The following is a 115,343-nucleotide window of genomic DNA, read 5'->3' as shown; positions in this document are numbered from 1 at the left end:
ACAGACTCGAATGCAACGACGTTATGCCCTGCCATTGATTGGCATGGCCGGACGTTCCTTAAGCTTTACTTTGGGGAAGTGGCGAATTGGTGTGGAACTGTTACTGGGGCTGGTATTGTTTGGCATTTTAGTTGCGCCATTACTGGCGCTGATAGCCACCTCACTGGTTCCCACCATGGGGGTGCCACTGAATAGCGACACCCTTACCTTTGCTGCGTGGCGTGGCATTTTTGACGAGCAAAGTTCAGCCTGGCGCGCACTGACAAATAGCATGGTGCTTTCCGTATCATCGGCAATGGTATTGCTAGTGAGCAGTTTGCCATTAGCCTGGTTATTGGTTCGTTACCCCAGCCGCCCGTTACGCTGGTTACACAGCATGATAGATATCCCGTATACGCTACCCGGCGTGGTGCTGGCGATTGCTTGCATTCTTCTGTTTTCCCGACCATTGCCGATCCTGGAAATAAGCCTCAGTGGGACGCTGACGATTATTTTTATTGCCTATTTAGCGCGTTTTTTAACGGTCTGTTTAAAACCGGTACATAGCAGCATGATGCAGCTTGATCCGGCGATGGAGGAGGCAGCAAGCCTCGCCGGTGCTAATTTTTCTCAACGCTTAAATCACATCGTCCTGCCACTCCTGGCCCCAGCAGCATTTGCCGGGGCATTGTTGGTATTTCTGACCGCCGTGAATGAGTTAACGGTCTCAGCACTCCTGTGGAGTGCCGGGAAGGAGACGCTCGGAGTGGTGATATTCAGCCTTGATGAGAGTGGAAATAAGGTACTCGCATCCGCTATATCTGTGCTGGTTGTCGCCCTGGTTGCCATGGTCATGTTGCTACTGAGTGCCCTGAGTAAGTATTTACCTAAAGGAGTTATTCCGTGGCAGAGTTAAAACTGGAACAGCTTAGTAAAGTATTTGGCGAACAGAGTGTTGTCAGAAATATAAATTTAACGATTCCGCAAGGTGCCTTTACGGCCTTGCTCGGCCCAAGTGGTTGTGGCAAAACGACCACACTACGTATTTTGGCAGGGCTGGAACAACTCAGCGATGGGCGTTTGTGGTTGGGCGGGAAATTACTGGCGGATAAAACGACCCACGAGCCACCGGAATGTCGCGATATGGGGATGGTCTTTCAGTCTTATGCCTTGTGGCCACACATGACTGTTGCCCAAAATGTAGGGTATCCGCTCAAACTACGTAAGATAAATGGGGCGATACGACATAAGCGGGTTATGGACGCGCTGGATATTGTTGAGCTGGGGTCTTATGCCGATCGCTCTCCCCTGGAGCTTAGTGGCGGGCAGCGTCAGCGTGTCGCTCTGGCCCGTTGCCTGGTCTCTGAGCCGAAAGTGGTGTTGTTGGATGAGCCTCTGGCTAATCTCGACAGACATTTGCGTGGCACGATGGAACAAACTTTCCGTGATTTTCATCGGCGCACTGGGGCTACGTTTGTTTATGTCACGCATGATCAAGCGGAGGCGATGGCACTGGCCAGTCATATTGCGGTAATGCATAAAGGGGAGTTAATGCAATGGGGCTCACCTCAGGATTTATATCAACAGCCGCAAAATACCTGGGTTGCAAGGTTTATAGGGAAGGGGAGCATCCTGTCATTACCCGCCCCTGTTAATACCCCATATTTGGACAGTGTTTTGCTGCACGATGGTTTTACTGGCCAATCATGCCATAGTGTACAGCCAGTACTGGTTCGCCCTGAACATGTCCAAATCGCAGAGGCGGGGCTCAGTGCCCAGGTTGAGCATTGTATTTATCAAGGAGAGCGTTATTTGGTGGCTTTACGGCTGTCAGATGGCCAGCAACTTACGGCATTTCACCACCTTCCTCTACAACAGCAGCAAAATATTTATGTCCGTATGCATCAGGGCTGGCGCCTGGAGGCGGCATGAAAATAGAGCTGATCAGTGGATTAAACCGAAAAGCGCCAGCGGCTATTTTACTGCATACGGAAAATCTGCGTATTTTACTGGATGCTGGTGGGGCACTAGAGCCTGATGAGGCATTATGGCCGGTACCTGCCAATATTGATGCGGTATTACTCAGCCATGATCATATTGATCATATTGGTGGATTACATCGTATCCCGCGCAATGTACCCGTGTACTGCAGTCATATCACCGCACAGTCTTTGCCAGCAGGCTACGATATCCATTGTATTGAAATACGAGGCCGTTTTCGTATTGGCGGCATAACTATCACCACAGGGAGTAGTGGGCATGCCTATGGCGGGGTATGGTTTCATCTTGATATTGCGGGCGGTATCTTTTACAGCGGTGATATTAGCATGGAGTCTATGCTGTTTCATTTTGATCCACCGCCGCCGGCACGTATTGCCTTAGTGGATGCTTCCTATGGTTTTTATGACACCCCGCAACCACAACAGTTGGATAAACTTCGTCAGCATCTACAGCAGCCTTGTCTTTGTCCGGTACCGCCTTCAGGGCGAGCGGTAGAGATGGCATTGTTAATGGCCCCGGAAAAACAGGCCAGTATTGTGATGGATGAACCGTGTCGGTTGATGATGCAACAAATGGCCCAGCAAAATGATGGCAGTTTACGACCGGGTGTGCCAGAAGCGCTGCGCTCGTTGGTTCAAAACTTACCGTTATTTTCCACTGATGCGTCGTTACTACTGGTATCAGATCCTGACGGTATGAACGGTATGGCGGGGGTATTACGGGCACGTCATGATTTCCACCATCGGACTCTGTTTACCGGGCATCTGAATCAGCTGGCGTATCAGCAGCTTCTCGACGGGGAAGTAGACTTCTGCCGCTGGAATGTTCATCCCACATTGAGTTGTTTAAAGAAACTCGTTTCATTGCTGTCCTGCGACTATTTTGCACCGTTATTTACAGCACTTGATAACACAGCCCGATGGCAGCAGGTACTCAGGTGCGAGATTATTACTCTTCCAACGGTTGAAAGAGAATTATGTCAATAATTTGTAAGCCTTTTGTTTTTGTCCGCCATGGTGAAACACCGTTGAACCGAGAACAGTTGATCGGCGGCAGCACCGATGTTCCTTTGACCGAAAATGGTAAACAACAAGCAGAACGAGCACAGTCGCTATTGGCTCGTTTCCACTGGAACGGTATCGGCGTCAGCCCCTTATTACGGGCACAGCAAACTGCAGAACGGGCAGTGCCCGGTGGGATTTACACCACCTTCGATGGGTTACAGGAGCGCGACTGGGGACACTTGGAAGGGCGTCCGTGGTCAGAAATTACCCCCTATGAAGATACGCCTCCCGGGGGAGAAAGCTGGGAAGTTTTTCTCGCAAGAGTTACCGGGGCAGTGAATGCTGTATTGAGCCAGTTTGAATACCCACTGATCGTCGCCCATTCTGGCGTTTTCCGCGTACTGAATTACTATGCTTTTGGGACCGCTTACGGAAATCGAGTAGGCAATGTGGAACCCATGTGGATTTCACCCGGTCAGGTTCCGCAAGAATGGCGTATTATGCCGCTTGAGCAGCGAGATAACCTTTTTTCCTGAGCCTGGTAACCACCATGTCTGACAGTGACGGATGCGCTGCCTGCTTGAATAACAACAGGGATAGCTTTTATAGTGAAGTGATAAATATGAATGAGCTAACTGGAGTCAGGGGTGGGGAGTTTAACACTGGTCAGCAATGACGAAATCACGACTGTTGACTGGCAAAAGCTGGCGACATTACTGGCAATGTGTGGTTTAAACGACCGTCCGGTGGATAAACTACAGCAAGCGTTTGAGCACAGTCAGTTTCGCTATCTGGGTTATTATGAAGGGGAGCTGGTGGCCACCGCGCGTGCTATTAGTGATTTTAATTATGCCTCTTATCTGTGTGATGTTGCCGTTCACCCTGACTATCAAGGTTATGGTTGGGGGAAATTACTTATGGATCGTGTGATGCATGATCTTTCCCCCTTTGGCAAAGTATTTATTTATTCCGTGCCGGATAAGATGGGATTTTATAATCGCTTCAATTTTCATCCGTTATTAACAGCCATGGTACATGTTGATAAAGCCTCCGTGCCAGGGATGATTAATGGGGGCTATATTCCCCCCCTGGAGTAAATCCTGACACCAGAATGTGGCTACCGTGATCACTCTGGCCCACCGAAAAAGCAGAGTCCCTTATCCAGTCATCGTAACGACAGGTTTACTTTTTTCAAAAAAGAAAGCATGATTTTTTTATTGGTTATTAACCATAAATAAATCATAGGGTAACAGAGTTAACTAAAATTTATATCCGATGTGGAAGTGCAGGCAAGATGTAACCTGTAGCGTAATAGATGGGCAAGATGATAAATCAGCTGGCTTTCCTCAGGGTGAATCAGTACTAATCCCGTTAATAATAAGAATGTTATTATTAGCCTTTTTATATATGTAATCATTTTTTCTGCCGCCATGCCTTCGGAATTATATCAGGGGAATTGTTTTTTCTGACATGATTCAGAGCGTGTCTCCTTACTGGTTAATGTTAACAGCATGCATTTTTATGCTGTGAATATAGTAATGACCGAACCCTTGGTTTCATGTTTGTTATTCATCAGACTAGCAAGTGATATAAAAAATTAAAATGGTTTGTTTTTGCCATGAGCGTAAGTTGATATATCAATTTAATTAATGGTAATGAATAAAGTTACTGCCGCAATGAAAATACAGCGTCTTTGGTGGAATAATATCATGTCTTGATTTCTTTAAGAGAGAATAAATGAATGACCGTCTTGAAGAATAATACGGCGTTAAACAGGCCGGTGTTGTTTTTCTATTAGTCACTGTTGACCAGACATGAGACATGATTGATTAACATTTGATCGCGCCAGTTGAATTATGTTATAACGTAACAAAATAATTTAACGAAAGGTCGCTGAGGATGAAAAAGTCTGCTTTGACATTGGGAATGTGTCTTTTACTGCCGTCATTACATGCTGCTGCTCATGGTAGTCATGGCAAACCGCTGACTGAAGTTGAACGTAAGGCGGGGGAAGGTGTGTTTGATGATTCAGTGGTACAAAATCGTCCTCTTTCTGATTGGGATGGTGTCTGGCAGTCAGTATACAGTTATTTACAAGACGGTAGTTTAGACCCGGTGCTGGAAAAAAAAGCGAAGCAAGGTAAAAAAAGTGTGGCTGAGTACCGGGATTACTATCAGCACGGATATGCAACCGATATTGATTCTTTAGGTATTGAAAACAATATTATTGAATTTCATACCGGCAAAGAGACCCAATCCTGCAAATATGACTACCAGGGTTATAAAATCCTGACCTATGCATCAGGGAAAAAAGGTGTGCGTTACCTTTTTGAATGTACGGATAAACAATCAACAGCGCCAAAATATGTGCAGTTCAGCGACCATATTATTGGGCCACGGCAGTCACAGCACTTCCATATTTATATGGGTAACACATCTCAGGACGCACTGTTAAAAGAGATGGATAACTGGCCAACATTCTACCCCTATAATATGACGAAGGAACAGGTGGTTGATGAGATGTTGCATCACTAACTGGCAGATATAACCTCTATGCTTCACATTACCTGGGTATTGCCTGTATTCACTACACTGAATGATACCGCAGTCTATGTATATCGATTCAGTTGGCTACGTGGCCACAGGTAATGTGAATGATTTACGGGCAGGTTTTACAAGCAGAACTGCTTTAATAACCCGGCATGTTCATGCTGTAAACGATAGCGATAAACAGGCCGCCCGGTTACACCATATTGGATCCGAGTAAAAAGAATATCTATCTTATCGAGCCAGATAAGGTATTTACGGCACGATACGCGAGAAATATTGACTGAAGTTGCCAGTTCATCTGTTGAAAACTCATCATACTGATGACTGTCGATCCACTGGCAAATAGTACGCAGCGTTTGGGGGGTTAAACCTTTCGGCAGGCGACTGGGATCAGGTGCTGCTGGGTAGCTACCATGTAACAAACGATCCACATCAGCTTGCTGATAACTTTTCTGGTTGCCGATGAGTGCCCGTTTATCACGCCAGTGCGTCAGCGCATCTTCAAAACGTGCAAACTGAAACGGCTTAATCAGATAATCAACAACGCCATAGTGCAATGAATTTTGAATCGTCGCGAAATCAGATGCTGAAGAGATGATTATCACATCAATCGTATGATTGCTTTTACGCAGTATTGGTAATAGATCCAAACCATTATCCTGCTGCATATATACGTCTAATAGAATCAAGTCTATTTTTTGTTCAGGGTCACTGATGTACTCCTGGGCTTGTGCAAGAGTAGAAGCAGAACCACAGCAGGTGAACCCTGGGATTTGGCTAATATAGGCACGGTTTAATTCCGCTACCATAGCGTCATCATCAACAACTAATACATTAATCACGCATTATTCCTTTCACAGTCCCATGGAAGTTGAATAATAAATTGGGTGAGGGTGCCAGGAACCGACTCCACTTGAATATTACCATGACAGTTTTCAATTTGCTGCTTTACCAGGAACAGTCCAACACCGCGTTTTTCCCCTTTGGTGGAAAAATCTTTATTAAATATGTTGTTAATCAGATCAGGGGGGATTCCAGGGCCATTATCGCTGACTATCGCCGTTAGCATGTTATGCTGATAATGCATAAAGACCTCAATTTCCCCTCCTTCCTGGCCCTGTAGGGCATCCACGGCATTCTCAAACAGGTTACCAAGGGCAGTTATCAGTGCCATTATCTGCTGCTCGTTGTGATTATCAGGGAGAAAACTCTCTTCATCGAGAATTAACTGATGACCGGCTCCAAGAACCCGCGTTATTTTTCCAATTAAAAAACCGGCTACTACAGGTTGCCTGATTTTACTCTGTAAGGCACCAATCTCAATTTGGTAATTATTGGCTGTTTGTAAAATGTAGGCTTCCAGTTTGTCATAGCGTTTTAGCTGAAGCAGACCCAAAATGACATGCAACTTATTCATAAATTCATGTGCGCGTTCCCGTAACGCATCGACATAATTGACCATGCCATGAACTTGTTGAGTAAGATGGTTAATTTCTGTTTTATCGCGAAAAGTGCAAATGACACCAATGATTCGATTTCGGGCATAAATCGGAACCGAATTGCACAGTATCTGCCGGCCCTGGATAATGATTTCACGGTCTTCAATAGCTTTTCCACTATCGAGAACTTCATGAAGTGTTGTCAGTATTGGTAAAGGGACAATGTCATTGTTAGCACTGAAATCATCAGGAGATAAGAGAACCTTGCGTGCTGTCTGATTCATCAGTGTGATATTACCCTGTTGATCAATGGCGATAATTCCTTCTTTTACCGACTGTAGCATCGCCTGGCGTTGTTCAAAAAGAGTAGATATTTCATAGGGTTCAAAACCAAAAAGAATGCGCTTCAGAGTATATATTAGTAACATGCATCCGATTGAGCCGACCAGTACACTGAATAGTATCCCCCAAAGCATATTCCAGCGACTGTGATTGATCTGTTGATTCACCTCACTGAGAGACGTGCCGACAATAACCACACCAATTTGGTGTCCCCGGGGATTATAAACCGGGGTAAAAACACGCAATGATGTTACGAGATTACCGCGGTTTATTCCTGTAGATTCATGCCCTTGTAGCGCGGGCTCAATATCATTACCAATGAAATGGGCTCCAATATGGCGAGGGTCAGGGTGCGAGTAACGGATCCCTTTCATATCGGTCACCACGATAAAGAGTAAGTGATTGCGCTCTTTAACTTGTTCAGCAAAAGGAGCAATAAACTTGCTTTTCTCTGGCGACATTAACCCCTGCTGAATGACAGGGGTGTCCGCCAGGGTTCTGGCCACCGCCAACGCGCTCTCCTTGACACTGCTGCGTGTCAGCTGACTGATTTGTAGAAAATAGAGAGAATAAACAACAACCAGTACTGAACCAATGACAGCACATAACATCAGTACTACAGCGCTACTTAATTTCAGTGGCCGTCTCTCTTTTTTTTTATCGGACTTTTTCATGGTCACCCTGAGATTAAGGAAAAATTAATTATTACCCAGTTACTTTCATTATTAAAGTAACTTATCGTTGAAGGCGCACTTTGTAACACAGTCATTTTATCCAATAATTTATTGAGCATTAAATAGAGTTTAGCCATTATTTTATTGGTATTATATTAACCTATTAATTTTATAAGTAATTATTAAATCAGTATGCTGATTGGTGGCTGTATTTTATCTGTTTGTTCTTATCATAAAGTGCATTGATCAATATTTTTAGTGGAAGAATATTGGCTGGTGATTTTTAATGTGTGGCTTGTAAGTTTCATCTCACCTATTTTTCCTCTTCAGGGGGAGAGTGGCATGCCATGGGAGAAATGGCGTCCTTCAGGAAGGGAAACCAATTACTGATGGTTGATAATTAACCATGCCACAGGTGTTTTACCTGTAATAATTCACAAATACCGCACTCTTGTAACCAGCAGGAGATTACTGCATTGACCGTTATGAGAGCTGACGGTATCCAATTGATTTAAATGCTGTTATAGAGGGTTTAAATGCGTTGTAAGATGATGGGGGCATGATTTTCCCGAACAGGTTATTTATATCAGACCGGAACAGTATTTAACCCTTCCTTGCCAGGCATTGCCGCAAGTGTTAAAAGGTGCGTTTTCTACAAACATAAAGGAGATGGATGTTGAGGAACACGTCAATCGCATCCAGAGAAAAAATGGCTGATGCTGATAATCAGAAAAGCCCAATGTTAAAGCGTGGTTTGCTAAATCGTCATATTCAGCTGATTGCACTGGGCGGTGCTATCGGGACTGGCTTATTTCTCGGGATAGGTCCGGCGATACAGATGGCAGGGCCAGCCGTCCTGTTGGGGTATGGGATTGCAGGGGTCATTGCTTTTCTGATTATGCGTCAGCTAGGAGAGATGGTGGTTGAAGAACCTGTCTCGGGTTCATTTGCCCATTTTGCCTATAAATATTGGGGTCCATTCGCAGGTTTCCTTTCCGGATGGAACTACTGGGTGATGTTTGTGCTGGTGGGAATGGCCGAACTGACCGCTGCCGGTATTTATATGCAATATTGGCTCCCCGACATTCCAACCTGGTGCTGGGTGGCGCTGTTTTTCGTCATCATCAATGCGGTCAATCTGGTTAATGTTCGCCTGTATGGTGAAATGGAATTTTGGTTTGCGTTGATCAAAGTACTGGCCATTATTGGCATGATAGGCTTCGGAATTTGGCTACTGTCATCGGGGCAGGGCGGTGAACGTGCAGGGGTGAATAATCTCTGGCAACATGGCGGTTTCTTCGCGACAGGCTGGCACGGACTGATTTTGTCACTCGCTGTGATTATGTTTTCTTTTGGTGGACTGGAGCTGATTGGAATTACTGCGGCTGAGGCCCGTTCCCCCCAAACGACGATCCCTAAAGCTATTAATCAAGTAGTGTATCGTATCTTGCTGTTTTATATTGGCTCACTGGTAGTGCTGCTGTCGCTTTATCCTTGGCTGGATATTAAATCAAGCAGTAGTCCTTTTGTGATGATTTTCCATGAAATGGATAGCAATATCGTTGCCTCCGCCCTTAATTTTGTTATCCTGGTGGCCTCATTATCGGTATATAACAGCGGGGTCTATTCTAATAGTCGTATGCTGTTTGGCCTGTCTGTTCAGCGTAACGCGCCTAAGTTTCTCGCGACGGTTAACCGCCGTGGTGTACCGGTCCATTCCCTCTTTTTGTCTGCAGGGATTACCTCATTAGTCGTATTACTCAACTATTTGTTACCCCATGCTGCATTTGGGCTGTTAATGGCCCTGGTGGTCGCCACCTTATTGCTTAACTGGATAATGATCTCCCTGGCTCATCTCAAATTTCGCAGAGAGATGCAGCGTCAGGGCAAAGAGACTCACTTTAAGGCACTGCTGTATCCTTTCGGAAACTACCTGTGTATTGCTTTTATGGTGATGATCCTCGGGCTTATGTGCACAATGGATGAAATGCGTTTATCCGCTATGCTGTTACCTGTATGGATTATATTTTTATTTGCGGCATTTAAGCTAATGAGACGTTAAATGTGACTGTTTTCTCATTGAATATCAATTGATTGACGTTCAATGAGAATTTCATTACTGATATTCTTATCATGTTTGCTGTGGTTGATGGGGTGAAAGGAAAAAATGGGTAACAGTCGGAAAGGTATGATGTTTGTATTGATATCTGCTGTGATGTGGGGCAGCTCGGGTGTTTGTGCTCAATACATTATGGAAGTCAGCAATATCTCTTCAGCCTCCCTGACAATGCTGCGTTTACTGTTTTCTGGCTTAATTCTACTGACCTTATCTCTGACACACGGGGATAAGATCTTTGCCGTATTCAGACATCGAGACAGCATTATCTCACTGTTACTGTTCACCCTGTTTGGAGCCATGCTTGTGCAGCTGACTTTTTTATTCACTATTGAAAAATCGAATGCGGCGACGGCAACAGTTTTACAATTTCTTTCACCAACCATTATTGTGGCCTGGTATGCCCTGGTGAAAAAGAAACGTACAGGTAAGCTGATTTTTGCTGCTATTGGCATTTCTCTGGTAGGAACCTTTTTACTGGTAACGCATGGTAATCCATTTTCTTTAAGTATTTCTGGCGGTGCCCTATTCTGGGGGATTGTGTCGGCATTTTCTGCAGCCTTTTATACGACCTACCCTTCAGGCTTAATTGCGCGTTTTGGTACTTTACCGATAGTTGGCTGGAGTATGTTACTAGGTGGGATGATGCTGACACCTTTCTATGCGAGTGACGTAGGAAGCTTTACTGCAAGCGGCACAGCATTGCTGGCTTTTTTCTATTTGATAGTTGTTGGCACTGCCATGACATTCAGCCTCTATCTTACCGGCGCCCAGTTGATTGGTGGTCAAAAAGCGAGCATTTTGAGTTGTGCCGAACCCTTAAGTAGTGCCATGCTGTCTGTTCTCTTATTGGGTATTACGTTCTCACTACCTGACTGGCTGGGATCGCTTTGTATTATTGCTTCGGTACTGCTCATAGCTCTCGATTCTCGAGGTAAATTGCACAGCCGCCATCATCATCATCATCAGAAAACATCATAACGGGTGGGTTACTGAATACTTACTTCAGTAATAGAATTTAAGGTTAGAATCTGTATTAGTGCAGATTGTAAGCTTATAAGCCCTTAATAAAGGTATTTCATTATGGCAATCGATAATCTGATTGAGCGTATTTCTACGGTATTAGATGCTAAATATACTCTTGAAGATCTGGTCAGGCAGTTACTATGGATGCTTGAGTTGATCACCAATATGGAGTCTACATACCTCACGCGTATAGAGCCGGACGGCAGTCTACAGCATGTGCTCTTTGCTCGTAATACTAAGACGATGCAGATCCCTGAAGGCCTCTCCGTACCTTGGGGGGATACGCTGTGTAAAAGAGCCCTGGATGAACAATGCTCTTATACCTGTGACGTTCCAGACCTCTGGGGGGATTCAGTCGCCGCCAGGGCACTGGGTATTACTACCTATGCCAGTATTCCGGTGGTGCTTTCTGACGGGTCGCTTTATGGCACACTCTGCGCTGCCAGCTCTTTAAAACGGAGACTGACTGAACATAGCCGGCAGGTCTTACAACTCTTTTCGCAATTGATTGCTCAACAAATTCAGAGTGAACAATTACTGAAGGAACTTAAAGATGCAAACACGGTACTGGCAACTGCCAGTTTTACTGATGAACTGACAGGGTTAGCTAATCGCCGGGCTGTCTTTGATATACTTCCACGTTTATTTGCCAGGGCTCGAGCAGAATCTCGCTATATTTTATTGGTTTTTGCTGATTTGGATAAATTTAAACAAATTAATGATATTTATGGCCATGATATTGGCGATGAATTTCTTTGTGCCTTTTCCCGACGTTTACAGGAAAATTTACGCGATGGTGAACTACTGGGGCGTATTGGTGGGGATGAATTTGTGGTGGCAGCCTTAGGCCCACAAGATAATCCCTCCGCATTACGGGCGGCAGATGCTCTATATGCGCGATTATCCCACCTGTTATCCGGCCAGTATCACCTTTCTTCATGTGTGATTGATTATACTGGCCCCAGTATAGGTGTATTGGCCGCAGACCCCGAACGGTATACACCTGACAGCGCAATGAATGAGGCGGATGCACTAATGTATCTTGATAAAAAATATCGCAAAACAGCAGAGCAAATCCAGTGACAGTCGCAGTTACCTACCGGCCTGTGAGGTCGGTATATTGCTTGCTAGCGATGTATCCAGCCGGTAACCGCTGAGTTCAGAAACCAAGTCATTGACTCCGTCGCTCATATTGACAAAACGGGTTAGCGGGGAGCGTGTAATCACCACGAAAACACCGACATTAGCTTGAGGCACCATCGCCATATAAGTGATGAAACCGCCAGCCCCCCCGGTTTTTTGAATAATCCCCGGCCGTCCATTTTGTGGTTGCATATAGACCCATCCCAAACCGAGGGCATCGGCTTTTCCTGGAACATCCATACCAATCACTTTCGTTAACTGCTGGCGCTGATAGATAAGCGTTTGCATTCTGTCCGCTTCAGAAGATCGCTGATGAACATCAGAAGAGAGAAATTGCTGCATCCATCGCATCATATCCGCGGGCGTGGAGTAAATTCCGCCACTGCCAATAGCAGCCAGGGCATTATTGCAAGGACTGGCGCCTTTCTCCGCAACCATCAGGCGTCTGCACTGGTCCGGGGAAGGGGTATAGGTGGTATCTTTCATACCTAATGGACGGGCGATATTTTCACGGAATAATTCGTCATAGGGCTTACCTGTTGCCCGGGATAGCGCATCAGCCAGCAAATCAAAAGCCAGGTTTGAATACGCAGCCACTGTACCCGGCGCGGTCGTCAGTGTGGCCTGTGATACCCAGCTCCAGCGTTGTTTATAGGTAGGCCAAGTGAATACGGGGCGGTTGGCTACACCGCCGGGTTGTTCCCTGGGTAACGCGCTGGTATGAGTTGCCAGGTTTATCAGGGTAATGGGCTGACCATTATAGGTAGGTGGGCGGGTACCCGGTGGGGCATATTTACTGAGTGGGTCATCGAGTTTGACAACCCCCCGCTCAAACAATTTGACCAGCATTTCACTGGTCATGAGCTTAGTTATGGAGGCAATACGAATGACGGAATCCAGTTGCGGGAGCTGGCTATTACCTGGCCGGGTTTCTCCGAAACTGCGAAACACTCGCTGATTTCCGTCAATTACCACCATGGCCATACCTGTCGCACCGCTACCGTAAAAGATATGATTAGCGTAGCGGTCTGTAATATCAACAACATAGTCTTCAGTTGGGGATGATTCCGCCTGGCTCGCTACTGAAAATAGGGCACTGATAAGCAGAATGAGTTGAGGAAGACGCGTTTTCAAGGTAACGGAGTCCAATTAATAAAATTAATCTATTACCGCTATTTAACCTACTCTGCGCTGTTATGCAAAGTTTGAATGCCAGAATTGGGATAATAAAAGCGTAACCGTGCGTTACAGTGGGCCCGTGGTATTCATGAGGTCTAAGCCCCGCCATATTTCAGGTTGTCGATTCGTCGGTAAACCCAGTACCTCTTGCTCACGGGGGGGCAGTCAGTGAGCCGGGAGCATCTTGCCTGCAACCTGTCATTCAAATGCGTTGGGTTATCAAAATGTAATTGATACATTGTGAGGGTAAATTAAAAAACAAATATATAACAACAAGATATATCGACTGAAAGAATTTTTCACCTTACAGAATATTCGTGTTAACTTCTAACAGAAATAGCGTACCATCTCTGAATGTTTTTACGTGAAGGCTCCCTTTCAGCTTGCCGTTTATTGCTAAAAACGTTGGTGTACCGCTACTGATTGAGTTCTTTATGCGATACAAATTTTTGTCGCACAGAAGAGTTCATTTATGTCCAAAAATCACTTGATTAAAAAGGGGTTATTGCATCCCCGCTATTGGCTGACCTGGTTTGGTATCGGTGTTCTTTGGCTATGGGTACAATTGCCTTATCCTCTCCTGATGAAAATGGGAGACTGGTTTGGCCGATTTTCAATGCATTTTCTTAAGCGCCGTGTCGCCATTGCACAACAAAACCTCAAACTTTGCTTCCCTCATTATACTGACTCACAAATTGATATTATTGTCAGCCAGAACTTTAGTTCTCTTGGACGCGGATTGATTGAAACAGGAATGGGATGGTTCTGGTCTGATGCCAGGGTTAATAAATGGTGTCATGTCAGTGGTCTGGAACACCTCATTGCCGCCAGTGCCAAAGGGAAAGGGATCATGGTTATTGGTGTTCATTTCATGTCGCTAGAACTCGGTGGACGAGTGATGGGCTTACATCACCCAATGATGGCAATGTATCGTCCGCACAATAATAGCGTGCTGGAATTTATTCAGACGCGGGGACGCTCTCGTTCTAATAAAGCCATGCTGGATCGCCGTAACCTCCGGGGGATGGTCAAAGCATTAAAATCGGGTGAAGCCGTCTGGTTTGCACCGGATCAAGACTACGGGCCGCAGGGGAGTTCTTTTGTTCCCTTTTTTGCTGTCGAGAAGGCGGCAACAACGAACGGTACTTTTACTATCGCACGTCTGGCGAAACCAGCAATGTTAACCACGGTACTGATCCGTAAACCCGGTGGGGAAGGTTATCAGCTCATTATTGAACCCGAATTTTATGATTACCCGCTGGATGAAAATGACGAACAATCAGCTGCTGCTTATATGAACCGTAAAATTGAACAAGAAATTATGCGGGCACCGGAACAATATCTGTGGCTGCATCGTCGTTTTAAAACCCGGCCATTGGGAAATAACAGACTCTATTCAGTATAGCGCGGGGGGCCATGCCGTTAACCAATACGAGTGATGGCAAGGCTGCTATATCTCACCATTAACACAAGGGGAGGAGGCCACTTTCCTCCTTTTTTGGTCTTGTCACACACAGCGTCATTTTCATGGCGTAGCCTCTGTGGTCTTTATCACATCATGCATGATGAACTTTTATTGGAAAATGATATCAATAAATGGGTTATTATGGTTACCGGTATGCGTAATGTCTTCATTCTCTGAGAGAAAAAGCAGGCCACACTGGCACTCTCAACATTATTTCATTTTCTGTTATCAGAAACCGGAGCGCCTGTGTGGTTTTTATGCAGTTTGGTAACCGTTTATAACCATAGATTGTTGACGATTCATGACTAACAGGATAATAGCAACCACGAGTCTTTTCTTTAGAATCAGACCGTTAAACCTGTTCGTGCTTGTTTTTTTTTATTTGATTTTTTATATAAAAAAAATATGTATCCGGGAGTTAAGTAATGTTTAAATCTTTTTTTCCATCGCCGAAAATGTTTTTCATTTCGGCGGCTATTTGGGGACTTTTGGCTGTCATTAGTTGGCAAGTCGGTCTGGACCTGTGGCTTGAAAATCTCGTGGGCGCCAGTCAGCAGGTACCCATTAATGCTACGCGTTTCTGGTCACTGAAATCGCTGGTGTTTTATGCTTACTATGCTGCCTGTGTTGGTTTATTTGCAGGGTTCTGGGCTATCTATCGCCCCCATCGCTGGCAGCTTTGGTCAATTCTCGGGTCGTCATTAATTATTTTTGTGACCTGGTTTCTGGTTGAAGTAGGGGTGGCAATTAATGCCTGGTATGCCCCGTTTTATGACCTTATTCAAAAGGCGCTCAGTTCTCCTAATTCTGTCACATTAAATCAGTTCTATTATGAGACAGGTGTCTTTCTTGGTATCGCGTTAATCGCTGTCACTGTTTCGGTATTGAACAACTTTTTTATTAGTCATTATGTTTTTCGCTGGCGTACCGCGATGAACGAATACTATATGGAACACTGGCAGATGTTACGCAGTATTGAAGGGGCAGCTCAACGTGTGCAGGAAGATACGATGCGTTTTGCTGCGACGTTGGAAGATATGGGCGTACGTTTATTACAGTCAGTAATGACATTGATCGCTTTCCTTCCTGTCCTGGTTGCCCTGTCACCTCATGTGCAAACCATTCCGATCCTCGGGCAGATGCCTTACGGCTTAGTGGTGGCCGCTATTGTCTGGTCTATCGCGGGTACAGGATTACTGGCGATGGTCGGTATAAAACTGCCGGGATTACAGTTTAATAACCAGAAAGTGGAAGCCGCTTATCGTAAGGAGCTGGTCTATGGGGAAGATGATGTTAATCGTGCAACTCCCCCGACCGTGAAAGACCTCTTCCACGCGGTGCGTCACAATTATTTTCGTCTTTACTTTCACTATACCTATTTTAACATTGCGCGAATTTTGTACCTCCAGGTCGATAATATTTTTGGAATATTTTTGATGTTCCCGTCTATCGTTGCCGGAACCATTACTCTTGGACTGATGACCCAGATAAACAACGTTTTTAGCCAGGTTCGCAGTGCTTTCCAGTACTTGATTAACTCCTGGACGACACTGGTTGAATTGATGTCTATCTATAAGCGTTTGCGTAGTTTTGAGCATACTTTACAAGATGTTCCGCATAATGAGGCGAAGATGTAGGCTCAGGGGTAAGCCCATGATATCCCGGTGTGTAACCCACCGTTTGTATCAAAATGAGAGTATGTTGGCGTTGTAGCATCTCGTACTCCCCCCGGTGGCAACCACGTGACCGGGGGGATGATTTTTTTATGAGGTGCGATTTTTTCGTGTCTGTCTGACGACAGGAGCCCTTTCTACGGTTATATAGTCTGCACTGGCTCACGTTTATTTAATTTTATTGTAAAGTTATCTACGGTATTCACGCTGTCGACAACGTATTTACTGGAGTTATGCGACAATAGCGGGAGATATTATCTGCTGATATGAGGCGACTGATGCCGATGTTAAAAATGCGCCGTGACTGGCACTATTATGCTGTCGTTGTAGGATTTATTTTTATTTTAAACGGTGTGGTTGGTATGCTGGGTTTTGAAAGTACGGGCTGGAAAGGCTACGTCATAGATTTGGCTACCTGGATTGTTAGCTTCTGGCTGGCTGGGTTTTGTATCCGCCGTCCTCATGAAGAAAAGAAGGCGGCGGAAGAGTAGCCCGTGTTAATTGACCGAGCTTTTTAACGCGTTATCTTGCTGGTGCCGTTCCAGGGCCAGAGTAATAAGACGTGTAATTAACTCAGAATAACCAATGCCACTTGCCTGCCATAACTTAGGATACATGCTAATGTTGGTAAAACCGGGCAAGGTGTTTATCTCATTAATAATAACGTCGTTATCTTTTGTCAGAAATACGTCAACACGGGCCATGCCACTGCAATCTAAAGCCTGGTAGGCCTGGATGGCAATAGCCCTGATTTTATCGTTAATCTCAGGGGACAGTGGTGCTGGCACAACGACCCTGGCACTCTCTTCATTGATGTATTTTGTGTCGTATGAATAAAAATCTGAGTTGACCACGATTTCGCCACAGGTACTTGCCTGGGGGTAATCGTTACCCAGCACCGCACACTCAATTTCCCGGCCTGCTATTCCCTGTTCAATGACCACTTTATGGTCAAAGTTAAAGGCCAAATCTATGGCAGCCTGAAACTGTTGTTCGTTAGCCACTTTGCTGACACCTACTGAGGAGCCCTGGTTGGCGGGCTTAATAAACATGGGTAATCCAAGCTGTCTCTCAATGTCAGCAAAGTTTGCTTTAGCACGCGTCGCGCGGCTTAAGGTAATAAAGGGCGCAACATTTAAACCCGCATCACGTAACAGGCGTTTCGCGATGTCTTTATCCATACTTACCGCCGAGCCTAATACGCCGGAGCCAACAAATGGCAAATTAGCGATTCGCAATAAGCCTTGCAGGCAGCCGTCCTCTCCCTGCGTTCCATGAACGATAGGGAAAATAACATCTATTTGGGACAGGGGATGCGCGTTGTCAGCCTGAGTTAGTTGATGATTAGCCTGCCCGGGGATCAGTGCAATATTATTCCCGGAATAATTAAGCGCAATTCGTGCCGGATCATTTTCATTGCATAAGTAACTGGTCTCGTCATTAATATGCCATTGCCCTTGCTTATCTATTCCCAGCAGCACGAGATCAAACTTCGATTTATCAATAGCATCAACAATATTTTTTGCCGACTGCAACGACACTTCATGTTCTGCTGACTTACCACCAAACACGATACCCACTCGCAGTTTAGTCATGCCTGTCCTCATCCTTCATTTTACTCATAGACTAAAGCAGACAACATATCATGCTCATAACAGGGATTCATGCGCTTCCTGTACTATTTGATGCGATAAAAGAGTTCAGGATTTACGTTGACGCAGATAGCTGTCCTGCTGAACAGGTTATATGCCTGTTCAGGCATCGGTTTTGTCAATGATTCTAACCCGCCAGACTGTTTTTGAGCTGGTATGCTTGCATTGTGATATCTTGTCCTGCCGATAGCTGATTATGTTTTTACATTCAAATAGTTATGAAGTTCTGGTGGTATGGTGTGTGAGGAATAGCGGCTTTTATGCTGAAAATAATCCCAGTAACAGGAAATTATTTATTTGATTCATTCATCCTTCTTAAATTAAATTTCAGATTTATATTCTGTTTTTTGGGAAATGAATGCGAAACAGGGCCATTTATCCAGTATTATACTCTAATTTCAAAGTGGTTTTTGGGTGTTGCTGTTAATGGTGCTTGTATTAACTGTATTATTGTTATTTACTGTTTTTTCAATTGAGCGAACATTGCTAAAAATATTTATTTAGCGTGAATGCTGTCCATTAACACAATTGGGCTTGAGGCTATGAAAAATTTCATTGCAGAGTTATTAATTAAATTAGCAGAAAAGGAAGAGGAAACGAACCAGTTAGCCATTCAGGTTCAGACACTGGAGATTATTGTCACAGGGTTATTGCAGAATCTTGATAAAGAACAAAGACTAAAGTTTATCACCCATGTTGAAACATCACTCGAATCGCTATCCCATGGCCCGACCATTGCCGGGTATGACCGCTCTGAACTAAATACGAGTCTGTCGCGATTACTTTTAATTCAGAATGATGAGCTAAAAGTCTCATCGTAGGTTTGTTATTTGTCATTCTCATTATTTTTTTGTTTTTTTTGTAATATTTTTTAGCAGCTAAATAGTCTGCTAGCCACAGGTCAGTATCATTATTGTGCGCTTCTAAAGTAGCAACTGCATAATAAAAATCGTGTTTTTCCATCTTGTTCACCGGCAATCTAAGGCCGCATAATACGGCCTTTTTTGTTATGACGGCCAGGTTAAATTTAGCTTTTGCTAAGTTGCTCTGACTTGGCCATACACTTCACCATGGCTTCAATCACTGCTGAACGGAATCCTTTCTCTTCAAGGACTCTTACTGCCTCAATCGTTGTGCCACCAGGGGAACAAACCTTATCTTTCAGGGCTCCAGGATGGGTGTCTGTCTCCAGAACCATTTTTGCTGACCCGATCAGTGTCTGGGCTGCAAAACGATAAGCTTGTTGGCGTGGCATTCCGCCCAGTACAGCGGCATCTGCCATGGCTTCGATAAACATAAATACATAAGCTGGGGCTGAACCACTGACACCGACGACAGCATTAATCAGCGATTCGCTGACCACTTCTGCCTGACCGAATGTACGGAAAATATTGACAGCATCGGAAATATCTTCTGGTGTAACCAGTGAGTTCGGGGTTACTGACGTCATACCCGCATTAACCAGTGCGGGTGTATTGGGCATGGCGCGGATAATTTTACGGTCATGTCCTAATACTGTGGCCAGCGTATCCAGTGTAATTCCTGCTGCAATTGAGATAACTACCGTCTCTTTATTCAGGCTGGAATTAACTTCACTCATAACTTTTAACATTATATTTGGCTTCACAGCACCAAAAACAATATCTGCAACTTGGGCTACCTGCTGGGCACTTTCAGCTGCATTGACCCCAAATTTTTCGCGTATTGCGGCGACTTTGTCGGGCGAGGGGGTGTAAACCCAAATATTACCAGGAAGGACTTGGCCACTGGCAATCATACCTTCGAGGATAGCCTGCCCCATATTACCGCAACCAATAAAACCAATTTTTTTATCCACAGTCTGACTCCACAGTGAAGCATTCATAAGCTTTTGTTAAAGTTTAATGTGTTTTTAATTATTCTGCTCAAGTTTACGTCGTTTGTAACAAAACTACCGATATCCCCAGTATCCTGGTAAGTTGGCGTGTAACAGACTGGAAAGCATGGCAAACTATCACTGAAAAAATGTAATGATTTGGAGCTGTAATGCAAATTTGGGTTGATGCAGATGCCTGTCCTAAGGTTATCAAAGAGGTGCTATTTCGCGCGGCTGAACGGGCTCAAGTGAATGTAACACTGGTTGCCAACCAGTTGATTAAAACACCCCCATCGCGTTTTATTCGTAGCCTTCAGGTCGCTTCTGGATTCGATGTGGCGGACAATGAAATTGTTCAACGTTGTGCAAAAGATGATTTAGTGATAACGGCAGATATTCCACTGGCAGCAGATGTTTTGAACAAAAATGCGATAGCCCTTAACCCACGAGGGGAGCGGTATACGCCTGCCACGATACGCGAACGCCTCACTATGCGTGATTTTATGGATACTTTGCGAGCAAGCGGGGTACAGACTGGGGGGCCGGATACACTTAGCCAGCGTGACCGCCAGCAGTTTGCCAATGAGCTGGAAAAGTGGTTACTCATGGTTGCCAGATCGCGCAGAGCGTAGTGGTCTTTAACCCGTCTTATCGCCGGTAATCCAGAGATGTGCCATTACGGTTGCGTAACGGCAGGACTCGCGGTGACAAAGGGGGGCTGCGCCAGCCTCTGTTTGAGTTATATGATAAAACGCTCATACTGTGTTCAGTAAGTTTAACGATTCTGATAGCCTTCTTATATATGACCACAATAGTACGTGGTATATTTAGTTTACATTTATGAGTGTTTATCCTGGCGGAATTACTGGTAATAATGTGGTATCCTCAATATTGTAAATTTTTTTTTACGGTTTTTCTCTTTTAAAATTCAGTGCTATTATTTATAGCCTTACCCTTGCTTTTGCCATTTCTGACCTTGAGTCAGTATTTCTGAGGACTCATTCTGATGATTCAACCTTTATTCCTGGTCGGTGCACGTGGCTGTGGTAAGACAACGATCGGCCAGGTATTAGCAGAAACCCTGGGTTATGGCTTTGTCGATACTGACAGCCATTTGCTTAATAGCACGGGGAAAAGTGTCGCTGATATCGTTGCCGAAGAGGGTTGGTCTGGGTTTCGGGCTCGTGAATCCCAGGCATTGCTGCAGATCACTGCTCCTGCTACCGTGGTCGCCACGGGAGGAGGTATGGTTCTTTCACCAGATAATCGTCGGTTTATGATGGATAACGGTATCGCTATTTGGCTTAATGTTCCTGCCAGTATTCTTGCTGCCCGTCTTGATGCTTCTCCAGAAGAAGATCAACGTCCGACGTTAACGGGGAAAAATATGGTAGAAGAGATAGCCGATGTCCTGGCCGCACGGGAAGCGTTGTATCAACAAACGGCTCGCTATACTATTGATGCTGTATGTTCGCCAGACAGTGTGGTTGCGTCTATCATTAAGGTTTTGCAGCGAGCTGAAGCCAGTTAAGTTATCGAATGTATTACCGATATCCTTAAATTTAACATTTACATCATAAGGTTATGTTCCTGGTGTAAATGTTAAAATAGGCTGACAAAGGCTTATCTTTCATGCCTGTTTTTTTAAATTTTATTTTTAAAAAACTTATCTATTCAATGAATAAAATATTGTTACTATAAAAAAGTATATTGCATGTTTCTTTAGTATGAAGGCATGACAATGTTTTAACTTTTTTTGGTATAGATAATTTAATACAACATGATGAAGGCAATGCTCAACAGGGAATAGGTAACAAATACCAGGCATTGAACTGATATGGAGTAGAGGCGAACCAACGTATGAAACCAACTGTAGCTATTCTTTCCATTGGCATGATTCCTGTGGATGAGATCAGAGCGGTTTTAACTGAACATGTGACAGAAGAAAAAATAACCCATATTAGTTTATTGGATAATATGTCACTTGAAGAAATCAATCTGGAATTCGCCCCAGATGCTAATGAAGATCAGCATGTTATTATGCTTGATAATAATGAGCAGGTTTATGTTGGCTGCGATAAAGTGGCTTCTGCCATGCAGAATTTGGTGAACTTGCTGGATAAACTAGGCTATGAAGTTATTCTGTTGATGAATACGATGCCGATCAGTGGCCTGAGTGCGAAGTCAGCGATACTCCTGGAACCAGATCGTCTCATTCCCCCCCTTGTTGCTTCTATTGTTGAAGGACACCAGATGGGTGTTATTTTGCCCATTCCAGAGCTGATTAAACACCAGAGAATAAAATGGCACTTACTGGGAAATGCCCCGTTGTACGAAGTCGCTGCCCCTGGCGGTGATACTGATGCAGAATTGCTCGATGCGGGACAACGATTGATTGATCGCGGGGCCACTGTCATCGTGCTGGATTACTTAGCGTTTTTAAACAAACATCAACAGTTATTACAACAGCAGCTTGATATTCCGGTATTTCTTTCCACCATGCTTATTGTCAGACTGGCATCTGAGCTTCTGGTATAAGCAAACGCCAATATTTATCGTGACAGTTCTGAATGTTAGCCTCTATATTATTTGGGAAATTTTTCTCTTTATAAAGGGTCTGTGCATGCTTCAGAGTAACGAATATTTTTCCGGTCAAGTAAAATCCATTGGTTTTGATAGCAGCAGCACGGGGCGCGCCAGTGTTGGTGTGATGGCTGAAGGTGAATACCTTTTCGGGACTCATGAACCGGAAGAGATGACGGTAATCAGCGGTGAATTGAATGTATTACTGCCAGGAGAAACGGAATGGAAGGTCTATGGTGCCGGTGATGTGTTCCATGTACCAGGCCAGAGTGAATTCAATTTGCAGGTAGCTGAACCAACATCCTACCTTTGCCGCTATTTGTCTGATAAATAAAAATTATAGCGTTTTGTAACGCGTTTATAATAAGACGAGGATAACCAACAGGCTATCCTCGTTGATTTTTAGGGTTGTGCTTCGCCGCCTAATGCATCGATTAAATTTGTCAACAGTGCGGTAATTTCGGCTGTCATCAGAATAAAATCAGCATCAAAACGCTGTCCTACGTCTTCTTTATCAATATCATCGTTTTGTTCACGTAGTGTATCTGCAAACTTTAAACGCTTAATTGAAGCGTCATCAGCAAGCATAAATTGTACCCGCTCCTGATAATCCAGTGCCAGTTTAGTGACGACTTTACCGGATTCAATATGATTGGCTATTTCATCACAGACTAAATCTTGTTGCTTACAGCGAATGACGCCGCCACCTTCAAGCATTGCTTTTAGCTCTGCTTCATCCATTAGTGCGAAACCTGCTGGAGTATCCCCGGAACGAACCCATTCTGTCAGGGTAAGTTCAAGCGGTTTTTCAAACGACAAAGGGACAACGGGGAGTGAACCCAGGCTTTTACGCAGCAAGGCCAGTGTGTCCTCTGCCTTTTTGGCGCTGGCACAGTCCAGCATAATCAGATTATTAATGGTATCTATCCAGACGAAAGTCTGATTAAAACGGCTAAAAGCACGTGGTAGCAGGCTATGAAGCACCTCGTCTTTAAGGGCATCTTTTTCAGTTTTTTTCAGTTTCCGGGCTTGTTCTGCTTCCAGTTTGTTAATTTTTGCTTCCAGGTTCTGTTTGATCACTGACGCGGGTAGCATTTTTTCTTCTTTGCGTGCGCAAATGATGATTTGCCCATTTGCTATATGGGTCAATGCATCGCTGCTTTTGCCCATCGGTGAAACCCAGCCAGTTTTAGCCATATCCTGACTGCCGCAGGGGGTGAAGGTGAATTCGGCTAACTGTCTTTCCATTGCGTCCGCCGTTAGTGTGATATCACGACTTAAACGGTACACCATTAAATTTTTAAACCACAGCATGACTCAGTCCCGAATTGGTCAGTTAAACGCAGTGTGCATGATAGCGAATTGGGGCTGTTGTTTCATTGCCTTTAGATAACCATAATTCTATTCTGTTGCCATAGCGGGAATTTTCGAGAAAGATTTTATGCGTATAGGTATTGATCTCGGTGGTACTAAAACAGAAGTTATTGCCCTTGAAAACGACGGTCGAGAGCTCTATCGGCATCGTCTGCCAACGCCAAAAGATGACTATAGGGCCACAATAGACACCATCACCAGGCTGGTGACGCAAGCTGAAGCAGCAACGGGGAAAAAAGGCAGCGTGGGGATCGGTATCCCTGGCTCTCTCTCTCCTTATACAGGGGTGGTAAAGAATGCTAATTCAACCTGGCTTAATGGACAGCCTTTTGACCGTGACTTACAACACGCGCTTAAACGGGATGTAAGACTGGCCAATGATGCCAATTGCCTGGCCGTATCAGAAGCTATCGATGGGGCGGCGGCTGGGGCACCCATTGTTTTTGCCGTGATTATTGGCACGGGATGTGGTGCAGGAATTGCCATCCATGGGCGTAGTCTGATTGGCGGTAATGGAACGGCGGGTGAGTGGGGGCATAACCCACTGCCATGGATGGATGATGAAGAGCGGCGTATTTGTGAGCAAGTGACCTGTTATTGTGGTAAACAGGGCTGTATTGAAACCTTTGTTTCCGGAACGGGATTCAGCGTCGATTTTCAGCGTCTTAGCGGGGAACACTTGAACGGGAATGCCATAATTGAGCGAGTTGAACAGCAAGATCCCCTGGCGGAGCAGGCCGTTCATCGTTATGAAACACGCCTTGCTAAATCGCTGGCCCATATTGTCAATATTCTTGACCCGGACGTGGTTGTGCTGGGTGGTGGAATGAGCAACATTGACAGGCTCTATCAAACGCTCCCACAACTGATTAAACCCTGGGTATTTGGTGGCGAGTGTGAAACCCCTATTCGTAAAGCCCTGCATGGTGATTCCAGTGGGGTTCGTGGCGCTGCATGGTTATGGCCGCTAGAGAACTAGCGACCAGTGTTCGCTGTCAGTTGACGGCGAACGCTTTATCCAGCTTACTGATACCGAGCCCGTTCATCTTTTTCACTCTGACTTGTACCGGGATCCGCTCCTTCATGGCTTCAACATGACTGATCACCCCAATAGTTTTACCACTGGCATTGAGGGTATCCAGGGCATCGAGAGCGATATCCAGTGTCTGGGAATCCAGGGTGCCAAAGCCTTCATCAAGAAAGAGTGAGTCAATACGTGTTTTATGGCTTACAAGATCTGAGAGTGCCAGTGCCAGGGCTAAACTGACGAGGAAGCTTTCGCCGCCAGATAATGTCCGTGTATCACGCAGGGCATCGGCTTGCCATGTATCAACCACTTGTAATTCCAGGGCTTCACTCTCTTTACGCTGTAGCAGGTAACGACCATGCAGACGGTTAAGTTGGCGATTGGCGAGCCAGACCAAATTATCCAGCGTCAGACCCTGAGCAAATTTCCGGAATTTATCGCCTTCTTTTGAGCCAATTAACGCATTCAGGGATCCCCAGTCCTGCAATCGCAGCTCTTTTTCTTGTATCGATTCAATCAATGTCCGCTGACGCAGGCGATTACTGGCATCATGCTGTAGCTGTTGTTGTATTTGTCCTTGCTGGGTTGTATTTTCCCGTAATTGTTGTGTTTGTTGTGTTATCTGTGCGCCCAGCGTGGCCATATCTTGCCCACTCTCTAAACCTTCAGGGCAAGTAGATCGATGAGCAAGTAAAGCCTGATTTGCCTGATTGAGTAAGGTTGTTTGTTGTTGCTGCTGCTGTTCCAGTCTTTCTTTTTGTTTTATTAATGCCTCACGTTGTGTTTCATCCAACAGGGCATGGCGGAATTCATCTTCGTCACGGAATGGGCTTTGTGCCAGGGCTGCATGAAATTGGTGGTCGGCGGTAATCAGCCCGGCTTCGCACTGTTTTCGTTGTTGCTGCAAGGAGTGACGTTCCCCTTCCAGACGGGAACTTTCACTGTGTAAACTTTGCCAGTTTTGCAAGGCTGTCGTCTGTTGGTCTTCTTCAAGGGCCTGGGGAGTGCTGCCGTCGTCCGGTAAGGCTGTAAGAATATGCGTCAGAGTGGCTATCTGAAGTTGCAGTGTGGGTATTTTATCCTGCTGTTCTTGCCACTGGCGTGACTCTTTCTGCCGAGCATCAAGCCAGAGTGCCTCTTCGTCACTCTCAGGGCGACGTAACCCGACTTGTTCAAGTGCTGTTATCAGGTTATCGCGCTGTGTGTTTACCGTGATATTCAGTTCCTGATATTGCTGACCAAGCTGTTGATACTGAGTTTCCAGAATCTGCCGTTCACTCAGTTGTCGTAGTCCTTGCTCATACTGGGCTTGTTGGTTCAGCCATTCGTTCACATCCTCCTGCATACTCAGGGTTATCTGTAACGTGCTGCAGCACTGTTGCCAGCATGCAGTCAGGTCGCTCTCTTCTTGCTGCATCTGTGCCAGAGTGAGAGCCAGTTTTTCTGCTTGCAGGCGCTGGGTTTCCAGTTGACCTTTCATTGCTGCACCTAGCTCCGCAAGGCGTTCTACTTCCCGGCTCAGTACGGCTAGCTGTTGCTGGTTTTCATCCGGCTGGATATGCTGGTAAGCAACCACTGCCGGGTGTTCCGTTGAGCCACAGAGTGGACAGGGCAGTCCGGACTCGAGACGCGCCCGTTCAGCCTCCAGACTATGGATGCGTCTTTCCAGCTCCACTATTTTAACCAGGGCACTCTCTTGTTGCCGTAAGCTTTTATATTGCTGGCGAATGCTCTCTAGTTGTGTTTCTCGTTCTGTTATCTGCTTGCCTAGCTGCATCTGTTCTGAACGCTGTGCGGTTTTACGTTTATCCAGCGTCTGATGTTGTTGATGCAGCAATGCCAGTTGCTGGTGATGGGGGCGGGCGATAATACATTTCTGTAAGTGTGCGCTCACTTCATCAACTGTCAGTGTCAGATTTGAAACAGGGAGTGTCTGCAATTTGTCATGACCGGCCTGAATTTCCTGTTGCCACCGGGCAAGTTGTTGTTCATCATGTTTAAGTCGTTCAAAGGTGCCACGCCAGCCGGCCAGTTCACTGCCCCACAGACGATATTTATCATGTTTTTCTAGCCAGGTTTGTGTTTGTGACAGCAGGGCCTGGTATTCATGACTGCGTTCAGCGGCCAGTAGACGTGTTTGCTGGCGACGCAGGGCAATGTTCTGTAAGCGAGTATTTACTTCCTCACCTTGTTTGACTGTCTGCTGGTGTGTTTGCAGACGCTCTTGCCACCGTAACCAGTCCGGACGCAATGCTTCAGCGGGGAGAGCCCGGGCTAGCTTTTGCTGTTGTGGTGCGGCGTTAGTGATTTCCTGTTGGACGTGTTCCAGGGCGCGTTCTTGTTGCCGGGCTTGATGCGACAGCTGGCTCAATTGCGTTAACCACTGGTGATGAAGCTGATATTGTTTTAACGCATTAAGATATAAACCTTCGTTTGCTACTAGTTCTTGTAATTGTTCATTCAGTTGCTGTTGCTGGGCATCGTTCAGTAACGCTATGCCTTCTGCCTGGGCGAGCAAGAGGTCGAGCTCGTTCTTCATCTGTTTATGATTTTCAAAAACAGCGCTAGACAGGGTGCCGTAAATGTCTGTCCCGGTTAGTTCTTCAAGTAAGGAGGCGCGATCATTGGCATTGGCGTTTAAAAAGGCTGCAAATTGCCCCTGAGATAACATCATGGAGCGAGTGAAACGACCGTAATCGAGTCCGGTTAATGATGCGATGGCGTCCAGTTTGTCTTTCACTTTATCTGCAATGATTTTACCATCGCTCACTCGTGCCAGTTCTACCCTGGGGGCCTGTAAATTACCCTTGATAGAATTACGGGCGCGGTTCTGGCTCCAGAACGCCCGCCAGGCAACACCTTTTACTTCAAACTCGACTTCAGCCAGACACTCTGCGGTATCACGAGTCATTAAGTCATTTTGTGACTGGGTCAGGGTACTCAACCGGGGAGTTTGGTGATAAAGCGCCAGGCAAATAGCATCCAGCAGGGTGGTTTTACCCGCTCCTGTGGGACCGGTGATAGCGAATAGTCCATTGCTGGCGAAAGGTTCACGGGTAAAGTCGATTTTCCATTCGCCTTTCAGGGCATTCAGGTTTTTCAACCGCAGGCTGAGAATTTTCATGAGTTGTCTTGCTCCTCGTGCAGTGAAGAGAGCGTCTGTGCAAACAGGCTTCTCAAGCGGGCTGCCTGTTCGTCGGTGAAGCTTTCCTGACTGAGGCGACGCTCAAAGACCTCTTCGGTACTCAACTCGCTTAAGGTTTCTCTCTGAGAGTTGGTCATAAAACGCTCACGCTGAGTGCGGCTTCTGCGGATCAATAATATTTCTACGGGCAGATCGGCGGCTAAATCCTGGATCTGTTGCTGCATATCATTCAGATACTCGTCGGTATTCACTTCGATATCCAGCCAGATCTTTGGCTCGCAAGAGACGTGACGCCACTGTTCTAATTGCTGGCTTATTTCTGCCAGTGAGCCTTTCAGGGTAACTAACTGTTGGGTGACTGGCACTTCAAGCGCTTCAACATGCTCCAGCTTTCCTGCTGCAAAGGTGACAAGGAATACGCTCCTGGCGCGCTGAGTTTCATCAAAACTCAAGGGAATGGGGGAGCCGCTATAACGGATATGTTCGCTGCCAGCAACTTTCTGCGGGCGATGAATATGACCCAGCGCGATATAATCCGCAGGTGGAAACGCCTGGGCTGGGAAAGCATCCAGTGAGCCAATATAAATATCCCGTACCGCGTCAGAGGTTGCTGCACCGACGGTAGTAAGGTGCCCGGTTGCGATGATTGGTAATGTCTGATTTCCGCGTAACTCTAGAGCCGCTTCATAGCTCTGTTGATAATGTGCACTGATAGCGTTCATCAGAGACTGTTGCTTCTCATGTCCATCCAGACCTGACTCACTATACTGGATATCGCGTGGACGCAGAAAAGGAACCGGGCAGAGTATTGCCCCAGGCTCACCTTGCCTGTTATTGATAATCCATGCCTGTTGTTCCGGCCCTTGCGCGGCTCGGGCAATGACTTTGGTATTGAGGCAGGCCAGCAGTTCCCGGGACTCATTTAGTGTGGATACGGCATCATGATTACCAGCCAGAATAACCAGCTGACAGCCGGTCGATTGTAGCTGTACAACAAAATGATTATAAATTTCACGGGCGTAACTCGGAGGGGAGCCTGTGTCAAAAATGTCGCCAGCGACGATAATGGCATCGACCTGGTGTTCAACCACGGCATCCAGCAGCCAGTTCAGGAAGGCACGATGTTCAGGGGCTCGGGTTTTAGTATAAAAGTTCTGACCGAGATGCCAGTCTGATGTATGTATCATGCGCATAGCTTGTCTCTGTGGCAAAGTCGCAAATAACCGATTATAAAGCATTGTGGAGCCAGCGTAACCCAGAGCAAAAGATGAACCGTCATCTTACAAAATGGCGAGGTTGCTGATGCAAATAGCGTTCATAAATCTGTCATAAAACTGACGCATACTGACACGCAATTATTAAGATATGTCCTTTTTTCAACAGGGTAAATCATGGCAAGACGCATTTTAGTAGTAGAAGATGAAGCACCCATTCGTGAAATGGTGAGTTTTGTGCTTGCGCAGAATGGTTTCCTGCCAGTGGAAGCGGAAGATTATGACAGTGCGGTGAATTTGCTGATTGAACCTTATCCGGACCTTATTCTCCTGGACTGGATGTTACCGGGAGGTTCAGGGATCCAGTTTATTAAATACCTGAAGCGTGATGCCATTACCCGGGAGATCCCTGTGATGATGCTGACGGCTCGTGGTGAAGAAGAAGACCGCGTTCGTGGCCTGGAAGTCGGGGCTGACGACTATATTACTAAACCCTTTTCACCTAAAGAGTTGGTCGCACGTATTAAAGCGGTGATTCGACGTATTTCTCCCATGGCGGTTGAAGATGTTATTGAGATGCGTGGGTTGAGTCTCGATCCTTCTTCACATCGGGTTATGACTGGTACTGACCCCCTGGACATGGGACCGACAGAATTTAAGCTACTGCATTTCTTTATGACACATCCAGAGCGTGTGTATAGCCGTGAACAGCTATTAAATAACGTATGGGGCACGAATGTCTATGTTGAAGATCGCACGGTAGATGTGCATATTCGTCGTCTGCGTAAAGCCCTTGAAAGTAGTGGCCATGATAAAATGGTACAAACAGTTCGGGGTACGGGGTATCGTTTTTCAACCCGTTTTTAAGTTGTTTACCGGAGCGTGATACGTGCTGGAACGATTATCGTGGAAAAGACTCGCGCTTGAGCTACTGATCTGTTGCCTGCCAGCAGTTATTCTCGGACTTTTTTATGGCTACCTACCCTGGTTCTTACTGGCCGCGGTAACCTTATTGCTGGGATGGCATTTTCGTAACCTGTTGCGTCTGTCCTGGTGGTTATGGGTTGACCGTAGTATGACCCCGCCGCCGGGAAAGGGGAGCTGGGAGCCTTTGTTGTACGGTCTTTATCAAATGCAGTTTCGTAATAAGAAACGCCGGAAAGAGCTAGGCAGCCTGATCAAACGTTTTCGTAGTGGGGCAGAATCACTGCCTGATGCTTTGGTGATGACCACGGAAGAGGGGACTATTTTTTGGTGTAATGGTCTGGCACAACAGCTGTTAGGGCTGCGCTGGCCAGACGATAATGGCCAGAATATTCTCAACTTACTGCGTTATCCTGAATTTACTCGTTATCTTGCGGAGAAGAACTTTACCCGTCCTTTGACATTAGTGCTTAATAATGGCCGTCATATTGAGTTTCGTGTTGTGCCTTATGCAGAAGGCCAATGGCTAATGGTGGCGCGTGATGTCACTCAAATGCATCAGCTTGAAGGGGCTCGTCGTCACTTTTTTGCTAATGTTAGCCATGAGTTACGTACTCCATTAACGGTGTTACAGGGTTACCTTGAGATGATGCAGGATCAAAGTCTTGAAGGTCCATTACGGGACAAAGCACTGAGTACGATGCGTGAGCAGACCTCACGTATGGAGGGACTAGTAAAGCAATTACTGACACTTTCCCGTATTGAGGCTGCGCCTGCTATCGCACTTAATGAAAAAATTGATGTGCCCCTGATGCTCAGGATCGTGGAACGAGAGGCTCAAACCCTCAGCAATGGTAAGCAGACTCTGAGTTTTGAAATAGAACCAGACCTGAAAGTGTATGGCAACGAAGAGCAGTTACGGAGTGCGATCTCTAATCTGGTTTATAATGCTATAAATCACACACCCGCGGGGACACACATTACGGTTACCTGGCACCGTTTAGCGCATGGTGTGGTTTTTAGTGTCAAAGATAATGGCCCGGGAATTACCGCTGAACATTTACCGCGGCTCACTGAACGTTTTTATCGCGTTGATAAGGCTCGTTCACGTCAGACCGGAGGGAGTGGTTTAGGGCTGGCGATTGTTAAACATGCCCTGGGGCATCATGATTCCCGGCTTGATATTGAGAGTATTCTCGGGAAGGGCTCCACCTTCTCATTTGTTCTGCCTGAACGCTTAATTGTCACCGATACCGCGACGACGTGACCTTAACTGTTTTTCTTTTCGTCAGGCGTCACCCCTGGTGTTCCATGGGTGGCGTCATGAAAATCCCGTCATTTTTTATAAACCATGAATGCCTTTCCAGTGGCAACATTGGCTATTGCAATGAGCTTCTGAGGACGAGTACTGACGGGGAATTGATATTTTTTTAGGCAACTGATGATGTTCGCAAATGCACTATTGGTGCTTTTTTATCCGAATGATAAGCCGGGTAAGGTTTAGATAGTTGAAGTTATTTACTGCCTGTTACCATTAATGCGTTATATTCATCTGCTTTTCTGATTGCTCCTTGTCTTCAAACGCTATAAGCGTTTTAATTGCGCCCTTGTGATTATCTGACTGGCTGTTATTGGGTGATAAATCGGCTCACTATTCTTCACCGCCCAAGATAAAAAGCATTTATCGCTATGGTTACCGATAATCTCGACGTTTTCACCAAATTTCTGTCTCGACGATATTTGATCCAGAAAAAGAATACTTTCAATACAACACATCCACAGGCTGCTTTTTTATGACCCATCGTTTATCATCTCGCGACATCATTGCACTGGGATTTATGACCTTTGCACTGTTTGTTGGCGCGGGCAATATTATCTTTCCACCTATGGTGGGGTTACAGGCGGGAGAGTTTGTCTGGACCGCTGCCCTCGGTTTTTTGGTTACCGCAGTAGGGTTGCCGGTCTTAACCATCGTGGCGATTGCTCGCGTAGGTGGGGGCATTGACAGTCTCAGCATTCCTATTGGCCGTAAAGCTGGCGTGTTACTGGCAACGGTCTGCTACCTTGCAGTGGGCCCTTTGTTTGCCACCCCACGTACCACCACGGTCTCTTTTGAGATAGGTATTGCCCCATTGACCGGTTCCAGTGATCTGGCATTGCTGATCTATAGCCTTATCTATTTTGCTTTGGTCATTTTCATTTCTCTGGAACCCGGTAAATTACTCGACTCTGTGGGGCATGTCCTGGCACCACTGAAAATTATTGCCTTGCTGATTCTTGCTGCTGGTGCGGTATTCTGGCCTGCCGGGGGGATCAGTTCAGCCACGGAAGCTTATCAGCATGCAGCCTTCTCTAACGGCTTCGTTAATGGTTATCTGACGATGGACACACTGGCTTCGCTGGTGTTTGGTATCGTTATTGTTAATGCTGCTCGTTCGCGTGGTGTCACATCCTCAAGATTACTGACCCGCTATACTATCGGTGCTGGTTTTATTGCCGGAGTAGGGTTGACGATTATTTATCTGGCGTTGTTCCATCTCGGCTCTGACAGTGCCAATCTGGTTGAGCAAGGGGCTAATGGTGCGGCGATTTTACATGCTTATGTTGCTCATACCTTCGGTGGTGGTGGTAGCATCTTCCTTGCTGTGTTGATCTTCCTTGCCTGTCTGGTGACAGCGGTAGGCTTAACCTGTGCCTGCGCGGAGTTCTTTAGCCAGTATTTGCCTTTCTCCTACCGTACACTGGTGTTTATCCTGGGTCTGTTCTCCATGGTGGTTTCAAACCTGGGGCTGGATCATTTAATCAAGTTCTCTATTCCGGTACTGACGGCTATTTACCCTCCTTGCATTGTGCTGGTGTTACTGAGCTTCACTCGGCCGTGGTGGAATAATGCTTCACGTATTATTGCCCCGGGGATGCTGGTCAGCCTGCTGTTTGGGATCATTGATGGTCTTAAAGCGTCCGCTATCAGTTCTATGCTGCCAGCCTGGACTGAGCGGCTGTGGTTGTCTGACCAGGGGCTTGCCTGGTTAATCCCGACACTGATTGTGGCGATTGTGACGGGGATTTGGGATAAAATCGCAGGGGCACAGGTTACTTCTGCAACGCACTAATTTTTTATCTGTTATATAACCACGGTGTGGACTCCCGTGGTTTTTTTATTGTCAGAGTGGTACTGGATTCATGGATTCGACCAATAAGCTTAAACGTGGCTTGAGCACCCGGCACATCCGTTTCATGGCACTGGGGTCAGCCATTGGCACCGGGCTGTTTTATGGTTCTGCTGATGCCATTAAAATTGCAGGGCCCAGTGTTTTATTGGCCTATATTATTGGCGGCATTGCTGCTTATATCATCATGCGAGCCCTGGGTGAAATGTCACTTCATCATCCAGTAACAGGCTCTTTTTCTCGTTATGCTCACGATTATCTTGGTCCACTGGCAGGGTTTATTACTGGCTGGACTTACTGTTTTGAAATGCTCCTGGTAGCGATTGCCGATGTCACGGCTTTTGGTATCTATATGAGTGTCTGGTTCCCAATGGTGGATAACTGGGTTTGGGTCCTCAGCGTAGTACTGATTATCTGTGCCATTAACTTAATGAGTGTCAAGGTGTTTGGTGAGCTTGAGTTTTGGTTCTCCTTCATCAAAGTCGCCACGATTATTATCATGATTATTGCCGGTATTGGGATCATCGTGTGGGGGATAGGTAACGGAGGGCAGCCTACGGGGATCAGTAATCTGTGGACCTATGGTGGTTTCTTCAGTAATGGCTGGATAGGTACCGTCCTGGCCCTGCATATGGTGATGTTTGCCTATGGCGGTATTGAAATTATTGGGATTACTGCCGGTGAAGCAAAAGATCCGGAAAAATCGATTCCCCGGGCCATTAACTCAGTACCATTGAGAATCCTGGTATTTTATGTGGGAACGCTGTTTGTCATTATGTCTATCTACCCATGGAATCAAGTGGGTACTGAAGGCAGCCCCTTTGTCATGACCTTCCAGCATATGGGGATCACTGTGGCGGCGGGCATCCTGAATTTTGTGGTGATCACTGCATCCATTTCAGCCATTAACAGTGATGTCTTTGGGGTTGGTCGTATGCTGTATGGCATGGCCCAGCAAGGCAATGCCCCTAAAGCTTTTACTAAACTGTCGAGTAAGGGAATCCCTTGGGTTACGGTCATTATCATGACGGTCGCCTTGTTGCTGGCTGCTTACCTGAATTATGTCATGCCGAAAGATGTCTTTTTGGTGATAGCGTCTTTGGCGACTTTTGCTACCGTTTGGGTCTGGATAATGATTCTGTTATCACAGATAGCCTTCCGTCGTCGCTTGTCCGCCGATGAAGTAAAAAAATTGAAGTTCCGTATGCCTGGTGGGGTCACCACAACCGTTGTCGGTTTGGTATTCTTACTCTTTATTATCGGTTTGATTGGCTACTATCCTCAGACCCGTATATCGCTTTATGTGGGATGCGGATGGATTATTTTATTGCTGTTAGCCTGGATGATGATGCGTCGTTATCTGGTTGCTAAAAAGTAATAACCGGGGCAATCCAAAAAAAGGGGGGGAAACAACGTTTCCCCCCCTTCGTTAGTTAAGTGAACTCAGGCAGTATTACAGTTTACCTGCGTTCTGACTCAGGTATTTTGCAACACCGTCTGGTGATGCATCCATACCTTCTTGACCTTTTTCCCATTGAGCCGGGCACACTTCACCGTGCTCTTCGTGGAATTGCAGTGCATCAACCATACGCAGCATTTCGTCAATGTTACGACCCAGTGGCAGATCGTTAACAACCTGGTGGCGAACAATACCCGCTTTGTCAATCAGGAAAGAACCACGCAGAGCAACACCAGCTTCTGGGTGTTCGATGCCGTAAGCTTTCTGAATTTCACGTTTAACATCAGCAACCATCGCGTATTTAACTTCACCAATACCCCCTTGATCGACGGGAGTTTTACGCCATGCGTTGTGAACAAACTCAGAGTCAAAAGAGACACCAACGACTTCTACGCCACGTTTCTGGAATTCTTCATAACGCTTGTCGAAAGCAATCAGCTCTGATGGGCAAACGAAAGTGAAGTCCATTGGCCAGAAGAAAACAACGGTAGCTTTACCATTGGTGTGTTTTTTGAAGTTGAAGTCTTCAACGATTTCGCCATTGCCAAGAACAGCTGCAGCGGTAAAGTCGGGGGCTGGACGAGTAACCAGGACCATATGAACTCCTGTAAATGTAGTTAAGGTGAATGTTAACGTAACCGGTGGAGTATAAAGCGCGGTTCCATGTAGCTCAAGGTTAAAGCTCCGATTAATGAGATAGGTTTTACCTATCAATAAATCCATTACTGCGTGCTTTTTTCTAAGATAGACCTTTTTGATAAAAGCGCAAGTCATTATTCGTGGGCTTGCGCTATTACAAACTTCGCTGTTCCGCCTGGGCTATCATACGTGGGTAAAATGACCAAAATAAGTCTTCCAGTGCATGATAATGTGTTTCCAAATCCTGGTGAGACTCACGAAGTTGTGCGAGTTTCGGTCTTCGATTTGCCATTGCTTCCAGTACTCTGCCAATAAAATCCATATCACAGTACCGTTCTAGCCAGCGTTCATTCCATAGGTGTTGGTTCAGATCGATAAAGGCTTGTGGCATATGGGGGAGTTGCGGTTCTATTTGTCGACGGGCATAGCTGACAAACTCCGTCAGTGGCAGAGAGGGATTAAGTTTTTGCCAGTGTAAAGAGAGGAAATGATCCCAGATAATGTCCAGCGAAATGGGCGACACTCGACGTGTTTGCGGACGAAACCATTGACGTGCTGTCGCCACTTCAGGCAGACCATCTGTTAAGGCATCTATGCGCCGGTGCATATAGATGCCAGCGACGATGTCAGCAGGGTAGCTGTCGGCAGGATTACCGCGAATAAAATCAGCCAACAGATTACCAGAAAGAGAGCTCCGGGCTAAATGGGCAAGGTGCAGGTGGGCAAGAAAATTCATAGTATTATTATCTCATCAATCTTTTTTATGCGGTCTAATAGTGGGGAAGCAAGTTGCAAGGACGTCCCCCTGGCACTAGACTAGTGCGCTTGTTTTTACGTCTGAGTTCTGTACTATCATGCGCGTTGCTGACTTTTCCTTTGAATTACCTGAATCCCTGATTGCTCACTATCCTCAAGCTGAGCGTAGTGGTTGTCGTTTACTCTCTCTTGACGGACCAACAGGTGCGCTCGCGCATGGCACTTTCACTGACCTGCTTGATAAACTTCATCCAGGTGACCTGCTGGTATTTAATAATACCCGGGTTATTCCCGCACGTCTGTTTGGTCGTAAGGCCAGTGGCGGAAAAATCGAAGTACTGGTTGAGCGTATGCTGGATGACAAGCGTATCCTGGCACATATTCGGGCTTCAAAAGCTCCAAAACCCGGAGCAGAGCTGCTATTGGGGGATGACGAAAGCGTCAAGGCTACCATGGTCGCTCGTCATGATGCGTTATTCGAGGTGGCGTTCAATGATGAACGCAGTGTACTGGATATTTTAAATAATATCGGGCATATGCCGTTACCCCCTTATATTGACCGCCCTGATGAAGAGTCTGATCGCGAACTGTACCAAACTGTGTATAGCGAAAAACCGGGTGCCGTTGCTGCCCCCACAGCAGGGCTGCATTTTGATGAACCGCTACTGGAAAAATTGCGGTTAAAAGGCATTGAAATGGCATTTGTCACGCTGCATGTTGGCGCGGGAACTTTCCAGCCGGTACGGGTCGATAGTATTGAAGACCATATTATGCATTCAGAATATGCTGAAGTACCTCAAACAGTGGTTGATGCGGTGCTGGCTTGTAAAGCCCGTGGCAACAGGGTTGTTGCTGTCGGAACCACGTCGGTTCGCTCACTGGAAAGTGCAGCACAAGCAGCACATCATGACATCATTGAGCCTTTCTTTGGTGATACCCAAATTTTCATCTATCCTGGATATCAATATCGGGTTATCGATGCACTGGTCACTAATTTCCACTTGCCAGAGTCTACGTTAATCATGCTGGTGTCTGCGTTTGCCGGTTATCAGCATACGATGCATGCTTATCATGAAGCCGTTAAAGCCGAATACCGTTTCTTTAGTTATGGGGACGCGATGTACATTACCTGTAACCCACAGGCAATTAACGAACGCCCGGGAGGCTAACGGTTGCTTTGAGAATGATGTGAAACGTTTTAACGTTTCACATCATCTGCTCCCCTCTTGTCTGTTTTATGCCAGTAGCTGTAATAATATCTTGATGATTAAGGCATTATTCTCAGATTCTGCCCGTTTCCTTCTGTGTAAAACATCATGGTTGACGGGCGTTCGTGAACCCAGATCGGCGATTAATCTTGCCAAAAAATCCGCATTTTCCATAAAGATATTGGCTCTTAGCATTGGATCAACTTTCAGTAGTTCAATAAACTGCAGTTTGTTGATTGAGCGATCAGGATGCGCCTGATGATAATAATTAAGAAAGCTGTCCGGGATATCAATGGACTCACCTTTTATGCCATGGATACCATCCAGGAAAGACTCCATGAATTCACTGGCATCACCAACGAGACTGGTTGAAGGTGCTATCTGAAAATCGAACGATCCTGAAAAGTGTGATATTTCATGCAAGGCGGTAAGATGTACCTTGGTACTAAGTATTGGTGCTGTATGGAAATTATCAGCCATAATGATAACTCGTCTGAAATCATCTAATTTATAGACAAACCCCATCGCGCAATCAGGGCTGTGTAAATAAGGATGGTGTATTGTATCTGCTGAGGCAAAGTAAATATTGTTTATCTCATTGTTTAAATATTCACTTATCTTACGGGTATGGAAATCAATTCTATCCAGTGCTTCCCTTTTTATTTTATAAGCCAGATGCGAATCTTCTAATGTATCAAGATGCAGTACTTTAGATAAATAATTTGCTATGCGATGTCGTGTGACTGGAAAAGTTAATTGGTTATTAGCATTCCTCATTGTGGTGGTGCGTATTTCATGACGTAGGTTGTTGATTTGCTGTTTTGCCAGCCTGATCTCAGATTTATATTGCTCGATGTTATTTCGTAAATTAGCAAAAGCCGGAGGGATTTCTTGTAGAGGCTGATTAAATCTGCAGAGAAAAATATCGTTCCTGGCATAGTTCTCAATAATATAATTTTTAATGTTGACAGCGCTATGCGTGAAGTCATTTAGCAGGTGTGGCTGTATTGATACATCAATATTGGGGGCCAGACCAAGCTGCATATGCAAAGGGGAATAATCGGCAGACGGTAAAAACGCATTTTCAGCTGGAATATGGCTGATATCTACGATGTGCTGATCATAATTAAATATAAGTAATTCCTGATCCATTCTATTCATAACAGGGCGGGATTTTTGGGGGTAAATATTATTTTTAAATAGTGCCAGTTTATTTTTATCTACGAGTCGATAGTGTTTACCAAATAACTCCCCGGTAGCCGGGTTTACCATCACGTAAGTAGGCTCCCCATGTCTGTTGGTTAAGCGTTGCACAGGAACTTCGAGTGTTGAGTCGGGCATCAGGGCCATGGTGCAGGCTTGCCGTTGGGGGAGGCTTCCCTTTTTGCGTACCAAGGCCGCCACGTTCCCCTCTACCAGTTTAGCGCCACTTCCGATCAGCTCAAACCCGGGGTCGATAGATCGCAGTGCATTTTTTCCCAACTGAATAAATTCATTTGTTACAGGAAGTCTTATTTCTTTGACCGCTGCCCTGGCCATATTTTTTAGGCCGCCCTGAGCTGCGATTCGACTGCCGGCAGCAATTCCTTTGCCCAGGCTCTTACTGAAAGTGATCCCCATACGGGTCGCCAAACCAGCGACTGGAATAAGGGAAATAATATCGAGAAGGCAGGCAGGGACAGCATCAGCAACATTACCTTCTACAGATGCCTCAATACAGTCATAGAAAGGGATGACATGCTTAATCACTGACACTATTTTTTGTAGATCGGATTTATCATTACCCTGGGCATGCAGTTCATTATAAAAACTATCCCGGTGAAGGGTCGCTAAATAGTGAGCCACAGGATTGTTCTCACCCTCTGGTGTTTCAATATTATTATCTTGAGGTTTAATGATAACTTCATACCTTTCATTATCAATGTGTAAGGCATCAGTAACTTGATATTCTGTTACTGGTGATGTGAAACCTATCAAATCGTTATCCATATACTTTCTGATATTATGATCAACTCGAATTAACTCATAAGAAGGTGTGTTTTTTTGGCTCATATTTTTCAGAGCATAAATTCGTTCTTCGTTACCTACCATTATGGAAAAAAGATCTGTCCTGACCAGAGGGATTGATATGGAACAAGTCTTACTATCGTAGAAACAATTGGGGATAAGGGTATCTAAACTAAAATAAACCGATCGTATTTTTTTATTCTTTGAATAAATAAAGCTTTTTTCATTTGGGGGAGCATTGGATAATATTAGTGAGATAAGTGCTTTATCAAAATCAAAGAATTTATTTGCAACGCCAGAAGTTAAGTTTCTGTACTCGTCGTCAAGATTGTCTGGTGCTTGATTACAAGGTTTATTGAAATCATCCAGATAAATTTGTTGAGATAAATAGTCTTTTACAACCTGGGGGTCAGGGGCTGATTCCACTTTTTTTATGAGGATAGAATTTATTGCTTTGGCGGAATCAGTGTTTACTGCGGGTAAGGGGAGTTCTAAAGCATGGCATTCTGCTATAATAGCATCAGCTAATTTTTTTTTAGGTATCCAGCTAGTGATTTCTTTTTTGTAACTTTCAAATTTATCAATGGACTCCTGTGTTAATGTTAATAATTTATTCAATTCCTGGATGTAATCATTAACTTCATGTATATAAGTAATAAGCCTGTTGTTTTTTTCTGTGGGCGAGAAAGTATTATTACTTGCGGACCTTATTAAAACAGGCAATAAAAGAACGGAGAGGTTGTTTATCTCGAGTTCGTTACTGATGGCGAGGCCCCATGCCTTTTTCCCTGTCAGACAAATATCACTTATAGGAAAATCATTTAATCGAGTATTGTTGTTCGTTAAGAGAACAGAGCCACTGTACAGTTCGATAAACTCCTGGCTGTTTAATAGGATGCCATCAACTTTTTCTTCAGGTAACTTAAATAACGGTATTTCATGCTCTAAAGAATCATACCAAAGTCGGTTGAAATCACCCCACCCGTTGGCTGAGATAGAGGCATAGTTAACTAAGCCATCGCCAAAAAGTGTGTTTAAACTCAATAGTTTTCTCAGGCTGCTGACGGTAAAATAATGGGGATATTCTGCATTAGAAATTTTCCTGGCTACATATTCAGCGACGACCGTACCAAGGGTGTTATCAAACAACCAGCGACTGATTACTTTTTTTGCCAATTGTGGTGAGAGTGTTTCACCTTTTCTACTGCCATATAGATCTTCCGCGCTTAAGATGTTTCTTGCCAGCCTTACTGACCGTTTTACGCTTGATACTGAGTCTTGATAGAGATATTGCGCGACCCCTTCTATCAGCATTTCTTTGCACAGGAGTCCTTTATTATCAGTAATTTGCTGACTTAACATACCTTTGTTTTTCAAGAATTGAACCAGTCTTTTTTGACTCTTCATGATTTCAACAGACTGTTTTTTTTCTTCTTTATTCGGGATCTGTGCTGATTCGAGGATAAGGTTTTCACTTTGTAAAAAGGGCGGTATATAGGGCGTATTGACGAGATTCCTGTGTGGTGTCGGGTGATCATCGACCGTGGGCTGTAAAGCTTGATTCGGGGACGCGGGGGTATTTCTTGTATAATTGGCAATAGCCAGTGAACTTCCAGCGGCTCCTGCCAGAATACCCATACCCATCACAATTCGTTTCTTTCCTTTTAATAAGAAGGGTAATTGTATCGTTGGCATCAGCTTGTGGTTTAGTTCAGTAGAGATTGCTTCTGCCTGCTGTAATAAAGGATCAGTTGGATATCCGGAGTAATACTGGTTTTTCTCTGGTGGTTTAGCTGTTGAGATATCCTTAAACCAGGACAGGAAAGGGAGAATGATACGAGAATGAAAAGAGGGGGGAGATGTATCCTCATTTTGTTTTTTCATTTCTATGGAAACGAGATTGTCGCTCGTTAATCCATTATTTTTTTTATTATTCTCTAATACTGAATTAGGGGGGTATTCATGTTGATGAAAGTTTGGAGTGATTTCATGTAACATTAAATTATTATCCTTATTAGTTTAGTGATAAGAATTAGGATTGTGGAAAAGTCTTAACATCATCCGGAGATACTGTTACCAGGGTTTTTAACGTTCTCATGCAATAAAGAAGAAAAATATAAAATCTCGCGTTAGTTATCTGGCTCAGGAAAAAAATAAGATTATCTGGACCTGCTGACAGGAGAATGTGTTATTCCCCAAAAGATGAGGTAGTCATCATTATATTTCTTGTTTTAACGTGGCAGAGGGATGGATAAAAATCACGGTGGACTAAAAATACAGATCGCTAATTACCTCACGCTTGCCAGTGCGGGTATGGCACTCGACGACATCACCAGTCCATGTGGACGCCTGATCCATTTTATGAGAACTTTCAGCCCATTTTTGGGGGCAACTACAGGATGACAAGCGTGCCGCGATATCAGGCCTGTTTACAGTTTGTGTTCAAGCTCTTTACGCACTGCATGTTTGCGTCTGCTGGAGCAGACCTGTCAAAAGGGCTCGTTTTAAACTGGGTTTAATTCATCGCTTAAAGAGCCCGGTGACAACTTTAGCGACGGGTTTGTGGTGCGGTTTTGTTAGTTAGTTTACACTAGTCAGCTTTTGCAGTTCATCAGACTGTTTCTCTGGTGCTGGAGGTTATGTGAAATTTGAGTTAGATACGACAGATGGTCGCGCCCGTCGCGGACGTTTAGTCTTTGAACGTGGTACCGTTGAAACGCCAGCCTTTATGCCCGTAGGAACCTACGGCACAGTAAAAGGCATGACGCCGGAAGAAGTTGAAGCCACCGGCGCGCAAATTATTCTCGGTAACACTTTCCATTTATGGTTGCGTCCAGGGCAGGAGATAATGAAACTGCATGGCGACCTCCATGATTTTATGCAGTGGAAAGGCCCTATCCTGACAGACTCAGGTGGTTTTCAAGTGTTCAGCCTTGGGGATATTCGTAAAATCACTGAGGCAGGGGTACATTTCCGCAACCCGATCAACGGCGATCCTATTTTCCTTGATCCTGAAAAATCAATGGAGATTCAATACGACCTGGGCTCCGATATCGTGATGATTTTCGACGAATGCACACCGTACCCAGCAGACTGGGATTACGCCAAACGTTCAATGGAAATGTCATTACGCTGGGCACGCCGTAGCCGTGATCGTTTTGATGCATTAGGAAATAAAAATGCACTCTTTGGCATTATCCAGGGGAGTGTTTACGAAGATTTACGAGATATATCAGTAAAAGGTCTGGTAGATATTGGCTTTGATGGCTACGCTGTCGGCGGTTTGGCAGTAGGTGAACCCAAGGCTGATATGCACCGCATTCTGGAACATGTCTGCCCACAGATCCCTGAAGACAAACCACGATACCTGATGGGGGTTGGGAAACCGGAAGACTTGGTGGAAGGTGTACGCCGTGGTGTTGATATGTTTGACTGCGTGATGCCAACGCGAAATGCACGTAATGGTCATCTGTTTGTGACTGACGGCGTGGTCAAAATTCGTAATGCCAAATATAAGGACGATACCGGGCCACTGGATGCAGAGTGTGATTGCTACACATGCCGTAACTATTCACGGGCTTACCTGCATCATCTTGACCGTTGTAACGAAATACTGGGAGCGCGTCTTAATACGATTCATAATCTGCGTTATTATCAGCGCTTAATGGCTGGTTTACGTCAGGCTATTGAAGAGGGTAAATTAGAGTGCTTCGTGGCTGCTTTTTATGAGCGGACAGGTAAAACCGTTCCACCTTTGAATATAGATTAATTTAATAATGAGGGAATTTTAATGAGCTTTTTTATTTCTGATGCGGTTGCTGCAACAGGTGCTTCATCGCAAGGTAGCCCATACTCTTTGATTCTGATGCTGGTTGTGTTCGGTCTGATTTTCTATTTCATGATCCTGCGTCCTCAACAAAAACGTACCAAAGAGCATAAAAAGCTGATGGACTCCATTGCTAAAGGTGATGAAGTTCTGACCAATGGTGGTCTGGTTGGTCGTGTGACTAAAGTTTCTGAAACTGGTTACATTGCTATCGCGCTGAATGACACCAATGAAGTGGTCATCAAACGTGATTTCGTAGCTGCCGTCCTGCCGAAAGGCACCATGAAGGCGCTGTAATTTTTCGTTTTCCCGAAGGGAACTAAACGTGTTAAACCGTTATCCTTTGTGGAAGTACATCATGCTGGTCGTGGTTCTTGTTATCGGCACAGTGTATGCGCTTCCCAACCTGTATGGTGAGGATCCGGCTGTTCAATTGACTGGCGTGCGCGGTGTCGCCGCCAGTGAACAGACCTTGATCCAAGTTCATGACATCTTAAAGAAAGACGATATTTCCGCCAAATCCATTGCGCTTGAAGAAGGTTCAATCCTCGCGCGCTTTGATTCAACCGAAACTCAGTTGCGTGCACGTGAAGCATTGATGAGCGAGTTGGGCGACAAGTACGTCGTCGCACTGAACCTTGCACCTGCAACCCCTCACTGGCTGTCTGCTATTTATGCTGACCCGATGAAACTGGGGCTTGATTTACGTGGTGGTGTGCACTTCCTGATGGAAGTGGATATGGATACGGCACTTGGCAAGCTTCAGGAACAAACTATTGATGGTTTGCGCAGTGATTTGCGTGAGAAAAGCATTGCTTATACCAATGTGCGTAAAGCCAATAACTATGGTGTAGAAATTGTTTTTCCTGATGCTAAAGCGCGTGACCAAGCTATTTCATATTTAAGCCCACGTCACCGGGATCTCGTATTCTCTCGTATTGACAATAACGCATTACGTGCAGTAATGAGTGATGCTCGTCTGAGCGAAGCCCGGGAATATGCGGTACAGCAGAACATTAATATCCTTCGTAATCGTGTAAACCAACTGGGCGTCGCCGAGCCGCTGGTACAGCGTCAAGGTGCCGATCGCATTGTGGTCGAACTGCCTGGTATTCAGGATACAGCACGTGCGAAAGAGATTCTTGGTGCAACCGCGACGCTTGAATTCCGTTTGGTCAACACTAATGTCGATTCCAGTGCTGCTGCTTCGGGACGTGTGCCGGGTGATTCAGAAGTTAAACAAACGCGTGACGGGCAACCTGTTGTCTTGTTCAAACGCGTTATTTTGACGGGTGACCATATTACTGATTCAACCTCCAGCATGGATGAATATAACCAATCGCAGGTTAATATCTCTCTGGATGGTGCCGGCGGTAATATCATGTCTAATTTCACTAAGGACAATATCGGTAAGCCGATGGCGACCTTGTTTGTGGAGTATAAAGACAGCGGTAAGAAAGATGCGAATGGCCGTGCGATTCTCGCGAAGCAAGAAGAAGTTATCAATGTGGCGAATATTCAGTCTCGCTTAGGTAGCAGCTTCCGTATTACCGGGATTAACAACTCAGGTGAGGCGCGTCAGCTTTCTTTACTGTTACGAGCAGGTGCACTGATTGCCCCTATCCAGATCGTTGAAGAACGGACTATCGGTCCAACCCTGGGCCTTGAGAATATTAAGCAAGGTTTAGAAGCTTGTCTGGCTGGTTTGATCGTCTCTATCATCTTTATGCTGTTCTTCTATAAAAAGTTTGGCTTGATAGCGACGGCTGCACTTGTGGCAAACTTGATATTGATCGTCGGAATAATGTCCCTGTTACCGGGGGCTACGTTGACAATGCCGGGGATTGCGGGGGTAGTTCTGACTCTTGCCGTAGCGGTGGATGCCAACGTTCTGATAAACGAACGTATCAAAGAAGAACTGAGTAACGGGCGTTCTGTTCAACAGGCCATTGATGAAGGTTACAGAGGGGCATTTAGCTCAATCTTTGATGCCAACATCACGACGCTGATTAAAGTTGTCATCCTGTATGCGGTGGGTACCGGGGCCATTAAAGGCTTTGCGATCACCACTGGTATCGGTGTTGCGACCTCGATGTTCACGGCAATTATCGGTACCCGCGCTATTGTAAACCTGCTGTATGGCGGCAAGCGCATTAACAAGCTGTCTATCTAAGGAGTGCGTTGTGGCACAGGAATATACTGTTGAACAATTGAACCACGGGCGTAGAGTCTATGACTTTATGCGCTGGGACTACTGGGCTTTCGGCATCTCCGGTCTCTTGCTTATCATCTCTATTGCTATTATTGGGGTGAAAGGCTTTAACTGGGGGCTCGATTTTACCGGCGGTACGGTCATTGAAATTTCACTGGAAAAACCGGCTGAACTGGATGTGATCCGTGGCGCACTGGAAAAAGCAGGCTTTCAGGACCCGTTAGTACAAAACTTTGGTAGCAGTCGCGACATCATGGTGCGTATGCCTCCGGTCAGTGGTGACGTGGGCGGACAGGCTCTGGGTAGTTCAGTCGTTAGTGTCATTGATTCGTCGACTAACCAGCACAGTGCTGTGAAGCGTATTGAATTTGTTGGCCCGAGTGTAGGTGCTGATTTGGCTCAAAGCGGTGCCATGGCTCTGTTGGTCGCGCTGCTTTCGATTCTGGTCTATGTCGGGTTTCGCTTTGAGTGGCGCCTGGCGGCTGGTGTGGTTATCTCACTGGCTCACGATGTCATCATTACCATGGGTGTATTGTCGTTGTTCCAGATCGAAATCGACCTGACTATCGTGGCCTCCTTGATGTCAGTCATCGGTTACTCTCTGAATGACAGTATCGTGGTATCGGATCGTATTCGTGAGAATTTCCGCAGAATACGCCGTGGTACACCTTATGAGATCTTTAACGTTTCATTGACCCAAACACTGAAAAGAACATTGATAACCTCTGGTACTACTCTGGTTGTTATTCTGATGCTTTATCTGTTTGGTGGTTCAATGCTGAAAGGTTTCTCATTGACCATGCTGATTGGTGTCACCGTTGGTACGGCGTCTTCTATCTACGTAGCTTCAGCCCTGGCGCTGAAACTGGGTATGAGGCGTGAGCATATGCTGCAGCAAAAGGTTGAGAAAGAAGGGGCCGATCAGCCTTCTATTCTGCCTTAACTTGAGCAAGGCCTGATGAAAACCGCAGCCACATCTCGTGACTGCGGTTTTTTTTCGTTTAATGGCAGGCTACTGACAGTAGGTTGTCAGTAGCCTGCCATTAACGTGTTGCTTGCTTATTTAATAAGGGGGAATCTCAATGGGGATATTTGATCACCAGTCAGGGCAATTTATTCGGATCGATGGTGCTGATATTTATTATGAAACATCAGGAGATCCCAGTAATTATCCGGTTATTCTATTACATGGCGGTATGGATAATTTGACGTCATTTAACCCATTAGCTGAATACCTGCAACATCATTATCTGATCGCTATTGATACCCGCGGTCATGGCAGGTCCACATTGGGGGAGGTGTCCTTAAGCTATCAGCAACTCCAGTCTGATGTGATAACTGTCATTAAATCGCTGGCTATAACAGGCTGTGCCATTATTGGTCATAGTGATGGGGGGATTGTGGCATTACGCATAGCCGCACAGCAATTCATTCCTCTTGAACGTGTTATTCTGGTGGGTGCCGCGTGGCAACTGACAGACAATGACCCAGTTAAAACCATGTATGAAAACATGAGTACCGAGCGCTGGTTACAAGCCTTCCCGACAGCAGAAAAGATTTACCAACAGCTGAATACACAGCCTGATTTTAATGTGCTAATGAATGCTGTTCGCGGTATGTGGCTGGATAGAAGCTCAACAGGTTACCCGGATTCAAGCATCTCGAATATTAACTGCCCAGTGCTCATTTGCCGAGGGGATAATGATCCCCTGGTATCACTTACGCATTCTCAAGAAATGGCAGAACAGATTAAAATGGCAAAACTATTTAACCTTCCCTGTGCCTCACATAGTGCACATGAAGAGAGGCCTGAATGGTTATGTGGTGTTTTTAACCATTTTTTAGCAGCAGATGTCTGAGGGGAAAAACACGACTTATTAACGGGATGCTGGCTGATCCGGTGATATTATCTCCCCGGCAGCACCCAAAAATATCTGCCTGTAGAGGCAAGTTGGGGGGGGAATGAGCAGACGAGCAGAACGTCTCTTTCAAATCGTTCAGATAATCAATGGCAGGAGACTAACCACTGCCGCGTACCTGGCTGGGCGGCTGGAGGTTTCAGAACGTACTATCTACCGTGATATTAATGCACTCTCTCTGTCTGGTGTGCCTGTCATTGGCGAAGCGGGGCAGGGGTATCAGCTGCTGCCAGGCTACCTTTTATCACCGCTGATGTTTAGTTCGGATGAGGTGGAATCCCTTATTGCTGCCCTACGGATGGTTAAAACCTGGAGTGGCAATGCATTAGCGCGATCGGCTGACTCTGCCGGTGAAAAGCTGCTGGCGGCGTTGAGTCCTGATAAGCGTCAGGTCGCAGAGCAGAGCGCTATTATGGTACCAGACCTTAGCGCTTCCCCTCAGGTTAAGCGGCATTTTGATCTGCTTCATCCGGCTATCAGAATGCGGCAAACAGTACAAATGGCCTATCAGGATAAGCGGGGTGTTCACTCAGCACGCAGGGTGAACCCGTTGGGTCTCACGTTCTGGGGAAAAATATGGTTGCTGGTTGCCTGGTGTGAAACGCGGGATGATTATCGGTGCTTTGATTTAGAAAGGTGCAGTGAAATGGTTCTCACACAGGTGCATTTTAGTTCGCATCCACAACATTCACTGGCGCACTTCATTCAGCTACAGCGTCAGCAAACAACGCCGTTCTCAGCGTCGTAAAAAGTCGGCCAGAGGCCGACTTTTCAGATTGAGGCATTAATTAGAAGTTATAACCCACAACTAAATAATAACCAAAACCGTTAGACTGGATTTTGTCATCCATCCACACTGGGCGTGAGCCATTTTTCCACTGGCCGCCGTTATGGAAATAACGGGCAACGAAGGAGTAGTGCAGGTGGTTGTAGTTCAGTGCCAGGATATGACTGGACGCGATAGAGTTGCTGGTACGGTCAGGCTGATCGCCAAGATCGGAACCCCAGTCAAAGTTGGTGAAGCCAATATAGGCTAAATCGCCGCCCAAGACTTGGGTAATAGGGACGAAGTATTTTACCTTAAAGCGGTAACCATCCCACTCATTCTGGTTCGCTGCACCGTAGTTCTGCCATTGATATTTCGCATATACGTTCAGTGCCAGACTCATTGGCAGGCCAGTATCAACATCAGTACCCAGACCCATATACCATGTGCTTTGACGGCTGGACTCGTTATGCCCCATATCGTAGATATAGTCGTTGGCAATAAAGAATTCTTTGAATGGACCAACACTTAAATTGGAGTTAGTCAGCTTGTCTATGGAGAAACGTGGCTCAATTTCCATAAACAGTGGGGAACCTTTGTTCCAGATACCTTTAGCATCACTGTTACCCCCGAAGAATACCGGTGCATCAATGTAGCCGTAGAAATCCAGCCAGTCTTTACGTGCAAAGGCTTCATATTCCAGGTAAGTATCGTTACGTAGCTGAGGTCCGAAACGCGTGTGGTAACTTCCCACAACGTTAATACTCTGCTGCCACCAGTCAGAAAGGTATTCAGAACGATTAGTCTCTTCTGCACTGGCAGAGAATGAACCAGAAAGTGCAATAGCAGCACCAGCTGCCAGAATTATTTTTTTCATATTTTCGCCACTGTTTTATTTCATTTTTACGAGAGACTGTGAAACAACTTTCTATGAATGTGAATCCAGCAGGTTTCTCACGACATGGTTATTATAGATGCCATTACTCACAAAAATATGCCCTGTTTCACATTTCTATCATGTACGTAATCGATTGCGCTCACGTTTGCGGACATTTTACCGAATTTATTTCAATTTTCTATGTCGCATTTCAAATATCAGTTTGGTTGTAATGAAATGTTAGTTTTTCTGGCTGGCTCATTCATCGTTCTCAGCATCAGGCAACGAAGATAACGCTGCCGAAAAATGCTAATGAGTGGGCAGAGCAACGGCCTGATTAAGCGGGGTTATCTGGTGAATACGTACCCAGCGTAATGTATCGACAGTCGTATCAGGTAAAATCAACGTGATGGTTGCTTCATCCGCTGTGGCTGAACGTACCGGAACGCTAAAAAATTGCTGCCCGGTTGCTTTTTTAGGCTCAGTATTGGCGTTATCCTCGTGGCTGTTCCACTCAATAATAGCTGAAAATGCAGGAAGTGGTTGTAATCTGTTCTGCTGGATAAGGAGCGTCACTCGTGTGCCTCCGGCTGCGGGAGCAACGGTAACCAGCGACATTTTTAGCATCCCAATGTTACTTTCCACTAATGCCGGGGTATTTGCCGAGGGCAGTAAATAGACGCCTTGGGTTGAGTGAGCATTTAGCGCATTTTGCTGACTGACACTCACTGCCTGTTCACTTAAACGTTGCATATCCTGATTCAGACTTTTTATTTCATGTTGAATCTGATGCAGGTTTGACGGTGAGGCACAGGCGGTCATGTTTAAAATACTAACCACTAAAATAGTTTTTCGGCCACTCAGGGACATGGGGTCTTTCCTTCTAATGGTGTACTGGTTTGCCTGCCTGAAACTGAAGATAGCATTTTATTTCGTTGATGATATGAGAAGCTGTCTTTGTACTCCCGCAACTTCGCGGTAAACTGTCCGTCATTTATCATTATCTGTGCAGGAAACGCTATGCATTGCCCATTCTGTTTCGCCGTGGATACTAAAGTTATTGACTCGCGCCTGGTTGGCGAAGGTTCCTCAGTACGCCGCCGCCGGCAATGCCTGGTCTGCCATGAACGCTTTACTACCTTTGAAGTGGCAGAGCTGGTGATGCCCCGGATAGTTAAGAGTAATGATGTACGTGAACCTTTTAATGAGGATAAGCTCCGTAGTGGAATACTTAAGGCGCTCGAGAAGCGCCCAGTAAATTCTGATGACGTTGAGATGGCCATTAGCCATATAAAATCTCAATTGCGGGCAACGGGAGAACGGGAAGTACCGAGTAAGATGGTCGGTAACCTGGTCATGGAACAGCTGAAAAAACTGGATAAAGTCGCTTATATCCGTTTTGCTTCAGTCTACCGTAGCTTTGAAGATATCAAAGAATTTGGCGAAGAGATCGCCCGCTTACAGGATTGATAGATATGTCAGGTGATGAACTGTTTATGGCGCGGGCGCTTGAGCTGGCAAGACGCGGGCGCTTTACCACGATGCCAAATCCCAATGTTGGCTGTGTTATCGTGAAAGACGGCAAAATTGTCGGTGAAGGTTATCATCAGCGAGCTGGGGAACCCCATGCTGAAGTGTATGCTTTACGGATGGCGGGAGACCTGGCGCGGGGGGCGACGGCCTATGTCACCCTGGAGCCTTGCAGTCATCATGGTCGAACCCCTCCCTGTTGTGATGCCTTGATTGCCGCAGGTGTGAGTCGTGTGGTTGCCGCCATGCAAGATCCAAACCCCCAAGTGGCAGGACGAGGGCTTTATCGTTTACAACAAGCAGGTATTGAAGTCAGTCACGGCCTGATGATGGGGGAAGCCGAAGCCCTTAATCGCGGTTTTCTCAAGCGTATGCGTACCGGATTTCCCTATGTACAACTCAAACTGGGCGCTTCACTTGATGGGCGTACGGCGATGGCCAGTGGTGAGAGTCAGTGGATAACCTCCCCACAAGCGCGTCGTGACGTGCAGCGTTTACGTGCACAAAGCTCCGCTATTCTTTCCAGCAGTGCCACAGTCCTGGCGGACGATCCCGCATTTACTGTCCGCTGGAATGAGCTGGATGACCTGAGCCCGGTTGATATGACCGTCTCCCCGTCACGCCAGCCGGTACGTGTTATTGTCGACAGCCAAAACCGTGTAACGCCCCAGCACAATATCATTCAGCAACCCGGACAAACCTGGCTTGCTCGTTATGCTCCTGATTCTCAGTCCTGGCCGCAGGACGTCGAACAGCTGGTCATTGCGCCCCATCAGGGGCATATTGACCTGGTTGTGCTGATGATGCAGTTAGGGAGACGTCAGATGAATAACGTCTGGGTCGAGGCTGGCCCCGCGTTAAGCGGTGCATTATTACAGGCGGGCCTGGTGGATGAGCTGATTATCTATCTGGCACCTAAGTTATTGGGCACTGATGCGCGTGGTCTTTGTACTCTGCCGGGGCTTGAAAAACTTATTGATGCCCCTGAGTTTGTTTTCAGTCAGATTCGCCAGACAGGCCCTGATTTATGCCTACACTTAATCCCTGAACACGCGCACTCGTAAAACGTAAGCAGTCGCGGAAAGATTATGATAAAATCCGCCCCCTTTTGGGGCTAAACAGAACCCGTAAAGGAAGATTATGAACATTATTGAAGCAGCTGTTGCTACTCCTGACGCCCGTATTGCTATTACGATTGCGCGTTTCAACAATTTTATTAACGACAGCCTGCTGGATGGTGCCGTAGACGCTCTGAAACGTATCGGCCAGGTTACAGACAATAATATTACCGTTGTGTGGGTGCCTGGTGCGTATGAGCTGCCACTGGCTGCTGACGCACTGGCGAAAACCGGTAAATATGATGCGATTATCGCACTGGGTACCGTGATTCGTGGCGGTACTGCCCACTTTGAATATGTTGCCGGTGGGGCGAGCAATGGCCTGGCTCATGTTTCTTATGACCACGGTGTGCCAGTTGCCTTTGGTGTACTGACCACTGAAAGCATTGAACAAGCTATCGAACGTGCGGGTACCAAAGCAGGTAATAAAGGTGCCGAGGCGGCATTGACCGCACTGGAAATGATTAATGTATTGAAGGCTATTAAAGCCTGATTTTTTTGTAAGGGGAAATCCGTGAAACCTGCTGCTCGTCGCCGCGCCCGTGAGTGCGCCGTCCAGGCGCTCTACTCCTGGCAGTTGTCTAAAAATGACATCGCTGATGTTGAATACCAGTTCCTGGCGGAACAGGACGTCAAGGACGTTGACGTTAACTATTTCCGTGAGTTACTGAGCGGGGTGGCTACTAACAGTGCGTATCTGGATGGGCTGATGAAGCCTTATCTGTCTCGCCAGCTCGACGAACTGGGGCAAGTAGAAAAAGCGATACTGCGTATTTCACTGTTTGAATTGTCCAAACGTGATGATGTGCCGTATAAAGTGGCCATTAACGAAGGTATTGAATTAGCGAAAACCTTCGGTGCTGAAGATAGCCATAAATTTGTCAATGGTGTACTTGATAAAGCAGCCCCTGTTATTCGTCCCCGCAAAAAGTGACCTTCAGGCCAGCATGTCTGGCCTGTTTTGACTGATATTTTCTTGAGGTAAACCCCATGGCATGTGGTGAGTTTTCCCTTATTGCCCGTTACTTCGACCGCACCAGAAATTCCCGTCATGATGTGGATACCGGTATTGGTGACGACTGTGCCTTGATGGTGGTCCCTGATAAACAGTTACTGGCTATCAGCACTGATACTTTGGTCTCTGGTGTCCATTTTCTGGCGGATATCTCTCCATCCGATCTAGGTTATAAAGCCCTTGCTGTTAACTTGAGCGACCTTGCTGCTATGGGGGCTGATCCTGCATGGCTGACACTGGCGTTAACTCTGCCTGACGTTGATGAGAACTGGCTGGCGGCATTCAGTGATAGCTTGTTTGAACAACTGGATTACTACGGTATACAGCTGATCGGCGGGGATACGACCCGGGGCCCACTTTCCCTGACCCTGGGTATTCATGGCTTGATCCCGGCGGGACGAGCACTTAAACGAAGTGGCGCTAAAGTAGGGGACTGGATCTATGTGACCGGTACGCCGGGTGACAGTGCTGCTGGACTGGCCATTTTGCAACATCGGCTGCAGGTCAGTGACACTCAACAGGCTGATTATCTGATTGCCCGGCATCTTCGACCAACCCCGCGTATCTTGCATGGGCAAGCATTGCGTGGACTGGCTAGCAGTGCGATAGACTTATCAGATGGCTTGATTTCTGATTTAGGCCATATCCTGAAAGCTAGTGATTGTGGTGCCCGTATCAGCCTTGATGCTTTCCCGTTTTCTGACGAGCTTCTGGCGAATGTTTCCCTGGAACAGGCGTTAGCCTTTGGGCTGGCAGGCGGCGAAGACTATGAGCTGTGTTTTACCGTGCCGGAAATCAACCGTGGCACGCTGGAGGCCGCTATCGGCAGCCTTGGTGTTTCCTATAGTTGTATTGGGCAGATAGCGCCGGTGTCTGAAGGATTGCAGTTCCTGCGTAACGGCGACCCCGTAACTCTGGATTTAAAAGGATATGACCACTTTGCAAAAGAGTAAAGATATCGCTAAAAGCCGTTTAAACCTGCGTAATCCGTGGCATTTGTTAGCAACGGGGTTTGGCAGTGGTTTGAGTCCCATCATGCCCGGTACTGCCGGTTCCCTGGCAGCGATCCCTTGCTGGTATTTACTGGATTTGCTCTCTCTACCGCTCTATTTGTTGGTGGTGATTATTGCCTGTGTTATCGGTTTTTATCTCTGTCATGTGACTGCGCGTGATATGGGCGTGCATGACCATGGCAGCATCGTCTGGGACGAATTTGTCGGGATGTGGATAACGCTGATTGCGATACCATCGAATGACTGGCGCTGGGTTGCGCTGGGTTTTGTCGTTTTTCGTATTCTTGATATTTGGAAACCATGGCCTATTCGCTGGTTTGATAAAAATATCAAAGGTGGAGCCGGCATTATGGTTGACGATATTGTTGCAGGAATTGCGGCTGCCGCTATTCTTTTCTTGTTGGGCTACTATGGTGCGCCTGCCTGGTTCTGAATTATCATCATGAACGGTGTCTGGTATGATGAAGGCGCATTCATCCTGCCAGGCTCTGTTTTTTGTCAGGGATAAGCTTCCTTGCTATTCCTTAAACCACGGGTGGATTAATTCAGCCAGTGGCGAATTTGCTGTTCAATGCCTGCCGCATCGAGACCAATATCAGCGCGTGCTTCTTCCTGGGTTCCCTGGGGAATAAAAATATCAGGCAAGCCAATATTGAGTACTGGCACCACCTTACGTTTAGCCATTAAGACTTCATTAACCCCACTACCGGCCCCGCCCATGATGGCATTTTCTTCCAGTGTCACCAGTGATTCATGCTGTTCTGCCATTCGCAGGATCAACGCCTGGTCCAGAGGTTTAACAAAACGCATATCCACCAGTGTTGCATTGAGATTTTCCGCAACGATAGCGGCATCCTGAAGCAGAGTTCCAAAGTTAAGGATTGCCAATTTTTCACCCTGACGTTTGATAACCCCTTTCCCTAACGGGAGTGCTTCCATTGGGGTCAGTGCCGCACCAGTACCGGTACCCCGAGGATAACGAACGGCACTGGGCCCAGCCTGATGATGGTAACCCGTGTAGAGCATTTGACGGCACTCATTTTCATCGCTCGGTGTCATTATTACCATATCCGGGACACAGCGCAGGAAGGAGAGATCAAAGGCTCCCTGATGGGTTTGTCCATCGGCACCGACAATTCCGGCCCTGTCAATGGCAAACAGTACAGGCAGTTTTTGAATGGCTACATCATGAATTAACTGATCGTAAGCCCGTTGCAGGAAGGTTGAATAGATGGCGACTACGGGTTTATAGCCTCCAATTGCCAGGCCCGCTGCAAAGGTCACGGCATGCTGCTCGGCGATAGCCACGTCAAAATATTGGCTGGGATACTGACGAGAGAACTCCACCATCCCGGAGCCTTCACGCATCGCTGGGGTGATGGCCATCAGTTTGTTATCCTGAGCGGCAGTTTCACATAACCAATTACCGAAAATTTTTGAATAACTGGGCAGGCTTCCGGCACTTTTAGGCAGGGTATTGCTTTGGGGATCAAACTTAGGTACTGCATGGTAACTGATTGGATCTTTTTCTGCCGGGGCATATCCCCGACCTTTTTTGGTCATTACATGCAGGAATTGTGGGCCTTTCAGGCTACGCATGTTTTTTAGCGTACTCACCAGCCCCAGCACATCATGGCCATCCACGGGCCCGATGTAATTAAAACCAAGCTCTTCAAACAATGTGCCCGGCACGACCATGCCTTTCAGATGCTCCTCTGTTCGTTTTAACAGCTCTTTGATAGGGGGAACACCTGAGAAGACTTTTTTGCCACCTTCCCGCAGGGTTGAATAAAGTTTACCGGAAAGTAATTGTGCCAGGTGATTATTTAATGCCCCGACATTTTCGGAGATAGACATCTCATTGTCATTGAGTATCACCAGCATGTCCGGGCGAATATCCCCGGCATGGTTCATGGCTTCAAAGGCCATACCGGCAGTAATTGCACCGTCCCCAATAATACAGACCGTTCGCCGATCTTTACCCTCTTTTTCAGCAGCAACCGCCACACCGAGCCCGGCACTGATTGAGGTTGAGGAATGGCCGACACTCAGCACGTCGTACTCGCTTTCCGCACGCCATGGGAAAGGGTGCAAACCGTCTTTCTGACGAATGGTGCCTATTTTGTCACGGCGCCCCGTCAGGATCTTATGCGGATAAGCCTGATGTCCCACATCCCAGATAACTTGATCGAAGGGAGTATTATAGATGTAGTGCAACGCCACAGTGAGTTCCACGGTTCCCAAACCGGAAGCAAAATGTCCGCTGGAGCGGCTGACACTATCCAGCAGGTAGCGGCGTAGCTCATCGCAAAGCTTCGGCAGGCTATCTTTTGGCAGTGAGCGTAACTCTGGGGCAGAGTCAGCCAGTGCCAGTGTCGGGTATTTGGCGATATCAAAACTCATCAGCAATCTTAACTCATAGTTGTTATACGTTATTTATCACGATGGATAATGTAGTTTGCCAACGCCTCCAGGACGCTGGTATCCAGCGACTGTCTGGAAAGGGTGGCCAGAGCCTGTCGTGCTTCCTGTAAAAGTTCTTCTGCTTTTGCCTGAGCCTGCTCAAGGCCAAGCAACGCTGGATAGGTACTTTTGCCAAGCTGTTGATCTGCGCCCTGGCGCTTACCCAGAGTGGCGGTATCACCAATGACATCGAGAATGTCATCCTGAACCTGGAATGCCAGACCAATATTTTGTGCGAAATTATCCAGTAACGGTAGTGCCTGTCGACCGGCCTCACCAGCACTGAATGCGCCGAGACGAACCGCCGCACAAATGAGGGCCCCGGTTTTATGCCGATGAATACGCTCCAGCATCGCCAGGCTAACGTGTTGACCTTCGGCGGCGAGATCCAGTGCCTGGCCACCACACATACCACTAACGCCACTGGCGGAAGCGAGTTCCGTTACCATTGCCAGACGGTCAGTAGCCTGAACACCGGGCATCGGTGCCCCACTAAGTATAGAAAACGCCAGAGTTTGTAGGGCATCGCCAGCAAGAATAGCATTCTCTTCACCGAATTTTATATGGCATGTCGGCTGCCCTCGGCGTAAATCATCGTTATCCATCGCCGGTAGATCATCGTGAATCAATGAATAGGCATGAATACATTCTATTGCAGCAGCCGGTGCGTCCAGTACATCGGTATTAACACCGAACATTTTCCCGGTAGCATAGACCAGAAAAGGACGTAGCCGTTTGCCCCCTAACAGGGCCCCATAATGCATGGCTTCAACCATTGGACTGTCTTGAAAGGGAAGCGGCGCCAGAAAATGAGCAAGGGCCTGGTTCACTCTTTCAGTATAAGCCTTAAGTTGACGATTAAAATCCATATTATTCAGCATCCGGAGTAAAAGGAGTCAGTGGTGAGTCCGGGTCATCACTCAGCAGGACACGTACTCGCTGCTCTGCTTGTTGCAGTTTGAGCTGCCCCTGACGAGCCAATTGTACACCACGTTCAAATTCATTTAGAGCGTCTTCCAGTGGAAGTGAGCCTCCTTCTAAACGGCTCACTATCTGTTCCAGTTCTACCAGTGCTGTTTCAAAACTGGTTTGGGGTTCATTTTTTTTAGCCATAGGATGTCTGACTCTGTTTTAATTCGACGCCGACATGGTAACGGAGTCAAAATGATTATCAAGCAAGCTCGAACATTGGGTTAAAATACGCAGTCGAGCCGGGATGGTGGTATACTCTCGCCACTCGGATGCAGAGGAAAGATACCTCTGCTTTACTTTTTTTTAAGCCCCTATGTTTAACCGCAGAAACGGCTCACTAACGAACTCTTACCGCCATGAAGTTTATCATTAAATTGTTCCCGGAAATCACCATCAAGAGCCAATCTGTGCGATTGCGCTTCATTAAGATACTCACCGCGAACATTCGTAACGTCTTAAAGCATTACGATGAGAAGCTGGCGGTACTCCGCCACTGGGATCATATTGAAGTCCGTGCCAGAGACGAAAGCCAGCGCCTGGCCATTCGTGAAGGTTTAACACGCATCCCGGGTATTCATCATATTCTGGAAGTTGAAGATGTGCCATTTACCGACATGCACAATATCTTCGAGCAAGCGCTTGAACTTTACCGCGACCAGTTAATCGACAAGAGCTTTTGTGTACGGGTTAAACGCCGTGGTAAGCATGAGTTCAGCTCTATTGATGTTGAGCGGTATGTTGGTGGTGGTCTGAATCAACATATTGAATCCGCTCGGGTTAAGCTGACTCGTCCGGATGTGACCGTACATCTTGAGATTGAGAATGACCGACTGCTGCTGGTTAAAAGTCGTAGTGAAGGCCTTGGTGGGTTCCCTGTAGGAACCCAGGAAGATGTCATGTCACTGATTTCTGGTGGTTTTGATTCTGGTGTTTCCAGCTACATGCTGATGCGCCGTGGCTGTCGTGTTCACTACTGCTTCTTTAATCTCGGTGGTGCAGCTCATGAAATTGGCGTGAAACAAGTTGCGCATTATCTGTGGAATCGTTTTGGTAGTTCCCATAAAGTCCGTTTTGTCGCCATCAACTTTGAACCGGTTGTGGGGGAAATCCTCGAAAAAATCGAAGATGGTCAGATGGGCGTTGTTCTAAAACGAATGTTTGTGCGTGCTGCTTCGCAAATTGCTGAACGTTACGGGGTTCAGGCGCTGGTTACCGGTGAAGCTCTGGGGCAGGTATCCAGCCAGACTCTGACTAACTTGCGCCTGATAGATAACGTGTCCGACACCCTTATTCTGCGCCCGCTGATTTCACATGATAAAGAGCATATTATTGATTTAGCCCGTGAAATCGGTACTGCTGATTTTGCCCGTACGATGCCAGAATACTGTGGTGTCATTTCAAAAAGCCCGACAGTTAAAGCGGTTAAAGCGAAGATTGAAGCGGAAGAGCAAAACTTCGACTTCTCTATTCTTGAGCGTGTGATTGCCGAAGCCACGAATATTGATATTCGTGAAATTGCAACCCAGACCCAGGAAGAAGTGGTTGAAGTAGAAACCGTTAATGAGTTCGGGGCGAATGAGGTTCTGCTGGATATTCGTTCTAATGACGAAGTGGAAGCAAAGCCTATGGCTCTGGATGGCATTGAGGTAACTGCATTACCTTTCTATAAACTCAGTACCGCTTTTGGCTCCCTTGACCAGAGTAAAACTTATTTGCTGTGGTGTGAGCGTGGTGTGATGAGCCGTCTGCAGGCTTTGTACCTGCGCGAACTGGGTTATAGCAACGTGAAGGTCTACCGTCAGTAATGGTGACGCTTTCCCTTCTCTCTCCACGGGAGAAGGGAAATCATTAGCTAGTTATAATCCCGGAAACTGTAGATCCCCGCAGCCAGTACGAGTTGCCCGGCGACGTCATGAGCCTTTTCACGGCTAATTAACAGGTCAATGATTTTCAAGGCAAAATCTATTGCCGTTCCCGGTCCCTGACTGGTGAGAAGATTAACCCGTGGATCCCAGACGACCCTTTTATCCTGCCATTGTTCCTCAGGAATGGTCCCTTTCAGCCCTGGAAAACCCGTCATGTTCCCGATGGGGAACAGACCATGGGGAACCAGCACGGTTCCAGGTGCAGCACAAATAGCCGCCACAATACGCCCGGAAAGATGGAACTGCCGTACCGTTTCAACCAGCAGGGGACTGTCACGCAGATATTCAGCCCCCTTCAGACCACCAGGTAATACAATAATATCGAATTCCCCGTCTGCGACCTCAACCAGAGGGAAATCGGCAACCAGTTTGACCCCACGTGAACAGACAATCGTCAGCCCGCCATCACTGGCGACACTGGCGGTAGTCACCTCGATGCCACCGCGGACCAGTAGATCGATAGTGGTGACGGCTTCAGTCTCCTCAGCTCCAGGAGCCAGGCAAACCAGTGCTCGAACGCTCATATTCCTCTTCCTTACGTTTAATCTGTTCATAGAGATGTGCGTTTAACGGAGCAGGCATGCCGTTTGCCCGGGCGCGACGCAGTAGATAACCAGTAATATAATCAATCTCCGTGTGCCTCTCTTCACGAACATCCTGCAGCATCGATGAGATATTCTCGGCAGTACTGGTAATCACTTGTTTGACATGTGAAAACAGGTTTTCCGTCGAGATGCTATACCCCTCACGCTCCATGATATGGGCGATTTCGTCACAAATATTGTAGATCTCATCATCATGATTATTCAGCTCTCCATTACGGCAGTTGTAGAGAGCCGTGAGTGGGTTAATAACACAATTGATGGCCAGCTTATTCCAGCTGGCAGAGTCGATATTATTGTGCCATGCCACATCAGGCAGGGCCTGGTGTAACGTTTCTGCAAGGTAGCTATACCCAGCAGCCTGTTGGTTACCAGGGCCAATATGGGTGGTTCCATTAGCAACATGGACAATGACATTGCCATCGCGCTTTGCCGCCTGGGTAGTAAAACCCAGCAGTATCGGATTGGGCAGGCCGCTAAGTTCCTCCAGTGTGCCAATGCCATTATGGAGCAATAAAATAGGACAGCTTTCGGGCAGCTTTGGTGCCAGTGTGCGTACGGCGTCAGATACCTGCCAGGCTTTAAGCGTCACCAGCAGTAGTTCACTCTCAGCGAGAAATTGCGGATCATTGGCAATAAATGACTGGTTAAATATATCGCCTGTCTTATCCAGCAGATTAACATGGCAGTAGGGTTGTGGAACACGTAGCCAACCCTGTAGCTCATGCCCTTGCTTATAAAGTGCAGTCAGCCAAAGTTGGCCTATAGCACCGCAACCCAGTACGGTGATTTGCATTTTTTTCTCCCCTACGAAATCCTGAACATATTCTATTATAGCGTTATACGCATTCTGATTCTTTACAGGTTGTTTTGCTCAGCCCAGCGGGTATTATGCAACGCAAATCATCAAGGGAGAAAAATATGCCATCATTCGATATTGTTTCTGAAATCGACATGTCAGAAGTTCGTAACGCAGTCGAAAATGCTGAACGGGAGTTAGCGACCCGTTTTGATTTTCGTAATGTACCAGCAGAATTTGCTTTAAACGAAAAAGATCAAGTGATTAAAGTATCCAGCGAGTCTGATTTTCAGGTCAACCAATTACTGGATATCTTACGTGCGAAGTTGTTAAAGCGCGGCATTGAGGGGAGCTCCATTGAGGTGCCCGAAGAATTTGAGCACAGTGGTAAAACCTGGAGTGTGAATGCCAAACTGAAGCAGGGGATTGAGGCGTCTATAGCAAAAAAAATTGTTAAGCTCATCAAAGACAATAAGCTAAAAGTACAAACCCAAATCCAGGGGGAAGAGATCCGGGTCACCGGTAAGTCACGTGATGACTTACAGGCGGCGATGGCGCTTGTTCGTGGGGGCAATTTGGGCCAGCCGTTTCAGTTTAAAAACTTCCGCGACTGATCACCCGCTTAATATGCCAAATGAACTGAAAGGCGTTTACTGTCTGCAGGCCATGTGACATATGTACAGCAGAGGCCAGTACTCTGCTGTACTCTTCTTGTCGCTGGGCTGTCCCCATTTTGTTACGGCTAACGCCGGGAAATTTTCTCTTCCAGCATTTTGCGGGTAGTCACCTTGCTGTCAATTTTGATGTAAACGCTACGTTCCTCAGCAATAATATTGACGTCGCTAACACCGGGTTCCGCCCGTAACAACGCCGATAACTGGTTGGTATCTTTAATATCCTCTGCCAGCTCAATGCGCAGGCTGGTGACATAAGGTGGCTCCTGCATGGTATAGCTCACCAGTAGCCAGAGCATGGCCAGTAATGCACCCAGCAGAAATACGGTTTGTGAATCAAACAGACCATTAACCCAGCCGCCGACAGAGCCGCCAATGGCGACCCCGATAAACTGACTGGTTGAATAGATCCCCATTGCCGTTCCCTTATAGCCCGCAGGTGACTCCTTACTGATAAGAGACGGCAGAATCGCTTCCATTAAGTTAAAAGCCAGGAAGAACAGCTGAACGCCAATAACCAGCTCCCAAAAATGTGGGCCGGCGCCCCATAAGATAATTTCTGCCACTAATAGCAACGCAACGCAGCCGATGAATACGCGTCTCATATGCCTTTTCACCTCGGCATAGATAATGAGTGGCAGTACGGCGACGAAAGAAATCAGCATGGTACACAGGTAAATTTTCCAGTGTTCAGCCGCAGGGAAGCCTGCCTGTTCCAGAATCCCGGGAAGAGCGATAAACGTGGACATCAGCATGATATGTAAACACATAATGCTAAAGTTAAGCTTCAGCAGCTTGGGTTCAGCCATTACCTTGCGGAAACATCCTTTCACCATGCCAGACTCACGGTTCAGCACGTGAGTGTTGCTGTCAGGTACTACCCATAGAGTCATACCAATGCCTGCGGTAGCCAGTATTGCAATCATCCAGAAGAGTGCCTGCAGCCCCAGAGCCTGGGTAATAATGGGCCCCAGTACCATGGCGATAGCAAAGGTGACACCAAAACTGATACCGATAAAGGCCATGGCTTTCGTTCGGTTTTGTTCGCGGGTTAGGTCAGAAAGCAGTGCCATGACGGCTGCAGCGATTGCTCCGGAACCTTGCAGAGCACGACCCAGTATGATCCCCCAGATTGAATCCGTGGTGGCGGCGATCACACTCCCGAGGACAAAAATAGCCAGGCCGCCAACAATGAGTGGTTTACGGCCTACACGGTCAGAAAGCAGGCCAAAGGGGATTTGAAACAGGGCCTGAGTTAAACCATAAATACCAATAGCCAGGCCGATCAGTGTCTCAGTGGCGCCTTGTAAAGCCATGCCCCAAGTGGTCAGAACAGGTAGCACCATAAACATGCCGAGCATTCGCAGCGAAAATACGGTGCCTAAACCCCAGGTTGCCCGTAACTCGATGGGGGTCATTTTGTAGTCGTTCATTACCACCTCAGATAAAAAGTCGGCATCAGTGTAGTGTGTGAATAGGGGAGGGTAAAGGCTCAATGTTTTTAACGTTATTACACCGTACATCATGCTGTTTATCTAACAAAAAAATGTAGCGGCGTATTGCATTACAGCGCGATAGCGATGAATCCGCATCGGTTTGTATACTCTTCTTATGGGTAAAATAGAACGCCAGAATCATCAGCACAAACCCTGAATAAAAAAGAGAGGGAAAACTATGTTTCCCCTCTCTTTTTAATCGGTTATATATCGTCTGTCAGCGATTTGAATGGCAGTTAATTACTGAAGGTAAGTTAACAGCTGGTGTTGTTCAGGAACCATAAAGTCCACCGACATCATGATACTGAGTGACGTAATGGCAACGATTGAAAAGACGAACAACTTACGTGCCCAGACTTTATCGTCTTCCACTTTATAGCCACGCAGTGCCATACCTAACCACCAGACACTTACTGCAGCGGCAACAACCAGATACTTATAACCTGCATAGCCGCCCAGCGAGAGCATCAGTGTGGCAACCGCAAAAGCAATGATGTAAAGCGTAATATGGTTCTTGGCTACCGAAATGCCTTTAACAACAGGTAATACCGGAATATTTGCAGCCTGATAATCTTTAAAGCGGAAGATGGCAATCGCATAGGAGTGCGGCATCTGCCAGAGACTAAAGATAGCTAACAGGATAGCGGCACCAGTATCAAACTCATTGGTTACAGCACAGTAACCAATGACGGGTGGCGCCGCACCTGAAAGGCTGCCAATCAGAGTGCCATAGACAGAGTGGCGTTTCATGTACAGGCTATAAACCCCAACATAAACCACAAAGCCCATTACAGCTAACCACATCGCCAGAGGATTAGCACCAAACCACAGCAGCATAAAGCCAGCAATACCTAACAAGGTGGCATATACCAGCGAGGCTTTCGGTGAAATCAGGCCTTTAACCAGTACCCGATTTTTCGTTCTCTCCATTTTCTGATCGATATCGCGATCGATAAAGTTGTTATAAACACAACCCGATGCGACAACTAAAGAGACGCCAATCAGCGTGGAAAGAAACAAGGGATAATCAATACTGCCCTTTGAGGCCAGTAAAAATCCCCCAATAACAGAAATTAAATTACCGAAAATAATTCCTGGTTTCGTAACTTGCAGGTATTGCTTAATCATACAGGCCGCTCTTAGTGAATCATCATATTCAGGTTGAGGTTCCACATAATCCAGATGGAGCCTACAACCAGAATGGCGATAATCAACACCGTAAAGGCAAGCGCTGCAACGTTCCAGCGTTCACTCGAAGAGGTGTTCATATGCAAGAAACAGACAAGATGAACTATGATCTGCACGACAGCACTCACCAGAATCACAGCCAGAATGGCACCGTGAGAAGCGCTACCTTCCATGACCATCCAGAACGGAATTGCCGTCAGGATAATCGAGAGGATGAAGCCAACCATATAGGTCTTAATACTGCCGTGCTGGGCGCCGCCTAGTTCATTTGAATAACTCATTACATCGCCCCCATCAAGTAAACTACTGAGAACACACAAATCCAGACGATATCCAGGAAGTGCCAGAACAGGCTCAGGCACATCAAGCGTGTACGGTTATTGCTGGTTAAACCACGACGATAAACGTGGAACATCATCAGAGCCATCCAGACCAGACCTGAGGTGACGTGCACACCGTGAGTCCCTACCAGCACAAAGAATGCTGACAGGAAACCACTGCGGTCAGGGCCATAGCCTTCAACAATCAGGTGATGGAACTCATAGATTTCCATCCCTACGAATCCAGCACCAAACAGGAAGGTGATAGCCAGCCAGCCGATAACTTGATTCTTGGTTCCTTTGTCCATGCAGATGATGGCCATGCCATAGGTGATGGAACTGAGCAGCAGTAGCCCAGTTTCAACCATCACGAAAGGCAGTTCAAAGATATCTTTACCCGTCGGTCCGCCAGCGGTGCCGTGTACCAGAACCGCATAGGTAGCAAACAAGCAACAGAAGAGAATCAAGTCGCTCATTAAGTAGATCCAGAAACCAAAGACTTTGTTGGCTCCTGCATCGTGGTGCCCATGCTCCTCAGCTTGGGCGTTAGTGTGCGTCAGAGTTTCAGTTGACATTTTTCAGTCCTGCTTTAGTAAGTTCGTCGAAATGTTTGTTTTCCAACTTCTCGACCTCTGCAACCGGAACGTAGTAGTCCACATCTTCGTCGAAGCTTTTCACAATCCAGGTAACGATAGTACCGGCGAAAGTGATGATCGCCAGCCACCAGATATGCCAGATCATGGCAAAACCAAACACGGCAAGCAGCGCAGAAATAACGATACCGGCAGCACTGTTACGTGGCATATGAATCTCTTCATAGCTGGTCGGTTTCTTATAGGCTTCGCCTTTCTCTTTCATTTCCCAGAATGCATCACGTTCATGAACATGTGGCTGGTGGGCAAAGTTATAAAATGGCGGAGGTGAAGAAGTTGACCACTCCAGAGTACGACCATTCCATGGATCCCCAGTCAGATCACGATTCTGTTCACGGTCACGAATAGAGACGTAGAACTGAGTCAGTTGACACAGAATACCCAGAGCGATCAGTGCTGCACCGACGGCGGCAACACAGAGCAGGGTGTGGAACATAGGGTCGATACCCTGGCTAAGACGACGGGTCATACCCATGAAGCCCAGGATATACAGTGGCATGAAGGCCACGAAGAACCCAATGATCCAGAACCAGAATGCCCGTTTACCCCACGTCTCATTTAAGGTAAAGCCGAACGCTTTTGGCCACCAGTAGGTCATACCAGCGAAACAACCAAATACCACACCACCGATAATGACGTTATGGAAGTGAGCAATCAGGAACAGACTGTTATGCAGAACAAAGTCAGCGCCCGGTACTGCCAGCAGAACGCCGGTCATCCCACCAATCGAGAAGGTGATAATAAAACCGATAGTCCACATCATTGCTGAGTTAAAGACAATACGGCCCTGGTACATAGTGAACAGCCAGTTGAAGATCTTCACCCCTGTCGGGATGGCGATAATCATGGTGGCAATACCGAAGAAGGCGTTCACATTTGCGCCACTGCCCATTGTGTAGAAGTGATGCAGCCAAACGATGAACGACAGAACGGTAATGGCAATTGTTGCCCATACCAGGGAGGTATAACCAAACAGACGTTTTCTGGAGAAGGTTGAAACCACTTCAGAGAACACACCGAATACAGGCAGAACCAGGATATAAACTTCCGGGTGACCCCATGCCCAAATCAGGTTGACATACATCATCATGTTGCCACCCATATCATTGGTAAAGAAGTGGGTGCCCAGATAGCGGTCAAAGGTCAGTAGTGCAACAGTTACTGTGAAGATTGGGAACGCAGCGATAATCAACACGTTAGTACACAGAGATGCCCAGGTAAACACTGGCATTTTGAACATAGTCATACCCGGGGTACGCATGTTCATGATAGTAACGAAGAAGTTAATCCCTGTCAGGGTTGTACCAATACCGGATAACTGTAGACTCCATATCCAGTAATCGACCCCAACGCCCGGACTGTATTCAATCCCTGACAATGGCGGATAGGCAACCCAACCAGTTTGAGCAAATTCACCCACCCCGAGAGAGACGTTAACCAGTACCACACCTACAACAGTCAGCCAGAAGCTAAGGTTGTTCAGGAAGGGGAACGCAACGTCACGCGCACCAATTTGTAATGGCACGACGATATTCATCAGGCCAACAACAAATGGCATCGCCACGAAGAAGATCATAATAACGCCGTGAGCGGTAAAGATCTGGTCGTAGTGGTGAGCATTCAAGAAACCTGCCTCTCCAGCGGAGGACAGAACTTGTTGGCTTCGCATCATGATGGCGTCAGCAAAACCACGCAACAACATGACAATAGCGACGATGATATACATCACGCCAAGGCGTTTGTGGTCAACAGAAGTAAACCACTCTTTCCATAAATATTCCCACTTACCGAAGTAAGTGATTGCCGCAATTAACGCCAGGCCCCCGATGATAATTGCTGCGACCGTGACCATGATAATAGGTTCATGGTACGGAATTGCATCCAGTGTTAGTTTTCCGAACATTGTATTATTCCTCGGCCCCTTAGTGAGAGGTTTCCCCGTGATTCATGTCCATGCCTTGATGGTCAGTATGTTCAGCTGCGGGCTGACTCATACTGGTGCCATGCCCGTGTCCCATGAATTTGTTGATAACATCAACAAACAAACCGGGTTTGACATTTGAGAAGTACTCGACCTTGTTATTTTCACTCGGTGCAGCAAGCTTCTCGTAGGCAGCCATGTCATTCATCACTTCAGGTGATTGTTTAACCTTAGCAACCCATTGCTCAAAACCCTCGTTATCAGGCGTTGCAATGGCTTTAAATTTCATGCCAGAGAACCCATGACCACTGTAACTTGCAGAGATACCGTCGTAGGTACCGGCATCGTTAGCAATCAGGTGCAATTTGGTTTGCATACCTGCCATGGCATAAAGTTGGCTACCCAGACGTGGGATGAAGAAAGAGTTCATCACGGAGTTAGAGGTAATTTTGAATTCCACTGGCGTGTTGGCCGGGAAAGCAATCTCGTTAACCGTCGCAATACCTTGTTCCGGATAGATGAAGAACCACTTCCAGTCCATCGCAATGACTTCAATGGTGATGGGCTTTTTATCATGATCCAGCGGTTTGCTTGGCTCAAGAGAATGCGTGGTTTTCCAAGTCAGTACGGCAAGGAAGATGATGATAAGGATTGGGATAGTCCAGACAACGGCTTCCACTTTATTAGAGTGTGACCAGTTAGGGCTATACTTGGCTTCTTTGTTTGATGCCCGATACTTCCAGGCAAAACCGATAGCCATTAAAATTGCAGGGATCACGACAATCAACATCAGCCCGAAAGCTGTCAGTATCAGTGAACGTTGTTCCAGTCCAATTTGTCCTTTCGGATCAAGCAGCGCAGAATCACAGCCACTGAGTAATACAGTGCCTGCAATTAATGACAGCCATTTCAAACTATTATTGTATTTCCTGATTCTCATTTAACGACCTCAATTTCAGGGAACTCTATTGTCGTTTAAAGTGTGGCGGCATTTTACGGGAAGGTTACATGAGTGTAAACCTGAATGGCATAGTGTTAATATGGATTACTCGCTTATGACGACGGCATCACACAAGATACTTTTGGCGAAAAAATTTATCCAGAATAGAACCACACGACTTGTTATAACAAAAACCCGCCCTGACAGGGTGTTGCGCTCACCATTGCTATAACAAGACGTGAAATGGAACAATTAATTAACAATTGAGTATCGTTTTCTAAACAACTCATAACATTATTTTAGTATATTAGCTGAATCGTTAAAGTTAACTATTTAATGTTTTGGTAGCACGAAATAATAAAAATCCATGACGGATGACTTTTAAAAATTATTTAATACATAAATTATAACAATTATTATTTTCCCCTATAATACTGATAGCATAATATTTATTCTTCGTTGTTTGTTTAATGAACATGGTTTTTGTTGACCCGTTTGAGCGCGGGGAAAAATATACCCCATAATGGGTATATTTCGCTGCCACCTTTGAATGTTGTAAGAAACACCATGTGGTGATTCTCTCCGACACGTCACCCACCGGATGCCTCTGGCATTTTCCGTAATGCTAAAAAGTCCAGTAAACCTCCGAGTATAATACCCGTTACTGCCAATAATCCGCCTAATTCCAGTAATGACGTTCCGACAGACCAGTGAGTGTATTCAAGCGCATTACTAATCAGAGTGACAAGCCAGGCGGCCAGTAACAGACAGCCGATACTTAATATCCAAAGCGCCAGACGATAGGCTCCTGCATACTGAGTACGTGGCATAAAACGCTCAGTACGCTGGGTGTACTCCAGTGTTGTTTTACACATCAGTAGTAATAGAATACCGGGGACGGAAACGACAACAGAGAACAGATAAAAGGTGGACCAGCCATGTGCTTCAACAAACCAGCCAGCGATGGGCCCCACATAGACTCGACCAATAGCCGACAAGGCCGAAAGTAAAGCGAACTGGGTGGCAGAGAAGGACTTGTTACACAGGGTCATTAACAGCGCAACAAAGGCTGCGGTTCCCATTCCGCCACAAATATTCTCAAAGAATACAATGCTCCCCATACTCAGGATATTTTTATCCGTGACTGCCAGTAGCCAGTAACCGGCATTGGAGGCCCCCTGGAGGATACCGAAGATAAGCAGAGCTCTGAATAACGTCAGGCGCTGCATCAGGACACCACCAAACAGTGCGCCAAGAATAGTCGCAAACAGCCCGAGGGTCTTATTCACCATCCCCACATCACCGGCATCAAACCCGACACCACGAATCAGGAAGGTGGTGGTCAGTGTCATGGCAAAGGCATCTCCCAACTTATATAGCACAATAAGCAGCAGAATCAGCCATGCATTATTACGACCAAAGAAATCGCGCAGGGGCTCCACCACCGCCTGTTCAAGAGTGCGAGGCAGTGGCATGGTATTTGTCGGTTCGGGGGCCATAAACGTGGCGATAATGCAAGGAATAAGCAGCACAGCCATTAACCAGTAAGTGGCTTGCCAGCCCAAATAACGGTCAGCAAGCCATAACGCCAGCCCACCAGAAACTAACATGGCCAGGCGATAGCCCAGGACACTGACCGCCGCACCGGTACCGCGCTCTTCGGATGACAATACATCGGTTTTCCAGGCATCAAAGACAATATCTTGTGACGCGGAACAAAAAGCGATGATCACCGCGAGGGCTGCCATCCAGCGCAAGTGGGATGCGGGGTTAAGAAATCCCATGCCCGCGATAGCGACTAATAACAGGACCTGGGTTATTAATAACCAGCCACGCCGCCGACCCAATACAGGAGGCGTGTAGCGATCCATTATCGGGGACCAAAGAAACTTAAAGACATAGGCCTGACCAACCAGGGAGAAAAAACCGATCGTTTTTAAATCGACGTTTTCTACCGTCATCCAGGCCTGCAAAGTGCCAGAGGTTAACGCGAGAGGCAGACCCGAAGAGAAACCAAGAATGAGTAGCAGGAGTAATTTAGGTTGCCGAAAAATACTTAAGTAGTCATTAGACATAATAGAGTAACACTCGCGTTAGATACCCGTGATATAGCCGGTTACCAGGGCGGAACGTCCATGAAATTCGCCGATTTTCGTGCGTATCTCTGTTTATTGACGTGCCTGACTGTGTGTTTGCAGGCAGCAAGAGGCGGGTGACCTGTCATCCACAGGTCACCCTGGCAAACATTAACGAGCATTCTGCTTAATGAAATCGTTAATGCTGGTATCCTGAGCCATGTCCGCAATGGTATCTGTCAGTACGGAATTTACCGCATTGGCAATATCATTATTAGACGCCTGAAACGCGCCTTCGACATTATAGCTGGCACGATAATTTTTGGTCAGCTTGCTGCCGTTTTTGGCGGTTGCGATAATGGCAATATCAGCACGGGTGGCGATATTGTAACGCAAGCTACCTTGAGATACGTCAGCATAGAGCTTGTTGACAATGATTTGCAGGTCAACAGGGCTGTTTGGGCCAATCATGTAACCACGGGCAGTCATCTGTTTTTCCAGCACTTCCTGCAACAGGAAACGCAAATCCCGGGATGGTGTCAGCGTAACCAATTGATTGTCCCTGGTGACTTGTGCCAGAGCCTGACTACTGCGCTGATCAGCCCCATTAATGCTGACGGTAATCCCCATTAAACCAGGGTCCTGATTGGGCAGTGTTATTCTTGGTGCAACATCAATGGTACTTGGCGGTGTTGCACAACTGGCCAGCATAAAGAGAGCGACCAGTGGGAAGATAATTTTTTTTAACATGTTTGATTTCTCAATATACTCAATAGGCAGACCGATAAAACCCCGCCATCATATCATCGGGGCTGGGCAGGGGAAGTAGGTTATGTCCGTAAATTCACCGGGCTGGTTTTTTTTTCACCGTTTGCTACGTTTTACCGCCATTTTAGCCTACATTTTCCCGCTCATTGGCACGAATTTGTGCCAGGATGCAGGGTACCAGGCAAAAGGCTTTACATTACCTCAGTGAATTCTCGTAACGGGGTCTGTATTTCTGGAAATAGTTATCATCCCTGTTGTTAAGGAGAGTAGTAATGACGATGCGCAAGCAGATAGAAGCCCAGCTTATCGCTGCATTTAACCCGTCATATATAGAAGTGGTTGACGAGAGTCATCGCCACAACGTGCCCGCAGGCGCAGAAAGTCATTTTAAAGTGTTACTGGTGAGTGAAAACTTTATAGGTACGCGCTTAATTAGTCGCCATCGCCAGATTTATTCGGTGTTAAGCGAAGCACTGGCTGGGAGTGTGCATGCCCTGGCGTTGCATACTTACACCGCGCAAGAGTGGAATGATTTACAAGATAAACAGCGTTTATCACCACCTTGTATGGGAGCTGGAACCCAAGCTTAAATATTGCTAACCATTTGCAACTAATAGAGGTTTTCCGCTATGTTGCACTGTTTTCTATTTTAGTCTGTTTTCCTGGCGGGCTGAATGCCGTTTTATTTTTCCTGAATTCCTCTGATTAGGATACTAAACGACGTACGCAGAGGAAAAATGTGAAGAAGACGTACAGCTGTGCGTTATTGCTGTTCTCGACTCACCCCAGTGATGCCGCTATAATGCTGCGTCTTATTTTTCGGAATGTCTTCGGGATGATTCTGACAAGACAGGGAATGTGCTGCTGATTTAGAGAGCATCCCGGTTCTGTGAAGCTAATCTAAGCTTTTGGAGTTGACCGAGCACTGTGATTTTTTGAGGTAACAAGATGCAAGTTTCAGTTGAAACCACTCAAGGCCTTGGCCGCCGTATCACGATGACTATCGCTGCAGACAGCATCGAAACCGCTGTAAAAAGCGAGCTGGTCAACGTGGCAAAAAAAGTACGTATTGACGGCTTCCGCAAAGGTAAAGTACCAATGAGCGTTGTCGCTCAGCGTTATGGTGCTTCAGTGCGTCAGGATGTGTTGGGCGAACTGATGAGCCGTAACTTTATTGATGCGATCATCCAGGAAAAAATTAATCCAGCCGGCGCACCTCAGTATGTTCCTGGCGAATATAAACTGGGTGAAGATTTTACTTACTCTGTAGAGTTTGAAGTCTACCCAGAAGTTGAGCTGCAAGGTCTGGAATCTATCGTGGTTGAAAAACCAGTAGTAGAAGTGACCGACGAAGATGTTGATACCATGCTGGAAACGCTGCGCAAACAGCAAGCCACCTGGAAAGACACCGACGCGGCAGCAGCAGCAGAAGATCGTGTGACTATCGATTTCACTGGTTCTATTGACGGTGAAGTATTTGAAGGCGGTAAAGCAACAGACTTCGTGCTGGCTATGGGCCAGGGTCGTATGATCCCAGGTTTTGAAGAAGGTGTTGTTGGTCACAAAACTGGCGAAGAGTTCGTTGTAGAAGTGAACTTCCCAGAAGACTACCACGCTGAAAACCTGAAAGGCAAAGCAGCTAAGTTCGATATCGTTCTGAAGAAAGTTGAAGAGCGTGAGTTGCCAGAGCTGACTGAAGAGTTTATCAAACGTTTCGGCGTTGAAGATGGCTCTCTTGCAGGTCTGCGTACCGAAGTTCGTAAAAATATGGAACGTGAGCTGAAAGGCGCGGTACGTAACCGTATTAAGACCCAGGCTATTGACGGGCTGGTGGATGCAAACAACATCGACGTTCCTGCCGCTTTGGTTGACGGGGAAATTGATGTTCTGCGTCGCCAGGCAGCTCAACGCTTTGGTGGTAATGAGAGCCAGGCTCTGGAATTGCCTCGTGAGTTGTTTGAAGAGCAAGCTAAACGCCGCGTTGTGGTTGGCCTGCTGTTGGGCGAAGTGATTCGTACCCATGAGCTGAAAGCTGACGAAGATCGTGTTAAAGCGATGATCGAAGATATGGCATCTGCTTACGAAGATCCTAAAGAAGTTATCGAGTTCTATAGCAAGAACAAAGAGATGATGGACAACATGCGCAATGTTGCTTTGGAAGAACAAGCTGTTGAAACACTGCTTGAAAAAGCAAAAGTGTCTGAAGTGGCGACCAACTTCAATGCGCTGATGAACCAACCACAGGCGTAATGCTCGTTTTTAACGATAGCATTTAACCGTCTGTTAATGGGCCCGTCACTTTATCGTGACGGGCTCTTTTTTATCATCAATAATGTGCGCATATTTGAAAGATAAAACCGATTATCAGGTTAGCTTATCGACAAAAGATTGTTATGCTTGAAATAGGGTCGAAGCATCCCCATTACTAAGGTAACGTTTCATTCATCATTCCCTGACTGGCTCCGTCCAAAAGTGGCGCAGGACTCATAGTCATTATCCTGTGGCTCGAGTAGAATCAGTACAGTTGGTTTAATTACACCGGGAGACGGTAATGTCATACAGTGGCGAAAAAGATCAATTAGCACCCCACATGGCGCTGGTGCCGATGGTTGTTGAGCAAACATCCCGTGGTGAGCGTTCATACGATATTTATTCCCGTCTGCTTAAGGAACGTGTGATTTTTCTGACCGGCCAGGTTGAAGATCACATGGCTAACTTGATTGTGGCGCAAATGCTGTTCCTGGAAGCGGAAAACCCGGAAAAAGATATTTATCTGTACATTAACTCACCAGGTGGGGTTATTACGGCCGGGATGTCTATTTATGACACCATGAAATTTATTAAGCCGGACGTCAGTACCATTTGTATGGGGCAGGCCGCTTCTATGGGGGCATTTCTGCTGACGGCGGGTGCGAAAGGCAAGCGTTTTTGTCTGCCTAATTCACGTGTGATGATTCACCAGCCGCTGGGCGGTTACCAGGGGCAGGCGACGGATATCGAAATCCACGCCCGTGAGATTTTAAAAATTAAGGCTCGTATGAATGAGCTAATGGCTGAACATACGGGACAGCCGATTGAGAAAATCGAGAAAGATACTGAACGTGACCGTTTCTTGTCTGCTGATGAAGCAGTTGAATACGGTCTGGTTGACTCAATCCTGACTCACCGTATTTAATAGCACAAATAGCTGGCGGTGTTATCTTTCTGATAACGATGGCTCGCCTTTACGCTCCCCATTAGCTGGGCCCAAAAATGGCACTTGTGCTATCGGTGGTGGCACAAAGAAACAGATAAGAGGTTTTACTGATGACAGATAAACGCAAAGACGGTTCAGGCAAATTGCTGTACTGCTCTTTTTGCGGCAAAAGCCAGCATGAAGTGCGTAAGCTGATTGCCGGGCCGTCAGTGTATATCTGCGATGAGTGTGTCGATTTATGTAACGACATCATCCGCGAAGAAATTAAAGAAGTCGCACCCCATCGCGAACGCAGCGCCCTGCCTACGCCGCATGAGATTCGTAATCATCTTGATGACTACGTTATTGGTCAGGAACAGGCTAAAAAAGTTCTGGCTGTTGCGGTTTATAACCACTACAAACGTCTACGCAATGGTGATAATGCGCAGGGTGTGGAGTTAGGTAAAAGTAATATTCTGTTGATCGGACCAACGGGTAGCGGCAAAACATTGCTGGCGGAAACCCTGGCTCGTCTTCTGGATGTTCCTTTCACCATGGCTGATGCCACCACGCTGACCGAAGCGGGTTACGTAGGTGAAGACGTTGAAAATATTATCCAGAAACTGCTACAAAAATGTGATTACGACGTGCAGAAGGCACAGCGTGGGATCGTCTACATTGATGAAATTGATAAAATTTCGCGGAAGTCAGACAACCCATCTATCACGCGCGATGTTTCTGGCGAAGGCGTACAGCAGGCTTTGCTGAAACTGATCGAAGGTACTGTTGCCGCTGTGCCTCCACAAGGTGGCAGAAAGCATCCACAGCAGGAATTTTTACAGGTTGATACCTCTAAAATCCTCTTTATCTGTGGTGGTGCTTTTGCGGGTCTTGATAAAGTCATCTCGAATCGTATTGAGACCGGGTCAGGTATCGGTTTCGGTGCGACAGTGAAATCAAAATCCGAAAAAGCCAGTGAAGGGCAGTTACTGGGGCAGGTCGAGCCTGAAGATTTGATTAAATTTGGTCTCATTCCTGAGTTTATCGGACGTTTGCCCGTTGTGGCGACCCTGAGTGAACTGAGTGAAGACGCGTTAATTCAGATCCTGAAAGAGCCGAAGAACGCCCTGACTAAACAGTATCAGGCGCTGTTTAATCTTGAAGGTGTTGACCTTGAGTTCCGTGATGACGCACTGGATGCCATTGCGAAAAAAGCGATGATTCGTAAAACCGGTGCCCGCGGATTACGCTCTATCGTTGAAGGTGCATTACTGGACACCATGTACGATCTGCCTTCCCTGGAAGATGTTGAAAAAGTGGTTGTTGATGAAACTGTTATCGCGGGTCAGTCTAAGCCGCTACTGATTTACAGCAAGCCTGAAACGCAACAAGCTTCTGGTGAATAATTCATAAAACCGCCAGTCATTTAACAATAAGTGGGGGATAGCCTCCCCCACTTAGTTTTCCTTCATCCCTACCGTTGAATGTGCAAGAATCATCCCCATATACTGATGTACTTAATTGGTGGGACGCGAACGCACATTACCACCTCATTACCTGGCGGACATTAAACTAAGAGAGAGCTCTATGAATCCTGAGCGTTCTGAACGCATTGATATCCCCGTATTGCCGTTGCGCGATGTGGTGGTTTATCCGCACATGGTTATCCCACTGTTTGTTGGGCGTGAAAAATCAATTCGCTGCCTGGAATCAGCAATGGACCATGATAAAAAAATCATGCTGGTTGCGCAAAAAGAGGCTTCTACGGATGAGCCTGGCGTTAATGATTTGTTCTCGGTGGGAACCGTAGCTTCTATTCTACAAATGCTTAAATTGCCAGATGGTACGGTAAAAGTATTGGTGGAAGGTCTGCAGCGTGCCCGCATTACGGCGCTTTCTGACAACGGTGAGCATTTTTCTGCTCAGGCTGAGTATCTGAACTCGCCAGTTATTGAAGAGCGTGAGCAGGAAGTGCTGGTTCGTACCGCTATTAATCAGTTTGAAGGCTATATCAAACTGAATAAAAAAATTCCACCGGAAGTTCTGACATCGTTGAATAGCATCGATGATCCAGAACGTCTGGCTGATACTATTGCAGCGCATATGCCGTTGAAACTTTCGGATAAACAGTCAGTACTGGAAATGTCCGATATCAATGAGCGGCTGGAATATTTAATGGCGATGATGGAGTCTGAAATCGATCTGTTACAGGTTGAGAAACGGATCCGTAATCGCGTCAAAAAACAGATGGAAAAGAGCCAGCGTGAGTACTATCTGAATGAGCAAATGAAAGCTATTCAGAAAGAACTTGGCGAAATGGACGATGCTCCGGACGAAAACGAAGCATTAAAACGCAAAATCGATGCGGCAAAAATGCCGAAAGAAGCGCGTGAAAAAACTGAAGCTGAACTGCAGAAACTGAAAATGATGTCGCCGATGTCTGCGGAAGCCACTGTCGTTCGCGGTTATATTGACTGGATGGTTCAGGTTCCATGGAACGCGCGTAGTAAAGTGAAAAAAGACTTACGCCAGGCTCAGGAAGTCCTTGATACCGACCATTACGGTCTTGAGCGTGTCAAAGACCGTATTCTGGAATACCTCGCGGTTCAAAGTCGTGTGAACAAACTTAAAGGCCCCATCTTATGTCTGGTCGGGCCTCCTGGGGTGGGTAAAACCTCTTTGGGCCAGTCTATCGCAAAAGCAACGGGCCGTAAGTATGTTCGTATGGCGTTGGGTGGCGTTCGTGACGAGGCTGAAATTCGTGGTCACCGCCGCACTTATATCGGTTCAATGCCGGGTAAACTGATTCAGAAAATGGCAAAAGTCGGTGTGCGTAACCCACTTTTCCTGTTGGATGAGATAGATAAAATGTCTTCGGACATGCGGGGCGATCCGGCATCAGCGCTGTTAGAAGTGCTTGATCCAGAACAAAACGTTGCGTTCAACGATCATTATCTGGAAGTGGATTATGACCTGAGTGATGTGATGTTCGTTGCCACCTCTAACTCAATGAATATTCCTGCGCCATTGTTAGATCGTATGGAAGTGATCCGTCTGTCTGGCTATACCGAAGACGAAAAACTGAATATTGCGAAGCAGCATTTACTGCCGAAGCAAATTGAACGCAATGCCTTGAAAAAAGGTGAGCTGAAGGTTGAAGACAGCGCGCTAACTGGCATTATTCGTTACTACACTCGTGAAGCGGGCGTACGTAGCCTGGAACGTGAAATATCGAAGCTGTGCCGCAAAGCGGTTAAACAACTGCTGCTGGACAAAACGCTTAAGCATATCGAAATCAATGGTGACAACCTGAAGGATTTCCTTGGCGTGCAACGCTTTGATTATGGCCGCGCGGATAGCGAAAATCGTGTTGGACAGGTCACCGGGCTGGCATGGACTGAAGTCGGTGGTGATTTATTAACTATCGAAACGGCCTGCGTTCCTGGTAAAGGTAAGCTCACTTACACCGGTTCATTGGGTGAGGTGATGCAGGAGTCTATTCAGGCGGCGTTGACTGTGGTGCGTGCTCGTGCTGAAAAGCTGGGAATTAACAGTGACTTCTACGAAAAACGCGACATCCACGTCCACGTACCTGAAGGGGCGACTCCGAAAGATGGTCCAAGTGCGGGTATTGCTATGTGTACCGCTCTGGTTTCATGCCTGACAGGTAACCCGGTACGCGCCGATGTCGCCATGACAGGGGAGATTACCTTACGTGGCCAGGTTCTGCCTATCGGCGGCTTGAAAGAGAAGTTATTAGCGGCTCACCGTGGCGGTATTAAAACCGTACTGATCCCAGATGATAACAAACGGGATCTGGAAGAAATTCCGGCTAATGTTATTGCTGATCTGGATATTCATCCGGTAAAACGCATTGAGGAAGTTCTGACCCTGGCTTTACAGAATGCGCCTTACGGTATGCAAGTTGTGACCGAAAAATAATGACTGGCGGTAACAATAGTCAATAAAATAGGGGCTGGTAAGTGGATTGTCACTTGCCAGCTTTTTTTTATGCCGCTAAGTTAGACAGTTGCCCGGTCTTACCATTTGTTGTAAGGCAATGGCATGGGTGTTATAACTGCAACGCGGTCGCACTTCAAAAGGAACAGTGCGATATAAATGAGAAATAGGGGAAGATAACAGTGAATAAATCTCAATTGATCGATCAAATTGCTGCAGGGGCTGATATTTCTAAGGCTGCGGCAGGACGTGCTCTGGATGCTATCATTGCTTCAGTGACGGAGTCACTCCAGGCAGGTGAAGATGTGGCTCTGGTTGGTTTTGGTACCTTTGCGGTTAAAGAGCGTGCAGCTCGCACTGGTCGCAATCCACAAACGGGCAAAGAAATTACCATCGCAGCAGCAAAAGTTCCGGGCTTCCGTGCGGGCAAGGTGCTGAAAGACGCGGTTAACTGAGTTATTCCTCTCGTATATAACCCCAGTATCTCTCTGTGTCCTCAAGTGATAAAGAGATGAGCGTTGATGATCGTAGTTACACTATGTGATTTGACCCACCAGGTTGTGGCAATACGCGGCCTGGAGTATGAAGGTAATAAATGGGAACAATATCTCTGGTATTGCTCAGGCACATCAAATGATGTGCCTTTTTTCTTATCTTGAGCGGATTTTTACTTGCGATTGATGATTTGAAACGTATTTCTTGTCACAATACGCTCTTGCGCGCAGCATCATGGCAACTCGCGTCGAAGTGATGCCAGTTTAGCGCCTGCGCAGGTTCATAAGTCTTACTACAGCGGAGTGTTGTTACACCATGATGGACAATTTACGCGCGGCGGCCAACCACCTCGTGCTCAAGATTATTTTGGGTTTGATTATCGTGTCATTCTTATTGACTGGCGTCGGTAGCTACGTGATTGGCGGTAACAATAACTATGCCGCAGAAGTTAATGGCCAGGAGATTAGTCGTGGTCAGTTTGAAAATGCGGTAGCTAATGAGCGTAATCGTCAGCAGCAACAGATGGGGGAGCAATTCTCTGAACTGGCGGCTAATGAGGGCTATATGCAGGCGCTGCGCCGTCAGGTGCTCAACCAGCTGGTTGATGAAGCTCTGCTTGATCAATATGCCAAGACCCTGGGCCTGACCATTAGCGACGAACAAATCAGAACCGCAATTTTTACTCAGCCTGCTTTCCAGAACGAAGGCAAGTTTGATAACAGCCGTTATAACGCCATTATTCGCAATATGGGCATGACACCCGATCAGTATGCTGCTGCTCTGCGCAACCAACTGACCACAGAACAGTTAATCAACAGTATTGTGGGCACTGACTTTATGCTGAGTGGTGAAATGGATGAGCTGATTGGGCTTATCTCTCAGCAGCGTTTAGTACGAGAAGCGGTTATCAATGTGGATGCATTGTCAGCCAGTCAGACCGCGACTGAGCAAGAAATCGACGACAATTATGCCCGTAATAAGAATAACTATGTTACTCCTGAGCAATTTAAAGTGAGCTATATCCTGTTGGATGCGGCGAAATTTAAAGAAACAGCGAGTGATGCAGAGATTCAGGCTTATTACGATCAGCACAAAGACGTTTTTACCCAGCCGCAGCGTGATCGTTACAGTGTCATTCAAACTAAAACTGAAGCGGAAGCAGAAGCAGTGCTGGATGACCTGAAGAAAGGCGCTGATTTTGCCACTCTGGCGAAAGAGAAGTCTGCCGATATTATCTCAGCACGTAATGGCGGGGATATGGGCTGGCTGGAGCCTTCCACCACGCCAGACGAACTGAAAAATGCCGGTTTGAAAGAAAAAGGTCAGCTTTCTGGTGTGATTAAATCATCAGTAGGTTTTCTGGTTGTGCGTCTGGATGATGTTCAGCCTGCACAGGTGAAGCCGCTGTCAGAAGTGCGTAATGAGATTACCGCCAAGGTTGAGCAGGAAAAAGCGCTGGATGCTTATTATGCACTGCAACAAAAAGTAAGCGATGCAGCGAGCAATGATAATGAATCTCTTGGTAGTGCCGAGAAAGTTGCCGGTATTAACGTTGTTGAAACGGATTGGTTTAGTCGTGATAGCCTGCCAGCCGTTCTGAACTTTAAACCTGTCACCGATGCTATTTTTAATGGCGGTCTGGTGGGGACGAATGGCGCACCCGGCAGTAACTCAGACATTATTACCGTTGACGGTGATCGTGCCTTTGTCCTGCGGATTTCGGGTCATACCCCTCAGAGTATCAAGCCACTGAGTGAAGTGACTGAACAGGTGACTGAGCAAGTTAAACGTGAGAAAGCAGAGCGTGAAGCGAAACAGGATGCAGAAAAACTGCTGACTGAACTGAAAAAAGGTGACGGTGATGCGGCGTTGAAAGCGGCGAATCTGAGCTTTGGAAATGTACAAACGTTAACGCGTGGAGATCAAAGCCCGGTCAGTCAGGCCGCTTTTGCCTTGCCTCTCCCTGCTGAAGGTAAACCAAGCTACGGTATGGCGACGGATGCCAATGGTAATGTGGTTCTGCTGGCACTTGATACAGTGAAAGCGGGCAGCATTCCAGAGGCACAGAAAAATGCCATGGTGCAGGGTATTACCCAGAATAATGCACAGATAGCATTTGAAGCATTAATGTCCAGTTTGCGCCAGCAGGCCAAAATCAAGTTAGGTGAGTCAGTAGAGCAGCAATAATGATTCACATATCCTGTCGCATTTAGTTGTAACGTGATGCAAAAACAAAAGGCCACTTTCGTGGCCTTTTCCACATTTGAAGGATGAGGTTTGTTCATCATTTCTAAGACTTGTAGGGTGACTCTGCTGTCTACACACAAGGAGAAACAGCATGAATACACCAATAAAAAAAATTCTGTATACCGCTATTTTAGCCAGCTGGTTCAGTGTTTTTGTTGTTCACGCAGAAAAATTGCCTAAATCCGAACCCGCTTCTCAAATGGAAAAAAGTGCTTCACCTGCAGCAGATAAGCCTGAGGTGACAGGTGCTTATGGCGTGGATATCAATGCAGCCTCAGCAGAGGAGCTGGCTGATGCGCTTAATGGCGTGGGAATTAAAAAAGCTCAGGCGATTGTGCACCACAGGCAGGAATTTGGTCCGTTTAAAAATCTGGAGCAGTTACTTGATGTTCCGGGGATCGGCGCTTCTCTGTTGGAACGTAATCGAAGCCGTATAAAATGGTCACAGTAAAATATTCACTCTTTTACTAATCTAAAAGGTCATACTCGTTTATCGAGTATGACCTTAACTGATTAAGGTCAGTTTAGAGGGGTATTAAAAATCATCCTGCGGTTTTGTACCGTATCCCTGACAGGCTCAAAAATTAACGTAAACCCGTTTTCTCTTTCATTGATGCCATCACCGTGCTCTTATTTGACAGGTAGTGGTTGAGTCCATTTGCTCGTAAGTTACATGCGGCACAATGCCCACAACCCTCCCCCTGAATGCCGTTATAGCAGGTGAGTGTTTCGTGGCGAACTAGCTCAAGTTGTTGCCAGTAATCTGCCAGTGCCCAAGTCTCAGCCTTGTCCAGCCACATTAACGGTGTCTCAAAACGAATACTCCGAGCCAGGCCCAGATTGATCGCCTGATTCAGGGCTTTGACAAATTCGTCCCGACAGTCAGGGTAGCCAGAGAAGTCTGTTTCACACACCCCGGTAATCACGGACTCTGCCTCAACTTGCCAGGCATATATCGCCGCCAGGGTCAGGAACAGAATATTGCGCCCGGGGACAAAGGTATTGGGGATGCCTTGTTCTCCAGGCGTGTAATCAGGAACCGGGATGCTGTCGCGGGTCAGGCTGCTTATTGCCAGAGAGTTAAGCATGGTGGCATCCAGTACCTTGTGGGCACAGGCACCAAGCTGGAAAGCCAGTTTCCTGGCAACGTCAATTTCAGCCCGATGTCGTTGGCCATAATCAAAGGTAACGCAGTGCACCTCATCATATTGTTGTAAAGCCTGGATAAGGCAGGTGGTTGAGTCCTGGCCGCCACTAAATACGACTACGGTACGTTTCATGGGTTATTCCGTCATTCAGAGTCACTAAGTAAGAAGAGGGTATGGTAGCCTCCATGGGGTTGGTAAACCAGCCCCTTCACTGGCTGTCTGGCGGAGGTAGCCAGACATCAGCAAAGTCAAACCAGCCCCAGGCGTTCAGCGTTACGCCATGAACGCCTGGTGGGGCGCTTATCTGGTAGCGATAATTAAAAAGGGGGGTTATCACCGCGTCATACATCAGTTGGTAGAAAAGGGATTTCAGGTGATTAATACGCTGTATTTCACTGTCTGAACGCTGGGCTTCATCGAGCATATTTTTTAAACGTAAACAGGCGTCGGGACTAAAGAGTGCCGGCCACAATGGATCGCTACGTAGCCACTGTTCCAGAGTGTATTCAGGTGACTCGCCAATGAGCCTGTCACCCATAATCAAGTCAGCATCGGTCAAGATCTGGCAATCATGCCAGTTTTTTTCATTATGAAAGATTATTTCAAGTTCACAGCCTTGCGCGGCAAGACAGCACTTAAGCTGCTGCGCCATGGCGTGAAGCTCTGCCGGCAGGTGATAAATCAGGGTCAGTGTTTTTGGTAACTCAGCCGTCCCTTGCGATTCCCATTCAGGCCGTTCCCAACCCGGGAGTATGCCCGTGCTGGGGGTGATTAACGTATCACCGAGAGGTAACGTTGATACTATCTCTGGTTTCCTGATCATCTCCATGAGTGTTCTTGACTGGGCGGGGGTGAGTTTTCCGCACTGTTTAATCGCCAGATAACAAAAGCCCAGACTAATTTGATTGGTTATTGGACGCAGGTTTATGTGTTTTTCTTGCTGGCTGATGGCTATCTGCACGGGATGTAAACAGGAGATACTGGCTGAATCATTAAAAAATTGTGGTGTTATCCATAACTCAACAGCCTGAATCAGGGCATGACGCAAATGGTAGTAATCAAAACTCTCCAGTCGAACCAGGTTGTCTTTAAAGCAGGTAATACGAAAAGGCCCGCAACCCACATCTGGATACAGTGGGTGTGCAATGCTACAGCAATAGCTGGCAAGGCGGTGTGCCAGCCAGTAATCAGGCTGAGACAGTGTGAAGCGCAGGCACCCAGCATGGGGGCATTCAATGCTGCTGACACTGGCTAATAATTCTTTTAAAACAGGGAGCTGTAGCAGCCGGTTAAGCTGCAGCTCCAGTTGTGCTGTGTCCAGCCGTTCACCGTTATGCCAGTACAGTGTGGGGTGTATAAAAAAATCCCACAGCAAACCATCAGGGGAGGTTTGCCAGTGATGAGCCAAATCGGGTGAGGGGTGTGAACCGCTGCCGATGAAGCGCGTCAACCCGGAAAAAATCTGACGGCTGAGATGTTGCTCGGCACGTCCAGATAAAAAGCCGGGAGCAGGAGGCGCTAATGGTCGGTAATAAGGGATCCGCAGTGTTGGTACATTATTTTGCCATTGTCCTCCGAGGAAGGGCTGTAGAAAATGGCGTAATTTGTCAGGAGCAATCTGCGCCAGCTCCAGTGCGTTTTGGTGCAGTCCCTTATCCAGCACCCGTCCCATCAATTCGGCCCTGACACTTTCCGGGGTACGTAAAAAGGTTAATCGCCCACGCTTTCCCCTTCCTGACTGAGCCTGCCATTGCAGCCAGCCAGTATCGGCCAGCTGGTTAAGTAGCGTCCTGACATGGCGTTCACTACAAAAACAGCGAACCGCTAATTCTGCCACGGTCACCTGTTGTGGCTCACCAGAAGAGGGGGACCACAAACGTTGAAATTGATTGAGTTTATTAAGAAGGCGCATAAAAACCCGGAACATTTTTTTTAAGTATTCACTATTAGTTCCGTATATACCAGGGGATACTTTTCGCGCAACCTTTTTACTCTGGAGTCAATATGGTTCGTCTGGCTGCATTTGATATGGATGGCACATTACTGATGCCTGATCACCGCCTTGGCGTGGAGACACTGAACACGCTGGTACGTCTGCGTGATGAACGTCAGATCCAGCTTGTTTTTGCTACTGGGCGTCATCAGCTCGAAATGCGGCATATTCTGAGCGCTATTGAACTGGATGCTTATCTGATTACCGGTAATGGAACACGGATACATAGCCGGGAGGGGGTACTGATGCATCGTAGCGATCTTCCGACGGAGGTGGCAGAGTGTGTGCTTAAACAGCAATGGAGTACATCCGCCAGTATGCATGTCTTCAATGACCAGGGCTGGTTTACTGAAAAAGCAACACCAGAGCTACTCGCCGCCCATGTTTTCAGTGGATTCAAACCTCAGCACATTGATTTATATGATACTTACTGTCAGGACGTGACAAAGGTCACTTTCCTGGCAGATCATGACAGCTTGCTTCGTCTGCGCGACCAGCTGCAAATGGCACTGGGTGACCGTGCGGCACTCTGTTTCTCAGCAATGGATTGCCTGGAAGTTTTACCCCCTGGAGCCAATAAAGGTGCTGCCCTGGGGATGCTCAGTCACCATCTTGGTATCGCACTGCAGGAGTGCATGGCCTTTGGCGATGCCATGAATGATCGGGAAATGCTCTCATCTGTAGGGTATGGCCTGGTTATGGGAAATGCCATGCCACAACTGAAAAACGAGCTATCCCATCTGCCAGTCATCGGCCATTGTGCTGAACAGGCAGTTGCACAGTATTTAACCGCTTGGCTGGAAGCATCACCGCTCACTTATTCCCCCGAATGATGAGTGTTCCCGGCACTTGGCTGCGGATAAAGCAGGGCGTTAATGCGTTGCCCCTGCTTTATTGTTAGCAGTTGAAATTCACTTTATTGATTTTCACGGTTTTTTTATTGTTCATCCCACTCCGGGCGACAGGAATACACCGCCGCCTGGAGTGGGGGAAATACGCTCCCCTGGTTATTGGCAAACGGTGTCAAGCTTATCCAGCCAGGGGTGCAGGCTACCGATGTTTTCTTCAACCCACCGGGGGTTATAGTATGTCTCCAGATAGCGTTCGCCACTGTCGCACAGCAGGGTGACAATCGAGCCATGTTGCCCTTCACGATGCATTTTTTCAGCCAGTTGAAGGACACCCCACATGTTGGTCCCGGTAGAAGCGCCAACTTTACGGCCCAGTAATTTTTCCAGCCATAGCATTGTGGCAACACTTGCCCCGTCCGGGACACGCATCATGTCGTCAATGACATCAGGAATGAAAGAGGGCTCACAGCGTGGGCGACCAATACCTTCAATTCTGCTCCCCACGGGGCTGGTTAGCCCACAGTCTCGCTGTTGCCAGTAATCTATAAATACGGAGTTTTCTGGGTCAACAACCACTAATTTAGTTTTATGGCCCTGGTAACGAATATAACGTCCTAGTGTGGCTGAACTCCCGCTAGTCCCGGCACTCATCACAATATAGTCTGGGATCGGATGGGGTTCATGGGTCATCTGGCGGTAAATACTGTCGGCAATATTATTGTTACCACGCCAGTCAGTTGCCCGCTCCGCATAGGTAAACTGATCCATATAGTGGCCATTCAGTTCATGGGCTAGTTTTTCAGAAGCGGCATAAATTTCGCAAGCCTGGTCGACAAAATGGCAGCGACCGCCGTAGAAGGTTATCTGTTCAATTTTACGCTTTGCTGTACACGCGGGCATTACAGCAATAAATGGCAGCCCCAGTAGACGTGCAAAGTAGGCTTCTGATACGGCCGTCGATCCTGAAGATGCCTCAATAATCGTGGTTCCCTCTTTTATCCAGCCATTACATAACCCGTAGAGGAACAGTGAGCGAGCCAGACGGTGTTTCAGACTGCCTGTTGGATGGGTGCTTTCATCTTTCAGATAGATCTGGACCCCCGGAAAAGCAGGTAAGGTCAGCCGAATTAAATGGGTATCCGCTGAACGTTGATAGTCAGCATTAATTTCACTGATGGCGTTGTTAACCCAGGCCTTAGTCATGGCAAATTCTCGTTTATCAATTTGTGCGTAGATTAACGCAAGATTAAGATAAAAAACTTGCTAAATTTCCTATTAATTTATTCTATAATAGAAAAATATTCTCTCTGAGGTGAGTATGGTAGATAAAATAGACCGTCATCTATTGGCGTTGCTGCAAGATGACTGCACACTCTCTTTGCAGACATTGGCCGATGCCGTTAATCTGACCACCACACCATGCTGGAAACGCTTAAAACGCCTGGAAGAAGAGGGTTTTATTCGTGGTAAAGTAGCGTTGCTGAACCCAGAAAAACTTGGCCTGGCATTAACGGCTTTTGTGCTGCTCAAAACTCAGCAACATAGCCGGGAGTGGTATAGCCAGTTTGTTTCATTGGTTGAAATGATGCCTGAAGTATTAGGGTTCTGGCGCATGGCCGGAGAGTATGACTACCTGATCCAGGTTCAAGTCGCAGACATGAAACGTTATGATCTGTTTTACAAAAAATTAGTGAATGGCATACCGGGTTTAAGTGATGTGACGTCGAGTTTTGCCATGGAACAGATAAAATACACCACAGCGTTACCTCTTGTATAATGTTCCCAACGTAGACGGGGACCTGTCGATATTCAATTGATGCCAGGGTACGGCAGACTGCCATTCAGGATGTAAATTTCGTGCGATTATTTGCTCAGTTAAGCTGGTACTTTACCCGGGAGTGGCGACGCTATCTCGGTGCGGTACTGTTGTTGATTATTATTGCAGTATTACAGTTGTTCCCCCCGAAATTAGTGGGGCGAATTATTGACGGCGTAAATCAGCGTACCCTGAGTGCGTCTGAAATCTTGTTATGGATTGGTAGCATACTCGCTATTGCGGTCACTGTTTACCTGTTGCGTTATGTATGGCGGGTACTGCTGTTTGGCGCGTCTTATAAACTGGCGGTTGAATTACGTGAAGACTATTACCATAAATTGAGCCGCCATCACCCGGAATTTTACCAGCGTTATCGCACCGGGGACTTAATCGCCCGGGCTACCAACGATGTTGATCGGGTGGTGTTTGCCGCAGGAGAGGGCGTATTAACACTGGTGGACTCATTAGTTATGGGGCTTGCGGTGTTAATCGTGATGTCGACCCAGATAAGCTTCCCTCTGACCCTGCTGGCACTCTTACCTATGCCGGTTATGGCCCTGGTGATTAAACGCGATGGCGCACGCTTGCATGAACGTTTTAAAGTCGCCCAGGCCGCTTTTTCCGTGCTGAATAACCGTACACAAGAGAGCATGACGAGTATTCGCATGATCAAAGCCTTTGGGCTTGAAGACCGCCAGTCATCACTGTTTTCTGAAGAGGCACAAGATGCTGGTGCCAAAAATATGCGTGTCGCACGCGTCGATGCACGGTTTAATCCCACAATTTATGTCGCTATTGGTGTTGCTAACTTCCTGGCCATCGCTGGCGGTAGCTGGATGGTCGTTGAAGGCAAGTTAACCCTTGGGCAGCTAACCAGTTTTATGATGTACCTGGGATTAATGATTTGGCCGATGCTGGCACTGGCCTGGATGTTTAATATTGTTGAGCGTGGCAGTGCAGCCTATAGCCGTATTCGTTCACTGCTGGACGAAAAGCCCCAAGTGGTGGATGGTACTCTGCCTGTTCCCCCTGGTCGCGGGGATCTCGATGTTACTGTTAATCGCTTTTGCTACCCGCAAACGGATCAGCCAGTACTGACGCAGGTTTCGTTTGTTTTGAAACCTGGGCAAATGCTGGGACTGTGTGGGGCAACGGGGAGTGGTAAAAGTACGTTATTGGCACTGATTCAGCGTCATTTCGACATTGATGATGGCGAGATCCGCTATCATGATATTCCCCTGGTGCAGCTCCGTCTGGACAGCTGGCGTAGCCGACTGGCGGTGGTCAATCAGACTCCATTCCTGTTTTCCGATAGTGTTGCCAATAACATTGCACTGGGATGCCCCGGAGCAACACAGCAGGAGATAGAAACCGCAGCCAGCCTGGCTTGCGTCCACGATGACATTCTACGTTTACCACAAGGGTATAACACCGAAGTGGGCGAACGTGGTGTGATGCTGTCCGGTGGCCAGAAACAGCGTATTTCTATTGCTCGGGCATTATTGCTGGATGCCGAAATATTGATACTTGATGATGCCCTGTCGGCTGTGGATGGCCGCACAGAACACCAAATCCTTGCTAATTTACGTGAGTGGGGGGAGCGGCGAACGGTCATTATTAGCGCCCATCGTCTCTCGGCATTGACTGAAGCCAGTGAAATTTTGGTGTTGCACCATGGGAGTATTAGTCAGCGTGGAAACCATGAACAGCTGACTGATGAAAAGGGCTGGTATCGGGATATGTACCGTTATCAGCAACTGGAGGCAGCACTGGATGACTATCAGGCGCCCGAAAACAGCCCGGAAGGTAGCAATGCGTAAACAACAATGGCCGACGATTAAGCGGCTGCTGGCTTATGGTTTACCTTGGCGTAAGCCATTATCAGGTGCCATGGTCATCATGTGGATTGCCGCCGCGGCAGAAGTTATGGGCCCGGTACTGGTGAGTTATTTTATTGATAATTTAGTGGCGCATAATCGCCTGCCTCTGGGGTTGGTAACAGGGCTGGCGACGGCCTATTTACTGTTAGTCATTATGGCTGCTTTGTTAAATTACTATCAGGCATTGTTGTTTAACTCCGCGGCAGTGGGCGTGGTGCAACAGTTGCGCAGTGATGTCATGGATGCGGCATTGCGCCAGCCATTAAGTGCCTTTGATACCCAGCCTGTGGGACAAATTATTTCCCGTATTACTAATGATACTGAAGTCATACGGGATCTGTATGTGACGGTGGTCGCCACAGTGCTACGCAGTGCTGCACTTATAGGGGCCATGTTGGTAGCAATGTTTAGCCTCGACTGGCGTATGGCCCTGGTGGCTAGCATTATGTTCCCGGCAGTATTTATTGTGATGTTGATCTATCAGCGTTACAGCACCCCCATTGTGCGTCGAGTACGTGGTTATCTGGCCGATATCAACAATGGCTTTAATGAAGTTATTAATGGAATGGGGATTATTCAGCAATTTCGTCAGCAAGCGCGTTTTGGTGAACGAATGTTGCAGTCCAGTCGTGCACACTATCTGGCGCGTATGCAAACGTTGCGTCTTGATGGTTGGTTACTCCGGCCTTTACTGAGCTTGTTTGCTGCGATGATCCTCTGCGGTCTGTTACTGCTGTTTGGCTTTAGCCAGCCAGGGGTTATCGAAGTCGGGGTACTGTATGCATTTATTAACTACCTTAGCCGTTTAAATGAACCACTGATTGAACTGACAACCCAGCAGTCGATGCTGCAACAGGCGGTGGTCGCGGGGGAACGGGTATTTGAGTTAATGGACGGCAAACGTCAGCAGTATGGCCATGATAATCGTCCCCTGGCGAGCGGTGAGATCACAGTAGAGAACCTCTCTTTCGCTTACCGGGATAATAATCTGGTGCTGGAGAATATTAATATTGAGATCCCTGCCCGTAGTTTTATTGCCTTAGTCGGGCACACAGGAAGTGGGAAAAGTACGCTTGCGAATTTACTGATGGGTTATTACCCATTAACCGCCGGAGAGATTCGACTTGATGGAAGAGAACTGAGCACATTAAGCCATGCGTCACTGCGTCATGGTATCGCGATGGTGCAACAAGACCCGGTCGTCACAGCAGACTCCTTCTTTATTAACGTCACGTTAGGGCGAGATATTAGTGAAAGTCAGGTCTGGCAGGCACTGGAAACCGTTAAAATGGCAGACTATGCCCGTGCTCTGCCTCAGGGTATTCATACCCCGTTAGGCGAGCAGGGGAATAATCTCTCTGTGGGGCAGAAACAGTTACTGGCACTGGCACGGGTACTGGTAGATGTACCAAAAATTCTCATTCTGGATGAAGCAACCGCCAATATTGACTCTGGAACGGAGCAGGCGATTCAGCAAGCATTGAGTATTGTGCGCAAACAGACGACCTTGATTGTCATTGCCCATCGTTTGTCCACGATCACCGACGCAGATACCATTTTGGTGCTGCACCGCGGTCAGGCGGTAGAGCGTGGCACACATAAAGAATTGCTGGCTCAACAGGGACGTTACTGGCAGATGTACCAGCTGCAGCTGGCGGGGGAAGCATTAGTGGCAACAGCTCAGGAAGAGGGCGCGACTATTTAAGCTTAATGTTGGTTCCCCTGCACCGGACTTGTCACCTCCAAATGCATCATTGCACCGCAATGGTGCATTATTTTTGCCTCAAATATAACAATCTACTTAAGACCCACCTCTGAGGCTTCAATCTTCCCTCTCACACCACTAAAAAACGTTCGCTGAATTATTGGCACGGGACTTGCTTTAAACATTATATACAGGCAAGGACCTGATCTTAAGAGGAGAGGAACAATGAAGCTGGTTACTGTGGTTATCAAGCCATTCAAACTCGAGGATGTACGTGAAGCGCTCTCTGTAATCGGTATTCAGGGTCTGACGGTGACAGAAGTGAAAGGCTTCGGGCGCCAGAAAGGACATGCCGAGCTATATCGAGGGGCGGAATATAATGTCAATTTCCTGCCTAAAGTGAAGATAGATGTTGCGATCAGTGACGAACAACTCGATGAAGTCATTGATGTGATGAGTAAATCAGCCTGGACCGGGAAAATCGGTGACGGCAAGATTTTTGTGACTGAGTTACAACGCGTAATCCGGATTCGTACCGGTGAAACTGATGAAGACGCCCTGTAATTAATTGACCGCAGACGGATGGAAAATATGAAAAGACTGACCTCATACTTGGCTTTTAGCGGTCTGGCTATGGTGCCATCATTGGCAATGGCCGCCCCAGCAGCTGTTGCGGTTGCTGATAAAGCCGACAATGCTTTTATGATGATTTGCACCGCACTGGTTCTGTTTATGACAATCCCTGGACTGGCGCTCTTTTACGGTGGCCTTATCCGCGCCAAAAACGTGCTCTCTATGATGTCACAAATTATTGTCAGTTTTGCCATGGTGTGCATACTGTGGGTCGTTTATGGTTACTCACTCACCTTCGGCCCTGGTAACAATTTCTTTGGCAACTTCGACTGGGCCATGTTAAAGGGGCTCCAGACTGACACGGTCATGGGGTCTATTTATCAGTATATTCATGTGGCGTTCCAGGGGTCCTTTGCCTGTATCACTGTTGCGCTGGTTGTTGGTGCGTTGGCTGAACGCGTCCGTTTCTCGGCAGTGCTGATCTTTGTGGCGGTCTGGTTCACGTTATCTTATGTGCCTATTGCCCATATGGTCTGGGGGGGCGGTCTGTTAGGGTCTCATGGGGCATTAGACTTTGCTGGCGGTACCGTGGTGCACATCAATGCCGCGATTGCGGGCCTGGTAGGTGCTTATTTTATGGGTAAACGGAGTGGCTTTGGTAAAGAAGCCTTTAAACCCCATAACCTGCCAATGGTATTTATTGGTACTGCGATGCTCTATATCGGCTGGTATGGCTTCAATGCGGGCTCGGCTGGTGGGGCAGATAACATTGCGGGGCTGGCCTTTATTAACACCTTGATTGCTACCGCTGCCGGTATCCTGGGATGGGTATTTGGTGAGTGGACATTACGTGGTAAACCTTCTTTATTAGGGGCGTGTTCTGGGGCAATTGCCGGCCTGGTTGGTATCACCCCTGCTTGTGGTTTCGTCGGTGTCGGTGGGGCGCTGATCATCGGTATCGTGAGTGGTTTTGCTGGATTGTGGGGTGTGACCTTACTGAAAAAATGGCTGCGTGTGGATGACCCTTGTGATGTGTTTGGTGTCCATGGCGTTTGTGGCATTGTGGGTTGTATCCTGACCGGTGTTTTTGCTGCAACATCTCTTGGTGGTGTAGGTTTCGCTGCTGATATGACCATGGGGCACCAAGTTCTGGTTCAGCTGGAAAGCATTGCCATTACCCTGGTCTGGTCTGGTGTAGTGGCTTACATTGGCTTTAAACTGGCTGATATGACTGTGGGTGTCCGTGTGAGTGAAGAGCATGAACGTGAAGGGCTGGATGTCAACAGCCATGGCGAAAGTGCTTATAATAACTAAGTAAACCGGTTGTTCTTTTTATCCCTCGTCTGAAAAGGCGAGGGATAAATATATTAACTACGCTGTCTGATGACCCCTTCCTGCACGCTTGATGCGATCAACTCACCTTGTTGATTATAGAATTCACCACGAACAAAACCTCGCGCGTTTGAAGCCGAAGTGCTCTCTACGCTATACAGTAACCAGTCACTAAAGTTGAATGGGCGGTGGAACCACATGGAGTGGTCAATCGTTGCCACTTGCATGCCTGGCTCCAGGAAGCCTAACCCCTGAGGCTGTAGGGCCGTGGGCAGGAAGTTAAAATCAGAGGCATAACCCAGCAGTAACTGATGTGTTTGCAAATCATCCGGCATTTGACCATTCGCCCGCATCCAGGTTTGGCGCACAGGGGCATCAATATGGCCTTTAAGTGGATTATGAAACACCACGGGGCGCATTTCGATAGGCCTTTCACAGAGAAATTTCTCTTTAAATACCGGTGGTAAGAATTTTTCCAATGAACGGGCTATGTCAGTTTCTGACGGCAGTTTTTGGGGACCAGTTACTTCCGGCATTTGTTTTTGATGTTCAAAACCGGCTTCCGGTGCCTGGAAAGAGGCGGTCATATAAAAGACCGGTTTACCATTCTGAATGGCCGAAACTCGACGAGCACTGAAGCTGTTACCATCACGTAAGGTTTCAACATCGTAAACAATCGGTTTCTGGCTATCCCCAGGACGCAGAAAATAACTGTGAAATGAGTGTACCAGTCGTTCCTCTGGCACGGTCTCTTTTGCCGCATAGAGAGCCTGACCAATGACTTGCCCGCCAAATACCTGTCGTAAGCCTAAGTCCTCGCTCTGACCACGGAACAGTCCTTCTTCAATCTTTTCCAGATTAAGCAATGCTAATAAATTACTCAGCGCCTGGCTCATAAAATGTCCTCAACAGGGGAAAGCGAAACGGGGGCGATTATAACATGTCGCCACTTTTATCAGGGAGTCATGCTGCCATCGGTGTATCTAACGCGAGGGTGGGGCGTTGTGACGGTTTAAATACGCCAGCGATAACGTGCCATATCTATTTGGCCATCACCGGAAACCGGAATACCTTCAGCCACCAGTGCGGCCCGCTGGCGTAAAAAGTCCGGGCCAGTTAATGACAATAACCCCATGCGATTAACGACCCGATGCCAGGGAAGGCGACTCCCTTCTGGCAAGCGTTTCAATACGCCCCCTACTTGGCGAGCTGCGCGTGGTGAGCCTGCCAGTAATGCGATATCGCCATAGGTGGTCACGTACCCTTCTGGGATCGCGGCAAGGATTTGATAAACCCGCTGGGGGAAAGAGTCGTGGTTATCCATGCTTGTCTCCTGAATTAAGCCGCTTAGAATAGCCGCCGACAGGGTACTCACCAAGGGATAAATGCACAATAAAACAACATCTAACCTGACGTGCCTTGCAATTACCCCAGTCAATGTGGATAATGCGCCTGCGCGTTGGATAACAACGCCCTCAATGGGGGCCCTATTGGTTCTCCCGCAACACTAACTTGTGAACTCGGTCAGGTCCGGAAGGAAGCAGCCGCAGCAGGCGTCGTGTGTGCCGGGATGTAGCTGGTAGGGCCCCCACCCAATTCCAGGTAATTCATTGATAATTCGCTATCGCTGTAACGAATGTTCTTCTGAAACTCAAAAAGTAAAACATCGGTGCACATTTCAGCGCATCAATCGGAATGAGGGCAGGCCAGAAGGGCGCTTTTATTCCTGGTATTAATGCCTCCGGCACCTTAAAAATCATCTGATATCAGATAAACAAAAAGATGTACCCGCAGAGATGCACCTTTCCCATGCTATTACCTGAGTTTCCAGTCCTCAATAATTTTCACCGCACTTAACAGCTTAAGTACGAGCAGTTCGTCTGCAGATGTCTTATCACAGCAAGAGGAAATGAACCGGTCAATCTCAGCCATATCAATACGGCAGTTTGGATGATATGTCTCCATGTGCTTACGGCCATTTGTCACGTCTATTTTATCAAAATATATTTTCACTTCATTAGACATGGTATGACTATATTTTTTTTCAAAAGACACGGCCCGCGGGTTACTATAAATTTCTATAGCATGTAAAAAATGAGCACCAAGATATAAATGAGTGGCTACGGCTGAGGCATCAACACTGTTAAAAATTTTTGTATCAAGAAATTGATTAATTTTATTAAGCGTTGATTGTGACGGCGGCAATTCCATACCTTCATCCCACATATCCCTGATTAGATCGCTTGTGCCGACCATTTGTGACGTGAAACCTAATTTATTCTGTTCCAGGATAGCAGTAAATTTCATGATGACGACACGAAAAAACTCCTCGCTTTTAAACATTTTATCTAAATAGGGTGCTGGCACACCCTGTTTAAGACTCAGCGTTCTCACGACATCAATGAATTGATGTCGCTTATTGTTATTATTAAACCATGTCGGATAACAGATGTCTTTTGTTTCACTGAGGCTTCTTTTTGCCCGTACTATTACTGCATTATACTTTCTTGTTTTGGCCTTGTTGTAACCTTTAATGGCTATGTAAACTAACCACAAGATAATGATGAACCCTATAAACCCCATTTTTTTCTCGCTGTATAATGTCTAATTTATTAGATTGGTTTCATTAATTATATCTGGATTAAGTATTGGCATCATGACTTTCCCGGCGATAACCCATCAATACTGAAATTACTACCAACGTTATTATCTGTATTATAATATTCATTATTATAAATATTATCAATTGTGCAGTGAAACCCATCTGACAGGTCAGTGACAGAAGACATGACTTTTTAATTGGTTTTGTATTTTCAATGGGTTAACGCTTATGCCGGTTGTCATTGTCCTGAAAAGGGGCGTAAGCCCCTATTCATTAAAGCACAAACTTACCGAAAGAAGTCAAACATCGGTTTGAAAGAGGCAGGAACCCCAACGACTGGTACGTGGATGTTGGCCGAATGCGGCACGTTGTCATGAACAATAAATTGGTCAGCCTAGCTATTTCCCCCATGGGGGGGCATTACCGGGTCAACATGCAGCATAATATTGAGTACTTGATGGTCTTTCAGCACTTGTGCTCTGACGGCAACCGCAATGTCATGCCCCTCTTTGACGGAGAGCCAGGCGTTCACTTCCAGGTGAGCATCCACCAGAATAAGGTCGCCTGCTTTACGGGTTTTTAAATCATGCAGGCCGTCTACTCCCGGTACCGCAAGAATTGTATTTTTAATCTCTTGTTCTGTCTGTATGTCGACTGAGCGGTCCATCAAGTCATGTAATGCGTCCCTGGTGAAACGGTAGCCCATCAGGCCAATCATCACGCCGACTACCATGGCGGCAACAGGATCAAACCATGGAAATCCAGCCAGATTACCGATGATGCCCAACGCGACCACGATCGATGATGCCGCATCTGAGCGAGCATGCCATGCGTTAGCAACCAGCATAGAAGACTGTACTTTCTTGGCTATTTTCAGCATATAACGGAATAGTAACTCTTTGATGCCTATAGCCCCTAAAGCGACCCACAAGGCTATCATATGCACTTCGGGTATTGCTTCCGGGTGCCATAATTTGCCCATTGCAGACCACAACATTCCTGCACCAACCAGGCATAATAAGGCACCAATAATCAGTGAGGCGCCATTTTCATAACGCCAGTGACCATAATGGTGGTCCTCGTCCCTGGGTTTACGGCTTTTTTTATTGGCTATCAGTACCACAAAGTCGGCAACCAGATCAGAAAAAGAGTGCATCCCGTCAGCAATCAACCCCTGAGAGCCTGAAAATATGCCCGCGATAACCTGGAAACAAGATAGAAAGAGATTTATGACGACGCTCACGAGGGTGCTATTACGTGCCGCACGTGAACGAACATGATATTTATTATCGTTTTCTATATTTATCATCCTTAATACTCTTGAAGTGTGAATGTTCTGACAAGTGAATAATACCCGATGGTTTTCTTTTCAGCTAACTGTTTGTGTTGTTTTTGAAAATATGCATACGGGTATTTTATGTAAATGCTAATGATTGCTAATGACGTTAATTGTTATTTAAAAGATTAATTATATATATTGTTTATGAATTAATTTTATATGTATTATTTTTCATTGTGTTTATTTCCAGAACCAATTTATTAATGAAGGTAATTGAGTTGACGGAATGGTTTATATTAATTCTGTGGTTATGAAGATCTTATTATTGGTTTATTGTTTTTCTATATGATGCCAGTCCTTTATGTGATCATTTAAATACACCACTATAAATGCAGGGTTATTTTGGTGGGAGGATATTCGCCCAGGCCAGGGATGCTTTCTGGAAAAGACAGTGGGAAGTACACGACACTGCGGTTGGTATGACAGTTTTTTGGTAATGGACTTATATGACAGAAATATTAAATTTTCATCACTGGCTGGATTTTTATACGTCGTTATAGTATTTAAAACACTCCTTTTTACGTTTCTGAGGCAGAATATGACCAGCGTCACACTTAATGTGAAAATAAGCAGTGAACTAAAAGAAAAAATTCGTCTCTATGCCGAAGAAAAACAAGAAACTCTCGGTTCGGTAACGGAAGAGTTATTAACGAAAGCACTAAAAATAATTCTTGAAGAAGACAGTGCGATCGAAGAAAGCGAAGTGGACAATCAGCATACTGAAGAGAAGCGAGTGCCACCGCTGAGTGACAATGAAATCAAAGCATTACGTAAACTATTAAAGAAGAAAAAATAATTTTCAATCAGCCTTCCTGATTTGAACGTGAAACCATCATTGATGGTTTTGGCATCAAAAAGCGGTCATCAGAGGCCGCTTTTAGCTGCTACTCTGCCAGCCTCAAATCCACGGGGTATTTTTTACCTGCCAGAAAATTCAGCCCGGTGAAACAGGGCTCCCTGCACTCAAACAATAATACCACCACGGCTTCTCTCTGAACCTTGTGCGACCAGTTGTTGCCATATGGGCTGTAAACGCACCAGGGCTTGCCGCATCTCAGGGGGGGAGAGCGTAAATGGCAGCCGTAAATAGCGTTCAAACGCGCCTTCAACACCAAATCGTGGCCCGGCCCCCATCCGAATCCCCACGCTCTCCGCATGGGAGGCGAGTATTGTGGCCAATGCTTGAGGTAATTCTACCCACCAGGAGAGCCCACCTTCTGGTTGACAGGTTTTCCAGTCGGGAAAGAGCTCTGCCACAGCCGAAAAGCTGTCATCCCGGCGTTGACGTAACATGCGACGTCGTTCTGGTAAAAAATTTTCCGACTCATTGAACAGGGCTACAGTGGCCAGTTGCTCCAGAATAGGGGTACCCAGATCGAAAGTGTTGCGTACCTGAATTAACGCATTGATCGTTTTTCTTGATGCTCTTATCCAGCCAACCCGGAGTCCACCCCAGAAGCTTTTACTGGTTGATCCTAAGGTAATGACATTATCCCCTTTATCAAAAGCGGCTAAGGGGGGTGGTGGCGGAGTATCAAACCATAAATCGACCAGGGTTTCATCAGCCACTAAGGTTGTTCTTGTCGCACTTGCTGCGGCGCAAACGTGTTGACGTGTTATGGCATCCATACAGCGGCCAGTCGGATTATGATAATCGGGTAAAAGATAAGCCAGTCGTGGGGAGGTTTGAGCTAACGTCGCTGCCAGGCCTGCAACATCCCAGCCTTCAGCGGGTAAGCTGATGGAAACCGGGCGACATGAGGCGCCACGAATGGTTGTGATGGCGACTGAGTAGGTCGGGTTTTCGATAACAACGCGATCCCCGGGCCCTGTTAATAACCGTAGTACTAGCCCCAACCCATTCAGCGCACCATTAACAATCATCACTTCTCCCGGCTCTGTGGGGAGGCCGCGTGCACAGTAGCGTTCTGCTATCACTTCCCGTAGTGATAATAATCCCTGCCCACTGTAGCCCGTTGAGTTTAAATGTTCTGGCAAGGCTATCAGTGCAGAGGCGTAAGCATGGTGAATTTCCGGGCCAGCACTGAGCGACGCGCTGGAAAGATCAAGTATCGGTGCTGTTATCGGCAGCGGGGATACTGGCGGGCGACCTTCCGGTAATAATGTGACCGATCCAGATCCCTGGCGGCTGGTTAAGTAACCCTGCTCACGCAGTAAACCCAGCGCAGATGCCAGGGTGGTACGGCTAATACCAAGCACAGTTGAAAGGGCTCTTTCGCCCGGCAGACGACAGTCGAGAGGAAGCCTGCCATCAAGGATCAGTAGACGCAGGGCATGGGTTAGTTGCAGATATACGGGAGTCCGTGAGGTGTCATGATGCCACTGCCCCAGTAGTTGCGACAATGATGTTGCGCCGATTCTTCTCTGATTCATGGCAGTCCACTTTTTGATAACTGGATATTAATACTAAAGCCATTCTGGGCGATGGTATATCCCCGTCATATTTCAAATCACCGGGGAACATCCTCGCAGAGCCTGCCGAATAGTATGGCCTGTTTATGATCATCATGAACTATGACGTGTCTGGTAATCAACCGAGAAAAGGAGATGAATGATGATGGCTCGCCGCCTGTTGCAGCTTTATATCGGGCTTGTTTTATATGGTATTTCAGCCGCAATGTATGTTCGCGCAGATTTAGGTGCCGATCCCTGGAATGTCTTTCACTTGGGAGTGGCAAAAATCTTTTCCCTGAATTTGGGGATCGTCATGATCGGCGTGGGGGCGTTGGTACTGCTACTGTGGATCCCGTTGCGTACTCGCCCGGGAATTGGCACTATCAGTAACGTTATTGTTCTGGGGCTGGCTGCTGATGTGGCATTGGCACTGATCCCACCGGTGGAGTCAGTCGTGTTCCGCATGGGGCTACTGGTGGTGGCCCTGGTCGTTAACGGGATTGCAACAGGGATGTATATTGGTGCCGGACTGGGGGCTGGGCCGCGAGATGGGCTCATGACCGGGCTTCATGCTCGTACTGGCTGGCCAATACGCCGCATCCGTACCGGGATCGAAGTGGCAGTCTTGTCTGCCGGATGGTTGATGGGCGGCGCTTTCGGTGTGGGGACCGTCCTTTATGCATTGGCGATTGGTCCATTGATTCAGCTTTTTTTACCCTGGTTCCATATTGCACCAACTAAAAAAAACCAGCCTGCCATCGCCGACTCAGTGACGGAATAAGGGGAGCCGGGAATTCATTTACTGAAATCGCGGACAAAGTATTGTGTTGTTTTTTTACCTCCGGTGATTTTTCACGCTATAGCTTTACCATGGGATATCTATGCACCGCACCCTTACTAGCACACCAGCCACGCACTGGAACAGCTACCAGCTTGCCGGGATACTGACCTCTTGCTTTGAAGGGTATTTAGCCCCTTTTATTATCCAGGGGGAGGCCTTTACTGAGCGTTTTAGTGCTGAGGATGTCAGCCTGAATGCCAGTCAAGTCTGGTTGCAAAAGGGAATGCCTGTTGCTTTAGCTCTGATTGCCCGTCGTGGGAAAACCAGCCGACTCGCGGCTTTTGCTATTCGGCCTGCACTGCGTGGCCAGGGGGTGGGTAAGATCCTTATCCAGCAACTGATTGACGCGGCACGAATGCGAGGGGATAAACAGATGTTACTGGAGGTTGTTACCGGGAACAATGGTGGGGTTGCACTCTATCAGCGTATGGGATTTACCATACAGCAAACTCTGGTAGGGTTTCATGCCCCAGCATCGCCAGCAAGTCACTCTGGGGGGGAGTTAATTGAAGCCGATCCTCTTTATCTCACCCGTAAAATGATGTCTGATTCCTGCCTTCAGCTGCCCTGGTTAAGTGCCCCGGAGACACTTTTTAAACTGCCTGGTTATGCCTATGTCATGAACAATGTGGCCTGGGCTATGGTTATTCCTGGGACACCAGCAAAGTTACGCATGTTATATGTTGAACCTGAAGCTCGGGGAAGAGGGGAAGCGAAAGCCCTGTTGCTGCGATTACGGGAAAAGTTCCCCGGATTGTCCACTGCAGTGGCAATACCTGAAGAATACACCCCATTTTTTCTGCGTTGTGGTTTTAGCGAGGATCCGATCAGGCAGTATCAAATGAGTCAGTTGTTATCATCCTGAGGCCGATAACAAGATACCTGCTGATTATCAGGCAGGTATCTTGTTAAAGTGAGCGCTTCTTGCCAGTTCAGTATCAGCCCTGGCAGATAGTGGTCATAGTACGCCCTGCGCCAGCATTGCGTCCGCAACCTTAACAAAGCCAGCAATATTTGCGCCACGGACATACTGGGTCTGTTTGCCTTCACCGCCGTATTCAACACAAGCCTGATGGATATCCAGCATGATATGGTGCAGGCGGGTATCCACCTCTTCTGCTTTCCAGCTAAAACGCGCTGCATTTTGTGCCATTTCCAGGCCAGACGTTGCGACACCACCCGCATTAGCGGCTTTACCCGGTGCAAACAGGACTCCCGCTTCAATAAACAGGTCAGTGGCTTCAATGGTGGTTGGCATGTTAGCGCCTTCAGCTACGGCTTTCACACCATTGGCAATAAGCATACGTGCCGCTTCAGTATCCAGTTCATTTTGAGTCGCACAAGGCAACGCGATATCGACTGGCACACCCCAAGGCTGCTTACCTTCAAGATAAACCAGATCAAATTCACGTGCGTAGTCCGCCAGGCGGCCATCACGGCTGGCTTTAATTTCACACAGACGGGCTAATTTTTCGCTGGTGAAACCGGCTTCATCAACCACAGTGCCGTTGGAATCAGAGGCTGTAATCACTCGGGCACCGAAAGACATGGCTTTTTCTATTGCATACTGCGCAACGTTTCCTGAACCAGATACCGCTACACGCATACCCTCGAAGCCCAGACCATGACGTTTTAGCATCGCTGCCGTAAAGTAAACTAAACCATAACCAGTGGCTTCCGGGCGTATCAGGCTGCCACCAAATGAGAGTCCTTTACCTGTGAATACACAAGCGGTGTTGTTGGAAAGCTTCTTCATCATGCCGGCCATATAACCGACTTCACGGCCACCAACACCAATGTCACCCGCAGGAACGTCAGTATCCGGGCCAAGATGGCGATACAATTCAAACATCAGTGCCTGACAAAATCGCATGATCTCACCTTCGCTTTTGCCTTTAGGATTGAAATCACTGCCGCCTTTACCTCCTCCCATCGGAAGGGTCGTCAGCGCATTTTTAAAGGTTTGCTCGAAGCCCAGAAACTTCAGAATCGAGAGATTAACAGAAGGGTGGAAACGCATCCCCCCTTTAAAAGGCCCGATAGCAGAACTGAATTGTACCCGCCATGCGCGATTGACCTGAACCTGATTTTTATCATCAACCCAGGTTACTCGAAACTGAATCACACGCTCAGGTTCCACCAGACGTTCAAGTAAACTTTGCTGGCGATACTGTGGATTATTTTCCAGGAAAGGCCACAGTGTGGTCATTACCTCTCGAACCGCTTGAGCAAACTCGACTTGATGTGGATCACGTGATTGAACTGAGGATAAAAAATTTTCGAGAGTTAACGACTGCGACATACTAATTAATTCCTCTGGTAACGGATGTTGTGGGTAATCAATTTTTGTATTTATGATTTGACTATAACATTTTCTGATAAATGGATATCAAGCAGTTTTTTTCATGATGGTGAAAAAATGAATTAACGGCAAAATATTACTCTTTTATAACATCAATAACGGCCTGTGCTGGCGTGTATATTATCCGACAGGGGGGAATTATTGTTCCCGGGTTAGCTGCTAAACGTAACGCAAACGGTGAGCTTATGATCCCTATAAAACCCGACATCGTCAGGGATGGAGGGGATGTTTTTTCAGAGTATTTATCCATGGATACCATGATTAATGGATAATGACAGGGTTAAAATAAACATATGCAGTCAGTTATCTTTATGACCAGAGTCTGGTATCGGCGTTTATATTTTTTATTATTACATGGCAGCATAATGGCCTGTAAATATTTAACTGATCGGGGTTAATCTCTCCAAAATATTGCATTTCATAATCCAATTGTTTTATCCGGAGACGAAAATACCTTTAGATATTCTATACCCCTTAATTTATAAAGCCCAATAACCCAGTATCAGAAAGAGGAGTAACATAACCACAGCTCAGTGGGTCAGGGTAATAGACATGAAGAATGGCATGTTAATTTATTGTTATTAATAAAGCGTGACCCAAAGAAATATATGAAATACTTATGACGCTTTTTCATAGGAAAAACCTATATGAAAAGCATCAGGAACAAGCCTGGCAGCACTGAGAGTTCATGATGATCAGTAGCTTAAACAGAGGCGACTGTCTTCATTCCGACAAACTCTGCCATGATATATATTGATTATCAGTGTGTTACGCATAAATAAGCAAAATAAGAGAATAGCCTGACATTGAGACTTTGATCACATTTATTATTAAGGTGAAAAATTCCAGTTGTACGATTTCAATGAGTGTGATTGTATCAAGGCAGACGTTAAAAAAGATTCAGGAAACCCAATGACCGCTCAACATCATACTTCAAGCCTACTACTTACCGCGCTACCTGCCGCGGTGGTCGTCGTGCGTGTGGTGGTGGTCGTCGGCAATGCGCCGTAGGGACTGAATCAACACACCGATTCCAAACCCCGCCGGCGCAAACCGGGCGGGGTTTCTTGTTTAGAACGCCAGCCCAGTAAGTCAGCCGACGAATAATAAGAAGGACTGGAGCATGGCAATTTCCGACACATCAATGCAACGCATCACTGGCGCACAGCTGATTGTAAAAATGCTTGAGCACCATGGCATTTCCACCGTTAGCGGTATTCCTGGTGGAACCGTTCTGCCACTTTACAATGCGTTAAGCCAAAGTCACCGTATTCGACACATTCTGGCACGCCATGAACAAGGTGCGGGATTTATGGCCCAGGGGATGGCACGTACCACAGGTAAAGCTGCTGTGTGCATCGCTTGCAGTGGCCCTGGTGCCACTAACCTGGTCACTGCCATCGCGGACGCCCGGCTGGATTCAATCCCCCTGGTGTGTATCACCGGGCAGGTGCCTACCGCCATGATAGGGACGGATGCGTTTCAGGAAGTCGATACCTATGGGATTTCGATCCCTGTCACTAAACATAATTACCTGGTTCGCGATATTAATGAAATCCCCCAAGTGTTTGTGGATGCTTTTCGCATTGCCGAATCGGGGCGTCCTGGTCCCGTCTGGATTGATATCCCTAAAGATGTTCAAACAGCAGAAATTCTGATCAGTGATCTGCCTGATATCGCTGACATCGCGACGCCCCCCGCGGTAGAACACCAGACTATTATGGAGACAGCTACCATGATTAATCAGGCAAAACGGCCTGTTTTATATCTTGGGGGCGGCGTCATCAGTTCCGGGGCGGCTGAACAAGCCCGGGTTTTAGCAGAGCAGGCGAATCTGCCGACGACCATGACATTAATGGCACTGGGAACGTTGCCTGCAAATCATCCTTTATCGCTGGGGATGTTAGGAATGCACGGTGCACGCAGCACTAACTTTATTCTTCAGGAGGCCGATTTACTGATTGTACTCGGGGCTCGCTTTGATGATCGGGCAATTGGTAAAACAGAGGCTTTTTGTCCCCATGCCAGGATCATTCATGTGGATATTGATCGCGCTGAATTGGGTAAAATCAAGCAGGCCAATATTGCTATTCGAGGTGATGTTGCTGATGTATTAAACCAGTTAATCCCTTATGTTGATCCTCAGCCACGTACTGAATGGCGTCAAATGGTAAACGACTTGCAGCGTGAATTCCCGTTTACTATGCCTGGGATTGATGATCCGTTAATGCCCTATGGTCTGATTCGTGCCGCAGCAGCCTGTGTCGATGATCAGGCGATTATTACTACCGATGTTGGGCAGCATCAAATGTGGGTCGCCCAGGCTTATCCTTTGAATCGTCCACGTCAATGGCTGACTTCTGGTGGCCTGGGAACAATGGGTTTTGGTTTGCCAGCGGCGGTCGGTGCGGCCCTGGCGAACCCGGGTGATCGTGTCCTCTGCTTTACGGGGGACGGTAGCCTGATGATGAATATTCAGGAAATGGCAACAGCGGCAGAGAATCAGCTCAACGTGAAGATAATTTTGATGAACAATCAGGCATTGGGCCTGGTTCATCAGCAACAAACCTTGTTTTATCAACAGAATGTTTTTGCCGCCACCTATCCAGGCGTTATTGATTTTATGACCATTGCCCGGGGTTTTGGACTGGCAACATGCGATTTAAATGCGGCGACAGATCCTGTGGCAGCTTTACAGGACGCTATTTCACGCCCCGGGCCATGTTTAATTCATGTGCGTATTGACGCTGAAGAGAAAGTTTATCCCATGGTGCCACCAGGTGCGGCTAACATTGACATGATTGGAGAGTAATTATGCAGCAATCAACAGTTATTCTGGAACTTACGGTGCGTAACCATCCAGGAGTGATGTCGCATATTTGTGGCTTGTTTGCCCGTCGGGCATTTAACGTCGAAGGGATTTTATGTTTACCTCTTACAGATGGCCAGCAGAGTCGTATCTGGCTTCAGGTGGCTGATGACAAACGGCTTGAGCAGATGGTGAGCCAGGTAGAAAAACTGGAAGATGTCGTCCAGCTGATTCGTCACGCTGATGATCCAGGCATTTTTAATCGCCTGAATAGGGTGATCCAATAAGTGAGTGCTATTCCCCCGATATGACGGGGGAAATGCGGGTAAGCCAGACGAGGCGCCAATTACAGGCGCTGAATTGAAAACCAGCGACGCCAGATAAAGCGAATAATAAAATATTCAATGGTGCCCAGTGCGATAAACCAGATACAGAAAATCAGAATATAGAGCTGATTCAAATCGAGCAAATGCAAGGTTTCAACCAGCTCCTGGGCTAGTGTCACGGTTAAGGCTGGGGCTGGCAAGAGCAAGCATGAAAGAAAGGCCAGCAGCAGAATACCGCCTGCGCTTAACAGTGCCTGATAAGAATTATTCATATGGTGTCGGCCTGAGACTAAAACTCTATTGTCAGGGAAAGCCACTGATTGTGCAAACCCGGGGGGCAGATAACCAGCGGTGCCAGGCGATTCAGTCGTAAGTGATGATCGCATTGCTTCTGGTCTTTCCGGCAAGGACTCAGGTAGCAGTGAAACCGCCTTGCAGTTATTTGCTCCGCTGTTGATCGAGATTCACGGGCAATTTGCCTGTTGTTGCGGGCTGAATGTTTTGGCACGTGCCTGTCAGCCATGCATCGTATCAGTATGTCTGCACGGTGGAATACGATCACATGGCAGGGCTGACGCGATACCGCTGTGGTGTGATGGCCGGTTTATTAAGTAACCGGTTTATTTCATTATCTTTACGCAATATTTCATCCTGCGTTTTGATCAAGCCTTGTTGTTTATTATTAACCCATTCATTGCTGTTTTTTATAATGTCATTTTCCATTTTTGCTTTTGTTTCAATGGCATGGCATCTTTCACTGTCAATTGTTTCTATTTTTTTATCAAGTTCGTTATGTATCGCCAGCACCATTTTACCATCATCATTGTAGGTCCCCAGTGCGTGGCACAATTCATCATTTGATAACCTGTGAAGTTGTATGTCTTCAGGTGGCAGAAACAGGCTACAACCCGTGAGTCCTGAAGCGATCAGCCCACTAATAATAAATTTCATAGTATTTTCTTTAATCATGGCTGAGATAAGTCAGTCCGCTATTCTGATGCAGGTATCATCGCGATATTCATACTGTCAGGTCAATGATTAAAGGCAGAGTATTGTGGGCAATGAGTGATTTTTGAATTTGCTAATAAAAAATCACTGTTTTCAGTACGAGAGAATGCGATTTTTTTCGATAATAGCGTCTACCGTCAGGGGAGGAAGACGCCAATTATTAACGACAGTTTTTTAGCCCCAAGAGGTGGGATTATTATGTGAACGTGCTGCCGCCGCCATTGAGCGACTCGATACTGTGCTGTTTATTCCGCTAGCTGGTTATGCTGGTCAACGCTATGATTAACGAATGGAACAAAAAACGGCACAACAAAAAGTCGAGTTACGAAAAGCCAAGCGGCTGGCCCTGTCACTGCTACTGCTGGTGGCGAGCATCTTTGTCTCTACACTTTTCTTACCAGCCAATTTTTGGGTTCTTGGTATTAAGGCCATTTCTGAAGCAGCCATGGTGGGAGCACTGGCAGACTGGTTTGCTGTGTATGCACTGTTTCGGCCGGTTCATCTGCCATTTATCAGTAAACATACGGCGATAATCCCACGCAATAAAGAAAAAATAGCGACAAACCTTGGTGTATTTATCCAGGAGAAATTTCTTGATACTCAGTCGCTGACTCAGCTTATTCAGCATCATCAGCCTGTGCAATTACTGGGCAAGTGGTTAAGTCAGCCAAATAATACTCATCGGTTAGGTCAGTCCCTGCTAAAAATCATGGGGACTTTTCTTGAACTTGCGGATGATACGCGGATTCAAAAGCTTATTCGTCGAGGTGTTCATAAAGCTATCGATAATATCGACCTGAGCCAGTCCGGGGCGATAATACTGGAAAGTCTGACAAAGAATAATCGCCATCAGGCTCTGCTGGACGCCCTGATTACTCAAATACTGGCACTGTTGAAAAAAACGGAAAGCCGCGATTTTATTGCCAGTCAGATAACCCACTGGCTTCATACTGAACACCCTCGTAAAGCCCGGTTATTACCGACAGAGTGGCTGGGTGAGCAAAGTGCTGAGTGGGTTTCTGAGGCGGTTAATCGCGTACTCGACGATGTTAATCGTGACAGACAACACCAGATTCGTCAGGGTTTTGATGCTGCAGTACAGCGCCTTATTACCGAGCTGAAAACATCCCCCCAGCTGATGGCAAAAGTCGATGGCATAAAACGTTATATTAAAGATGACGAAGCCTTTAATCGCTATATCGGTGAGCTTTGGGCTGACTTGCGTAATGGATTAAAAGTAGACAGTGAAAGGCGTGATTCCCAAGTGCAGCAACGTATCGCACTGGCAGGGCAGTGGTTTGGCGAAACGTTGCTGAATGACCGGGCATTACAAGCTTCATTAAATGAACATTTGGAGATAGCTGTACGCCGTATGACACCCGATTTTGCTACTTTTATTACACGCCATATCAGCGACACAGTGAAGAGTTGGGACAATAAAGAGCTGGCTGAACAAATAGAGTTTAATATTGGTAAAGATCTGCAGTTCATTCGTATCAATGGCACGTTAGTAGGGGGGCTGATTGGTCTGGTACTCTATTTGTTTTCCCTGCTCCCGGAGCTGCTCACAAAATGGGGGCTTGCAGGGTAGCGACAAACGAGTCATTTGCTGGAGCATGGATAGCCTTTAAGCCAGGCTGCTATAATACAGAAGAAGATAAAAAATATTAAATTGCAAACCAAAGTATCAATCTTATTGTTGACAACAAACGATGTTGCAAGCCTTTAAATATATTATATATAAAATAACTCCAGTAATGTTAAATGTGCCAGGTATCTCAGCGATTTTAATTAACAGAAAATAACCGCCAGTAATTTGTTTTCTTTGCATTACGATGACAAAACGGTAACGGCCGGGGCTGATATTGATCCGCAACGCTCTATTTAGCCCGGCCGAATGCATGCTATCTTATTAATAATGCTTAGAATATTTATGTAGCTATTTTTTTACAAAAAGTACTATAAATTAATGCTGTCATCATTTTTTCATATATATATGAGATATATTTTTCACGGAAATCGATTTTTTTGTAAATCTTCAATACCTTGTTTTATATGATTTTAATGGGGTCGTTGTAATGGTGGTAAATATTTCTCGGGTGTCTTTTTTTTCAATGAACTTGATTTCAATCTACTTTTATCAATTACATGGTGGTTGCATAGAAGCTCGCACGTTATCATGTTGATGATAGCAGATGGCCTGTTTGTAATTTAAAGGCACTGTGTTTTGTGTGGTGTTTTTTTTGGGAGATACCATTGATAAATCAGTCAGTTTGCTATCCAGATAAATGATTACCATGCCGATTTTATTCGATGGAATAGATTTTCATACCGCAGCAAGGTTAAGACGAAAGGTCACGTCATTAATATGCTATTTGCAATTTAGATTTGTAAAAAATCAGATTCAGCCTACTTTTATATGAGCTCATGCTAATCAAGTTGTAAACACTTAGTAACAGAGGGACTTATTGATATGACTAAGAAATCAGCATCTTCAAATTACAGCGAACTGGATGACGTTTACGGCTCACTGGAGCTTTCCCGTACGTTGCCTAAAAATCAGTTCCCGGAAGCAGAACGCGATCCACGTAATGTATTCAGTGCGGTACGTGATGAGCTAATGCTGGATGGAAACTCAAGACAAAACTTAGCCACTTTCTGCCAGACATGGGTTGACGATGAGATCCGTGAACTGATGGACTTATCTATTGATAAGAACATGATCGATAAGGATGAGTATCCTCAGACGGCAGAACTTGAAAGCCGTTGTGTGCGTATGCTGGCTGACTTGTGGAATTCACCTGACTCACAGAATACGCTGGGTTGTTCGACCATTGGGTCGTCCGAAGCGGCTATGCTGGGCGGGCTGGCGCTAAAGTGGCAGTGGCGTAAAAAACAGGCTGCAAAAGGCAAACCGACGGATAAACCAAACCTGATTTGTGGCCCGGTACAGATCTGTTGGCATAAATTTGCACGTTATTTTGATGTTGAACTGCGTGAGATCCCATTAGAGGGTGACCGCTTGATTATGAATGCTGAAGAAGTATTGAAACGCGTCGATGAAAACACTATCGGTGTCGTCCCGACTTTAGGCGTGACCTTTACTTGTCAGTATGAGCCAGTTAAAGAAGTGCATGATGCACTGGATAAACTGCAAAAAGAAACCGGATTAGATATTCCTATTCACGTGGATGGTGCGAGCGGTGGCTTCCTGGCCCCATTCTGCGCCCCTGAACTGGAGTGGGATTTCCGGCTGCCGCGCGTTAAGTCTGTTAATGCTTCCGGGCACAAGTTTGGTTTAGCTCCACTGGGTGCTGGTTGGGTTGTTTGGCGTGAAGCTAAGGATCTGCCTGAAGAGCTGATCTTCAATGTAAACTATCTGGGCGGCAATATGCCTACGTTTGCGCTGAACTTCTCACGTCCTGGTGGCCAAATTGTCGCCCAGTACTACAACTTCTTGCGTCTTGGTCGTGCAGGGTATGCAAAAATTCATAATGCCTGCTACAGCACAGCTCAATACCTGGCGCGTGAAATTGAAAAATTAGGTCCATTTGAGATGCTGTTTGATGGCGACAGTCAGTCTGGTATTCCAGCACTGGCCTGGAAAATCAAAGATGGCGCTAAAGTGAGTTACTCGTTGTATGACGTTGCCGACAAGCTGCGTAGCCGTGGCTGGCAAGTACCGGCTTACTCAATGCCTGCAAACCGTGAAGATATGGTTATTCAGCGTATTCTGGTCCGTCACGGTGTGAGCTTAGACCTGGCTTCCCTGTTGATTGATGATTTTAAACGCACTTTAGAATACTTTGAAAAACACCCTGTCAGCGTACCTTTGTCCAACAAAGAAGGTGCAGGTTTTAACCATAGTTAATCATGTCCACACCCGTTCAAAGGGCCTTTGGCCCTTTGAACTCTCCAGGTATCAGTTAATTACACTGATGGATTTATATAAACGAATCTCAAGAGAGTTCGTATGACTACAACAACTCCAGCTGCAAAGCAGCTAACGTTATTGGGTTTTTTTGCAATAACGGCATCAATGGTTATGGCGGTTTATGAATATCCCACATTCGCCACATCCGGTTTCAGTTTGGTTTTCTTTCTTTTACTGGGTGGAATACTGTGGTTTATTCCAGTGGCACTTTGTGCCGCTGAAATGGCAACTGTAGAAGGCTGGGAAGAGGGGGGCGTGTTTGCCTGGGTATCGAATACCCTGGGGGAGCGCTGGGGATTTGCGGCGATATCTTTCGGGTATCTGCAAATTGCCGTTGGCTTCATTCCGATGCTCTATTTTGTGCTGGGTGCCTTGTCTTATATCCTCAACTGGCCAGAGCTTAATACTAACCCGGTGATAAAAACCATTGCAGCATTAGTGATTTTATGGGGGCTGGCATTTACTCAGTTCGGTGGGACTAAATATACCGCAACGATTGCTAAAGTGGGTTTCTTTGCCGGTATCTTATTACCTGCATTGATCTTAGTTGTTTTAGCTGTCAGCTATCTGATGAGTGGTGCGCCACTGGCTATTGAAATCAGTGCAGATACTTTTGTTCCGGATTTTACAAAAATCGGGACACTGGTCGTTTTTGTTGCCTTTATTTTAAGTTATATGGGCGTTGAAGCGTCTGCGACTCATGTCAATGAAATGAAGAACCCAGGCAGGGACTATCCTGCAGCGATGTTGTTACTGATGATTGCCGCCATCTGTTTGAGCTCCATTGGTGGGTTATCGGTTGCTGCGGTGATTCCAAACAATGAAATCAACCTGTCTGCGGGTGTGGTCCAAACCTTTAATGTCCTGGTGACGCACTTTAGCACGGGTGCTGAATGGGCTGTACGCATTATTGCTGCATTACTACTCTTGGGTGTACTGGCTGAAATCGCTTCATGGATTGTTGGCCCTTCACGAGGGATGTATGTCGCTGCCCAAAAAGGTATTTTGCCGAAAGCGTTTTCCAAAGTTAACAAAAATGGCGTGCCCGTTACTTTGGTGATTTCCCAGTTATTAATCACGACTGTTGCTCTGATCATACTGACCAACACGGGTGGGGGTGGCAATATGTCATTCCTGATTGCACTGGCACTGACGGTGGTTATTTATCTGTGCAGCTATTTCATGCTGTTCCTGGGATATATGCATTTGGTATGCAAGCAGCCTGAGAAAAAACGCGTCTTTAATATTCCAGGTGGTAAAGGGACTAAGTTAGCCATTGCCTCTGCGGGGCTGATTGTTTCTATTCTTGCTTTTGTCGTCTCGTTCTTCCCGCCAAGTTCTTTACCAGGAGGTTCTGGGGCCGATACCTATGTGACTCTGTTGGGCGTTTGTTTTGTGGTTATTTTCTTGGTGCCGTTTGTTATCTATGCCTTGCATGATAAAAGAGGCAAAGAGACGGGTATCACGATGGTGCACATCAAAACGCACAATGCCCCGGCAAACCACTTCTTTATCCATCCACGTGCTCGTTCTTTCTGGCATTTGGTACACAATGATAAAGCGGTAGATCAGCAAAGTAGTGGGGCAGCAGCGGCCGAAGAGAAGGATAAAAAATAGGGTGTAAAGCCGTGAGACTGGTGGTGACAAATCACGATGTCTGGCGAACCGCCTTAAAATAGAAAAAACCGGAAGGCCTGGCTTTCCGGTTTTTTTATGTTTGTTATTTGAACCCGAACTCAATCTGTGGCGTTAATCGCAAGCTTGTCACCGAGTCTCGACACGCGTCACTCGCTGTGGAATATCCCAGGCGCCACCTGCGCGGATCAAACGGCAACGCCCGGTATTTCCGGAGGAACTGTCAATGAACTGCTTACCATCCCAGACCCATTGCTGATAGCTCCAGCAGTCTCCTAACCCGCGGCCTTTCATAGAAAATGAGAGAATACCGTCCTCGTAGTCTGTGGCACTATCGGTCACCATGACTGGAGGGTTCTTCATCTCATCATCGATAACGAAATACATATCACCGCTGTTATATGCAGCTCTCCAGCAAGGAACTGTAATCAGTGATTGCTTATTGTTGAGTCTGGCGATTTGCCAGGTTTCATTGAGCAGTTCTTCGTCACAGTCAGCAGCGGCATTATGGGTTGCCAGAATGCGAGGTTTAATTAATGCCGTTTCCTGGGGGGACATATCGTGTCCATGAATATCCTGTACTGGGGCTTTAATAATCAGTGGGGTGGCGACAGGTGGTTTAACGGTTGTCTCACTGTTTGTTCCTTTTCTGAATAATGCATCAGGAGTGCCGATTCGGCCCTGAACATCATCCATTCTCAGTAATACGGCACTTGAACCGGCGCCAGAAAAAATATACTCGTGTACAGAGTCTTTAAAACTGACGGGTTTGTCTTGTTTCAGGGCTTGCTTAAAAGCAGCAAACTGGGTGTCACTCATTTTCCAGCTGTCATCATTAGCCGCTAATAATGCTCCCTGGGATTGATTATCAATAAGTAACTGCGGAATACCTGAAGTGCCCGGATCGTCCGTTTCACTGTCATAATTCGCCAGCATCACTTCGTTAATCACAGGGGTTGAAGCCCCTGCTTCACGCGTGATCAATACCGTGGCGGCGGGGTCTGTTTCGTCTGCGGAGTAACCAGCGGCTCGGCAAGTCAGCGTATTGTCGCACGTCAGATCCCAGTCTTTATGCGTGAAATTGATGGCTTCAGGTATGGGGGTGGCTTGTACCGCCTGGGAAATGGCTAACATCAGGCCGGGTATGGCTAACTGACCAGTATACTGGCTGAATATGGCGGGAATATTCTTCAATTGAATCATCGTGTTTCCATTTTGAAATGACATTATTCTGGCCTGTTACGGATAAACCCTATGGCATATAAGGCACTCACAATAGCGGGGAGGTTGCTGCTCATACCAGTGAATCATATTGCCCGGCATACCATTATTTAATGATACGTCTTTTTTTCAAGATAAAATCACGTGTTGATAACATATCCACTGCGGGGAGTGATGGAGAACCGCTGTATCACTGAGTCGCGATCCTCCTTTTTCTTAAGGCGCTAAAAGTGCAGTCAGGCGCGGTAACAGAGATCGGGCTCCGGCCAGAACTCGATTGCCTTGCAGTAAGCCGTCATTATCGAGAAAGGCATTACTGCTTCCTCCCGCCTCGTTAATCAATAGCAGGCCAGCCAGAACATCCCAGCTGTTCATATGGGCTTCATAATAAGCATGGACTTGCCCTGCCGCAACATGGGCCAGCATCAGCGCACCAGCACCAAACCGCCGATACTCAATTCCCTCATTGAGCAGATTTTCTATGGTATGAGCATACTGAGCAACGGAACCACGACTCGAGCGTCCCATACCAATGATGACCGCATCGGGGGCAGGTTCATGGAGTGTTAACTGTCGGTCATTAAGAAATGCCCCGGCTCCATAACGCGCAAAGAAAAACTCATGGCGATCAGGGGCATGAATGATACCCAGCTCGATTCGATGGTCTTTCACATAGGCCAGGGAAATGCACCAGTAATCCATGCCTTGAATAAAATTAGTTGTACCATCAATGGGATCAAGAACCCAGATACCTGAGGTTCCGGGAACCAGTCCACTCTCTTCCCCCAGAAAGCCGTCTTCGGGAAATTGCATCGCCAGCCACTGTTTGATCTCCCCTTCGACAAAGAGATCCGCTTCGGAAACAAAATCCTGGCGGCCTTTACTTTCAACCTGCAATCCGGCGTCACGTAATGACTGGGCTTTGGCCCCCAGCTGGCGAATCAAATGGCATAATTCTTGCTGCTGTTGTTCGGTCATGCTGCTGCTCTTATTGCGTTGAGGGCGATGTACGCCGATGAATTAATGACACGTTAACCCATGATATTTGTGACGGGTGTGCCGGATTACGGGTGCGTGCCAGCAAATGCGCCAGCGCTTGTCGGGAAATCTCACTCACATCCTGATGTAATGTCGTGAGCTGATAACTATACTGTGCGGTTTGTGGCGTATTATCGAACCCTATAAGCTGGAAGTCGTCCGGGGCATTTTTGCCACGCTGGCGCATACCATCAAGAAAACCACAGGCTAACTGAGCGTTAGCGCAAAAGATCCCTTGAATACCTTCCGTTTTCTGAACCGCCGCTTGAAAGCCGCCTTCGTACCCTTCCTCTGTGGCGATTAGCATGACAAGATCCTGCAGGGTATCGACCCCTCGCTGTTGTAATGCCAGGATAAAAGCCTCTCCTCGCATTCTGCCCGCCCAAGTGGAATTATTATTATTTAACCAGCCAAAACGCCGACACCCTCCCTTAACCAGCTGTTCTGCCGCCAGTACGGCACCTGCCACATTATCAGAGCACACATAGTCGACTCCGGGAATATCAGGCTGACGATTAATTCCCACGACAGGGATCTGCTGCTGTACACACTGATTAACCAAGGCCTCAGGGGGTTTACCGGAAGTGACAATCACACCGGAGACACGAAATTGAGTGAAATTGCGTAAAGTCTCTGCCAGCTCTTGTTCATTATGAATTTCCGTCACTAAGGCCTGGAATCCATGGCGCTGAATTTCCCGCAACAAACCATCGAGCAGGGAGCTCCGAAAGGGATCACTGATATGGGAGACAATAACCCCTATTAAATGGCTGCGGCGGCGGTTAAGCCCCTGGGCCAAAAAATTGACTTGATACCCGAGTTCTTCTGCAACCTGAAGCACCCGGGCACGGGTATCCGGGGAGATACTGCCATTATTACTTAAAGCACGAGAGACCACGGCTCTGGAAACACCAGCCTTACGGGCAACATCCTGGGCGGTGATGTTCTGCTTAGTACGAGCCCCATTCACAGTGGATATGTCCCGTGAGAGAACTGTTGTTGTTGGTAGTCATATTGCAAGCCGTCCTCACTGACGAATAATCCCGGGTAGGGGAGACAGGCTTGTTTCAACTCCGGTAACGTTGCGTCATAACAGTGATAAAGCCCCAGTCGAGGCAGACCAAGCGTATTAAATAATTCAAGACAGCCGGGGAAGTCACCATGAGAAGCGTCGTCTGCCAAAGGGGTGAGGGATGCACACTCTTGAAATGCCAGATCACTGGCTGTCATCAAGGCAACAGACTCAGGAGTAGGACGCCCGTCACCGCTATAAAACAGGCTATGGGAACCGATACTGAGGCGAATCGCGTGATTGGCGATTTCATGCTGTGTGAAGGCGGTTTCTATTTGCCAGTTTTGCCAGCACCAGCTGGTGGTTGTGTCTCGCCATTCAATCTCAAAAGACAATGTACTGGCAGGCCAGTTTGCCAGCCGGGCCAATTGCATGAGTACCGGGCGCTGTTCTGCCTGGCTGTAGATAATCAGGGGTTTCTGGCGGGAAAAACTTTTCCAGTAATTAAGTAATGCCATCAGCCCGGCGCAATGGTCAGGGTGAACATGGGTAAAGAAAATTACATCAATATCATTGATATCTCCGTCACGTTGCCATAGCGCCCTGGGGACAGTCGGACCACAGTCGATAAGCCATTGGTGATTGTCGTCCAGCACTCGCAATGCAGAAGTATTTTGCCAGCGGGAGAACGCGCTACCACAGCCGAGAATATCTATTTTCATTTTTCCTCGCTAAAAAATTTTGCGCGCTTAATTAAAGTGTCACAAAGAGACGCCAGAGTAAGCTCACATAGTGTCGGATTTGCGTTTCATTTTTTTTACAAACAAATGAACACGTGTTCATCGATGCAAAAAAATTTAACAGACTGTTTGGACACCTTAATGAGCTACCTGGATATTGCCCGACTTAAAATTAGCTACGGCGAAAAAACTGTACTGCAGGATATTAAT

General features: G+C 46.8%; 103 protein-coding genes and 1 other RNA gene (2 of these 104 cut by a window edge). 63 read left to right on the top strand and 41 right to left on the bottom strand.

Features of this window, described 5'->3' with window-relative positions:
• The 6 genes from JK154_RS10405 to zinT form a co-directional block, all read left to right on the top strand.
• Positions 1-895 carry the 3' portion of an iron ABC transporter permease gene (locus JK154_RS10405; protein ID WP_249215857.1) on the top strand. 818 nt of this gene lie to the left of the window's left edge, so the window shows 895 of its 1,713 coding nt (coding positions 819-1,713); the start codon falls outside the window, past its left edge; the stop codon is at positions 893-895.
• The gene (locus tag JK154_RS10400) at positions 883-1,911 is read left to right on the top strand and encodes an ABC transporter ATP-binding protein (RefSeq protein ID WP_211992477.1); all 1,029 of its coding nucleotides are present in this window, start codon (positions 883-885) and stop codon (positions 1,909-1,911) included. Before JK154_RS10405 ends, JK154_RS10400 begins: the two co-directional genes overlap by 13 nt.
• On the top strand, positions 1,908-2,966 hold the full coding sequence (locus JK154_RS10395; protein WP_211992476.1) for an MBL fold metallo-hydrolase: 1,059 nt from the start codon (positions 1,908-1,910) through the stop codon (positions 2,964-2,966). The genes JK154_RS10400 and JK154_RS10395 overlap by 4 nt, the downstream gene beginning before the upstream one ends.
• Positions 2,957-3,520, top strand: coding sequence for a histidine phosphatase family protein (locus JK154_RS10390; RefSeq protein ID WP_211992475.1), 564 nt, complete (start codon positions 2,957-2,959; stop codon positions 3,518-3,520). Before JK154_RS10395 ends, JK154_RS10390 begins: the two co-directional genes overlap by 10 nt.
• 111 nt (positions 3,521-3,631) lie before the next feature.
• A complete protein-coding gene (locus tag JK154_RS10385) occupies positions 3,632-4,081 on the top strand; it encodes a GNAT family N-acetyltransferase (protein WP_349291102.1) in 450 nt (149 codons plus the stop codon).
• Positions 4,082-4,883: 802 nt separating this feature from the next.
• Positions 4,884-5,519, top strand: coding sequence for a metal-binding protein ZinT (zinT, locus tag JK154_RS10380; RefSeq protein WP_211992474.1), 636 nt, complete (start codon positions 4,884-4,886; stop codon positions 5,517-5,519).
• A 137-nt stretch (positions 5,520-5,656) separates the two neighbouring features.
• On the opposite strand, the gene dcuR is transcribed toward zinT, so the two are convergent.
• Together dcuR and dcuS are read right to left on the bottom strand one after the other, a co-directional pair.
• On the bottom strand, positions 5,657-6,376 hold the full coding sequence (gene dcuR, locus JK154_RS10375; protein WP_211992473.1) for a two-component system response regulator DcuR: 720 nt from the start codon (positions 6,374-6,376) through the stop codon (positions 5,657-5,659).
• Positions 6,373-7,989: a DcuS/MalK family sensor histidine kinase gene (dcuS, locus tag JK154_RS10370; RefSeq protein ID WP_211992472.1), complete on the bottom strand. Its 1,617-nt coding sequence runs from the start codon at positions 7,987-7,989 to the stop codon at positions 6,373-6,375. The genes dcuR and dcuS overlap by 4 nt, the downstream gene beginning before the upstream one ends.
• 673 nt (positions 7,990-8,662) lie before the next feature.
• Here dcuS and pheP point away from each other — a divergent pair.
• The 3 genes from pheP (at position 8,663) to JK154_RS10355 (ending at position 12,214) form a co-directional block, all read left to right on the top strand.
• Positions 8,663-10,051 (top strand): phenylalanine transporter, encoded by a 1,389-nt coding sequence (pheP, locus tag JK154_RS10365; RefSeq protein WP_211992471.1) that lies wholly within the window; start codon positions 8,663-8,665, stop codon positions 10,049-10,051.
• 105 nt (positions 10,052-10,156) lie between these two features.
• The gene (locus JK154_RS10360; RefSeq protein ID WP_211992470.1) at positions 10,157-11,086 is read left to right on the top strand and encodes an EamA family transporter; all 930 of its coding nucleotides are present in this window, start codon (positions 10,157-10,159) and stop codon (positions 11,084-11,086) included.
• 102 nt (positions 11,087-11,188) lie between these two features.
• Positions 11,189-12,214 carry a sensor domain-containing diguanylate cyclase gene (locus tag JK154_RS10355; RefSeq protein WP_211992469.1) on the top strand — a complete coding sequence of 342 codons (1,026 nt, stop codon included), beginning with the start codon at positions 11,189-11,191 and terminating at the stop codon, positions 12,212-12,214.
• 9 nt (positions 12,215-12,223) lie between these two features.
• On the opposite strand, the gene ampH is transcribed toward JK154_RS10355, so the two are convergent.
• On the bottom strand, positions 12,224-13,408 hold the full coding sequence (ampH, locus tag JK154_RS10350; protein ID WP_211992468.1) for a D-alanyl-D-alanine-carboxypeptidase/endopeptidase AmpH: 1,185 nt from the start codon (positions 13,406-13,408) through the stop codon (positions 12,224-12,226).
• A 517-nt stretch (positions 13,409-13,925) separates the two neighbouring features.
• On the opposite strand from ampH, the gene lpxP reads away from it, so the two are divergent.
• The 3 genes from lpxP (at position 13,926) to JK154_RS10335 (ending at position 17,082) form a co-directional block, all read left to right on the top strand.
• Positions 13,926-14,858 carry a kdo(2)-lipid IV(A) palmitoleoyltransferase gene (gene lpxP, locus JK154_RS10345; protein WP_211992467.1) on the top strand — a complete coding sequence of 311 codons (933 nt, stop codon included), beginning with the start codon at positions 13,926-13,928 and terminating at the stop codon, positions 14,856-14,858.
• Positions 14,859-15,343: 485 nt separating this feature from the next.
• Positions 15,344-16,555, top strand: a complete 1,212-nt coding sequence (gene sbmA, locus JK154_RS10340; RefSeq protein ID WP_211992466.1) for a peptide antibiotic transporter SbmA — start codon at positions 15,344-15,346, stop codon at positions 16,553-16,555.
• A 314-nt stretch (positions 16,556-16,869) separates the two neighbouring features.
• The gene (locus tag JK154_RS10335; RefSeq protein ID WP_211992465.1) at positions 16,870-17,082 is read left to right on the top strand and encodes a DUF2754 family protein; all 213 of its coding nucleotides are present in this window, start codon (positions 16,870-16,872) and stop codon (positions 17,080-17,082) included.
• 6 nt (positions 17,083-17,088) lie between these two features.
• Here the strand turns inward: JK154_RS10335 and ddlA are convergent, their stop codons facing one another.
• Positions 17,089-18,186, bottom strand: a complete 1,098-nt coding sequence (gene ddlA / locus JK154_RS10330) for a D-alanine--D-alanine ligase (RefSeq protein WP_211992464.1) — start codon at positions 18,184-18,186, stop codon at positions 17,089-17,091.
• 599 nt (positions 18,187-18,785) lie between these two features.
• Here ddlA and JK154_RS10325 point away from each other — a divergent pair.
• Positions 18,786-19,064: a sigma-S stabilization anti-adapter protein IraP gene (locus JK154_RS10325; RefSeq protein WP_211992463.1), complete on the top strand. Its 279-nt coding sequence runs from the start codon at positions 18,786-18,788 to the stop codon at positions 19,062-19,064.
• A 206-nt stretch (positions 19,065-19,270) separates the two neighbouring features.
• On the opposite strand, the gene proC is transcribed toward JK154_RS10325, so the two are convergent.
• Positions 19,271-20,080 carry a pyrroline-5-carboxylate reductase gene (gene proC, locus JK154_RS10320; protein WP_211992462.1) on the bottom strand — a complete coding sequence of 270 codons (810 nt, stop codon included), beginning with the start codon at positions 20,078-20,080 and terminating at the stop codon, positions 19,271-19,273.
• Between the two features lie 188 nt (positions 20,081-20,268).
• Between proC and JK154_RS10315 the strand changes: the two genes are divergently transcribed.
• The 4 genes from JK154_RS10315 to ppnP all read left to right on the top strand — a co-directional run bounded on the left by JK154_RS10315 (position 20,269) and on the right by ppnP (position 23,015).
• Positions 20,269-20,730 (top strand): YaiI/YqxD family protein, encoded by a 462-nt coding sequence (locus tag JK154_RS10315; RefSeq protein WP_211992461.1) that lies wholly within the window; start codon positions 20,269-20,271, stop codon positions 20,728-20,730.
• A 374-nt stretch (positions 20,731-21,104) separates the two neighbouring features.
• On the top strand, positions 21,105-21,629 hold the full coding sequence (gene aroL / locus JK154_RS10310) for a shikimate kinase AroL (protein WP_211992460.1): 525 nt from the start codon (positions 21,105-21,107) through the stop codon (positions 21,627-21,629).
• Between the two features lie 329 nt (positions 21,630-21,958).
• Positions 21,959-22,636, top strand: coding sequence for an AroM family protein (locus tag JK154_RS10305; RefSeq protein ID WP_211992459.1), 678 nt, complete (start codon positions 21,959-21,961; stop codon positions 22,634-22,636).
• Between the two features lie 85 nt (positions 22,637-22,721).
• Positions 22,722-23,015 carry a pyrimidine/purine nucleoside phosphorylase gene (gene ppnP / locus JK154_RS10300; protein ID WP_211992458.1) on the top strand — a complete coding sequence of 98 codons (294 nt, stop codon included), beginning with the start codon at positions 22,722-22,724 and terminating at the stop codon, positions 23,013-23,015.
• 68 nt (positions 23,016-23,083) lie between these two features.
• On the opposite strand, the gene rdgC is transcribed toward ppnP, so the two are convergent.
• Entirely contained in the window at positions 23,084-23,995 is a 912-nt protein-coding gene (gene rdgC, locus JK154_RS10295) for a recombination-associated protein RdgC (RefSeq protein WP_211992457.1), read from the bottom strand.
• Between the two features lie 127 nt (positions 23,996-24,122).
• Between rdgC and mak the strand changes: the two genes are divergently transcribed.
• Positions 24,123-25,034 (top strand): fructokinase, encoded by a 912-nt coding sequence (mak, locus tag JK154_RS10290; RefSeq protein ID WP_211992456.1) that lies wholly within the window; start codon positions 24,123-24,125, stop codon positions 25,032-25,034.
• 16 nt (positions 25,035-25,050) lie between these two features.
• Here mak and sbcC read toward each other — a convergent pair whose 3' ends face one another.
• Entirely contained in the window at positions 25,051-28,206 is a 3,156-nt protein-coding gene (sbcC, locus tag JK154_RS10285) for an exonuclease subunit SbcC (RefSeq protein WP_211992455.1), read from the bottom strand.
• Entirely contained in the window at positions 28,203-29,420 is a 1,218-nt protein-coding gene (sbcD, locus tag JK154_RS10280) for an exonuclease subunit SbcD (protein WP_211992454.1), read from the bottom strand. The genes sbcC and sbcD overlap by 4 nt, the downstream gene beginning before the upstream one ends.
• 198 nt (positions 29,421-29,618) lie before the next feature.
• Between sbcD and phoB the strand changes: the two genes are divergently transcribed.
• The 4 genes from phoB to proY all read left to right on the top strand — a co-directional run bounded on the left by phoB (position 29,619) and on the right by proY (position 34,913).
• Entirely contained in the window at positions 29,619-30,308 is a 690-nt protein-coding gene (gene phoB / locus JK154_RS10275) for a phosphate response regulator transcription factor PhoB (protein WP_211992453.1), read from the top strand.
• Positions 30,309-30,330: 22 nt separating this feature from the next.
• Positions 30,331-31,632 carry a phosphate regulon sensor histidine kinase PhoR gene (phoR, locus tag JK154_RS10270; protein WP_211992452.1) on the top strand — a complete coding sequence of 434 codons (1,302 nt, stop codon included), beginning with the start codon at positions 30,331-30,333 and terminating at the stop codon, positions 31,630-31,632.
• A gap of 526 nt (positions 31,633-32,158) precedes the next feature.
• Positions 32,159-33,478, top strand: coding sequence for a branched-chain amino acid transporter carrier protein BrnQ (gene brnQ / locus JK154_RS10265; RefSeq protein ID WP_211992451.1), 1,320 nt, complete (start codon positions 32,159-32,161; stop codon positions 33,476-33,478).
• Between the two features lie 70 nt (positions 33,479-33,548).
• Positions 33,549-34,913 carry a proline-specific permease ProY gene (proY, locus tag JK154_RS10260; protein WP_211992450.1) on the top strand — a complete coding sequence of 455 codons (1,365 nt, stop codon included), beginning with the start codon at positions 33,549-33,551 and terminating at the stop codon, positions 34,911-34,913.
• A gap of 75 nt (positions 34,914-34,988) precedes the next feature.
• On the opposite strand, the gene JK154_RS10255 is transcribed toward proY, so the two are convergent.
• Together JK154_RS10255 and JK154_RS10250 are read right to left on the bottom strand one after the other, a co-directional pair.
• The gene (locus tag JK154_RS10255; RefSeq protein ID WP_211992449.1) at positions 34,989-35,591 is read right to left on the bottom strand and encodes a peroxiredoxin C; all 603 of its coding nucleotides are present in this window, start codon (positions 35,589-35,591) and stop codon (positions 34,989-34,991) included.
• Positions 35,592-35,787: 196 nt separating this feature from the next.
• Positions 35,788-36,369: an ACP phosphodiesterase gene (locus JK154_RS10250; RefSeq protein WP_211992448.1), complete on the bottom strand. Its 582-nt coding sequence runs from the start codon at positions 36,367-36,369 to the stop codon at positions 35,788-35,790.
• A 118-nt stretch (positions 36,370-36,487) separates the two neighbouring features.
• Between JK154_RS10250 and queA the strand changes: the two genes are divergently transcribed.
• On the top strand, positions 36,488-37,558 hold the full coding sequence (queA, locus tag JK154_RS10245; RefSeq protein WP_211992447.1) for a tRNA preQ1(34) S-adenosylmethionine ribosyltransferase-isomerase QueA: 1,071 nt from the start codon (positions 36,488-36,490) through the stop codon (positions 37,556-37,558).
• Positions 37,559-37,624: 66 nt separating this feature from the next.
• Here queA and JK154_RS10240 read toward each other — a convergent pair whose 3' ends face one another.
• Positions 37,625-41,602, bottom strand: a complete 3,978-nt coding sequence (locus JK154_RS10240; RefSeq protein ID WP_211992446.1) for a hypothetical protein — start codon at positions 41,600-41,602, stop codon at positions 37,625-37,627.
• Positions 41,603-42,245: 643 nt separating this feature from the next.
• On the opposite strand from JK154_RS10240, the gene tgt reads away from it, so the two are divergent.
• The 6 genes from tgt to JK154_RS10210 all read left to right on the top strand — a co-directional run bounded on the left by tgt (position 42,246) and on the right by JK154_RS10210 (position 48,309).
• On the top strand, positions 42,246-43,373 hold the full coding sequence (gene tgt / locus JK154_RS10235) for a tRNA guanosine(34) transglycosylase Tgt (RefSeq protein WP_211992445.1): 1,128 nt from the start codon (positions 42,246-42,248) through the stop codon (positions 43,371-43,373).
• Positions 43,374-43,394: 21 nt separating this feature from the next.
• Positions 43,395-43,727: a preprotein translocase subunit YajC gene (yajC, locus tag JK154_RS10230; protein WP_211992444.1), complete on the top strand. Its 333-nt coding sequence runs from the start codon at positions 43,395-43,397 to the stop codon at positions 43,725-43,727.
• A 28-nt stretch (positions 43,728-43,755) separates the two neighbouring features.
• A complete protein-coding gene (secD, locus tag JK154_RS10225) occupies positions 43,756-45,603 on the top strand; it encodes a protein translocase subunit SecD (RefSeq protein ID WP_211992443.1) in 1,848 nt (615 codons plus the stop codon).
• Positions 45,604-45,613: 10 nt separating this feature from the next.
• Complete coding sequence (secF, locus tag JK154_RS10220; protein ID WP_211992442.1) at positions 45,614-46,585, top strand: protein translocase subunit SecF; 972 nt, start codon at positions 45,614-45,616, stop codon at positions 46,583-46,585.
• Positions 46,586-46,724: 139 nt separating this feature from the next.
• Entirely contained in the window at positions 46,725-47,501 is a 777-nt protein-coding gene (locus tag JK154_RS10215) for an alpha/beta hydrolase (RefSeq protein ID WP_211992441.1), read from the top strand.
• 103 nt (positions 47,502-47,604) lie between these two features.
• The gene (locus JK154_RS10210; protein WP_211992440.1) at positions 47,605-48,309 is read left to right on the top strand and encodes a YafY family protein; all 705 of its coding nucleotides are present in this window, start codon (positions 47,605-47,607) and stop codon (positions 48,307-48,309) included.
• A gap of 40 nt (positions 48,310-48,349) precedes the next feature.
• Here JK154_RS10210 and JK154_RS10205 read toward each other — a convergent pair whose 3' ends face one another.
• Together JK154_RS10205 and JK154_RS10200 are read right to left on the bottom strand one after the other, a co-directional pair.
• Complete coding sequence (locus JK154_RS10205; protein WP_211992439.1) at positions 48,350-49,204, bottom strand: nucleoside-specific channel-forming protein Tsx; 855 nt, start codon at positions 49,202-49,204, stop codon at positions 48,350-48,352.
• A 309-nt stretch (positions 49,205-49,513) separates the two neighbouring features.
• Positions 49,514-50,074, bottom strand: a complete 561-nt coding sequence (locus JK154_RS10200) for a DUF3251 domain-containing protein (protein WP_211992438.1) — start codon at positions 50,072-50,074, stop codon at positions 49,514-49,516.
• Between the two features lie 150 nt (positions 50,075-50,224).
• Here JK154_RS10200 and nrdR point away from each other — a divergent pair, with 150 nt between their 5' ends.
• The 6 genes from nrdR (at position 50,225) to pgpA (ending at position 54,313) form a co-directional block, all read left to right on the top strand.
• Positions 50,225-50,674: a transcriptional regulator NrdR gene (gene nrdR / locus JK154_RS10195; RefSeq protein WP_211992437.1), complete on the top strand. Its 450-nt coding sequence runs from the start codon at positions 50,225-50,227 to the stop codon at positions 50,672-50,674.
• A gap of 5 nt (positions 50,675-50,679) precedes the next feature.
• On the top strand, positions 50,680-51,798 hold the full coding sequence (gene ribD / locus JK154_RS10190; protein WP_211992436.1) for a bifunctional diaminohydroxyphosphoribosylaminopyrimidine deaminase/5-amino-6-(5-phosphoribosylamino)uracil reductase RibD: 1,119 nt from the start codon (positions 50,680-50,682) through the stop codon (positions 51,796-51,798).
• Positions 51,799-51,874: 76 nt separating this feature from the next.
• Positions 51,875-52,345 carry a 6,7-dimethyl-8-ribityllumazine synthase gene (gene ribE, locus JK154_RS10185; RefSeq protein ID WP_211992435.1) on the top strand — a complete coding sequence of 157 codons (471 nt, stop codon included), beginning with the start codon at positions 51,875-51,877 and terminating at the stop codon, positions 52,343-52,345.
• 21 nt (positions 52,346-52,366) lie between these two features.
• A complete protein-coding gene (gene nusB / locus JK154_RS10180) occupies positions 52,367-52,786 on the top strand; it encodes a transcription antitermination factor NusB (protein WP_211992434.1) in 420 nt (139 codons plus the stop codon).
• A gap of 56 nt (positions 52,787-52,842) precedes the next feature.
• The gene (thiL, locus tag JK154_RS10175; protein WP_211992433.1) at positions 52,843-53,820 is read left to right on the top strand and encodes a thiamine-phosphate kinase; all 978 of its coding nucleotides are present in this window, start codon (positions 52,843-52,845) and stop codon (positions 53,818-53,820) included.
• Positions 53,798-54,313 carry a phosphatidylglycerophosphatase A gene (gene pgpA, locus JK154_RS10170; RefSeq protein WP_211992432.1) on the top strand — a complete coding sequence of 172 codons (516 nt, stop codon included), beginning with the start codon at positions 53,798-53,800 and terminating at the stop codon, positions 54,311-54,313. Before thiL ends, pgpA begins: the two co-directional genes overlap by 23 nt.
• 107 nt (positions 54,314-54,420) lie before the next feature.
• Here the strand turns inward: pgpA and dxs are convergent, their stop codons facing one another.
• The 3 genes from dxs to xseB are packed head-to-tail and all read right to left on the bottom strand — an operon-like array spanning position 54,421 to position 57,456.
• On the bottom strand, positions 54,421-56,283 hold the full coding sequence (gene dxs / locus JK154_RS10165; RefSeq protein ID WP_211992431.1) for a 1-deoxy-D-xylulose-5-phosphate synthase: 1,863 nt from the start codon (positions 56,281-56,283) through the stop codon (positions 54,421-54,423).
• A 29-nt stretch (positions 56,284-56,312) separates the two neighbouring features.
• On the bottom strand, positions 56,313-57,212 hold the full coding sequence (gene ispA / locus JK154_RS10160) for a (2E,6E)-farnesyl diphosphate synthase (RefSeq protein ID WP_211992430.1): 900 nt from the start codon (positions 57,210-57,212) through the stop codon (positions 56,313-56,315).
• A gap of 1 nt (position 57,213) precedes the next feature.
• Complete coding sequence (xseB, locus tag JK154_RS10155; RefSeq protein WP_211992429.1) at positions 57,214-57,456, bottom strand: exodeoxyribonuclease VII small subunit; 243 nt, start codon at positions 57,454-57,456, stop codon at positions 57,214-57,216.
• 215 nt (positions 57,457-57,671) lie between these two features.
• Between xseB and thiI the strand changes: the two genes are divergently transcribed.
• On the top strand, positions 57,672-59,120 hold the full coding sequence (gene thiI, locus JK154_RS10150) for a tRNA uracil 4-sulfurtransferase ThiI (protein ID WP_211992428.1): 1,449 nt from the start codon (positions 57,672-57,674) through the stop codon (positions 59,118-59,120).
• A gap of 47 nt (positions 59,121-59,167) precedes the next feature.
• On the opposite strand, the gene yajL is transcribed toward thiI, so the two are convergent.
• Together yajL and panE are read right to left on the bottom strand one after the other, a co-directional pair.
• The gene (yajL, locus tag JK154_RS10145; protein WP_211992427.1) at positions 59,168-59,764 is read right to left on the bottom strand and encodes a protein deglycase YajL; all 597 of its coding nucleotides are present in this window, start codon (positions 59,762-59,764) and stop codon (positions 59,168-59,170) included.
• Positions 59,724-60,638: a 2-dehydropantoate 2-reductase gene (gene panE / locus JK154_RS10140; RefSeq protein WP_211992426.1), complete on the bottom strand. Its 915-nt coding sequence runs from the start codon at positions 60,636-60,638 to the stop codon at positions 59,724-59,726. Before panE ends, yajL begins: the two co-directional genes overlap by 41 nt.
• Before the next feature lie 125 nt (positions 60,639-60,763).
• Here panE and JK154_RS10135 point away from each other — a divergent pair, with 125 nt between their 5' ends.
• Positions 60,764-61,255, top strand: coding sequence for a YajQ family cyclic di-GMP-binding protein (locus JK154_RS10135; RefSeq protein ID WP_211992425.1), 492 nt, complete (start codon positions 60,764-60,766; stop codon positions 61,253-61,255).
• Between the two features lie 128 nt (positions 61,256-61,383).
• On the opposite strand, the gene JK154_RS10130 is transcribed toward JK154_RS10135, so the two are convergent.
• From JK154_RS10130 to JK154_RS10095, 8 genes are all read right to left on the bottom strand, one after another.
• The gene (locus JK154_RS10130; RefSeq protein WP_211992424.1) at positions 61,384-62,748 is read right to left on the bottom strand and encodes an MFS transporter; all 1,365 of its coding nucleotides are present in this window, start codon (positions 62,746-62,748) and stop codon (positions 61,384-61,386) included.
• Between the two features lie 303 nt (positions 62,749-63,051).
• Positions 63,052-63,939: a heme o synthase gene (gene cyoE / locus JK154_RS10125; RefSeq protein ID WP_211992423.1), complete on the bottom strand. Its 888-nt coding sequence runs from the start codon at positions 63,937-63,939 to the stop codon at positions 63,052-63,054.
• An 11-nt stretch (positions 63,940-63,950) separates the two neighbouring features.
• A complete protein-coding gene (locus JK154_RS10120; RefSeq protein WP_211992422.1) occupies positions 63,951-64,280 on the bottom strand; it encodes a cytochrome o ubiquinol oxidase subunit IV in 330 nt (109 codons plus the stop codon).
• Positions 64,280-64,894: a cytochrome o ubiquinol oxidase subunit III gene (locus JK154_RS10115; RefSeq protein WP_211992421.1), complete on the bottom strand. Its 615-nt coding sequence runs from the start codon at positions 64,892-64,894 to the stop codon at positions 64,280-64,282. The genes JK154_RS10120 and JK154_RS10115 overlap by 1 nt, the downstream gene beginning before the upstream one ends.
• The gene (cyoB, locus tag JK154_RS10110) at positions 64,884-66,875 is read right to left on the bottom strand and encodes a cytochrome o ubiquinol oxidase subunit I (protein ID WP_211992420.1); all 1,992 of its coding nucleotides are present in this window, start codon (positions 66,873-66,875) and stop codon (positions 64,884-64,886) included. Before cyoB ends, JK154_RS10115 begins: the two co-directional genes overlap by 11 nt.
• A gap of 19 nt (positions 66,876-66,894) precedes the next feature.
• Positions 66,895-67,833 (bottom strand): cytochrome o ubiquinol oxidase subunit II, encoded by a 939-nt coding sequence (gene cyoA / locus JK154_RS10105; RefSeq protein WP_211992419.1) that lies wholly within the window; start codon positions 67,831-67,833, stop codon positions 66,895-66,897.
• Between the two features lie 590 nt (positions 67,834-68,423).
• Positions 68,424-69,908, bottom strand: coding sequence for a muropeptide MFS transporter AmpG (gene ampG / locus JK154_RS10100; RefSeq protein WP_211992418.1), 1,485 nt, complete (start codon positions 69,906-69,908; stop codon positions 68,424-68,426).
• 171 nt (positions 69,909-70,079) lie between these two features.
• A complete protein-coding gene (locus JK154_RS10095; protein WP_211992417.1) occupies positions 70,080-70,658 on the bottom strand; it encodes a lipoprotein in 579 nt (192 codons plus the stop codon).
• Positions 70,659-70,740: 82 nt separating this feature from the next.
• Between JK154_RS10095 and JK154_RS10090 the strand changes: the two genes are divergently transcribed.
• From JK154_RS10090 to JK154_RS10050, 9 genes are all read left to right on the top strand, one after another.
• The gene (locus JK154_RS10090) at positions 70,741-70,884 is read left to right on the top strand and encodes a hypothetical protein (protein WP_211992416.1); all 144 of its coding nucleotides are present in this window, start codon (positions 70,741-70,743) and stop codon (positions 70,882-70,884) included.
• A gap of 64 nt (positions 70,885-70,948) precedes the next feature.
• Positions 70,949-71,266 (top strand): transcriptional regulator BolA, encoded by a 318-nt coding sequence (bolA, locus tag JK154_RS10085; protein WP_211992415.1) that lies wholly within the window; start codon positions 70,949-70,951, stop codon positions 71,264-71,266.
• Positions 71,267-71,624: 358 nt separating this feature from the next.
• Complete coding sequence (tig, locus tag JK154_RS10080) at positions 71,625-72,926, top strand: trigger factor (protein WP_211992414.1); 1,302 nt, start codon at positions 71,625-71,627, stop codon at positions 72,924-72,926.
• Between the two features lie 301 nt (positions 72,927-73,227).
• A complete protein-coding gene (gene clpP / locus JK154_RS10075; RefSeq protein WP_211992413.1) occupies positions 73,228-73,851 on the top strand; it encodes an ATP-dependent Clp endopeptidase proteolytic subunit ClpP in 624 nt (207 codons plus the stop codon).
• 131 nt (positions 73,852-73,982) lie between these two features.
• Entirely contained in the window at positions 73,983-75,257 is a 1,275-nt protein-coding gene (clpX, locus tag JK154_RS10070; protein WP_211992412.1) for an ATP-dependent protease ATP-binding subunit ClpX, read from the top strand.
• A gap of 181 nt (positions 75,258-75,438) precedes the next feature.
• Positions 75,439-77,793, top strand: a complete 2,355-nt coding sequence (gene lon, locus JK154_RS10065) for an endopeptidase La (protein ID WP_211992411.1) — start codon at positions 75,439-75,441, stop codon at positions 77,791-77,793.
• A 200-nt stretch (positions 77,794-77,993) separates the two neighbouring features.
• Positions 77,994-78,266 carry a nucleoid-associated protein HU-beta gene (hupB, locus tag JK154_RS10060; protein WP_211992410.1) on the top strand — a complete coding sequence of 91 codons (273 nt, stop codon included), beginning with the start codon at positions 77,994-77,996 and terminating at the stop codon, positions 78,264-78,266.
• A 355-nt stretch (positions 78,267-78,621) separates the two neighbouring features.
• A complete protein-coding gene (gene ppiD / locus JK154_RS10055; RefSeq protein WP_211992409.1) occupies positions 78,622-80,493 on the top strand; it encodes a peptidylprolyl isomerase in 1,872 nt (623 codons plus the stop codon).
• A 151-nt stretch (positions 80,494-80,644) separates the two neighbouring features.
• Positions 80,645-81,004, top strand: coding sequence for a helix-hairpin-helix domain-containing protein (locus JK154_RS10050; protein ID WP_211992408.1), 360 nt, complete (start codon positions 80,645-80,647; stop codon positions 81,002-81,004).
• A gap of 133 nt (positions 81,005-81,137) precedes the next feature.
• Here JK154_RS10050 and queC read toward each other — a convergent pair whose 3' ends face one another.
• Positions 81,138-81,833, bottom strand: a complete 696-nt coding sequence (queC, locus tag JK154_RS10045) for a 7-cyano-7-deazaguanine synthase QueC (protein ID WP_211992407.1) — start codon at positions 81,831-81,833, stop codon at positions 81,138-81,140.
• 76 nt (positions 81,834-81,909) lie between these two features.
• The gene (locus JK154_RS10040) at positions 81,910-83,613 is read right to left on the bottom strand and encodes an SgrR family transcriptional regulator (RefSeq protein WP_211992406.1); all 1,704 of its coding nucleotides are present in this window, start codon (positions 83,611-83,613) and stop codon (positions 81,910-81,912) included.
• A gap of 92 nt (positions 83,614-83,705) precedes the next feature.
• On the opposite strand from JK154_RS10040, the gene cof reads away from it, so the two are divergent.
• Positions 83,706-84,527 carry an HMP-PP phosphatase gene (gene cof, locus JK154_RS10035; RefSeq protein WP_211992405.1) on the top strand — a complete coding sequence of 274 codons (822 nt, stop codon included), beginning with the start codon at positions 83,706-83,708 and terminating at the stop codon, positions 84,525-84,527.
• A 174-nt stretch (positions 84,528-84,701) separates the two neighbouring features.
• On the opposite strand, the gene JK154_RS10030 is transcribed toward cof, so the two are convergent.
• Positions 84,702-85,748: a PLP-dependent cysteine synthase family protein gene (locus tag JK154_RS10030; protein ID WP_211992404.1), complete on the bottom strand. Its 1,047-nt coding sequence runs from the start codon at positions 85,746-85,748 to the stop codon at positions 84,702-84,704.
• 115 nt (positions 85,749-85,863) lie between these two features.
• Between JK154_RS10030 and JK154_RS10025 the strand changes: the two genes are divergently transcribed.
• The 5 genes from JK154_RS10025 to amtB all read left to right on the top strand — a co-directional run bounded on the left by JK154_RS10025 (position 85,864) and on the right by amtB (position 91,833).
• Positions 85,864-86,322, top strand: a complete 459-nt coding sequence (locus JK154_RS10025; RefSeq protein ID WP_211992403.1) for an Lrp/AsnC family transcriptional regulator — start codon at positions 85,864-85,866, stop codon at positions 86,320-86,322.
• An 80-nt stretch (positions 86,323-86,402) separates the two neighbouring features.
• On the top strand, positions 86,403-88,181 hold the full coding sequence (locus tag JK154_RS10020) for a SmdA family multidrug ABC transporter permease/ATP-binding protein (protein ID WP_211992402.1): 1,779 nt from the start codon (positions 86,403-86,405) through the stop codon (positions 88,179-88,181).
• A complete protein-coding gene (locus JK154_RS10015; protein WP_211992537.1) occupies positions 88,174-89,946 on the top strand; it encodes a SmdB family multidrug efflux ABC transporter permease/ATP-binding protein in 1,773 nt (590 codons plus the stop codon). The genes JK154_RS10020 and JK154_RS10015 overlap by 8 nt, the downstream gene beginning before the upstream one ends.
• 225 nt (positions 89,947-90,171) lie before the next feature.
• The gene (glnK, locus tag JK154_RS10010) at positions 90,172-90,510 is read left to right on the top strand and encodes a P-II family nitrogen regulator (protein ID WP_211992401.1); all 339 of its coding nucleotides are present in this window, start codon (positions 90,172-90,174) and stop codon (positions 90,508-90,510) included.
• A 27-nt stretch (positions 90,511-90,537) separates the two neighbouring features.
• Entirely contained in the window at positions 90,538-91,833 is a 1,296-nt protein-coding gene (gene amtB / locus JK154_RS10005) for an ammonium transporter AmtB (protein ID WP_211992400.1), read from the top strand.
• Positions 91,834-91,886: 53 nt separating this feature from the next.
• Here the strand turns inward: amtB and tesB are convergent, their stop codons facing one another.
• Positions 91,887-92,747 (bottom strand): acyl-CoA thioesterase II, encoded by an 861-nt coding sequence (gene tesB / locus JK154_RS10000; protein WP_211992399.1) that lies wholly within the window; start codon positions 92,745-92,747, stop codon positions 91,887-91,889.
• 116 nt (positions 92,748-92,863) lie between these two features.
• Positions 92,864-93,175: an MGMT family protein gene (locus tag JK154_RS09995; RefSeq protein ID WP_211992398.1), complete on the bottom strand. Its 312-nt coding sequence runs from the start codon at positions 93,173-93,175 to the stop codon at positions 92,864-92,866.
• Positions 93,176-93,339: 164 nt separating this feature from the next.
• On the opposite strand from JK154_RS09995, the gene ffs reads away from it, so the two are divergent.
• An RNA gene (ffs, locus tag JK154_RS09990) (signal recognition particle sRNA small type) lies at positions 93,340-93,436 on the top strand.
• A gap of 230 nt (positions 93,437-93,666) precedes the next feature.
• Here the strand turns inward: ffs and JK154_RS09985 are convergent.
• The gene (locus tag JK154_RS09985) at positions 93,667-94,434 is read right to left on the bottom strand and encodes a hypothetical protein (RefSeq protein WP_211992397.1); all 768 of its coding nucleotides are present in this window, start codon (positions 94,432-94,434) and stop codon (positions 93,667-93,669) included.
• Between the two features lie 413 nt (positions 94,435-94,847).
• Positions 94,848-95,762, bottom strand: coding sequence for a cation diffusion facilitator family transporter (locus JK154_RS09980; protein ID WP_211992396.1), 915 nt, complete (start codon positions 95,760-95,762; stop codon positions 94,848-94,850).
• Between the two features lie 568 nt (positions 95,763-96,330).
• Between JK154_RS09980 and JK154_RS09975 the strand changes: the two genes are divergently transcribed.
• Entirely contained in the window at positions 96,331-96,588 is a 258-nt protein-coding gene (locus JK154_RS09975; protein WP_211992395.1) for a hypothetical protein, read from the top strand.
• 167 nt (positions 96,589-96,755) lie between these two features.
• On the opposite strand, the gene JK154_RS09970 is transcribed toward JK154_RS09975, so the two are convergent.
• Positions 96,756-98,186, bottom strand: a complete 1,431-nt coding sequence (locus JK154_RS09970) for a PLP-dependent aminotransferase family protein (protein WP_211992394.1) — start codon at positions 98,184-98,186, stop codon at positions 96,756-96,758.
• 184 nt (positions 98,187-98,370) lie between these two features.
• On the opposite strand from JK154_RS09970, the gene JK154_RS09965 reads away from it, so the two are divergent.
• Positions 98,371-98,988, top strand: coding sequence for a hypothetical protein (locus JK154_RS09965; RefSeq protein WP_211992536.1), 618 nt, complete (start codon positions 98,371-98,373; stop codon positions 98,986-98,988).
• Between the two features lie 100 nt (positions 98,989-99,088).
• Complete coding sequence (locus JK154_RS09960; RefSeq protein WP_211992393.1) at positions 99,089-99,913, top strand: GNAT family N-acetyltransferase; 825 nt, start codon at positions 99,089-99,091, stop codon at positions 99,911-99,913.
• A gap of 93 nt (positions 99,914-100,006) precedes the next feature.
• On the opposite strand, the gene gdhA is transcribed toward JK154_RS09960, so the two are convergent.
• Positions 100,007-101,350, bottom strand: coding sequence for an NADP-specific glutamate dehydrogenase (gene gdhA, locus JK154_RS09955; protein ID WP_211992392.1), 1,344 nt, complete (start codon positions 101,348-101,350; stop codon positions 100,007-100,009).
• A gap of 972 nt (positions 101,351-102,322) precedes the next feature.
• Here gdhA and ivbL point away from each other — a divergent pair.
• From ivbL to ilvN, 3 genes are all read left to right on the top strand, one after another.
• Positions 102,323-102,421: an ilvB operon leader peptide IvbL gene (gene ivbL / locus JK154_RS09950; protein WP_211992391.1), complete on the top strand. Its 99-nt coding sequence runs from the start codon at positions 102,323-102,325 to the stop codon at positions 102,419-102,421.
• Between the two features lie 112 nt (positions 102,422-102,533).
• A complete protein-coding gene (gene ilvB, locus JK154_RS09945) occupies positions 102,534-104,222 on the top strand; it encodes an acetolactate synthase large subunit (RefSeq protein WP_211992390.1) in 1,689 nt (562 codons plus the stop codon).
• A gap of 2 nt (positions 104,223-104,224) precedes the next feature.
• Entirely contained in the window at positions 104,225-104,506 is a 282-nt protein-coding gene (gene ilvN / locus JK154_RS09940) for an acetolactate synthase small subunit (protein ID WP_211992389.1), read from the top strand.
• A 59-nt stretch (positions 104,507-104,565) separates the two neighbouring features.
• Here ilvN and JK154_RS09935 read toward each other — a convergent pair whose 3' ends face one another.
• Both JK154_RS09935 and JK154_RS09930 read right to left on the bottom strand, forming a co-directional pair.
• Positions 104,566-104,817 (bottom strand): DUF1158 domain-containing protein, encoded by a 252-nt coding sequence (locus JK154_RS09935; protein ID WP_211992388.1) that lies wholly within the window; start codon positions 104,815-104,817, stop codon positions 104,566-104,568.
• Positions 104,818-105,103: 286 nt separating this feature from the next.
• Positions 105,104-105,514: a hypothetical protein gene (locus JK154_RS09930; RefSeq protein WP_211992387.1), complete on the bottom strand. Its 411-nt coding sequence runs from the start codon at positions 105,512-105,514 to the stop codon at positions 105,104-105,106.
• 328 nt (positions 105,515-105,842) lie between these two features.
• Here JK154_RS09930 and JK154_RS09925 point away from each other — a divergent pair, with 328 nt between their 5' ends.
• The 3 genes from JK154_RS09925 (at position 105,843) to gadC (ending at position 111,104) form a co-directional block, all read left to right on the top strand.
• A complete protein-coding gene (locus JK154_RS09925; protein ID WP_211992386.1) occupies positions 105,843-107,144 on the top strand; it encodes a DUF445 family protein in 1,302 nt (433 codons plus the stop codon).
• A gap of 882 nt (positions 107,145-108,026) precedes the next feature.
• Positions 108,027-109,424, top strand: coding sequence for a glutamate decarboxylase (locus JK154_RS09920; RefSeq protein ID WP_211992385.1), 1,398 nt, complete (start codon positions 108,027-108,029; stop codon positions 109,422-109,424).
• A 102-nt stretch (positions 109,425-109,526) separates the two neighbouring features.
• On the top strand, positions 109,527-111,104 hold the full coding sequence (gene gadC, locus JK154_RS09915) for a glutamate:gamma-aminobutyrate antiporter (protein WP_211992384.1): 1,578 nt from the start codon (positions 109,527-109,529) through the stop codon (positions 111,102-111,104).
• Positions 111,105-111,251: 147 nt separating this feature from the next.
• Here gadC and JK154_RS09910 read toward each other — a convergent pair whose 3' ends face one another.
• The 4 genes from JK154_RS09910 to JK154_RS09895 all read right to left on the bottom strand — a co-directional run bounded on the left by JK154_RS09910 (position 111,252) and on the right by JK154_RS09895 (position 115,115).
• Positions 111,252-112,325: a DUF1176 domain-containing protein gene (locus JK154_RS09910; RefSeq protein WP_211992383.1), complete on the bottom strand. Its 1,074-nt coding sequence runs from the start codon at positions 112,323-112,325 to the stop codon at positions 111,252-111,254.
• A gap of 234 nt (positions 112,326-112,559) precedes the next feature.
• Positions 112,560-113,321 carry an inositol monophosphatase family protein gene (locus JK154_RS09905; protein WP_211992382.1) on the bottom strand — a complete coding sequence of 254 codons (762 nt, stop codon included), beginning with the start codon at positions 113,319-113,321 and terminating at the stop codon, positions 112,560-112,562.
• Between the two features lie 10 nt (positions 113,322-113,331).
• Complete coding sequence (locus tag JK154_RS09900) at positions 113,332-114,351, bottom strand: LacI family DNA-binding transcriptional regulator (protein WP_211992381.1); 1,020 nt, start codon at positions 114,349-114,351, stop codon at positions 113,332-113,334.
• Positions 114,348-115,115: an MBL fold metallo-hydrolase gene (locus JK154_RS09895; protein WP_211992380.1), complete on the bottom strand. Its 768-nt coding sequence runs from the start codon at positions 115,113-115,115 to the stop codon at positions 114,348-114,350. The genes JK154_RS09900 and JK154_RS09895 overlap by 4 nt, the downstream gene beginning before the upstream one ends.
• Positions 115,116-115,274: 159 nt before the next feature.
• Here JK154_RS09895 and JK154_RS09890 point away from each other — a divergent pair, with 159 nt between their 5' ends.
• Positions 115,275-115,343 carry the beginning of an ABC transporter ATP-binding protein gene (locus tag JK154_RS09890; protein ID WP_211992379.1) on the top strand. The gene runs 975 nt beyond the window's last position, so only the first 69 of its 1,044 coding nucleotides appear in the window; the start codon lies at positions 115,275-115,277; its stop codon lies beyond the right edge, outside the window.

It is taken from the genome of Citrobacter sp. JGM124 (assembly GCF_018257795.1).
GTDB lineage: Bacteria > Pseudomonadota > Gammaproteobacteria > Enterobacterales > Enterobacteriaceae > JGM124.
Note: the sequence above shows the minus strand (reverse complement) of the source record. Positions and strands in the feature narration are given on the sequence as shown.

Coding starts and splice junctions, on each gene's coding strand:
- JK154_RS10395 (WP_211992476.1), top strand. CDS start 1,908: ATGAAAATAGAGCTGATCAGTGGATTAAACCGAAAAGCGCCAGCGGCT.
- JK154_RS10390 (WP_211992475.1), top strand. CDS start 2,957: ATGTCAATAATTTGTAAGCCTTTTGTTTTTGTCCGCCATGGTGAAACA.
- zinT (WP_211992474.1), top strand. CDS start 4,884: ATGAAAAAGTCTGCTTTGACATTGGGAATGTGTCTTTTACTGCCGTCA.
- dcuS (WP_211992472.1), bottom strand. CDS start 7,989: ATGAAAAAGTCCGATAAAAAAAAAGAGAGACGGCCACTGAAATTAAGT.
- pheP (WP_211992471.1), top strand. CDS start 8,663: ATGTTGAGGAACACGTCAATCGCATCCAGAGAAAAAATGGCTGATGCT.
- JK154_RS10360 (WP_211992470.1), top strand. CDS start 10,157: ATGGGTAACAGTCGGAAAGGTATGATGTTTGTATTGATATCTGCTGTG.
- JK154_RS10355 (WP_211992469.1), top strand. CDS start 11,189: ATGGCAATCGATAATCTGATTGAGCGTATTTCTACGGTATTAGATGCT.
- lpxP (WP_211992467.1), top strand. CDS start 13,926: ATGTCCAAAAATCACTTGATTAAAAAGGGGTTATTGCATCCCCGCTAT.
- sbmA (WP_211992466.1), top strand. CDS start 15,344: ATGTTTAAATCTTTTTTTCCATCGCCGAAAATGTTTTTCATTTCGGCG.
- JK154_RS10335 (WP_211992465.1), top strand. CDS start 16,870: ATGCCGATGTTAAAAATGCGCCGTGACTGGCACTATTATGCTGTCGTT.
- ddlA (WP_211992464.1), bottom strand. CDS start 18,186: ATGACTAAACTGCGAGTGGGTATCGTGTTTGGTGGTAAGTCAGCAGAA.
- JK154_RS10325 (WP_211992463.1), top strand. CDS start 18,786: ATGAAAAATTTCATTGCAGAGTTATTAATTAAATTAGCAGAAAAGGAA.
- JK154_RS10315 (WP_211992461.1), top strand. CDS start 20,269: ATGCAAATTTGGGTTGATGCAGATGCCTGTCCTAAGGTTATCAAAGAG.
- aroL (WP_211992460.1), top strand. CDS start 21,105: ATGATTCAACCTTTATTCCTGGTCGGTGCACGTGGCTGTGGTAAGACA.
- JK154_RS10305 (WP_211992459.1), top strand. CDS start 21,959: ATGAAACCAACTGTAGCTATTCTTTCCATTGGCATGATTCCTGTGGAT.
- ppnP (WP_211992458.1), top strand. CDS start 22,722: ATGCTTCAGAGTAACGAATATTTTTCCGGTCAAGTAAAATCCATTGGT.
- rdgC (WP_211992457.1), bottom strand. CDS start 23,995: ATGCTGTGGTTTAAAAATTTAATGGTGTACCGTTTAAGTCGTGATATC.
- mak (WP_211992456.1), top strand. CDS start 24,123: ATGCGTATAGGTATTGATCTCGGTGGTACTAAAACAGAAGTTATTGCC.
- sbcC (WP_211992455.1), bottom strand. CDS start 28,206: ATGAAAATTCTCAGCCTGCGGTTGAAAAACCTGAATGCCCTGAAAGGC.
- sbcD (WP_211992454.1), bottom strand. CDS start 29,420: ATGCGCATGATACATACATCAGACTGGCATCTCGGTCAGAACTTTTAT.
- phoB (WP_211992453.1), top strand. CDS start 29,619: ATGGCAAGACGCATTTTAGTAGTAGAAGATGAAGCACCCATTCGTGAA.
- brnQ (WP_211992451.1), top strand. CDS start 32,159: ATGACCCATCGTTTATCATCTCGCGACATCATTGCACTGGGATTTATG.
- proY (WP_211992450.1), top strand. CDS start 33,549: ATGGATTCGACCAATAAGCTTAAACGTGGCTTGAGCACCCGGCACATC.
- JK154_RS10255 (WP_211992449.1), bottom strand. CDS start 35,591: ATGGTCCTGGTTACTCGTCCAGCCCCCGACTTTACCGCTGCAGCTGTT.
- JK154_RS10250 (WP_211992448.1), bottom strand. CDS start 36,369: ATGAATTTTCTTGCCCACCTGCACCTTGCCCATTTAGCCCGGAGCTCT.
- queA (WP_211992447.1), top strand. CDS start 36,488: ATGCGCGTTGCTGACTTTTCCTTTGAATTACCTGAATCCCTGATTGCT.
- JK154_RS10240 (WP_211992446.1), bottom strand. CDS start 41,602: ATGTTACATGAAATCACTCCAAACTTTCATCAACATGAATACCCCCCT.
- yajC (WP_211992444.1), top strand. CDS start 43,395: ATGAGCTTTTTTATTTCTGATGCGGTTGCTGCAACAGGTGCTTCATCG.
- JK154_RS10215 (WP_211992441.1), top strand. CDS start 46,725: ATGGGGATATTTGATCACCAGTCAGGGCAATTTATTCGGATCGATGGT.
- JK154_RS10210 (WP_211992440.1), top strand. CDS start 47,605: ATGAGCAGACGAGCAGAACGTCTCTTTCAAATCGTTCAGATAATCAAT.
- JK154_RS10205 (WP_211992439.1), bottom strand. CDS start 49,204: ATGAAAAAAATAATTCTGGCAGCTGGTGCTGCTATTGCACTTTCTGGT.
- JK154_RS10200 (WP_211992438.1), bottom strand. CDS start 50,074: ATGTCCCTGAGTGGCCGAAAAACTATTTTAGTGGTTAGTATTTTAAAC.
- nrdR (WP_211992437.1), top strand. CDS start 50,225: ATGCATTGCCCATTCTGTTTCGCCGTGGATACTAAAGTTATTGACTCG.
- ribD (WP_211992436.1), top strand. CDS start 50,680: ATGTCAGGTGATGAACTGTTTATGGCGCGGGCGCTTGAGCTGGCAAGA.
- ribE (WP_211992435.1), top strand. CDS start 51,875: ATGAACATTATTGAAGCAGCTGTTGCTACTCCTGACGCCCGTATTGCT.
- thiL (WP_211992433.1), top strand. CDS start 52,843: ATGGCATGTGGTGAGTTTTCCCTTATTGCCCGTTACTTCGACCGCACC.
- pgpA (WP_211992432.1), top strand. CDS start 53,798: ATGACCACTTTGCAAAAGAGTAAAGATATCGCTAAAAGCCGTTTAAAC.
- dxs (WP_211992431.1), bottom strand. CDS start 56,283: ATGAGTTTTGATATCGCCAAATACCCGACACTGGCACTGGCTGACTCT.
- ispA (WP_211992430.1), bottom strand. CDS start 57,212: ATGGATTTTAATCGTCAACTTAAGGCTTATACTGAAAGAGTGAACCAG.
- xseB (WP_211992429.1), bottom strand. CDS start 57,456: ATGGCTAAAAAAAATGAACCCCAAACCAGTTTTGAAACAGCACTGGTA.
- thiI (WP_211992428.1), top strand. CDS start 57,672: ATGAAGTTTATCATTAAATTGTTCCCGGAAATCACCATCAAGAGCCAA.
- yajL (WP_211992427.1), bottom strand. CDS start 59,764: ATGAGCGTTCGAGCACTGGTTTGCCTGGCTCCTGGAGCTGAGGAGACT.
- panE (WP_211992426.1), bottom strand. CDS start 60,638: ATGCAAATCACCGTACTGGGTTGCGGTGCTATAGGCCAACTTTGGCTG.
- JK154_RS10135 (WP_211992425.1), top strand. CDS start 60,764: ATGCCATCATTCGATATTGTTTCTGAAATCGACATGTCAGAAGTTCGT.
- JK154_RS10130 (WP_211992424.1), bottom strand. CDS start 62,748: ATGAACGACTACAAAATGACCCCCATCGAGTTACGGGCAACCTGGGGT.
- cyoE (WP_211992423.1), bottom strand. CDS start 63,939: ATGATTAAGCAATACCTGCAAGTTACGAAACCAGGAATTATTTTCGGT.
- JK154_RS10120 (WP_211992422.1), bottom strand. CDS start 64,280: ATGAGTTATTCAAATGAACTAGGCGGCGCCCAGCACGGCAGTATTAAG.
- JK154_RS10115 (WP_211992421.1), bottom strand. CDS start 64,894: ATGTCAACTGAAACTCTGACGCACACTAACGCCCAAGCTGAGGAGCAT.
- cyoB (WP_211992420.1), bottom strand. CDS start 66,875: ATGTTCGGAAAACTAACACTGGATGCAATTCCGTACCATGAACCTATT.
- cyoA (WP_211992419.1), bottom strand. CDS start 67,833: ATGAGAATCAGGAAATACAATAATAGTTTGAAATGGCTGTCATTAATT.
- ampG (WP_211992418.1), bottom strand. CDS start 69,908: ATGTCTAATGACTACTTAAGTATTTTTCGGCAACCTAAATTACTCCTG.
- JK154_RS10095 (WP_211992417.1), bottom strand. CDS start 70,658: ATGTTAAAAAAAATTATCTTCCCACTGGTCGCTCTCTTTATGCTGGCC.
- JK154_RS10090 (WP_211992416.1), top strand. CDS start 70,741: ATGTCCGTAAATTCACCGGGCTGGTTTTTTTTTCACCGTTTGCTACGT.
- bolA (WP_211992415.1), top strand. CDS start 70,949: ATGACGATGCGCAAGCAGATAGAAGCCCAGCTTATCGCTGCATTTAAC.
- tig (WP_211992414.1), top strand. CDS start 71,625: ATGCAAGTTTCAGTTGAAACCACTCAAGGCCTTGGCCGCCGTATCACG.
- clpP (WP_211992413.1), top strand. CDS start 73,228: ATGTCATACAGTGGCGAAAAAGATCAATTAGCACCCCACATGGCGCTG.
- clpX (WP_211992412.1), top strand. CDS start 73,983: ATGACAGATAAACGCAAAGACGGTTCAGGCAAATTGCTGTACTGCTCT.
- lon (WP_211992411.1), top strand. CDS start 75,439: ATGAATCCTGAGCGTTCTGAACGCATTGATATCCCCGTATTGCCGTTG.
- ppiD (WP_211992409.1), top strand. CDS start 78,622: ATGATGGACAATTTACGCGCGGCGGCCAACCACCTCGTGCTCAAGATT.
- JK154_RS10050 (WP_211992408.1), top strand. CDS start 80,645: ATGAATACACCAATAAAAAAAATTCTGTATACCGCTATTTTAGCCAGC.
- queC (WP_211992407.1), bottom strand. CDS start 81,833: ATGAAACGTACCGTAGTCGTATTTAGTGGCGGCCAGGACTCAACCACC.
- JK154_RS10040 (WP_211992406.1), bottom strand. CDS start 83,613: ATGCGCCTTCTTAATAAACTCAATCAATTTCAACGTTTGTGGTCCCCC.
- cof (WP_211992405.1), top strand. CDS start 83,706: ATGGTTCGTCTGGCTGCATTTGATATGGATGGCACATTACTGATGCCT.
- JK154_RS10030 (WP_211992404.1), bottom strand. CDS start 85,748: ATGACTAAGGCCTGGGTTAACAACGCCATCAGTGAAATTAATGCTGAC.
- JK154_RS10025 (WP_211992403.1), top strand. CDS start 85,864: ATGGTAGATAAAATAGACCGTCATCTATTGGCGTTGCTGCAAGATGAC.
- JK154_RS10015 (WP_211992537.1), top strand. CDS start 88,174: ATGCGTAAACAACAATGGCCGACGATTAAGCGGCTGCTGGCTTATGGT.
- glnK (WP_211992401.1), top strand. CDS start 90,172: ATGAAGCTGGTTACTGTGGTTATCAAGCCATTCAAACTCGAGGATGTA.
- amtB (WP_211992400.1), top strand. CDS start 90,538: ATGAAAAGACTGACCTCATACTTGGCTTTTAGCGGTCTGGCTATGGTG.
- tesB (WP_211992399.1), bottom strand. CDS start 92,747: ATGAGCCAGGCGCTGAGTAATTTATTAGCATTGCTTAATCTGGAAAAG.
- JK154_RS09995 (WP_211992398.1), bottom strand. CDS start 93,175: ATGGATAACCACGACTCTTTCCCCCAGCGGGTTTATCAAATCCTTGCC.
- JK154_RS09985 (WP_211992397.1), bottom strand. CDS start 94,434: ATGGGGTTTATAGGGTTCATCATTATCTTGTGGTTAGTTTACATAGCC.
- JK154_RS09980 (WP_211992396.1), bottom strand. CDS start 95,762: ATGATAAATATAGAAAACGATAATAAATATCATGTTCGTTCACGTGCG.
- JK154_RS09975 (WP_211992395.1), top strand. CDS start 96,331: ATGACCAGCGTCACACTTAATGTGAAAATAAGCAGTGAACTAAAAGAA.
- JK154_RS09970 (WP_211992394.1), bottom strand. CDS start 98,186: ATGAATCAGAGAAGAATCGGCGCAACATCATTGTCGCAACTACTGGGG.
- JK154_RS09965 (WP_211992536.1), top strand. CDS start 98,371: ATGGCTCGCCGCCTGTTGCAGCTTTATATCGGGCTTGTTTTATATGGT.
- JK154_RS09960 (WP_211992393.1), top strand. CDS start 99,089: ATGCACCGCACCCTTACTAGCACACCAGCCACGCACTGGAACAGCTAC.
- gdhA (WP_211992392.1), bottom strand. CDS start 101,350: ATGTCGCAGTCGTTAACTCTCGAAAATTTTTTATCCTCAGTTCAATCA.
- ivbL (WP_211992391.1), top strand. CDS start 102,323: ATGACCGCTCAACATCATACTTCAAGCCTACTACTTACCGCGCTACCT.
- ilvB (WP_211992390.1), top strand. CDS start 102,534: ATGGCAATTTCCGACACATCAATGCAACGCATCACTGGCGCACAGCTG.
- ilvN (WP_211992389.1), top strand. CDS start 104,225: ATGCAGCAATCAACAGTTATTCTGGAACTTACGGTGCGTAACCATCCA.
- JK154_RS09935 (WP_211992388.1), bottom strand. CDS start 104,817: ATGAATAATTCTTATCAGGCACTGTTAAGCGCAGGCGGTATTCTGCTG.
- JK154_RS09930 (WP_211992387.1), bottom strand. CDS start 105,514: ATGATTAAAGAAAATACTATGAAATTTATTATTAGTGGGCTGATCGCT.
- JK154_RS09925 (WP_211992386.1), top strand. CDS start 105,843: ATGGAACAAAAAACGGCACAACAAAAAGTCGAGTTACGAAAAGCCAAG.
- JK154_RS09920 (WP_211992385.1), top strand. CDS start 108,027: ATGACTAAGAAATCAGCATCTTCAAATTACAGCGAACTGGATGACGTT.
- gadC (WP_211992384.1), top strand. CDS start 109,527: ATGACTACAACAACTCCAGCTGCAAAGCAGCTAACGTTATTGGGTTTT.
- JK154_RS09910 (WP_211992383.1), bottom strand. CDS start 112,325: ATGATTCAATTGAAGAATATTCCCGCCATATTCAGCCAGTATACTGGT.
- JK154_RS09905 (WP_211992382.1), bottom strand. CDS start 113,321: ATGACCGAACAACAGCAGCAAGAATTATGCCATTTGATTCGCCAGCTG.
- JK154_RS09895 (WP_211992380.1), bottom strand. CDS start 115,115: ATGAAAATAGATATTCTCGGCTGTGGTAGCGCGTTCTCCCGCTGGCAA.